Below are 115343 nucleotides of genomic sequence, written 5' to 3' on the forward strand. Positions count from 1 at the left end.
TAGAAAAATTTATCTTTAGAAAAATTTATCTTTAGAAAAATTTATCTTTAGAAAACAAAAGGCGGTCAGAAGACCGCCTTTTAGAAATTTTCTACACATTAAAGTGAAGAATTAACCGTTGTTAACAACGTAATCAATAGCAGATTGAACAGTAGTGATTTTCTCTGCTTCGTCATCTGGGATCTCTGTATCGAATTCTTCTTCAAGAGCCATTACAAGCTCAACTGTGTCTAGTGAATCAGCACCAAGATCGTCAACGAAAGAAGCTTCGTTTTTAACTTCGTCAAGTTGAACACCTAACTGTTCAACGATGATGTTTTTTACGCGTTCTTCGATATTGCTCATTTTTTATCTTCCTTTGTAATTACGCTTTTGCGTTAAGTTGCGGTAGTTTATTCTATCGCGTTTAATATTCAAGTATTCTATCACTGGTTAGACCAGTATTTTAAGATTTTAATCAACAAATTAGTAGAATATCTATCTTTTTTTAGCTTAATTGCTTAACAGAGTTTGTCAACAACTAGACCATGTACATACCACCGTTAACGTGAATAGTTTCACCGGTGATATAAGCAGCGCCTTCAGAAGCTAAAAACACAACTGTAGCAGCGATTTCTTTAGGGTCGCCTAAACGACCTGCAGGCACATTTGTTAGTGTTGCAGCACGTTGATCTTCATTCAACGCTTTAGTCATATCAGTTTCGATAAAACCTGGCGCCACTGTATTAACAGTAATACCACGACTTGCAACTTCACGTGCTAAAGATTTAGTAAAACCAATTACACCCGCTTTTGCAGCAGCATAGTTAGCTTGACCAGCATTACCCATAGTGCCGACTACTGAACCAATATTAATAATTCGACCAGCACGCTTCTTCATCATAGGACGAAGTGCCGCTTTACTCAATTTAAAAATAGGCGTTAAGTTAGTACCGATAATGTCATCCCATTCTGCATCTTTCATGCGCATTAATAGGTTGTCACGTGTGATGCCTGCATTGTTAACTAATACGTCAACACTGCCGAATTCTTTCTTAATCTCAGCAAATAGTCCATCTATTGATTCAGTTTCAGTCACGTTTAATACAAAACCTTTACCTGCATCACCTAAATATTCACTAATTGCAGCAGCACCACTTTCGCTAGTTGCTGTACCCAGTACCGTTGCACCTAATGCAACAAAACTTTCAGCAATTGCACGCCCAATACCACGACTTGCACCTGTAATTAATACGACTTGATCTTGCATACTCATTATTATTCTCCTTTAACAGCAGCTAATGCAGCCGCTAAACTTGCTGTGTCATTAATTGCTTGTGCCGTAAAACTTTTATCGATACGACGAACTAAACCACTTAATACTTTTCCAGGGCCGGCTTCAACTTGTAAGTTAATACCTTGCTCAGCCATTTTAACGATAATATCTGTCCAACGAACTGGGCAATATAATTGACGCACTAATGCATCTTTAATTTTGTTCGCATCAGTTTCAATAGCGACATCAACATTGTTAATAACAGATATTGTTGGTGTATTAAATTGTACTGTTTGTAATGCAATTGCCAACTCATCTGCGGCAGGTTTCATTAATGCACAGTGTGAAGGAACAGATACTGGTAAAGGTAAAGCACGCTTTGCACCCGCTTCTTTACATAAAACACCCGCACGTTCTACCGCATCTTTATTACCAGCGATAACCACTTGACCAGGCGAGTTAAAGTTAACAGGAGAAACGACTTCACCTTGTGCAGCTTGTTCGCATGCAGCTTTAATTTCAGCATCACCTAGACCAATAATCGCATACATAGCGCCAACACCAGCAGGAACAGCTTGTTGCATTAGTTGCCCACGAAGCTCTACTAATTTTAATGCATCTTTAAAATCGATAACACCAGCACAAACCAATGCAGAATATTCACCTAGGCTATGCCCGGCGATAGTCGTTGGTTGTTGACCACCCATTTCAGCCCAAACACGCCAAACAGCAACTGATGCAGCTAATAATGCGGGTTGAGTTTTATCTGTTTGATTTAAAGCTTCTACAGGCCCTTCTTGGCATAATGTCCAAAGGTCATAGCCTAAAGCGTCACTTGCTTCTTTAAATGTATCAATTACAACAGGATGTGCAGCCGCTAAATCAGCTAACATACCTAAGCTTTGTGAACCTTGGCCAGGAAAGGCAAATGTAAAGTTTGTCATCTTTAATTCCTAAATTTTCTATTATTACTTTTGTAATGTTTTTAAAATAAACTCGTCTTATTCCTGTATAGCTACTTAACTACTTAGTTGTATAACTATATAACTACATAACGACAAGTGCACTACCCCAAGTAAAACCACCACCAAATGCTTCTAACAAAACAAGCTGGCCAGGTTTAATTTTACCACTTCTTACGCCTTCATTTAACGCAAGTGGTACTGAAGCTGCTGAAGTATTGCCATGTTTATCAAGCGTCAAAATAACTTGATCCATAGACATACCTAGTTTTTTTGCTGTCGCAGCAATAATACGTTGATTCGCTTGATGAGGAACTAACCAATCCAACTGATCTTTTTCAATATTATTTGCTGCTAGTGTATCAACGACAACTTGGCTTAATTTTTTAACAGCGACTTTAAATACTTCATTACCAGCCATTGTTAAATATGAATTAGTCAATGTATCTTCTTTGCCTCTCGCTACATTTGGTAGTTTGAGTAAATCTCCAAATCGTCCATCAGCATTGATATGAGTAGATAAAATACCAGGTTCTTCAGTAGCAGTTAATACAACCGCACCGGCACCATCGCCAAATAAAATAATAGTACTTCTATCTTCTGGATCACAGGTATTAGCTAACGCATCAGCACCAATAACTAATATGTTCTTTGCGCTCCCCGCTTTAATGAAGTTATCAGCAACACTTAACGCATAAGTAAAGCCAGCACAAGCTGCTGATACGTCAAACGCGGGAATATCATATATACCTAACAAGTTTTGTACTTCACAAGCGGCCGAAGGGAAAGCATTGTGATTACTTGTGGTTGCCACAATAATTAAATCTAAATCACTTGCTTTCATATTCGCAGCTTGTAAAGCTTGCTCTCCAGCTTGTTTGCCCATGAAAGCTATCGTTTCTTGTTCATTAGCAATGCGACGTTCTTTTATACCAGTACGTACAGTGATCCATTCATCACTTGTATCAACCATCTTTTCCAAGTCTTGGTTGGTGCGTACTGTTGTTGGTAAATAACTACCCGTACCTATAATTTTGCTATTCATGTGATAAACAATCTCGCTCTGCTAAGACAGACTCCAACCTTGCGCTGATGCAAGCAGGTATCTGCCATTGAATTTCTTTAATTGCTTGTTCTATTGCATAAGTAAATGCTTCTACATTTGCACTACCATGACTTTTTACAACAATGCCACGTAACCCAATCAAACTGGCACCATTATACAGATCTGGATGCAAATGTTTTAATTGGTTTTTTATAATTGGATTCAACAACTTACCAAGAAATCGACTATACCAAGTTGCATCCATTGCTTTTTGTAATTGCGCTAAAAATACTCGCCCCATCCCTTCATAACTTTTCAGTGCAATATTACCGCTGAAACCATCAGTTACAACAACATCCGCACGACCATCAAATAACTCGTTAGCTTCTATATAACCGATATAATTTATATATTCAGTATTAGCCAACAAATTTGCACAGTGCTTTATCGTATCATTGCCTTTGTTAGTCTCACGACCAACATTCAATAATGAAACCGATGGGGAGCTTAGCTGTTCCACTTTTTCACACAATACACTACCCATTAATGCAAAATTAAATAACGTATCACAACCACATTGAAGGTTCGCCCCTAAATCCATTAAGTAACTATGCCCGCCACGATTATTAGGTAAGGCTGAAACTAATGCTGGACGAGAAATCCCCTCAAGTGTTTTTAAAGTGTGCTTAGCTAATAGCATAAGCGCCCCTGTATTACCGGCACTCACACAAGCATCTGCACCACCACTCGCTACTAATTGTAACGCAACGAGCATTGAAGACTGAGATCGATGACGTAATACAGAAACAGGATCATCTTCCATTGATATGGTTTCTGGGGCGTGCATAAATTTGATTCGAGGGTGTTCAAGTAACTGATATTGACTTAATAAAGGGGATATTATTTGTTTATCACCAACAATAGTGATGTATAAATTGGGGTGTAATAGTAAGGATTTCGAACTGGCAGGTAAAGAAATATGGGGGCCAAAATCTCCCCCCATGGCATCAAGCGCAATGGTAAAGTTACGCAAAGTAATAACTTACTTTTCGATGACTTTTTTGCCTTTGTAGAAGCCGTCAGCAGTAACGTGATGACGACGGTGAGTTTCACCAGAAGTACTATCAACAGTTAAAGTTGGTGCACTTAGTGCATCATGTGAACGACGCATACCGCGTTTTGAAGGAGTCTTACGACTTTTTTGTACTGCCATTTTAAAAATTCCTGCTTGTTACTTGAGCTTTAGCTGAGCTAGCGCATCAAATGGGTTAGGACGTTCTTGTTCTTCTTCAATTTCGCCGAAGGTACTTTCGTACTCACCATATTTACAATCTTCAATTGCATGTTTCGCAATTTGAGGAAGTGTTAATAATAGCTCGTCTTCAACTATTTGATGAAGATTTACCTCTCCATTTTCATCGTAATAAATGGGTTCATAAACGTCTGGTAAATTATTTTCCTGTTCTTTATTAAGAACGGGACAATACGTAAATTCAGCTTCGCACTGATAAATCATAGGCTCATTGCACCGTTGACAAGTGAGTTCTACTGCGACGCTTGCTTTACCATTGAATATTTTCAGCTTCTGCTGATCAACATCAAAGGCAAAATAAGTATCGATATCAGATTGAATACTGATTGTTGACTCTATTAATCTGCTTAATAAAGATTTGTCTAGGCTAGCTAGTATCTCTAATCTGTTATTAGCAGCGCGAACAGAATCAACGCTAATCGGTAGTTTAACCTTTTGCATGGTGGCGAATAATATAGATAGAGTTCAATATAGTCAAAGAAAAAGCGTTATTTTTCTTAAGTTTTTATTCAGCTATCGCTTTATTCTTTCGTAGTCCTTAAAATAAACTTATTTTTATACTTAAGTAAGGTCTATTATGCCACAAAAGCTAGTGTTAGCATCGACTTCACCGTTTAGAAAACAGTTGTTAGAAAAACTGCATCTAGACTTTTCCACAGCTAACCCACAGGTTAACGAAGACGAATTGCCAGGAGAAACCGCAGTTCAACTAGTAGAAAGGCTAGCAATTGCAAAAGCCCAAGCAGTGGTTAATGACTTTCCAGATGCCTTAATCATAGGGTCAGACCAAGTTTGTTTAAACAACGGTAAAATATTAGGCAAGCCAGGTAACTTTGAAAATGCCTTTAAGCAATTAAAAGCGGCGAGCGGTCAACATGTCACTTTTTACACAGGACTCGCTGTCGTTAATAGTAAAACAAGCCAAGTTCATTCTTTAGTTGAACCCTTTCAAGTATATTTCCGAGCGTTATCAGATCAGATGATTACTAACTATCTGAATAAAGAACAACCTTATAATTGCGCCGGTAGTTTTAAAAGTGAAGGTTTTGGTATTAGTTTATTCAGTCGCTTTGACGGTAAAGATCCAAATAGTTTAATTGGCTTACCACTTATCTCTTTGATTGAGTTGTTAGAAAAGGAAGGGTTAGCTGTACTTTAACTTTACTTACTAATATAGAAAATTAGTAAGTAATATTAGTAAACAACAAATAACGAGTAGAATTAGGCTTGAATGCTGAGAGTATAGCCTTCGCCTTTCTCTACTCACATAAATATAAGGTAAGTAGGTAACATGACACAAGAAACACCTCCTATTAAAGTCGTTGCCGACCAAACATTTTCCAGTGCACTTTCTCCTTTATTAAATAAATTAGAAATGTGGATTAATTTTCAAGCATTAAAAGCTGATTGGTATGGTAATGAAACTTGTATTTTATCTTTCCACTTTGCATTAGTTAGAGTGTTAACAGACGATTTACTTATTGTTGATCAAGAAAAAAACACAACAAGAAGGAAAGAAGACTGGATTATTGACAACAATATTGCTTTTTACTTTCAAGAAAACAACTTAACCACTATCGCTTATATTGCTGTTGTTGATTTAATAAAAACAAAAACTAATATTGAATCTGAAATTAAAAAGCGTTTAATTCAAGTCACTAATACCATTGCAAAACAATACACTTTAACGCCCTTGGGCTAATAATACCAACCACACTAATTAACTGATCTATTTTACTGATAAGAGAAGTAATGAGTAATGCCTAAAATAAACTAAATAATTCAACACGCCTTTTTTTGTTTAGCTCTCCCCCCTATCGACTGCCCATTATGTTTCTAAAGAGGACACAAATTGCAATAAATAGCGACTGGATTTTATCGACGAAACAATCATTTGGACAAATGGGGGCAAACTTAAGACATTTGGTTGCTTTAATCACTGAATAGTACCTTATATTAAAGCCGCAAATATTAAGAATTTAGTAAAAATAGCTTTGTAGTAATTGGCTTGATTGTGTTTAGTTAATTAAGTTTAGTTAATTAACTCTTCTCATTATATGTCACTACATCGCTTATCATTTACTTAAAATTTAAAAAAGAAAATAATACTCATTGAGGAAAAGCGCATGACGTTATCACAAACACAACCTAAATCTATGTCTCTTTATTACTATGATGCCTGTCCTTATTGTGTAATGACACGTAAAGCAATACAAAAACTAGGTGTTAATATTGAACCGAGAAACATTCAGCAGAATAATCAACATCGAAGTGATTTGATCCAAGGTGGTGGTAAAAAGCAAGTACCATGTTTACGTATTGAACATAGCAACGGTGAAACTCAATGGTTATATGAGTCTAGTGATATTGTTAACTTTATATCGCAGTAAGATTGATTGAAGTTTAAAATTAAAAGTTTTGATTAATATATTACAGGTAAAATTTAACCTAATAAGAATCAACCTTATGTTCACTTTTCTTAGTTAAACAAACATAAGGTTATTTTTCTATCGTGTAAAATAACTACACTATAATGACTCGCCCAGTTAATCAAAAGATAATTACCCAACTGACAAAAGTCGCTCGTGTAATTTTGTTACTTGGTCACGTAATTGTGCCGCTTTTTCAAACTCCAAATCTTTAGCAAAAGCAAACATTTGTTTTTCAATTTTTGCGATCTCTTTTAAGATATCTTGCTCTGTACGTAATGGTTTCTTAGCGTTATATGAACCACCATTTTCAGCCACATTAAGAGGTGTAATGTTACTTTTTGGTTGAGGTTTTTGACCTAACTGCATGACGTCAGTGACTTCTTTCGATAAACCTTTAGGTTCAATGCCATTGGCTTTATTAAAGTCATCCTGCAATATTCGTCTATCTTCCGTGACTTTAATGGCTTTACGCATTGATTCGGTAATTCTATCCGCATAAAGAATCGCTTTCCCTTCTAAATTACGTGCGGCTCTCCCCATGGTTTGAATTAATGAACGTTCAGAACGTAGGAAGCCTTCTTTATCTGCATCTAAAATAGTCACTAAAGATACTTCAGGAATATCTAACCCTTCACGAAGCAAGTTAATGCCGATTAGCACATCAAATATACCTAAACGCAAATCTCGAATAATTTCAACTCGCTCAACCGTATCAACATCAGAATGTAAATAACGTACTTTAACACCATGTTCGCTTAAGTATTCTGTTAGATCTTCAGCCATACGCTTGGTTAGCGTGGTGACTAAAACTCGCTCATTTTTTGGAACACGAATATTAATTTCAGATAATAAGTCATCTACCTGAGTTGCCACTGGACGTACTTCGATAATGGGGTCTAACAAACCCGTTGGACGGATTACCTGCCTGATAATATCGCCCTGTGATTTATTTATTTCATAATCACTCGGTGTGGCGGAAACATAAATAGTTTGTGGCGCTAGTTTTTCAAATTCTTCAAATTTTAATGGACGATTATCTAATGCTGAAGGTAAACGGAACCCATAATTAACTAAGTTTTCTTTTCGTGATCGGTCACCTTTATACATCGCGCCGATTTGTGGCACAGTAACATGACTTTCATCGATGACTAATAAGCCATTACTAGGCAAGTAATCAAATAATGTCGGTGGTGCTTCTCCTATTCCACGGCTAGACAAATAACGAGAATAGTTTTCAATACCAGAACAATAGCCTAGTTCGTTCATCATCTCTAAATCATACAAAGTACGTTGTGAAATCCGTTGCTCTTCTATCAGTTTATTTTCAGCCAAGAAGGTTTTCTTACGATCTTGTAATTCTTCTTTGATACCTTCTATTGCTTTAAGAATTTGCTCTTTAGGCGTTACATAGTGAGTTTTAGGAAAGATAGTAGTACGAGACAGTTGTTCAATTTGTTGACCAGTTAATGGATCAAATATGCTAATATTTTCCACTTCATCATCGAATAACTCTATTCTAATCGCTTGCTTTTCTGAATCAGCAGGGAAGATATCAACCACTTCCCCACGCACGCGGAAAGTACCACGGCTTAACTCTGTTTCATTACGAGTATATTGAATGTCCACTAAGCGTTGTAAAATTTCTCTACTAGAAATTATTTCACCCACACTAATATGTAACATCATTTTTAAATAAGACTGTGGATCGCCTAAACCATAAATCGCAGAAACTGATGCAACTAACACCACATCATCACGCTCTAATAACGCTTTGGTTGCGGATAAACGCATCTGCTCTATATGTGCATTTACTGCGGCATCTTTTTCTATAAAGGAATCTGAACTGGGCACGTAAGCTTCAGGTTGGTAATAGTCATAATAAGAAACAAAGTATTCGACAGCATTGTTCGGAAAAAAAGCTTTCATTTCTCCGTATAATTGCGCAGCAAGTGTTTTATTTGGAGCAAGAATTAAGGTGGGTTTATTTAATTGAGCAATAGTATTCGCTAAGGTAAATGTTTTACCAGACCCTGTCACACCAAGTAACGTTTGAAACGCAAGACCAGACTCTATGCCTTCTACCAATTTTGTAATCGCTTGTGGTTGGTCTCCTGCTGGAGTAAATGGACAAACTAGCTCAAACGGTTTACTCATAGATCCTCATTATATCTTTTAATTTATTGGTTAATCTTAACATTACTAATAGCGAATAGACGGATCGTTTTTAAAAATAAAATGTAAATACAGATCAGTCCTAAATAGAAAACAGATGAAAATAGAGGTTACATAAATATCTAATACTGAATCAGCTATTTTCATTAACAAAATTGCTACAAAGTGACCATAAAAAGCCTTCAACATTAATAAAAAAGATTCAGTGACTTAATAGACATAGCACTCTAGCCGGATATATTAAATAAATATAGCGCTCATTAAACAAGCAATTAAGATTCCTTAAAGGAAAACTTTGTCAATATAAATAAATATATTTATTCCGTAAATATTCACATAAACCTATTGACACACTAAAAAACAAAAGAGATATTGAAGAGAACTTTAAAAACCTAAAAAAAACCACTTGACGATTATAACCAATTGAAATTAAAGGACTATATTTTACGGTTAAAAATAACTCGATCTAATCAAACCCAAGTGATATCAAGGGTTTCAGTACGTTCTTCTTTAACTTCCCACAGAGTTATCCACAGGAAAAGTGGATAACCACCGCTAGCCTAGATTTCATCAGTGTTACAGAAAGATTAAGTTAATATGACGAAGATCTCATATCAAAAAAAATCGGTAACATTGCTCATATTTTACATAAATTGTTTTTATAAACTCATGAACCAATTTCTTTATTGAAAATGGAAAATAATAGGTATTTACAAGATAAAATAGCTTATTTAATGGAAAAAACGCTTTTGAAAAATAATTACAACTGAAAATTAAAGCAATTAGGCATTATGTTCAGATTTATTAATTCGCTTAAATATTAGGTTTGTTATGATGTGTTTTTAATTCTCTTATTAGGATCTTAAAATGTTTAACGCTTTTTTCAAACCATTATTAATAATCACCAGTTTATTAACATTGATCAGTTGTACTTCAACACCTTCTTATACCAATATTATGCCAGAACTTAATATTGAAAAAGGGGCTTATACTTTTACAAACTCACAGCCTTGGAAAATTAATAGTCAAGATGAGCGAGTAGCACGTCATTTGATCGAAATAGTCGATGGCGATAATGTTGCACAGTTAATTAATGAGCAACAATCTTTGCGCTTATTAATTGAAAAAAGCTTAACGCAAGCCTGGTTAGATAATAAGTTGAAAATAGATCACACGAGTAATTACAAAATAGATATTAAATTAGTGAAAGCACTCGCAACAGTCACAGAGAACACAGCAAGTTACGATGTATCATCACAAATGATGGTTAAAATCGCTTTAACTCATCAAGGTAAATCCTTCATCAAGTTATTTCGTGCCAATAAACAATGGGATGCCGCTTTCTCAGCTAACATTGCAGACATTACTAAACGTATGAATAAGCAATTATCGCTTTTATTAAAACAAATTGTTGAAGACCAAGAGCTAAACGAACAGATGCAAGCGTTTTAATTAACGATTATGTTAGAACTTTTCCTAACAACAAATTAGTATTCACTACGACTTTTAAATATAAAAAACAAAAACAAGGAATCATCATGAAATACATTACGGCATTCATTTTATTATTAACCAGTCATTTAGCACTAGCAGCTAACCCAAGTGTGGTGATTGATACTAACCAAGGACAGATAACTGTCGAGTTATATCCTGAGAAGGCGCCTAAAACCGTGGCTAACTTTTTAGCTTACATTAAAAGAGATGAATTCAAAGCAACGACCTTTCACCGTGTCATTGAAGGTTTTATGATCCAAGGTGGTGGCTTCTCAGTATCTGGTCAACGTTTAGAAACATTTGCTTCTATTGAGAATGAATCTAAAAATGGACTGAGTAATGAACGAGGTACTATTTCAATGGCACGTACTGGTAATCCTCATTCAGCTTCACGTCAATTTTTTATTAATCAAAAAGATAATTCATTTTTAGATGCAAGTACTAATAAATGGGGCTATGCAGTGTTTGGTAAAGTAACTGTAGGGTTAGAGGTAGTTGATAAAATAGCTAACGTTAAAACAGCATCACAAGATAAACCTGTAGAGCCTGTTATTATTAATAAAATCACTTTAATGAAAGATATAGCTGAATAGCCTTTTACTAAAATGACCTTTAGCTAACGCGATTAAAAATACATAATATTGTCTGTATATTATAGGCATAAAAAATGCGACTAATTAGTCGCATTTTTATAGTAACACTGTTCATCGCACAGCTATTTATAATGAAATAACATGCAATGAAACCAATAACTTACTTTAATTTCGGTAGTGTTACATTAACTTCTAATACTGACATATCATCATCCGCTTTATCATTAAATTCACATTTAACATCTTCAGACGAAATATCCATATATTTACGAATAACAGCGACTAGTTCTTTTTGTAATTCAGGCATATATGAAGGGACATCAAAACTAGAGTGCTCATGAGCAACAATAATTTGTAAGCGATCCTTTGCTAATTTTGCAGTACCTTTTTTAGGTTTATCCTTTCTAAAGTATTGTAATAATCCCATCTTACCCTCCAAATATACGGCTTAAAAAGCCTTTCTTTTCAACAGTAACAAAACGTAAATCACGTTGGTGACCTAACAGTCTATCCACTGCATCTTGATAAGCTTTACCTGCATCACTTTCTTGATTTAAAATCACTGGTTCACCCAAGTTAGATGCACTTAGTACATCTTTAGATTCAGGAATAACCCCCAGTAAATCAATGCCTAATAAATCATCAATATCTTCGATACTAAGCATTTCTTCACGTTCAACACGTTCAGGGCTATAGCGCGTGATTAACAAATGTACTTTAACCGGTTCCATTTGTTTTTCTGAACGGTGTGACTTGCTTGATAACATACCAGTAATACGGTCTGAATCTCGCACCGATGATACTTCTGGGTTAGTAGTTACAATAGCTTCATCAGCAAAATACAATGCCATCATTGCACCCTGCTCAATACCCGCTGGTGAATCACAAATAATATATTCAAAACCATCAGCTTTTAACGCTTCAATAACTTCTGCAACACCTTCTTGCGATAAAGCATCTTTATTACGTGTTTGTGAAGCAGGTAAAATATAAAGTGTTTCAACACGCTTATCTTTCACTAATGCTTGTTGTAAATTTGCTTCGCCATTAATAACGTTGATCAAGTCGTAAACAACACGGCGTTCACAACCCATTATCAAATCTAAATTTCTTAAGCCGATATCAAAATCGATAATCACGGTTTTAGCACCTGTTTTAGCTAAACCAGTACCAATAGCTGCACTGCTTGTTGTTTTACCAACACCACCTTTACCAGACGTGACAACAATTACCTTTGCCATATAAATTTCCTTTGTATTTTAAATTTTATTTAAACTTGAAAAGACCATATTCTGATCTTCTAAAGAAACAGAGCAAGAGGTTGACCACATATCCTCTGGTAATGTTTCACTTAATTTATAAACACCCGCGATTGATACTAATTCAGGCTCTAATACTGTACAAAATATGGCCGCACCCGTATTACCCATGGCACCCGCTAGCGCTTTACCTCTTAACGTACCGTAAATATGAATATTGCCATCAGCAATGACTTCAGCACCAGCGCCTACATCACCACTAATCACCAAATCACACTCTTTAGCATAAATCTGTTGGCCTGAACGAACTCGGCCATTATGCACTTTCGTTTTCACTTCACCTGGAACAAATGACTCTTCCGGTGTCGCTTCAGTGCTTTCTTTAATATCTGCAGTTGAATCCGCATCCTGTTCTGACTTTTGTTCAGCTGGTGCAGTTTTAACGATTTGTCTTTTCGAACCATGCAATACAGCAATAGAGTATTTACTTGCTTGATCTTTTTGCTGCTCTGACACTTTGCCCGTAATACCTGTCAAAATAAAACCATGCTCTTCTACGGTTTGTTGCAATTGTAAAAAATCAATATTTAATGAAGATTCTACAATATTAACAACCATCGGTGTTTGAGCAAAAAATTCAGGGGCCATTAACCGTCTTTTATTTAATTCATCGGCCAGCTCTGAAAGTGTTTCACTCTCCAGGTTTACTACTAACAAGGTAAAATTTAACGATTTTAACGTCATAATTGTCCTTTCTAATTAAATCTTTATTATTTGACATAAAATTCAGTCAATTTCTATAAAAAATAAATGCTTATGCATGTTATAGTTTGCATCAACATTAGGCAAGCAAAGGGCTAGATAAGTATTATGTTATGTGCTGTATATAAAAGTATCCGTAAACCACAAACCTATATTTTTGTTGCAAAACGAGATGACTTCTCTCAAGTCCCTACTCCTTTGCTAGAACAATTTGGTCCACCACAATTAGTTTCTATATTAAATATCAAAGAAACCACAAAAATGGCGATAGCAGAGGCCTCTAGAGTAATAAAAGAAGTCACTGACTCAGGGTTTTATTTACAGTTACCACCGCCACCTATTGATTATTTAAAAGACCATAAAAATCGCAAACTACAGCAATTGGAATCAGAGTCATGAAAACAATTAATTTATTTTCCAAAAACATTAACTTTATTCTAAAAAGTTTATCTATTATCACTTTATGTAGCTTTTCTACAAGTAGTTTTGCAAATGTTGAGCGTGACATTTCATTTACTAAATATGTAGAAGATCTTAAAAAAGAAGCAATCGAATTAGGTATTAATGAAAATACGGTTAATAGTGCTTTTGAAGACGTTAAATTTTTACAACGCAGTGTATCTTCAGATAAACAACAACCTGAATTTAAAATGACACTGGATACCTATATTCCAAGAGCAGTGCCTGATTGGAAAATTAAACAAGCAAGAGAAGCTTATAAAAAAAATTATCACTTATTACAAAAAATCGGTAAAGAATACGGAGTACAACCACGTTTTATTGTTGCTTTATGGGGCATTGAAACTAACTTTGGACGTTTAACAGGACGTCATTATGTTGTTTCATCATTAACAACCATGGCTTATGAAGGTCGTCGCGAAACGTTATTCAAAAAACAACTATTTGCTGCACTAACCATTTTAGAGCAAGGGCATATTACTAAAGATAAGTTTATTGGTTCGTGGGCCGGAGCAATGGGTCAAGTACAATTTATGCCAACTTCATATTTAAACTATGCTGTCGATTACGATGGTGATGGTAGAAAAGATATCTGGAATACACCTGGGGATGTATTTGCTTCTGCCGCAAACTACCTGAAAACAGAAGGTTGGGATGATAGTCATATTTGGGGACGCCAAGTTAAATTACCTAGTGACTTTGATGTTGAATTAGCAGGGATTAAACAACAAAAATCATTAATTGAATGGCAAGCACTAGGTGTTCGTCGTTATGATGGTCATGACTTACCCAATGTAGACTTACAGGCTTCGATTGTCATTCCTGACGACAAAAATGGACGAGTTTATTTGGCATACAATAATTATAAAGTATTGATGCATTGGAACCGTTCTTATTATTTTGCGACAGCAGTAACTTACTTATCTGAGCGTATTGTGTCACCACCGATCGTAGTTAAGTAAGAGAAAAGAGTAATAAATGAATAATTTCTGGGAAACTAAAACACTATCACAAATGTCTCAAAATGAATGGGAATCACTTTGTGATGGCTGTGGTAAATGCTGTCTTAATAAAATAATTGATGATGAAACAGAAGCGTTACATTTTACCAATGTGGCTTGTCATCTTTTACATACAAAAACCTGTCGATGTAAAAAGTATGAAAATCGATTAAAAATAGTGCCTGACTGCGTAAAAATATCATTGGATGATATTGAACAATTTCATTGGTTACCAGCGAGTTGTGCTTATAAACGATTAATTGAAGAGAAACCATTACCTGAATGGCATCCTTTAATAACAGGAAGTCAGTCTGCGATGCATAAAGGGGGTCACTCAATTCGAGGTAAAATTGTATCAGAAACGCAAGTTGACCCAGATAATTTAGAAGACTACATTGCTATTTGGCCTGCCGAATAAAGACTTAATATAATACGAGGTTGTTATGACAGATATTACTTTTTACCACAATCCACGTTGCTCTAAAAGCCGTGAAACATTAGCGTTAATCGACAATGAACAACATTCGATTGAAATAATAAAGTATTTGGAAAACCCACCTTCAGTGGAAAGTATTCAAACACTTATTTCACAATTAGGTTTTAACTCTGCACGACAACTAATGCGCACGAAAGAAACGTTATATAAAGAACTAAACCTTGCTTCAGAGCATGATGAGTCGACTTTAGTAACCGCTTTACAAGCGAACCCGAAACTAATTGAACGCCCGATTGTAGTGGCAAATGGAAAAGCGGCGATTGGTCGTCCTCCTGAGTCAGTACTCGCGATACTTTAGTTGTAAACTTCGTTTTTTATTAATAGCATTAACGATAAAGGGATTAAATGAACACTTTACATTTTCAACGTATTGCACAATGTGGATATTTTGGTTTATTAATATTGGTTCCTCTTTGGCACCTTTATTTATCACCACCTCCTTTAGGTATTAGCCCAATTTTAATAACACTGATTTGGTTAATTCCATTGTTATGTCCTTTAAAAGGCATTGTTCAGGGCAATCCTTATACCTATGCATGGAGTGGTTTTATATCACTTATATACATCATGCATGGCAGTGTCATCATCATGGGGAACGATCAAGAACTTTGGTTAGCTATTATTGAATTTATATTAGCGAGTTTATTTTTAGCGGGTAACATCTACTTTGCAAAATACCGTGGGATAGAGCTTGGATTAAGCATTCGTAAAAAAAAGAAATGACCCATTAAAGTCTTTAAGACGAACTCTAAAACTAAAAAGCCACTTCAGTAAGTGGCTTTTTTATTGGTTTTTATTTTTACGTTGTGAACCTATCCGTTTTCACTATGAACCCGTTATAAACGTAACACTTCTTTAACGAAAGGAATGGTTAATTTTCGTTTCGCTTCTAATGAGGCATTATCTAATTGGTCTAATGTATTCAGCAACATACACATTTCACGAGACAGACGATTTAATAAAAAACGTCCGACATCAATCGGTAAACGCATGCCCTTTAATTGAGCTCGTAATTGTAAAGCGCCTAGTTTTTCTTCATCATTAAGCGGTTGTAAATGATGGCAAGCGCCCCACTCTAAACGCGAGACTAAATCAACTAACTCAATTCCTATTTGTTTAGGTAAGTCGCTAGCAGAAATTACTAAATTAGCACCAGGGACTCGGTTATCTTTATTATCTAACCAACGATTATAAAAATCAAAAAGAGCTTTTTCCCATTTTTTATCACCCGCAATTGCATCGACATTATCAATACAAACAAGCGTAATATTTTCCATGTTTTCGAAAATATCTAAGGTCATACTGCGGTAATGGTGCAAAGGAATATAAGCAACGGTTTCACCTATTTCATCTACTTCAGAACATAATGCATGTAGTAAATGAGAACGACCACTGCCGGATTCTCCCCACATATATAATATGGGTTCGCCGATGCCTACCACGTTATTTTTAAGTAACGTTAACAGTTCTGCATTTTGACCTGGATAAAAGCTGGCAAACGTTTCATCGTCTGGAAACTTTAAAGCAAGTAAAGGGTATTGAAATCTTAATTCATCTTGAGGCATTAAATACTCTATGGTTGCCAATTATAGTAAAAAGGAGCGGTTGATATTAAATCTTTTTGCAATTTTGGTTGTGCGTTCAATGCATTTTCCAAACTCGCTAAGCTACCTTTTAATGTCACTAATACTTCTAATTTTTTATCATCTAAACTAACAACTTCAAAACTCTCTACTGAATTTAAGTTATTAAGAATATCGTTAATACTCATTAACTTTGCGAGAGAGTTAATATTATTAATATTTAATAACTGAGCAGATCTTGCACCATTATTTTCTAAAATGGCAAATTGCTTAGCGTAGTAATCAGCTATTTCACCTAGCATTGTAGACATCACACCTGCTTTGTCGCCATTACTTGTTTGTTTAATCAACACTTGATTTTTTTTACTTTGCGCATTGTACTGCACAAGTTCCCATTTTAACTGCCATTGCTGTGCGTTGATACTGGTTAAATTAGCTAACACAAAATATTCTGCATCATAGCGTTTAGAAGCATCGGCAACGGTTTGATAAAAACGTCCACTTACATCAGACACTGAAACGGTTAAGAGATCATCAAGATCAACAAGCGGAAATTTCCCCGTGATCCCACGTTCTATTTGCGACTTATTTAACCCCCATGATATTGCGCCATCTTGGCTACTATCAATCATGTTCTCAGATGTTAATTGTCTATCTTCATTCACTAACCAAATTAATGGGCTAGGTCGTGTTTCACCCCAAATAGGCTGTTGCATTGCGTTAAGCGCACTATTAATGGCTTGTTTTTCAAAAAGAGCAAAGTAGAAACGTTTATCATTAATATCTTGATAACCAAACTGAGCCAGCATATCAGGTATGCTTTTAGCGAGCGTTTTACTGCCATCTAACTTAACAATATCCACATTACCAGATACTTTAATTAAAACTTGTTCGAGCGCTGCTTCTCTTAATTTATCTTCATTGCTGTCTTCTGCAGGTACTAACCCTTGATAAGGACTAATCTGAGGTAAAGCAACGCTGTGTACCGAGAAAAACAAACTTATTACAGCAAAAAAACGAACTAAACGATTACTTTTCATTTATTTACACAACCATTAAATTAATCAATATGAAGGAGATCATAAGCAGATCCTATACTAATGCAAGTTTCAGTTAATAAATATCTAAAAAGGCCTGACTATTATATGTATTTTAATCACTTAGCACGAGTATTACGAAAATATTCATCAAAATAGACAATTCTTTTCAGAAATAATTCGACCCTAGTCTTATAAATGCTAAAATGCGGACAATTTTTATCTTCTAAACTTTTTAAAGCGATTTTCGCTTTTAACTTCTATTTGTGGGGAATGCAAGTGAGCAACCAAAAAACCTCTTTAAGCTATAAAGACGCTGGTGTTGATATTGACGCAGGTACAGCATTAGTTGAACGTATTAAAGGTGTAGCAAAACGCACTAAACGTCCTGAAGTAATGGGCGGACTTGGTGGTTTTGGCGCTTTATGTCAACTACCAACAGGTTATAAAGAGCCATTATTAGTTGCAGGTACTGATGGTGTAGGCACAAAATTACGTTTAGCCATTGACCTTAAAAAGCATGATACGGTTGGTATTGATCTTGTTGCTATGTGCGTGAACGACTTAATCGTTCAAGGTGCAGAGCCATTATTTTTCCTAGACTATTACGCAACAGGTAAATTAGATGTTGATGTAGCTGCAGATGTTGTGACAGGTATTGGTGAAGGTTGTTTATTATCAAACTGTTCATTGATCGGTGGCGAAACAGCTGAAATGCCAGGCATGTATGAAGGTGACGATTACGATATCGCTGGTTTCTGTGTTGGTGTTGTTGAAAAATCAGAAGTGATCGACGGTACTAAAGTTGCTGCTGGCGATGCTTTAATCGCTGTTGCTTCAAGTGGTCCTCACTCAAACGGCTACTCACTCGTTCGTAAAATTTTAGAAGTGTCAAAAGCAGATACAAGTGCACCCTTTGGTGATTCAACTCTAGGCGATACGTTATTAACGCCAACTAAAATCTACGTTAAATCTACATTAGAATTAATCAAAAACTGTCCTGTACATGCTATTTCACATATTACTGGTGGCGGTTTCTGGGAAAATATTCCTCGTGTATTACCCGCTGGCAGCAAAGCAGTTGTTGATGGTAAGAGCTGGGAATGGCCTGCTATTTTCAACTGGTTACAAGAAAATGGTAACGTTGAAACAGAAGAAATGTACCGCACATTTAACTGTGGTGTTGGCCTAATGATTGTTGTACCTGCTGCTGAAAAAGAAAAAGCAGTTGAGATCTTAAATGCACAAGGTGAAAACGCTTGGGTATTAGGTCATATCGAAGACGCAGCTGAAGGTGAATCTCAAGTAGAGATCAAATAATACAATGGCGACTAAAAAGATAGTTGTACTTATTTCAGGAAGCGGCAGTAACCTGCAAGCACTAATGGATAAGTTACATAAACAGCAAATAAATGATCAACAAGTCGAAATTGTTGCTGTGATCAGCAATAAAGCAGATGCGTTTGGATTACAACGTGCTAGTGAAGCAAATATTCCTGCTATCTTAGTTGAAAGTAAAGGTGTCGGATCGCGAGAGCAATACGATGCTTTATTAGCAGCTGAATTAGATAAGTTACAACCGGATCTTATTTTATTAGCAGGGTTTATGCGAATTTTAACTTCTGATTTTGTTAATCAATATCAAGGTAAAATGCTTAACATTCACCCGTCTTTGTTACCAAAATATCCAGGTGTTAATACACATCAGCGTGCTATTGATGCTGGTGATAAAGAGCATGGTGCAACGGTACATTTTGTTACGCCAGAGCTTGATAGTGGTCCAACAGTATTACAAGCTAAAGTGCCTATTTTCTCTGAAGATAGTGCACAAGATTTAACAGAACGAGTGTTAACGCAAGAGCATCAAATATATGCCCTTGCCGCCTCTTGGTTTGTTAGTGGTCGTTTAAATATGCAGGGTCAGTTTGCCTATTTAGATAATAAACAGTTAGACGAGTTTGGTTACGCGGCTGATTAATTAGCGAGTACTCATCATATACATTAAGTTGTAATGAATAGAAGATCAAAAAACCGAAGCTTGCTTCGGTTTTTTATTGCCTATTTTTAAGTAATACCGATTACATTAAATAAGTGAACTAAATTTCACACAGGAAAAATGGCTTAATTCAAGGCGTAAATTGAGGCCATTCAAAGATTAACTTCGTTAATCGTCTATCTGAGAATTAACTAAAAAATGTTAATGGTTATTCCCTTTGCAAATTTACAACGAAGAAATAAGTTATTTTAACAAGTGAAATAGATCTGTTAATTAATGTGATTGATATAAAGATTGATTTTGGTATAAATCTTTAAAATAAACCTGAAATTATACAATAAGCCATTGGTAGAGTATTGGCATAATCAGCGCAGATAATATTGCACAAACAATTAAAGCGATAGAAGAAAAAGCACCAGCTTCTTCGTTATCTTCTAAAATTTTAGCCGTACCTAGTGCATGAGATGCACAACCAATAGCAACACCAATTGCCTGTTGATCTTTTACTTTACATAACCTTAAGAAAGGTAAGCCAATACTGGCACCAATAATACCTGCAAAAATAACCATAGCGGCGGTCAAGGAAACGATGCCATTTAAGTTTGAGCTAATCTCCATCGCAATAGGTGTTGTAACAGACTGTCCAGCAAAAGAAGCTGCTGTAATTAAATCAGCACCTAGCAAAGGCATAATGTAAAAAGCACAGGTAAAGGCCACAAAAACTGCGAGTAAACAACTGGTTAGAATGAATTTTAAACGCGACCTAATCACTTTTAATTGTAAATACAGTGGCACTGCTAACGCGACAATAGCAGGCTCTAAAAATGCAGTAATTACTGACGTTCCCTGTTGATACTCAGCAAAAGGTATATCTAATAGGAGTAATGTTAAAATTAAACTGAGTATGGTTAATAGAACAGGATTTAATAGCCCGCTTGGTTTTAAGCTATATAGTTTTTTAGCTAAAAAAAACAATAATAAGGTAATCGGTGTAGCAATATAAACAAACATTATCCTTCCTCTCTAGTTAACCATTGATAACAATGACCGACCATAAATAAGGTCAACAATGTAGTAAAGAATAATGAGAATACAATCACTAACCAGTGTTCAGCAATCAATTCAAAATAATTAATCAAACCAACTCCGATAGGGATAAATAATAAAGCTAAATATTTTAAGAATAAATTCCCAGTAAACTCTATCCAATTTAATTTAATAATGCCTAATGAGAGTGCTACAAATAACATCAACATGCCCAATATTGAAGCAGGAAAAGTACTATCAAAATAACTAGTAATCATTCTAGCAATTGATAAAAATAACATGATAATCAACAAACCTAACACTAGTTGTAAAGTATTTTTCACCAAAGTTGCTATTTTCTGCTTTTTTGTAAACATTATATTTTCAGTATATTCTGATTTCTCGACTTGTTCATTTTTTTCAAGATTAATTTTACCAGTAGATGTTTGTGAGTGTTGGTTATTAGGTCTTTTCGAAGGCTGCTTCATGATATCAATTCAACTCAATTAAGTGAGCTGTTATTATAGCAACTTACATCCTCAGTGTTAAAAGCTATTATAACTAAGTGTCTATTATGAATTTATCTTTACAGCAATTTATTACCGAAAGCCGCAATCAAGCAAGTGCAGATATTGATACTCTATCAACATTAGATATGCTTACTATTATTAATAACGAAGATAAAAAAGTCGCTATTGCCGTAGAAGCTATCCTCCCTAACATTGCTCTAGCAGTAGATGCTATTCAGCATGCTTTTAGTATAGGCGGACGTTTATTCTATTGTGGCGCAGGAACGTCTGGGCGCTTAGGTATTTTAGATGCAAGTGAATGCCCTCCTACTTTTGGTAGTCCAGCGGAACAAGTGGTTGGATTAATTGCCGGTGGCAAGCCAGCTATTTTAAAAGCGGTTGAAAATGCAGAAGATAATACTCAAGCAGGTCAACAAGACTTACTGAATATAAAGTTAAATGATAAAGATATTGTTGTGGGCATTGCTGCCAGTGGACGTACTCCCTATGTGATTGGCGCGATGCAATATGCAAAAGATCTAGGTTGTACTGTTATCAGTCTTTGTTGTAACAACAATAGCGAAATGGCAAATATTGCTGATGTTAAATTAGATGTCATTGTTGGACCCGAAGTTGTGACAGGATCTTCAAGAATGAAGGCGGGCACCGCGCAAAAAATGGTACTGAATATGCTAACGACAGGTTCTATGATTAAAAATGGTAAAGTCTTTGGTAACCTAATGGTTGATGTACAAGCAACCAATGAAAAGTTAATAGAGCGACAAAAGAAAATAATAATGGAAGCAACAGAGTGTTCTAGAGAAGTAGCAGAAATTGCATTAAAAGACTCAGGTAATCATTGTAAAACAGCAATCGTAATGGTGCTAACGGGCTTAGATGTTAACCAAGCCAAAAACAGTTTAAAACAACATCAAGGCTTTATAAGACAATGTATTTAACAACAATATTATTTACCACTCAATTCAATACAATTTAGTAATAAAATCCTTTTACTTAATTTTCTCTTCTCTTCCTATCTTCGTAGTTAATTCTGTTTTGGGTTTTAAAAGGTTTTAAAAATAAAAACGACCACGAAGCCGCTTCGCTGCACGAAGAGCACGAAGGAAGATAATACTAAAAGAATTAATAAGGTGATCATTCTTGCTGGTTAAAATTATCCCTAACTGCGTTGTAAGTTTTGAAGTGAGAACAACTATCTCCTACAACTCTCGCCTTATTAGTGTTCATTTTTCCTGCGCAATCTCTGATCACTTATTTAATTCCATTGGTATAAGCAAAAATAACAAGGTGATTAAACAATCAATGCCTTTTTCTAACCTTTTTTACCTTTCGAGTCTTCGTGATTAATTCGTTTTTTGGATTTGGAAAGGTTTTAAACATAAAAATGACCACGAAGCCGCTTCGCTCCACGAAGAGCACAAAGGAAGATAAGCAACCACAAAGAACGCAAAAGAAGGCAAGAAAAAATAACAAGGTTATTGAACAATAAACGTCTTTTATCTAACCTTCTTTACCCTTTCTGTCTTCGTGGTTAATTCGTTTTTATTTGAAAAGGTTTTAAAAAGAACATGCGACCACGAAGCTGCTGCGCTGCTCGACGAAAACGAAGGAAGATAAGCAAAAATAACAAGCAATCATTAAATCGCCTTAATATAAAAAAAGGCAAAAAAAACCGTTCAGGTTAGTGAACGGCTTTAGATAAATAAGCGGTTTAAATTAATGCTTATTCTTCATATAAATTTTCATAAACAAAGTTTGTCGCTTCTATGTAACCGGGTACACTACCGCAATCAAAACGTTTACCTTTGAATTTATAAGCTAAAACACAACCTGATTTAGCTTGCGCTAATAGTGCATCAGTAATTTGAATTTCACCTGCTTTACCTGGTTTAGTATTCTTCAAGATTTCAAAAATATCAGGCGTTAAAATATAACGGCCGATAATTGCAAGGTTACTTGGCGCAGTACCAGGAGCTGGTTTTTCAACCATATCATCAACGCGGTAAATATCATCTCTGATGACAGAACCTTTAATTACACCATATTTATGAATTTCGTCTTCAGGTACTTCTTCAACTGCAACAATTGAACAACGGAACTGCTCGTATAAAGCAACCATCTGCTTTAATACGCCATCACCTTCTTGATTAATACATAAGTCATCAGCTAATACGACAGCAAATGGCTGATCACCGATCAACTCTTGACCTACCAATATAGCATGGCCAAGACCTTTCATTTGACGTTGGCGAATGAAAGAAAAGGTAGCCGTATCCATAATTTTACGAATATCTTTTAACTTTTCTTCTTTTGGCGTGCCACTGATTTCTTTTTCTAATTCATAATTATGGTCAAAATGATCAGAGATAGAATGCTTACCTCGCCCTACTACAATGCCCATACCTGTCATGCCAGCTTCAATTGCTTCATCAACCCCAAATTCAATCAAAGGTTTGTTAACAAGCGGCATCATCTCTTTTGGCATAGACTTAGTTGCAGGAAGAAAACGCGTACCATAACCTGCTGCTGGAAATAAACATTTTTTAATCATAATCCCTCACTTAATGAATACATTTACTTGATTTAAATCTACTTTATCACTCTTTTATGGATAAAACACCTAACATAATACAGTGATAATTTAAAAATCTAGCTTCTTGTACGAGTAACACGACGGCGTTCACCGGCTTTACGATGCTGATTATGTTTTTTAACCGCACGACGAATTCTCGCTTGAGGGTTAGTCACTTTATTAGTTTCAACACGGACTTTAGTCTCTGTTTCACGCGGCATGTTTACTAATTTACGTAAATAGTTTACTTCTTTTAGTGTTAGTTCCTGCCAACCGCCCTGCGGTAATTGATTATTTAGAATAATATTACCGTAACGAACACGCATTAAACGGCTAACTTGTAGACCTTGGCTTTCCCATAAACGACGAACTTCACGAGTACGACCTTCAGTTAATACAACATGGAACCAACGGTTAATACCCTCACCACCATGCTCTTTAATATCTAAGAATTTAGCTTCACCATCTTCAAGCTGAACACCCATGCGTAAACGGTTTAAAATAGCTTCTGTGACATCTCCAAAAACACGTACAGCATATTCACGTTCAACTTGCTGACTTGGGTGCATCATTTTATTAGCGAATTCGCCATCTGTTGTAAACAGTAATAAACCTGATGTATTAATATCCAAACGACCAATAGAGATCCAACGTGAACCTTTTAGGACAGGTAAACGATCAAATACAGTTTTACGCCCTTCTTCATCGCTACGAGTACAAACTTCACCTTCAGGTTTGTTGTAAGCTAAAATACGACATACAACACTCTCTGCTGCTTGGTATTTTACAACATGTCCATCAACACGAATAACTTGTTCTTGTGTTACTCGCTCACCTAACTCAACAAGTTTACCATCAAGACTTACACGTCCTTCTGCAATCACTGTTTCCATTTTACGGCGAGAACCTAATCCAGCACGGGCTAATACTTTTTGTAATTTTTCACTCATTTTCTTTTCCTTTGGGTAATTCACATTATGCCAACTGCACTTTTTACTACGCTAAACATAAAAGCGACTGTGCATAAATTTTCATTTTTGTTACTTACTTTGCTAACGATATTGCTAGCGACTTATCTAGAAATAACCATTCAATCTTAAATTAAACAGTTTTTTCAATTTTTATTGGAATGGGCTTAAATCGCCCGCTCCTTCTCTGACGATAACGACTTCATCATCAGACAAATCAATCACGGTCGTAGGTGACTCGCCGAGGTATCCACCATTAAGAATCAAATCAACTTGATTCTCTAATAGGTCTCTAATCTCTTCAGGATCAAATTCTGTGCTGGTTTTACCAGGTAGAATAAGGCTGGTTGTCATTAATGGCGTTGTTAACTCTTCTAATAACGCTAATGCAATTGCATTATCTGGAATACGAATACCAATAGTACGTTTGCTTGGGTTCATTAAACGTTTAGGTAAATCTTTAGTCGATTTAAAAATAAAGGTATACGGCCCAGGCGTATTACTTTTCAACATACGATAAGCGCTATTATCAACGCGTGCGTAGACTGCAATTTCAGCAAGATCTTTACACACTAACGTGAAATTATGCTTTTTATCTATTTTTCTAATATGGCAAATACGTTCTAACGCATTTTTATCATCGATTGCACAACCTAATGCATAACCAGAATCGGTAGGATAAATAATTACTCCACCTTTCTCGATTATTTCAGCAGCCTGTTTCATCAAACGCTTTTGTGGGTTTTCAGGGTGAACATAAAAAAACTGACTCATAATTCTCTTCTACTGTTAATGATGGCTGTGCTTATCTTTTATAAAAATAGGTTACTTAATCAAACTGATTGGCAAGCAGGCCAATTATGCCAAATTGGCTGGCAAATATCAGGTAAAAATAAACTTTTTCCTAAATCACGCCAACGCCCAACAAAATGAAAGTCACTACCCTGTGAAGCCATTAAGCCATATTCTTTACTCCACATACCTAGCTGTAAGCGCATTTGTGGTGATTGCTGTCCGATAGCCACTTCCATTGCATCGCCATCGGCGGCTTTAAAGGTGATTAACAGTTTTCTTAACCATTTATTCGATAAGCTGTAAGCATCTGGATGAGCGAGTATTGCTTGACCACCAGCGGCATGAATGACAGCGATAGCATCAGCTAAATCGACCCAATCATGTGGAACATAACCGGTATTACCTCGACTTAAATATTTATCGAATACTTTAGGAAAAGTAGGAGCAACACCAATTTCAACGAGATAACGAGCAAAATGTGCGCGTGTGATAGCACCATCGCCAGCTAAGGCCTTTGCCCCTTCATAGACATTCTCTATATTAGCTTTCGCTAAACGTCTGCCCATTTCAATAGCACGTTGTTCACGTTTATCTTTTTGAATTTCAATTAACTCAACTAATGCAGGATGTGTAGGATCGATATTTAATCCAACCACATGAATCTCGTGATTCAACCAATTAGTGGTCACTTCAATACCATTAATTAATTGCAGTTTTAAATCATTGTCTTGAATATACTGCGTCGCTTCAACTAATCCATCGACAGTGTCGTGATCAGTAATCGCTAAAAAATGAACTTGTCTATTTTCAGCACGTTGTACTAATTCGCTGGGTGTGAGTTGTCCATCTGAGGCTTTAGTATGAGAATGAAGATCGATTAACATGAATATCCTAAAAATAACCTTGACATTAGGAGCAGAATGCAAAAAAATAAGTCCTAATTAATACGGGACGCATAATATATGATTTTTAATACAATTACTCTTAAAGATTCTTGGTGGCACTCATTCTCATAAGCGAGCAATGAGGTTTTTGTATATTTAATTTTCCCAGAAAACCAATTTTAAAGCTCGCATCTTGCGGGCTTTTTTCATATTTGGAACAAACAAAAATAAACAGGTAGGCGACAATGATCATTTTTTACACAGTCTTTAGTTGGCGATGGCAAATAAAACACTAATAAAAAACCATTTGCTCATTATATTATTAAGGACTTAAACATGAATACTCTACACCCAATTGGCGTATTAAAAACCATTGAAGCACCCTGCAGTTACATCCAAGATTCACTAGGATTATTTCAACAAATCAGTGCAGATAGCGACCATCACTTACTGTTCGACTCAGCAGAGATTGAAAGTAAAGAACACTTAAAAAGTTTGCTACTTGTTGATGCCTGTTTGAAACTGACTTGCCAAGGTTTAGTGGTCACACTAGAAGCATTAACCGATAACGGTAAAGATCTTCTCACCTTCATTGCACCAAAATTTTCAACACAACTCATTACTGGTCAAACACCAAGCCAATTACAACTCACCTTTCCACAATCTGATACTAGTGGCGATGAAGACCAACGTTTAAAATCAGCTTCTCCAATGGATGCCATACGTTGTTTAGTTGACCGTATCAAAAAACGTTCTTCACATTCAGAAGCGTTATTTTTAGGCGGTGTATTTGCCTATGACTTTATTGCAACTTTTGAGCAATTAATAGAAGTGCCTGACGGTGAGAACACCACACCTGATTATGTTTTTTATGTTGCAGAAACATTAATGATTCACGATCATCAAACCCAACAAAGTGAAATATTAGGCAGTATTTTTGGTGGTTTATATTCAGATGAAAGCGAACTTAGAATTACCCAACGCATTGTTGAATTACAAGGCCTATGCGATAACTTCATCGCTCCTATTAACCAACAAATAACCATTGATGCGAAAGTTTCAGTTGATGTCTCAGATGCAGAATATTGCGACATCGTAGAACAACTCAAAACCAATATCGTCAAAGGTGACATTTTCCAAGTGGTGCCTTCTCGTAGTTTCTCTTTACCTTGTCCAGATCCAATTTCAGCCTACCAAAAACTAAAAGAAACCAATCCAAGTCCTTACATGTTTTATTTAAAGGACAGTGATTTCATTTTATTTGGAGCCTCGCCAGAGAGCGCGATTAAATTTACACAAGAAACACTAGATGTTGAAATTTACCCTATCGCAGGTACGCGTCGTCGTGGTTTTAATAAAGATGGCACTATCAATAAAGATTTAGATGGGCGCTTAGAATTAGAGTTACGTTTAGATAAAAAAGAAACCTCTGAACACCTTATGTTAGTTGATTTAGCTCGTAATGATGTTGCACGTATTAGTGAACCTGGAACACGCCACGTTGCTGAACTATTACAAGTTGACCGTTACAGTCATGTTATGCACTTGGTGTCACGTGTTGTGGGTAAATTACGCAGTGATTTAGATGCACTACACGCTTATCAAGCTTGTATGAACATGGGCACCTTAGTCGGTGCACCGAAAATAAGTGCGTCGAATCTAGTCCGAAAAGTCGAGAAAAAACGTCGTGGTAGTTATGGCGGCGCTGTTGGTTACATTAACGGTAATGGTGATATGGATAGCTGTATTGTTATTCGTTCTGCTTTTGTAAAAGATGGTATTGCACAAGCACAAGCAGGTGCCGGTGTTGTTTATGATTCAGTCCCTCAGCTTGAAGCAGATGAAACACGTAGTAAAGCCGCTGCTGTATTAAACGCAGTCGCATTAGCTCACGGAACAACATTAGCTAACGTAACGTCAACCAAAGTAACGTCAGCAGTTAACGACACAGCCACTAAGCAAGGAGAATAAGGTCATGACAACTCAAACTAATAAAATCAACCAAACGCCTAAAGCGACCTTATTTTTTCTTGATAACTTTGACTCATTTACTTACAACTTAGTGGATCAATTTAAAACCGCAGGTTATCCCGTTAAGATTTATCGCAATAACCAAAGCGCAGAACAAATTAAAGCACACATTGATGCTTGTGAAGGTGAAGTTGTTTTAGTGTTATCACCTGGTCCAGGAACACCAAGTGCTGCGGGTTGTATGATCGATTTAATCACTCTATGTAAAGGCCAAGTGCCTATTTTAGGGATATGTTTAGGTCACCAAGCATTAATAGAACAATACGGTGGTGTCGTTGGCCAAGCAGACGAAATACAACATGGTAAATCCTCTTTAATTGAACATTGTGCTGACAAAATGTTCACAGGACTATCACAACCGCTATCTGTTGCACGTTATCACTCTTTAGTGGGTACATCAGTTCCCGCTTCACTTGAAATCGTGGCACAATATAACGGTATGTGCATGTCGATTTATCATCAACAAGATAAGGTGATCGGTTTTCAATTTCACCCTGAATCCATTTTAACTTGTGAAGGTGCACAGCTTTTAGAAAACAGTCTCAACTTACTGACTGCAACGGAGAACAAATAATGAGCCAATATGATGTACAACCGACCTTAGAAAAGCTTTATCAAGGTGAAGGGCTCAGCGAGCAACAAAGTCAGGCATTTTTTGAACAAGTTGTTTCAGGCGAAATCGATCCCATCGTATTAGGGTCAGTCTTAACGGCACTAAAAATAAAAGGTGAAACACCGACTGAAATAACAGGAGCAGCCAAAGCTCTCTTAGCGCAAGCTAAAAAGTTTCCGCGTCCTGATTATCCTTTTACAGATATCGTTGGCACAGGCGGAGATGGTCTAGGCACCATTAACATTTCAACAGCGAGCGCATTTGTCGCAGCAGCCTGTGGTGTTAAAGTCTGTAAACATGGTAGTCGTAGTGTTTCAAGTAAGTCTGGCTCTTCTGACTTATTAGCGGCTTTTGGTATTAATCTTGAAATGTCACCAGAAACAGCACGTCAATGTTTAGATGATTTGAACGTTTGTTTCATTTTTGCGCCAAGTTACCACGCAGGAATGCGTTTTGCAGCGCCCGTTCGAGCAGCATTAAAAACTCGTTCAATATTCAATGTGCTCGGTCCATTAGTGAATCCGGCGCGTCCTGATTTTGAATTAATGGGAGTTTATGCACCAGAGTTATTGTTACCGATTGCAAAAGTACACCAACAATTAGGTATGAAACGTGTCATGGTCGTGTATGGCAGTGGTTTAGATGAAGTCGCTTTACATGGCAGCACTCAGGTCGCTGAATTACATAATGGTGAAATAACAGAATACACATTAACACCGGAAGATTTCGGCGTTGATTACTACCCTGTTGAGAGCATCTTTGGTGGCACACCAGAAGAAAACAAAGTCATCATAGAACAAATTTTACAAGGTAAAGGCACCGCGGCTCAACAAGCTGCTGTCGCAATTAACGTATCTGCGCTACTCGTGTTAAACGGTAAAGCAGATAACTTTAAACAAGGTACAGAAATGGCATTAGCAAGCATGCAATCAGGTCAACCCCTCTCACTATTAAAACAACTTGCGGAGCAAAGCAATGCTTAACGATCAAAGTTTACAAGACACTATTTTAGGCAAAATTGTTGATGACAAGTTGCTATGGGTTGAAGAAAGAAAACAACAGCAACCTTTAATTAAATTTAAAGACGAAATAGTAGAAAGTGATCGCCACTTTTATCAAGCACTAGACCAAGATAAAAGCGTTTTTATTCTTGAATGTAAAAAAGCCTCTCCATCAAAAGGCCTAATACGTGAAGATTTCGATTTAGACTTAATAGCAGGCGTTTATAAAAACTACGCATCGGCTATTTCAGTGCTAACGGATACAAAATACTTTCAAGGTGACTTTGAATACATTAATAAAGTACGTGAGCAAGTCACTCAACCTGTTATCTGTAAAGACTTCATTGTTGACCCATACCAAATTTACTTAGCGCGCCATTACAACGCAGATGCAATTTTATTAATGCTCTCTGTGTTAGATGATGATGCTTACCAAGCTTATCGTGATACCGCGCATAGCTTAAATATGGGTGTATTAACCGAAGTCAGTAATGAACATGAACTAGTTCGAGCAATAGCGCTCAATGCTAAAGTAATTGGCATTAACAATAGAGACTTACGTGATCTTAGTATCGATTTAAACCGTACTAAAGAGCTAGCAGTAAAAATCCCTGCAGACCGTATCGTCATCTCAGAATCAGGGATTTACAACCACCAGCAAGTGAAAGAACTAAGTCAATTTGCGAATGGATTTTTAGTCGGTAGCTCTATTATGTCTCAACCTAATATTGACCGAGCTTGTAGACAACTTATTTTAGGCGAAAATAAAGTGTGTGGATTAACTCACGCACGTGATGCCGCGGATGTCCATAAAGCGGGGGCAGTCTATGGTGGCTTAATTTTTGTTGAAAAATCACCTCGTTTTGTTGCATTAGAACAAGCTCGTTTAGTCATGTTGGGCGCACCATTAATGTACGTCGGTGTATTCCAAAATGAAGAAATTGAGCTAATCGCCTACACCGCTAAAAGCTTAGGGTTAAGCGCAGTGCAGTTACATGGTGATGAAACACCAAAATACATTAAAGAGCTATTAACAGTATTACCTAAAAGCTGTGAGATTTGGAAAGCCCATGGCATCAGCGATAGTTTGCCAGAATTTGAAAAATATAATGTCAGTAAACATATATTAGATACACGTGTTGGTACGCAAAGTGGCGGTACAGGTAAAGTATTTGATTGGTCACTGCTTACTGCACAACAAGATAAATTACTCGATATTGATAAAAGTAAAATCATATTAGCCGGTGGTTTAACACCTGAAAATGCACAACAAGCAGCGTTAATAGGCTGTGCAGGATTAGACTTTAATTCAGGAGTGGAATCTGCCCCAGGTAAAAAAGACGCAGACAAATTAAACCGTAGTTTCTCAGCAATACGTCAGTACATGAAGAGATAGGCATGCAACGATAGGCATGAAGCGATAGTCATGAAGACATAAGCATGGCTCATGATAAGAAACATGCAGTAATAAACGCATTAGAAGGTAAAAAAACATGAAAACGTTAGACGCTTATTTTGGTGACTTTGGTGGTATGTACGTACCACAAATTTTGGTCCCAGCATTACAACAACTTGAAGCAGAATTTTTAAAAGCACAAACAGATGATGCTTTTAATGCTGAATTACAAGAATTATTAACAGAGTATGCAGGACGCCCTACTCCGTTAACATTGTGTCGTAATTTAACAAAAGGTAAAAAGACTAAACTATACCTTAAACGTGAGGACTTATTACACGGTGGTGCACATAAAACTAACCAAGTACTAGGACAAGCGCTATTAGCAAAACGTATGGGTAAAACTGAAATTATTGCTGAAACAGGTGCAGGCCAACACGGTGTTGCAACAGCGTTAGCTTGCGCACTATTAGGGCTAAAATGCCGTATTTACATGGGCGCAGTAGATTGCGAACGCCAAAAGCCAAACATGTTTAGAATGCGCTTAATGGGCGCAGAAGTTATTCCTGTAACATCGGGTTCTGCAACCTTAAAAGACGCTTGTAATGAAGCATTGCGTGACTGGGCTGGTAGTTACGATACATCACATTATTTATTAGGCACTGCGGCTGGACCACACCCATTCCCGACGATTGTGCGTGAATACCAAAAAGTGATTGGTGAAGAATCAAAAATTCAATGTCTACGTAAAGAAGGTATTTTACCTGATAAAATTATTGCTTGTGTTGGTGGCGGTTCAAATGCAATTGGTATTTTCAGCGACTTTATTGATGACGAAGGGGTTGAGTTGATTGGCGTTGAACCTGGTGGCCATGGTATTGAGACAGGTGAGCATGGTTGCCCTATCGCGTGTGGTACTGACGGCATTTTCTTCGGTATGAAATCATTAATGATGCAAGATGAACAAGGTCAAATTCAAGAGTCATACTCAATTTCAGCAGGTCTTGATTTTCCATCTGTTGGTCCGCAACACGCACATTTAGCGAAAACCGGTCGAGCACAGTATGTGAATGCAACCGATGATGAAGCATTAATGGCATTTAAAGTGCTCGCGGAACAAGAAGGTATTATCCCAGCTTTAGAGTCTTCACATGCACTAGCGCACGCACTAAAAATCATTGAACAAGATGACAAAGAGCAAGTGATTATTGTTAACTTATCTGGACGTGGTGATAAAGATATTTTCACTGTTGCTGATATTTTCGAAAAAAGAGGCCTGATCTAATGACTCATGATCTACAAACAACACGTTATGCAGAATTATTTGAACGTTTAGCCGCTAAAAACGAAGGGGCTTTTGTTCCTTTTGTTACTATTGGCGATCCAAACCGTGATCAATCTTTAAGTATTATCAAAACATTGGTTGAAGCGGGCGCTGATGCTTTAGAGTTAGGCATTCCATTTTCTGATCCAGTGGCTGACGGTACTGTAATTCAAGACGCATCAATTCGTGCATTAGAAGCAGGTACGACACCGCAGGTTTGTTTTGAAATCATTAAAGAAGTTCGTGCTGAATACCCTGAAGTGCCAATTGGTTTATTGTTATATGTAAACTTGGTGTTCCGTAACGGTATTGAGAACTTTTACCAACGTTGTAAAGAAGCAGGTGTTGATTCTATTTTAATCGCAGATGTTCCTTTACACGAAAGTGCTCCGTATCGTGCAGCCGCTGAAAAATTTGGTTTACAACAAATATTTATTGCTCCACCTAACGGTGATAAAGCGACATTGCAGCAAGTTGCAGAATATGGTCAAGGTTATACTTATCTACTAAGCCGAGCGGGTGTGACTGGCGCAGATGCAAAAGCAGGTATGCCGGTTGAACATATGCTTGAAACATTAGGTGAGTATAATGCTCCTCCTTCATTGTTAGGGTTTGGTATTTCACAACCAGAGCAAGTTGCTAATGCCATTAAATCTGGAGCAGCAGGTGCTATTTCAGGATCAGCAGTGGTTAAGGTGATTGAACGTAATCTTGATAACCCAGATAAAATCAAAGCAGAAATGTCTGAATTTATCAGTGCAATGAAAGCTGCCACTATTAAATAACCTATTCACTTTAAAGAAGAGAGTTTCATGAAACAATTGCTTGAATTTATACCGTTAATTATCTTTTTTGCCGTTTATAAAATGGTCGACATTTATGCGGCAACGGGGTCATTGATCGTAACCACAGGTTTATTGCTGGCTTATAACTATTTTAAGCACGGTAAAGTTGAAAAAATGCAAGTGATTACCTTTATAATGGTCTTTGTATTCGGCACATTAACGTTGATTTTACACGATGATGTGTTTATCAAATGGAAAGTCACTTTCATCTATGCATTGTTTGCAGTTGCACTGTTAGCGAGTCAATTCATCTTTAAAAAGCCAATCATTAAACAGATGCTAGGTAAAGAAATCACCTTGCCTGATAAAGTCTGGAGTAATTTAAATATTGCTTGGGCTATTTTCTTTATTGCACTTAGCTTACTTAATATCTATGTTGCATTTAGTTTGCCTCAAGAAGTCTGGGTAAACTTTAAAGTCTTTGGATTAATGGGAGCGACATTAGTGTTCACGCTATTCAGTGGTGTTTATATTTATAAGTACCTACCAAAAGACAAAGAAAAAACAGAAGTAGAGACTAACAAAGAGTCTGAGTAATCTCTCAGGAAACTCTTTAATCAGTGTGTAAATAGAAATCCGATGTCGTTAATACATCGGATTTTTTATTTAAAAGCCTCGACATTAACCCCACTCGCTCTTCCTACTTACTTTCCCTATTAACTATTAACTATTAATTGCCTATTTACCTCCTGCTAAATCAATAAAGGTTCCAGTAATATAAGACGCGTCATGTGATAACAGAAATGCAATTGATGCAGCAACCTCTTCTGGTCGACCACCTCGTTGAAGTGGGATTAAATGTTTAACACGTTCGATACGATCTGCTTCTCCACCATCAGCGTGCATAGTCGTATCAATAAACCCAGGACGTACACAATTAACGCGAATATTATCTTTCGCCACTTCAAGCGATAACCCAGTTGTTAAGGTGTCTATTGCCCCTTTTGATGCGGCATAGTCCACATACTCGAAAGGAGACCCTAGCCTTGATGCTGCAGAAGAAACATTAACAATTGATCCACCATCTTCCATTCGTTTAATCGCTTCTCTACAACATAAAAAATAGCTGGTTACATTGGTCATCAGTACTTTATTAATTCGTTCAGCTGACATATCAGCAACACGCATCTGCGGTAATAAAATGCCTGCATTATTCACTAAATGAGTCACTGGGCCCAAAGTATTATCGAGTGTATTAAAAAGGCGAATAACGTCATCTTCATTTGAAACATCAGCTTGCACTGCAATGGCTTTACCGCCTTCTTTTTCGATATCAGATACAACGTGATGTGCTGCCGTTTCATTTGCACTATAATTAACACAAACGGCATAACCTAACTTAGCAAGGAGTTTTGCAGTCGCAGCTCCAATACCTCGAGATCCACCGGTGACTAACACGACCGGATGATTAAGCACTTGAAAAGCCATTTAACGTTCTCCTTGATTATTGTGATTTCGACATCATTTTAACTATGGTATTACCCCATGAAGCTTTGAACTTTAAACTTTGAACTTTAAAACTATCAAGTGCAGATATTGACTTAAGTATCAGCCTCTCAGTTATACATCAGAAGCTGTTATTAAAAGCAGAGTTAAAAGTAACAGTGAAGTTAAATGGCGCTAAATAGTTATTGATAGCTTTAAAGGCAAAGTATAATCAAACATAGCCGTCTTACGTCATGTCATTTAATATTCAATACTTCATATATAAAGCGAATGTATCGACGTTAGTTATTCGACCCTAACCATTACCATTACCATTACCACAAAGCCTCATTTTTTATAACTATGCCCCTATCATTAAAGCCTTGTTTAAGTCTTCATCAACATAAATAACACAATCTTATTACCTATGTTTATTTAATGTTACTTTACTGTTTCAATGATGATTTTATATTGGTTAAATATTGTCTAACCTCCTAGTTCTACTGCTTTTTTTAGATTAAAATACTGATTTTTGTTTTATTTTAGTTTTTTATGCTGAAACATCTTTAAATACAATCATTAATAATTGTGAATATCATCTATGATGTGTTTTCGAATTGATGATTATTTTGGGATAAAAATGAAAGTTTTAATATTAGGTTCTGGTGTAATAGGCGTAACGAGTGCTTGGTATTTAGCTAAGTCTGGACATGATGTCACGGTAGTTGACAGACAATCAAGCGTTGCTAATGAAACGAGTTTTGCCAATGCAGGGCAAATATCTCCAGGATATTCTGCACCTTGGGCTGCGCCAGGTATTCCAGTTAAAGCAATGAAATGGTTGATGCAAGAACTTGCACCATTAAAAATCAGCATTAAAGATCTAGACACGGAAACGTTAGTTTGGATGACCAAAATGGTAGCAAACTGTAACACTAAAGATTACCACATCAATAAAGCTCGAATGATGAGAGTGGCAGAATATAGCCGAAATTGTTTAAGAGAACTTAGAAAAGAAATTAATATTGAATACAATCATAGAACGCAAGGTACATTGCAAGTATTCCGTACTGAAAGCCAAGTAAAGAGCTCTAAAAAAGACATTGAAGTATTAAAAGAATGTGGTGTTGAACATAAAATACTAACAGCTGAAGATTGTTTAGGTTATGAACCAGCACTTCATCATACTATTGATAAAATCGTAGGTGGTATTCATTTACCAAATGATGAAACAGGTGATTGTCACATGTTCGTTACTGAATTAGCTAAAGCCTGTGAAGGCTTAGGTGTTAAATTTGTAATGGATACCAATATTGAGAAAATCAATAAACAAGGTAGCGAAATAGTCAGTGTTTCTACCAGTAAAGGTGAACTTACCGCAGATGCTTACTTAATGGCTTTAGGTTCTTATTCTACGCACATGCTTGCAAACCTTAATATCAGAGTGCCTGTCTACCCTATTAAAGGCTATTCTCTTACTATCCCAATTCAAGACTATTCAGCAGCACCAGAATCAACCGTGATGGATGAAACTTACAAAGTGGCAATCACGCGTTTAGGCGATCGTATTCGAGTCGGTGGAACCGCGGAAATTAGCTCTTATAACTTAGCGTTATTAGAAAAACGTCGTAAAAATATTGAGTTCTCTATTGCTGATTTATTCCCTCATGCAACAGATTTAACTAAAGCAGAATTCTGGACGGGTTTAAGAGCAATGACACCGGATGGTACGCCAATCCTAGGTAAAACCAATATTGATAACTTATTTCTTAATACAGGTCACGGTACACTAGGTTGGACGATGTCTTTAGGTTCAGCAAAATTTGTAAGTGATGTTATTAATGATAAAACACCAGATATTGATGATTCAGGTTTATCAGCAGATCGTTACGCACGATAGGGGTGAAAAATGGCTAGAACAGCAACAGCGATTATTAACTTAAACGCGATTAAACAAAACTATTTACATTCAAAATCACTTGCTGCACCTGCTAAAGCAATTGCAACGATTAAAGCGAATGCTTATGGTCACGGTGCCATTGAAGTCGCTAACGCTTTAACTGATGTAGCAGATGCATTTGGTGTAGCGTGTATTGAAGAAGCAATAGAATTGCGTGATGCTGGCATTAAACAACCTATCTTGTTACTAGAAGGTTTTTTTACAGCAGATGAATTAGAGTACATCAGTGAAAATAATTTGTGGTGTGCAATACATAACCAGCATCAACTTGATGCATTAAAAGCAGCAAAGCTTAAGCAGCCGGTTAATGTTTGGTTAAAAATGGACTCAGGTATGCATCGATTAGGTTTTTTGCCTAAAGAATATGCAGATGCTTGGCAACAGCTATCTAACTTAGAGCAAGTTGCTAGTATCACCCACATGAGTCACTTTTCATCTGCTGATGATTTAAGCTCGCCATTAACTAAAAAACAAACAGAATTGTTTATAAACACGATTGGTGAATTACCAGGTGAAATTAGTATTGCTAACTCATCAGCTGTATTGACGAAAGCTGTCAAAGGTAGAAACCAATGGGTGCGCCCAGGCATTATTATTTATGGTTCATCACCTATCGACGATGATGAGCTAGCGAGTCCTTTAATCCCTGCGATGACATTTAAAGCAAAAGTTATCTCTCAGCGTACGATCAATAAAGATGAAAGTGTTGGTTATAACGGTTTATGGACCGCTGAAGAAACAACAAAAATAGGGACAGTGTCAATTGGTTATGCTGATGGATACCCTAGACATGCAGAAAATGGCACACCTGTTTTTATCAATGGTAAAAAGAGTCAAATATTAGGTCGTGTTTCAATGGATATGGTCATGGTTGATTTATCTATGTTTGAGCAACAAGACTGTATTGGATTTGATGTGGAATTATGGGGTGATAACATCTCAGTTAATGAAGTGGCTAACTGCGCAGAAACTATTTCATATTCGTTATTGTGTGGTTTAACACGCCGAGTCAGTAAAACTTACATAAAATAACCTATCATTAATTTAACGTGATTTTTGATCAATGAATCACGTTAAATTATCTATACCCTCACCTTTTAACTCACTATCTTTAACAAATCACTTTTATAAAAATACCTACCTTTACGCAACTACTTTAAAATAAGATATTCTGGTCAATCTTTATCTTCAATCTTCAATCTTCAATCTTCAATCTTCAATCTTCAACAAGCACAAATAACTTTCGTACTTTATGCCAGCAAATCTTTGGCACTGTCTTGAAAGTGAGCGGCAATATCAACAAACTTATCTTCAATAGCAAGAAACGCTTTTACCACTGCAGGGTCAAAATGCGATCCCTCCCCTTTTATAATAATCTCTTTTGCTTCTTGATGTGAAAAAGCAGGCTTATAGACTCGTTTAGAGATAAGTGCATCGTAGACATCAGCTAAAGCCATTAGTCGCCCAGACAAAGGAATGTTTTCCCCTGATAGTTGATTCGGATAACCTGAACCATTCCATTTTTCATGGTGTGTTAAGGCAATTTCTTTTGCAATTTCTAAAAATGAACTACTGCCTAATTGCTTTTCTGCTATCGATAAAGCATCCGCACCAATTTGAGCGTGTCCTTTCATAATTTCAAATTCATCGTCGGTTAATTTACCTGGTTTAAGTAATATATTATCAGGAATACCTACTTTACCTACATCATGTAACGGAGCAGACTTATATAAAAGTTCGATATAATTAGAGGTAAGCAAAGTGGAATACGCTGTAGATTCACTCAATTTTTCAGCCAATGCCTTAACATACTCTTGTGTACGTAAAATATGCGCGCCGGTTTCATTATCACGAGATTCAGCTAAAGCAGACAAACTAACGATCGCTACATCTCTTGTTGTTTTCACTTCATTTTGAGCAAACTCAAGACTATCTAACATACTATTAGTTAATGATGCCGTTGAACCGAACTCATCGTAACTAAAAATAGGCAAACGGGTATTAATATCACCATCGCTTACCTTTTTTAAGGCACTCTCTTGGCTCAGTAAAATTTGTTTAATCACCTTACTCCATAAAAACATAACCGCCATAGCATAACCTGTAACAAGTGCCGCGATATAAATGAGTTCTTTAATAACACTAATCTGCCCACTACCATCCATGACTAATTCAGGATTGTGTTTTAGCCAAAAAATATCTTTTACCGTCACCATAGTTAATGCGGCAGTAAGAATGACTAATAAAAGAATCACTAACCAAATCATTTGATTAATTAAAGAACTTCGTTGACCTGAGAGTTCAAATTCAAATTTTCCACTCTGTTCCATTTTATTCATTTGTGCGAGTTTTGCAGAAAGTTGTAACAGACAGCCAGTAAAGAACCCAAACAATGCCATCCCAAAAACAATTTTCACATTACTATCAAGTCCAAAGTCATAAACAATATTATAATAAAGCGCTAATGGAAGGCTGGCGATGAAAAAGCAAAACGTATCTAATTTTATTTGTTTTATCTGTTTGTTTAAGGCGTGATGAGGTAATAAAAAGTGTCGTATTAGCAATAAGATAGAAAAAGTAATTGATACATGAATAAATATCTCACTAATCGTTAAGCTTGCTAAAAAAGGACAAACTCGACCGCCATAAATGCCAAATAAAATAGCAGCGAGAATATAAAGCTTAAAAGTAAGCGGAGCATTGTAATTTGAGCTGTTCATTGTTCACCTTTTTAGTGCTTAGATTCATTGTATTTCACTTTTATAGAACAACTAAAATAGCTATTACAATGGCTTATCAGCCATAAAAAGCGTGTAATAATAGATTTAAATTTATTTAAAAGAACAAAAATAAAAACATCTATCCGATACTATAGCCAATTATAGGTACAAATCCTAAGTAAATGCTTCTCATTTATTACTAAAAAATAACTGCCGAAACAGGAAAGGGGAATTAATTCATTAAAACAACGAAAAGATGGGCAACTATTTATAATCATTAGATTAATAAAGGGCACTGTATTTTACACAGCGAAAAAATAAGCAACTTCAAGTTGTACAATAGTTGGTTAGTACGATCGGCATGACTAAAAACAAGTATTTAATAGGTATAAAAAAGGCTACCTGTAGATAGCCTAAAAACGTTTTTAACTGATGTGCGAATTAACTAAAACACAACCTAGTTAGAATGCAACATACTGTTTAGCTCTACTGCGCTCTTATTAACTAAACATTCAATTTGACCTGTTGTTGAGTTACGACGGAACAGTAAATCATCTTTATTAGATAATTCACGCGCTTTAACAAAACCTGCGTCATTACCTTCATTATCTAACATCTTAACTTTAGAGCCCGCTGTTACGTATAAACCAGATTCGATAGTACAACGATTACCTAGTGGGAAACCTAAGCCAGCATTAGCGCCTAATAAGCTATTTTCGCCAATCGCAACTACCATTTTACCGCCACCAGATAACGTCCCCATGATAGAAGCGCCACCACCGATATCACTACCTTCGCCAACCATAACACCAGCAGAGATACGACCTTCGACCATGCTAACACCAGCAGTACCAGCATTGAAGTTAATGAAACCTTCGTGCATAACAGTCGTACCTTCACCAACATGAGCACCTAAACGAACACGAGATGTATCCGCAATACGAACACCGGCTGGTACAACGTAATCAACCATTTTAGGAAATTTATCAACACAATCGACAGTGATAGTTTTACCTTTTAAACGCGCTTTCATTTGGCGATCTTTTAACTCAGGTAAATCGATCGGGCCTTTATTTGTCCATGCAATGTTATGCAGTAAGCCAAAAATACCATCTAACACAACACCATGTGGTTTAACTAAACGATGCGAGATAAGTTGTAATTTTAAGTAGCCTTCAGCAACACTTTGAGGTGCTTCATCTGTTGCTAGAATAACTAACACTAATGGTTGTTTTGATTTAGCTGCAGCTACTGCAAAGTCAGCATTATCTGTATCATCTTCACCATTAAATGCAGCAGCTAATTGCTCTGCAACGTCTGGTTTAACTTCGATGACTTGATTGCCACCTTCATAACCAGTAATAGCAGCAATAGTCGCTACTAAATCTTCATTTGGGTTTAAAATTGGGTTTGGGAAAAATGCTTCAATGATTTTTTGGTCACGATTTTTAGTAGCTGTACCAAACGCAAGAGAAAATGTAGACATGTATTAAGCTCCGATTTAAAAGTCTATTAGGTGTAAAACACCATAAAATGATTGCTAAAATAATTAGTAGACAATAATAGAGAAGCACTTGCACAGATGCAAAATTAAAACGTTATAAGCGGAAATTATTTGATATAGATGGGTTTGATACTCATTTAGTCGAGTAATTACACCAAGGATATAAGTTTAGTGCTCAATAATTATCTTCAGGTTTACTTTTAGCCTGAAGGAATAATGTTAATAATACTAATTTTATAAGGTACAAAAAAAACTCAAGCGATAACATTAATGTAACTGCCACGCTTACACCGACTAAAATGGCCTGTTGATTAAGTAACACATTGGCTTGATAACCAGTCCAGGTCTCATTAACAATAGGATCGTTGATTTGTTGCGTTAATTCCCATAATTTATACCAAATCGGCTGATTTAAATTATCTATTTTTTGTTGTAAAAATTGCACTCGTGAGTAAGTATTTTCTATAACCAGTGCTTCTTCACGGTACAAACTATCTTTACTATTTTTATGTTTTGTAATCAGTGCGCTTAAATCACCCGAAAAATACTTATTTGCCAGTGATTGAAACGCGGCTAATTGTTGTTGAGCTTCAACAAAATGTCCTTGCAAGCGCAATTCATATTGTTGTAAAAAATTCGGTAACTGCAAACCTAAAAGCAAACTTAAAGTGAAGACAAGCTGTAAGCTATAGCGTTTAATTACCGATAACATTTTTATTTAAAGCCACGGTTAGTACGTAAAAGTTCGTAAGCTTTTTGAATATCTTGCGTTTTCTCTTTCGCTAATTCCATCATTTCTTCAGGCAGCCCTTTTGAAGCTAGCTTATCTGGGTGGTTTTGACTCATTAACTTACGGTAAGCACGCTTTACTTCTTTATCCGTTGCACTGCTATCAACGCCTAAGACTTGATAAGCGTCGCCTTCAGACTGTGCTGAGTTCTGTTGTTGACCACCTTGGTGAAAATGTTGTTGTCCTTGAATCATCTGAATTAAACGATCTAACTCAAAACGCGAGAAATTTAAATTTTCAGCAATAGTGTAAAGAATCGACTTTTCATTCTCATCAATCTCACCATCAGAAAAAGCAACTTGTACCTGAATGGCTAGAAACATTTGCAAAACATTACGCTCGCCATGTAACACACGCACAAACTCTTGTAATGTTTCAACCAATGTAAAATCAGCTTCTTTACCTGCGTTGAAAGCAGACTGGGCTTGTGTTCTTGCATTGCCGTGCAAATTCATTTGATCCATATATGCATTGGCAACTTGAATATCTGTTTGAGTCACTTTGCCTTTTGATTTAGCAACGTGCCCCATCACAGAGAAAGCAGTTTCAAAGAATATTTTTTGTTTATCTGCACTATTTCCTCGACCGCCTAATATACCATCTTGCATATTAAAGTTACGGCCAACAGCAACATCAAAACGATGTCCTAACCAAACACCTAATATTAGGCCAAAAAAGTGCCCAAACATAAACCCAAAAAATCCACCTAATAATTTGCCCCATATGCGCATAACTAATAATTACCTTTAAATTAAGAAAATAGTAAAACTGTCGAACATTTTGACTAACTATGTCAAGATTTACCAATTATTTGTACTAAATAACAGAAATACTCACGTAATAGACAATCAAAGATTGGAGCCAGCAAAAGTTTACTTTATTATACGTGGCTATATTGTTGTTTTCTGCTTAGCGTTTTCTGATATTTCTAAGCACTTGTAGTGAGTTATTCATGCTAAAATTAATACCCTTATTGTTCGTCCTGTCACCTATTGCTAATGCAGTTGCTCAAGAAACTGATACGAGTGATCTAAGTGATGAATTAAACACTGTTAATGAAACAGAGTTAAAAGTCGCATCACAAAGTATGGAAGAAAAATCTGCACCACGTGATGTAAATTTTTATTTCAGACAATGTTATCAAAATGTCCCACCGATCACGGAACGTAGCAATAACCTTGATAAAAGCCAAATCCCAATCAATATTGATGCAGATTCTTTAAGAGGGTTAAACGGCGAAATTATTTATGAAGGTGATGTTAACGCAGTGCAAGGAGAGAAATCTTTAGACTCTGACAAAATGGTATATAACCGAAATACATCTCAAGCAAATGCAACAGGCAATGCACGTTACGTCGACGGTCAGGTAACTTTAATTGCAAACGAAATTAATACCAACTTCAAAACTGATGAATCTTCTTTAATTCAAACCGAATTTCAATTCCATGGACGAGGTGGTCGAGGTAGTGCCGATCGTATTTATGATAATGGTCAAGGTCAATATGAGTTAAAGTCATCAAGTTATACAGCTTGCCCTCCTAACGATATCACTTGGAGCTTAGATGCATCAACGTTACATATCGATAAAGAAGCTGATATGGGAACTGCTTATAATGCAGTGTTAAGAATAAAAGATGTGCCAGTCTTTTACTTTCCTTATATCAGTTACCCGCTATCAGATGCACGAAAAACAGGTATATTATTTCCTACTTATGAGTTCTCTTCGGTCAATGGTTTTACTTATAACCAACCTTTATATATTAACATAGCACCCAATCAAGATGCGACAATCACCCCCACTTACATGCAAAATAGAGGGTTATTAGTCTCGACTGAATATCGTTACTTATTTGATGTCGGTTCAGGTACTTTACAATTTGAATATTTGAGTGACGATAGAATACGTAAAGATGATAACGGTGATGACATAGGTGAACGTTACTTAGTTCATTTCGATCATGATGTGACTTTTGCCGAAGATTGGAACTTCAATGTTGACTACAATAAAGTCAGCGATGAATACTACTTTAATGATATCACTACTGAATATGGTAGTCGAAGCGATAACCAGTTGCTACAAACCGCAAATTTAAGTTATACCAAAACAAATTGGAATGCGGAATTAGAAGTACGTAACTTCCAAGTACTCAATAATGACGAATATAATACCGATGATGATACTCCACATATCGTATTACCTAAATTAGCGTTCAGTGCATACCAACCTTTGCATTGGAAAAGTTTACAATTTGACTGGTATTCTGAAATAACACGCTTTGAACATAGTGATGATGATATTTACACAGGTACTCGTATTCATGTTGAACCAAAATTATCTTTACCACTCTATTATGATTCATTATTTGTGAATACTGAGCTGAAGTATATGTTGAGTTATTATCAACAGGACTTAGATAATGCGACTAAATATGATTGGTATGATGACCTAGAGGAGTCAACGGTACGCTATTTACCCTCTTTCAAAATTAACTCGGGGGTTAACTTAGAAAGAGATTTCTCTTGGTTTGGTGATGATTACCGCCAGACATTGGTACCTCAAATACAATATTTATATGTGCCATTCCAAGATCAATCGGGGATTGGCTTATACGATACAACAACATTACAACAAGATTATTATGGATTATTCCGTGACAATCGTTTCTCAGGGTATGACAGAATAGCAGAAGCAGATCAAATAACCTTAGGCGTATCAACTAGTTTCTTAAATGATCAAGGCAGAGAAAGATTACGTTTTGCTATTGGACAAAATTATTACTTTTCAGAATCTCGCACCGTTTTACCTACAGATGATGTCGATAACGACGATAAAGAAGTAAATAGGTCGTCTATCGTCAGTGAAATTGATGTCAATTTTGATAACGATTACTTCTTCCACGGCGGAATAGAATGGGATAGTGATGACAATTTCATTCAACGTGCTAATACAACCTTTGAAAAACGTTGGGCTTATAATACCTATGCTCAATTAAGTTACCGTTACTACAAAGAAGATAAAGATGCTGATTGGGATGAAATTGTTAACCAAGTTGGTACAAAAGTAAATTGGTCAATCGATACACAATGGTCTACTTTTGCGAGTTATTATTATAATGTTGAATTTCAAAACAGTTATGAGAGTATTATTGGCCTTAAATACCAATCATGCTGTTGGGCTATTGGCTTAACCTATGACAGGCATATGCTTTCTTATTTTGGAGATGAAGCTAGCTATGATGAGGATGTGGAAACAGAAAGTAGTGTCAGTATAACATTTGAACTAATGGGCTTAGGCGGTGTTGGTAACTCTGGATATGAAGATGGATTATTCGACTACGGTCGTCCATTTTATTTAAAGTAATAGGTAAAAAATGAAATTATCGAAACAATTTTTAAGTGTACTTATCTTCGCAACGACGATACCTCAGTTTGCCAATGCAGCTGAAGTCCAGCTAGATAAAATTGAAGCCGTTGTAAACAATGAACTTGTTTTAACAAGTGACATGAAAAACATGAAGCGTGATTTAATTGCGCGATATAAAGAAAATGGTGAAGCATTACCAGATAAAGGCAACATTGATAAGCAGATCTTAGACAAGTTAATTAGTGATAAATTACAGTTACAAATTGCAGAACGTATTGGTCTTCGACTCAGTGATGCTCAAATTGATCAAACCATTGAAGAAATGGCTAAGGAAAAAGGTCAAAGTTTATCTGAGATGCGATCCGATATAACGGCTGCAGGTATTAATTACAAAGCATTTGTAAATAATATTCGTGATGAATTAACCATTAATGAAGTACGTCAGATTCAAGTACGTAGACGTATCAATATTTCAGATCAAGAAGTTCAGCAAGTTATAGATCGTATCAATGAAGCTGGAGAGCAAAGTACCGAACTTAAGTTTGCACACATTTTATTAAAAGTGTCAGACGATGCTTCAGCAGAAAAAAAGCTAGCGATTGATGAAAAAGCACAGCAATTAGCACAACAAATTGAAAATGGTGCTGATATCAAACAACTCGCACTAACTAATTCAGAAGGTCCTAAAGCATTAGAAGGCGGAGATTGGGGCTGGAGGAAATTGGATGATATCCCAAGTCTATTTGCTGAAAACTTAACAGAATCAAACAAACAAGGCGATATTATTGGGCCATTTCATTCTAGATTGGGTGTCCATATCATCCAAATATTAGATAAAAAAGGTGGCGAAAATATAATGACAGAAGAAGTTAATGCTCGTCATATATTAGTCAAACCAACTATCATCATGAGTGATGAAAAAGCTAAAGGATTATTAGAAAAATTACGCCAAGAAATAGTCGATGGTACTAAAACCTTTGATGAATTAGCTAAACAATACTCTCAAGATCCAGGTTCAGCGGTCAAAGGTGGTGAGCTAGGATGGGCAGATCCAAATATGTACGTGCCTGAGTTCAGAGACCTTGCAAAATCACAACCTATTGGTGAAATTAGCCAGCCATTCCATACCATGCATGGATGGCATCTTTTACAAGTAATTGATAAGCGTGAGTCAGATACAACAAAAAGTGCGACTAAACAAAAAGCTTATAGCATGATATTTAGACAACGTTTCCCTGCAGAAGCTTACGCTTGGTTAAATGAAATTCGTCAAGAAGCGTATATTAAAATCAATAACCCTGATTACATTATTGAGGAAGAGTAATGTTACCTCGTATTGTTGTCACCGCAGGCGAACCGAGCGGAATAGGCCCTGATTTAATATTAGAATTAGCCGATAAAACTTGGCCAGTTGAGTTAATTATTTGTGCTGACTTAACGCTCTTAAAATCAAGAGCTCAGTTATTAAATAAAAAAATAACGTTTATTGAATATGATAAAAATAACACTAAACAGGCCCAGTCGATAGGTCAATTGACCGTTGCTCATATTGCTACTGATGCGCCTGTAGAAACAGGCGTGTTAAACGCAGCGAATGGTGCTTATGTACTAGAAACACTTCGCTATGCGAGCCAAGGCTGTTTAAGTGGAGAGTTTTCAGCGGTTGTTACCGCACCTGTCCATAAAGGTATTATTAATGATGCAGGAGTTACTTTTAGCGGCCACACAGAATTTTTTGCTGAACAAGCAAATGTAGACTTAGTCGTGATGATGTTGGCAACAACGGGTCTACGTGTTGCATTAGTAACAACACATTTACCGCTTTCAGCTGTACCAACTGCAATCACAGCGCCACTGTTAACTAATATCGTTACCATTTTAAATGCAGAACTGATTGAGAAGTACGGCATTAAACAACCAACTATTTATGTTTGTGGCTTAAATCCCCATGCAGGTGAAGGTGGTCATATGGGTAGAGAAGAGATAGAGGTTATCGAGCCCGCATTAGATAAATTGCGAACCCAAGGGATTAAATTAGTTGGCCCTTTACCAGCAGATACCCTATTCCAAGATAAATATTTACAACATGCAGATGCTGTTTTAGCGATGTACCACGACCAAGGTTTACCTGTTTTAAAATACAAAGGTTTTGGTCAGTCCGTTAATATCACATTAGGTTTACCGTTTATTCGTACTTCGGTTGACCATGGTACTGCATTAGATTTAGCTGGCACAGGCAAAGCCGATTCAGGCAGTTTATTGTGTGCAGTCAATGAGGCTATAACAATGGTCCAAAGTAACATCAACAAGGTTAACTAAAAATGAATGATAAAACCCACCTAGGCCATACAGCTCGTAAACGTTTTGGACAAAACTTTTTGCACGATGATTATATCATCGACTCAATTGTTGCTGCCATTTCACCACAAGCTGAAGATAATATAGTAGAAATTGGCCCGGGTTTAGGCGCACTAACAGAGCCCGTTGCAGCTAAAGTAAACTGTTTAAATGTAGTTGAGCTTGACCGTGATTTAGCTGAACGCTTAGAGAAGCATCCCACTTTACGCGATAAATTAAAAATTACTCAAGCCGATGCAATGCGTTTCGATTTTGGACAATTAGTTCAAGGTGATAAACAACTACGTGTCTTTGGTAATCTACCTTACAACATCTCTACACCGCTTATGTTTCACTTATTTGAATTTGCAGATAAGATTTCTGATATGCATTTTATGCTTCAAAAAGAAGTAGTTAATCGATTATGTGCAGGTCCTGATTGTAAAGCCTACGGTCGTTTGAGTGTAATGGCGCAATATTACTGTAATGTTATTCCTGTATTGGAAGTGCCACCAACAGCATTTATACCGGCTCCTAAAGTTGAGTCTGCGGTCGTTCGATTAGAACCTTACGATACACCACCATTTCTAGCAAAAAGCATGAAAGTACTAAATCAAGTATGTTCAATGGCTTTTAATCAACGTCGTAAAACTGTTCGTAATGGTTGGAGAGACTTACTAACAGTAGAAGAGCTAACCAGTCTTGATATTAATATTGGTCATCGTGCTGAGAATATTTCTGTTGAAGAATATGTACGAGTAGCAAACTATGTTTATGATCGTTTACAAAAAGAAGCGTAAATAAATAATGGCAACTTATATAGTAGGTGATATTCAAGGATGTTACGACGAATTGAGACAGCTACTATCTTTGGCCAACTTTGACCAAAGTGCTGATGAATTATGGGTCGCTGGCGATTTAGTCGCTCGAGGCCCAAAATCACTTCAAACATTGAGATACCTTAAAGAATTAGGTGCAAAAGTCATTTTAGGCAATCATGACCTGCACTTATTAGCGACTTCTATAGGTATTCATAAACCCAAAGTAAAAGACCAAATATCCCCTATTTTAGACGCTGAGGATAGCCACGTTTTATTAACATGGTTACGTCAACAACCGCTATTATTAGAACATCCTGAACATAAATTCATTATGGTGCATGCGGGAATATTACCATCATGGTCTATTCAGCAAGCAAAAAAATTAGCACAGGAAGTTGAACAAGAGTTACACGGTGACAACTATAAAGCGCTGCTTAAAAATATGTACGGTAACCACCCAACACAATGGGAAGAGACGCTATCAGGTATAGAACGAACACGTTACATTATAAATGTATTTACTCGTATGCGTTATTGCACCTTAAAAGGTGAGCTTGAGTTTGAGAACAAATTAGCCCCAGAGCAAACCGATAGCAGCAAGTTAAAACCTTGGTTTGAAATAACCCCACGGGATCATCAGCAACCTATCTTATTTGGGCATTGGGCTGCATTACTCGGTAAAACAAACCAACCTGACTTGTACGCATTAGATACAGGCTGCGTATGGGGAAATAGCCTCACTATGATACGTTGGCAAGATAAGAAGTTATTTTCATTATCCTGCCCTGCTTATGGCTAAAATTGATTCAATAACTCATTACAACTGTTTTTCTTTCAATTTATTGTTCATCAGTTATTAGTAAATAGCTTTAAGCATTCACTCTGTCTAACGTAACAAACTCTAAATTATGCGCATTCTTTTCATCTGCAGCATATTGCTCACTTTCTACTTGTTTCCATTCACCTTGTGCTAAATAATCAGGAAAACAGGTATCACCTTTTGTGTCTAAATCAATAAAAGTTAAATATAACCGATTCGCAACGGCTAAAAAGTGTTCATAAATAGTTGCTCCACCAATAATCATTACTTCTTCAACACCTTCAGCTACTAATAAAGCTTGCTCTACTGACGTAACACAGGTCACGCCAGCAATCTCTAATGCAGGATCTCTTGATACAACAATATTCAAACGCCCTGGTAAAGCTCTGCCAATTGAATCATAGGTTTTACGTCCCATGATCACAGGTTTACCTAACGTTGTTTTTTTAAAGTGTTGTAAATCAGCAGGTAAATGCCATGGCATTTGATTATCCAACCCAATCACTCGGTTATGAGCCATTGCTACTATCATTGAAATTTTCATTTTTATTTTTATTCCAGATTGCTTGTTATTTATAAATTTATTGAAAAAATTATTTAGAAACCTATTTAGAAACTTAATTGTTAAGCTTCATTATTAAACTTAGTAATTCAACTTAGTAATAGAGAAGTTTAACAATTAAGTTTTAAAATTCATCTATTTAATTGCTATCTTGTACATTAAATTTTGTCATTATTATGCTACAGTCTTATTACATTTACAGCTGTAATAGGGAATATAATATGGCCGTTTCAATTAAAAAAAGCATTATACCAATAGTCCTCGTCGTTATTTTTATTTTATGGCTATTATCAATTTGGTGGGGATGGATGCCATCTGCCTATAATGTAAAATCACGTACTCAAGAAGCCGCAAAAATTTCTAATGTAGAGATGATCCCTGGCTATGCAACCACAACCGCTCTGATCGATGTGACCACATGGTTAGTTGATAAACCCGGTGGCTTTTTATCAAATGACATGACACCTCCCGGCTTAATTATGGATAACATGCCTGCCTTTGAGTATGGTGTGTTAGAGCAGGTTCGAGATTTAGCATTAGTGATGCGTTTAGACTTTAGCCGTTCACAGTCTCAATCAACCGGTGATAAAGACTTAGAAACCGCGCAGAATAAAATGAATATTTCGCACAAAAATTGGATGCTTCCAAGTGCAGAAAAAGAATATAAACTAGCCATTAACGCTTTTAAACGTTACCGCAGCCGTTTGGTTGCAGAAGATCAGACTGAAGCACAGTTTTATACACGTGCCGATAACTTAAGTGATTGGTTACGTGAAATCGAAAAACGTTTAGGGTCTATTTCACAAAACCTAAGTGCGAGTGTCGGTAATGATGTTTTTGATACCAACCTAGCAGGTGACCCAACAGCAAGACAATCAACAAGAAGCGCTTCTGAAGTTGAAATCAAAACAAGCTGGTTTAAAATTGATGATGTTTTCTATGAAAGCCGAGGGGCTACTTGGGCGATTTTACATTTTTTAAAAGCCGTAGAAATTGATTTTGCAGATGTATTAGAAAAGAAAAATGCACAGGTTAGTTTAAAGCAGATCATTCGTGATTTAGAAGCGACTCAAGAAGCCGTATGGAGCCCAATGGTCTTAAATGGCAGTGGCTTTGGTTTCTTAGCAAATCACTCTCTAGTCATGGCAAACTACGTATCGCGTGCTAATGCAGCATTAATTGATTTAAGACGTTTGTTAGAACAAGGTTAATCGTTAACAAACTATAATCGTTGAAACAAAAAGCCCCGATAAAGTAACTTTATCGGGGCTTTTTGTTGTTTACGTTATTAATACCAATCACACTAATTAACTGATCTATTTTACTTGTTAAAATAACTTATTTCTTCGTTGTAAATATCGTAAAGGGAGCAATCATTAATGAATTAACATGTTTTAGCTAATTCACCGACAGACGATTAACGAAGTTAATCTTCGAAAGGCCTCAATTTACGCCTTAAACTAAGTCATTTTTCCTGCGCAAAATTTAGAACACTTATTTAATGTAATCGGTATAACTTTTTTAATAAATAAAAATTAACCGCAGCACTTTTTGTATTTCTTGCCGCTGCCACAAACACAAGGTTCATTACGAGCTGGCTTTTTATCGAAACGAGTAGTGACTGGTTTATTAATCAATACATCTAATTCTGTGATATTTTCTGCTTTTTCAGCATCAACAGTAATAGCCACAACTAAGTCATGCTCTTTAGCTAAAGCTTGTATCTCTTCTGCACGCGCTTCGCCATTAACAACTACCTGTAAAGGTAACTCTTCAGTACCTATTTTCACAGCACGTTTTGTATTAAAACCATAACTTGAATGTTTTGGTTTTTTCTCTTTTTTACCTTTAAAGAAAAATTTATCTGACATAATGAACCTTTATTATCCTACTCGCTTATTCTGCACACTTTATTTGTACTTAATATTTTTCGCACAGTGTACAGTATTCCTTATTCCAATCTAGCCTAATATACGTCCATCTATGTACCAATAAACCGATTATTAATGCAGGCTAAACAATCGGGCGTCCGCGATAAATTAAAATAGACGGTATTGCTAACCCAAAGCTTAGCGCGGTTAAGATAAATAAAGTGCGCAAACCATTTTCCATAACTACTTGCATCAACTCTAAACTGTAACCACTAGTATTAATTTCCACTAACCCAATCATTGCTGTAAACGCATAACTACCTGGAATCATAGGGATAACAGAGGCGACAGTAAACACAGGACGAGGTATAAGATGTTTACGAGACCAATACAATCCTAAAAACCCCATATTAGCCGAGGCGATAAAAGTCGCCCACTCAATAGGGATGCCGAAATGTAATAATAAAAAACGAAAACTGTGAGTTAACGCGCCACCAGCGGCACAAAAAATCAACATTTTGCGCGGTACATTAAATACCATGGCAAAACCAACAGCAGGTATCCATGCAAACCAAGCATCAGTAATGAATAATATAAACAGATTAAAAAATTCGCTCATTAGTTCGTCCACCCTGACACACCGATCACGGTCATTGCAGCAACAATACCAATAGATACACTAATCGCTAACAAAGTCGAAAAAACCCAACGAGCAATCCCCATATTAATATGTCCTTTCAACATATCTGACACAGCATTAATCAAAGGAAAACCAGGCACCAGCAACAACACACTTGCCGCCATTGCTATTTGTGGATTTTCTCCAGCTTCAAAAATAACCCCAACACTGGTAATAATAGTGGCAACGAACGCGGCTGCAGCAAAGTTTACAAAAGGGTTATGCTGTCGATGAGCAAGCTCTTGTCGTAGAATCATCGCTAAACATGCGGCCACAAAAGTAACCCAATATGCAGCCCTGTCACCGCCAAAGAAATGGCTGAAACTAGCACAGGAAAAACCGATCATTAACACCACTAACCAACGATTATGCTTAAATGGTTTTAATCGTTGTAGCCGTTTTTTCACTTCTTTTGCATCAAGTAACTGTTTTTCTACCATCACACAAATACGTTGCACATCACAGACCATTTGCATATTAATGCCTCGGTCATGGCAACGTCTGGTGGTAGTAACACAATGTCCGTTCACCAAACTAGTGATCACGATAGCGTCTGGGCTAATAGATAACTCAACATTATCAGCGCCAAGCGCTAATCCAATCCGTTGGGTTGTTTGTTCAATTAAACGACTCTCTGCCCCATGCTGATGTAAAATTTGTCCAGCAAAGACAGCGACCCGCGTAAGTTCCGTTTGTTGTTCCTTTGACAAGCTCATGATGTAGTCGACTTATAGTTGTGATTCCGCCAGTTTTAAATCTAACGTGGCTTTAAGAAGTTTAAATAATAATATAGCTGCATCTATCTCTTCTTTGCGATTGGTTAAGCTTTCGATGTTTAAACCTAATGGAATATTAAACGGCAAAACAGCCTGTAGAATTTGTTCAAAGTTATTACGGCTAATTTGTAATGACTCTTTTAATGGATTATCAGACTCTAAAATACGTAAAGACGTCGCTTCTGGCACTGAAATCCCTAACCATTCGATAAACTCTAATGTTTTAGCACTACCACAAGGAGAGAACGTTAAAATAACACGTTTAGGTTGAACGCCTTGTTGCTTACACTCACTCGCATAGCGCGTTAACAAATCAATCGTCGCTTGTGCGTTATAAACCGCTTGAGTGATAAAAAACTCACAACCTTGATCTTGCTTGCTACGTAATCGTAAATGTTCATCACCCTTTGCAACATGACGTTCAGCAATAGTCACGCCACCTAAATAAAAATCTTGAGGATGCGCAGCGACTGCTTTGTAAGCATCAGCTAATGACAATTTAATTTCACCATCCGACGATGGTGAACCAACTAATACAATATCGCGTACTGAAAACTGATGCCAAGCGTCAGATAACCAAGCCGAAAAATCAGCAGCGTCACGTTGTGAAACACTTTTATAAGTGATCACTGGCTTGTCGACTTTATCGTGTAAAATTTTTGAATATAAACGAGAGTCATGCGTATATCTAAATGGAAATGGACGAGGTTTATCAGTGCGAGACGTTTCATCTTGAATGTCATAAACAATAAAGCCATCGTAATCAATTTCAGATAAACGGCCTAATAACTTATCAGCAATGCCCGATACCAATTCAATATCTGTATCTTGTTTAGGAGGTGTGGTTCCAATGAAATAAACCCCACGCTTGGGATCCGTGGTAATACTTTTTAACTTAGAGCTGGTCATAACAAAATCCTAAACTATCACTACAAAATAAAATCGAAAATTATCCCATATCTTGTGCATAATTGATATTAGGGAAACAGTAATTAAATGGTACCTTTACTAATATTATCTTTAAACATTTAATAAGCATCGCTAAGTGACTCGATTACAACAGATAACTCATTGCTAAGCGATAGTGATATTCAATGTTTTCGCGTTATACTAACGCTTATTTACAATCAAAAAGTAACCTTTATGCGTAATCCTCGTTTTTACGAACCACAAACGTTAACTGAAAATAGCACTATCACGTTATCTGATGATGCAACCCAACACATACGCGTATTACGTTTAAATGTTGGTGATACTGTTATCTTATTTAACGGTCAAGGTGGGCAGTATTTAGCACAATTAAGCGACGTACAAAAACGTACATGCCAAGCAACAATAATGTCATCCCAAACAACAGATAATGAAAGCCCATTACATTTACATCTAGGGCAAGTCATTTCTCGTGGTGATCGAATGGAGTTTGTCATTCAAAAAGCAGTAGAATTAGGCGTTAATGAAATTACACCACTAATCAGTGAACGTTGTGGCGTCAAACTTAATGCAGAACGTATGGCCAAAAAACAACAGCAATGGCAAAAAATTGCCATTGCTGCCTGCGAGCAATCAGGCAGAAATATTGTGCCGACAATTCATGCGACACAAGCTTTAACACAATGGTGTGAATTTGACATTGTTTGTTGTAAATTAACATTACATCCACGCGCAAAGTATTCAATCAACACATTACCAAATGAGATTAATCATGTGCGTTTATTGATTGGTCCGGAAGGTGGTTTAAGTGACGATGAAATTAGTTTAACTGAAAGTTTAGATTTCACCGAAACCCTATTAGGACCAAGAGTATTACGCACGGAAACAGCAGCATTAACCGCTATTACGGCATTACAATGTCGTTTTGGTGATTTAGCGTAACCATATATAGCTTTAATGATAGCTTTTAATAATTTATTGAAATAGGAAAGAATATGACCATTAAAATTGGCATCGTGATGGATCCCATCGCAGACATCAACATTAAAAAAGACTCAAGCTTTGCAATGTTATTAGAAGCTCAATCTCGTGGTTGGGAACTGTATTATTTAGAAATGAAAGATCTGTACCTTGAAGATGGCCGTTGTTTTGCTACTAGCAAAAAACTAACAGTACAACGTGAAGAAGGTAACTTTTATCAATTAGAAGAAGCCGTTGACCACCCTCTTTCAGACCTAGATGCAGTATTAATGCGTAAAGATCCTCCTTTTGATACTGAGTACATCTACGCAACTTACTTATTAGAACGCGCAGAAGTTGAAGGCTGTTTAATCGTCAACAAACCACAAAGTCTACGTGATGCAAATGAAAAACTATATACCGCTTGGTTTAGTGAATTCACTCCAACGACACTAGTAACACGTAGTGCTGCTAAAATCCGTGAGTTCCATAAAAAACACACAGACGTTATCTTAAAACCACTTGATGGTATGGGTGGCGCATCAATTTTCCGTATCAAAGAAAATGACAGCAATATTGGCGTGATCATTGAAACATTAACTGAGCATGAACAACGCTACTGTATGGCGCAAGCCTTTATCCCAGCCATTAAAGCCGGTGATAAACGAATCTTGATTGTTGACGGTGAACCAATGCCTTACGCACTGGCACGTATCCCAGCAAAAGGCGAAACACGTGGTAACTTGGCAGCCGGCGGAACTGGCGTTGCTCAACCACTTTCTGAATCAGATTGGCATATTGCTAATACCATTGGTCCTAAACTAAAAGAAAAAGGACTCATTTTTGTTGGCTTAGATGTTATTGGCGATAAAGTCACTGAAATCAATGTGACTAGCCCAACGTGTATCCAAGAAATTGATAAAGCTTACGGCACTAATATCAGTGGTAAGCTAATGGATGCGATTGAGAAACGTGTTAAAGGTGCTAAATAAGCCTTTAAGACTCTTTAGCATTCATTAAAGGCTACACTATAATTAACGCACTACAGTCGAATGCTAGAGACAGATAACTTTGGATACATAATAGCACTGGATATAAATCATTGAGTTTATTACCAAGCCTGAACTAAGCGATACAAGCAGGTAATAAACTCAATACTAATGGAGAAGCACATGACAATAGATAAAACTAAAACACCCTTTGCTGATTCTGACATTAGTACTGCACACTCAGAGACTCAATCCAGTACTGTACATACTCCCCCAGAATCCCCTGCAGAAACGGAAATGGTCAATTCATTAAAAAACCATTTTTTAATTGCAATGCCTTCATTAACAGACCCATACTTTAAAAATTCAGTGGTCTATTTATGTGAGCATGATGAACAAGGTGCAATGGGTTTTATTATTAATTACCCCGTTAAACTCACCGTTCAAGAATTATTAAAAAGTGCTGAGAGTATCAGCCATGAACCAACTCCTCCCATCACAGAACCTGTATTTTTAGGTGGACCATTGGATATGGACAGAGGTTTTGTATTACATAGCCCGATAGAAGATGATTCTCAAAGCACCCTTTTGAATGAACAATTAATGATGTCTAATTCCAATCTGATCCTTTCTTCATTAGGTACAGAAACGCAACCAGAGAAATACATGGTTGCATTAGGTTACTCAAGTTGGGATTCAGGTCAGTTAGAAGAAGAAATCAGCAACAACCAATGGTTAACGGTGCAATGTGAAATGAACATTATGTTTAATACCCCAATCAATAAACGTTGGAATTCATCTTTACAACAACTCGGTGTAGACCCCTCACAATTAAGTAGCGAAATAGGCCACGCATAATGACATCAGAAACAACTACAACAGAATCGCCAATGCCAATTAAAGCGCCTAATACTTTATTAGGCTTTGATTTTGGCACTAAAAGCATCGGTGTAGCCACTGGTCAAATGATTACAGCAACAGCACAACCCATTGCAGCGATTAAAGCTAATGATGGCATTCCAAACTGGGATACCGTTGAAGCGGTTATTAAAGAATGGAAACCCGATTTAATTGTTGTCGGCTTACCACTTAATATGGATGGCACAGAACAACCGATTACCCAACGCGCTAAAAAGTTTGGCAATCGTTTAACCGGTCGTTTTGGTGTTAAAACAGTTTTTCAAGATGAACGTTTAACGACCGCAAGCGCTAAAGAATTTATCTTTGAACGTGGCGGTTATAAAGCATTAGAAAAAGGCAAAGTGGACAGCGTTTCTGCCGCACTAATATTAGAGGGTTGGATGGAAAGCTCTTATTAGTGCTCAACCACAACGCCGACAATAATAAAAATCCAACAATAATTTTCTGTCTTTCAAACACCTGCATTTCTAGTGCTTTTTCATCTGCTCTTTAAGCTAAAGAGCAGTGCAATTTATTGACAAACCAATCCTATTTAATTCATTAAGTAAATAATTTAATTCATTAAGTAAATAATTTAATTCAGGAATCTATTTAAGTTATCACTTTATTGAGTTATAAATGTTTACTCTTCGTTTTATAAAGGACTACATTACGCCCATGCAACTTATTGAAATCGATCCAGAGCGTTATCGTAAACGTTTAAATAAAGTTATCTTTGCTTGCATTGGAGTATTAAGTATCGGCAGTTTAGCCATAAGTCAGCTACTTATCTTATTAATCCCTTCTCCGACAGGAAGTCATTTCCACTGGAATTTGTTAGGTGTCGCAATAACTGCTGTCTCGGTTTTCATTATTTTATCCAAACTTAGAAAACATCCTTTTTTCTACGAAGTCAGTTATGTATGGGACTTAAAACAAGCTTTAAATAAAATTAACCGTCGTATGAAAAAAATAGAATCAGCAGCGCAACGTGGTGATCACGTTGCCATGCACATTTTACATTTCAGTTACTGCGGTTTTCGCCAACTATGGCAATTAGATAACAACACATTAACCATTAATCATCTGACACATCTTGAAAATAAACTACACGAGCTAGCAGAAACACATAACGTAACGCTAGATGCCACTCTTTATAACCCATCACAATTAGCGAGCTACTAATGCCTATTTTACATATCGAAGCGTTTTTAATTGCAATCACTATTTTAACAATCACACCAGGTCTAGATACGGCATTAGTAGTTCGAAATACCACTCGAGGTGGTGAAAAAGATGGCTTTATCACTAATATCGGTATTTGTAGCGGTCTCTTTTTCCACGCTTCATTATCAGCAGTAGGTATTTCATTATTATTATCCCAATCGCCACAGCTATTCCAAGGCGTAAAAATGATCGGTGCTCTGTATATATTATATTTAGGGGTGCAAGGTCTTAGACATAGCTTTTCAGCAACAGCAAAAGATCCTGAAGCCATCACAACACAGGGTAACTTTAAAGCGAGTAAAAGCTTTAGAGAAGGCCTACTTTCAAACGCATTAAATCCTAAAACAGCTGTTTTCTATTTAGCATTTTTACCACAGTTCATTAACCCTGAGTATTCTGCATTTATGCAATCATTATTAATGGCCGCTATCCACTTTGTGATCGCACTATGCTGGCAGGCCTTTATTAGCCGCATGATAGTGACTGCACAAAAACGCTTTGATGGAGGTAAAACACAATTAATGATGGAACGTTTAACAGGCGTTGTATTGATTGGATTAGCAGTGAAGTTATTGATGGACGATTAACCAATACTTCTTCAATAAAATTTGTTCTCATGTACCCAGTGCTTCACAATTTAATAGAGCAAGTATCAAAAATACAGCCATTTAAAGCATGATCGGCATGAGAACATTTATTTATTAAAAAAGATTTAGCATATTGTTACTCAAGTAAATAATCTAAATACAGATAAGCAAATCGATACAACATCATTTTTTGATTTCCAACGTGCATCCCACCACAAAATGAAACAATGTTTTATTTATTGCTAATATAATCATAAAAAATAGTTTACTGTCGCAGTTATACCGATTACATTAAATAATTGATCTAAATTTTGCGCAGGAAAAATGACTTAGTTTAAGGCATAAATTGAGGCCTTTCGAAGATTAACTTCGTTAATCGTCTGTCGGTGAATTAACTAAAACATGTTAATTCATTAATGGTTATTCCCTTTACGAAATTTACAACGAAGAAATAAGTTATTTTAACAAATAAAATAGATCAGTTAATTAGTGTGATTGGTATTATTATCAACTCCAAATACTTCTTATTACACACATCAGTAAGGACATATTTTGCAACAAAAATTTGCCTTTAAAGCAGAACTTCTTTTAGTGCTAGTGACTATTTTAGCCGGTGCAGGTTGGATTTTTTCAAAAGAAGCATTAATGGGTATGACCCCTTTATTTTTTATTTCAATGCGTTTTCTTGTTGGCGGTGTGATTTTGTTATTGATTGGTCACCGGTATTTTCGCGGTGTTACATGGCAAGAGATTAAACCAGTGATGCTAATCGGCGCAGTAATGGGTCTGGCAATGCTTTGCTGGGTTATGGGACTTTATCAAAGTAGCAACGTCGGTGTCGGGGCTTTCATTACCTGTATGGGCGTCGTATTTGTCCCTATTATTGGACGCTTCATGTTTGGAGATCGCCCTGCCACGAGTATTTGGGTTGCATTACCTTTTGCTATTATCGGGTTAGGATTTTTGGCGCTCAGTAATGGCTTAAACTTTGAAGTCTCACATCTGTACTTTTTAGGAACGGCTATTGCTGTTGCCTTTCAACTTAATCTATTATCACGATTCTTACTACGAGTGCATGCATTAGTATTAACCAGTGTGCAATTAACCACCGCGGGCGTGTTGCTTTTAATTGTGTCGTTATTGACAGAATCATTACCTACAAGCATTAGCCCTAATATTTTTGGCTGGTTTTTAGCAAGCGCGTTACTTGCAACAAGTTTACGTTACTTATTACAAATGTATGCAATGAGTTTAACACCTGTCAGCCATGCCGCTGTCATTATGAATTTAGAACCGGTATGGGCCGCTATTTTTGCAGTATTCTGGTTTAGTGAAGTGATGAGTTTAGGGCAAGTATTTGGCTGTTGTTTAATCTTTATGGCGATGCTGATCAGCCGCTGGCCACAAATAAGAAAGATGTTTAAACATTAGCGATAACATAAATTTGAAAGCCTTAAGCTATTTGGCTTTCAAGTTTATAACTATTTTCAAAAAATCTTCCACGACCCTATCCTGCACTATTTTGATGTTCGTAAACCACTAATGAAACAACAGTTAAACAATAAGCTAATAATAAAAAAGTGCTATGAGATTGCGTTTTTAATAGCTTATTGATACGTTGGTAAACTTGTTTTTATATGAGCTCACCATTAGTTTTTGTAGATAAAAATAAGCATTCTTTCCGTTAACACATTAGGAGCACCGCATGACCACATTAAAACAACAAACCGACGCTAAAATTGAAGCTGGTCGACAAGCTAACCCTGATTTTATGAAAGGTATCGATGATGTTATTGCTCAAGCAAAAGCTTTTAAGGAAGGTAACAACGCACTTAAACTTGGCCAAGCAGCGCCTCGCTTTGAACTACCAAATCAACAAGGAAAATCAACATCTCTCTCTGATTTACTAGCAAAAGGCCCCGTTGTTGTCACCTTTTATCGCGGTAGCTGGTGCCCTTATTGCAATCTACAGCTTCGTGCACTGCAAGCACGATTAGCGGATATACATGACCTAGGGGCTGAATTAGTCGCTATTAGTCCAGAAGTGCCTGATGATTCATTATCAAAAAATGAAATAAGCGAAATGGAGTTTACGGTTCTTTCTGATCAAGATGCAAAAGTAGCTGCAGAATTTGGCGTTGCATGGGAAGTGCCTGAGTTTGTATTAGAACACATGAAAGTCGATCGTAAACTGGATATAGAAACCATCAATAATGGTAACGCGAACATCATGCCAATTCCTGCTACTTTTGTATTAAATCAAGCTGGTGAAGTAACTTGGCGTTTTGTAGATGTTGATTACCGCACACGTTCAGAGCCTTCAGATATTATCGATGCCTTACAAAAACTATAAGCATTGAACTAATTAGTTCATTAAGCAAAAGCAAACCAAAATAGAGTGGAAAGTGATATTGATAAATAGCGCTAGCTATTTTTGTAAATGTCACTTTTACTCATAGCCTGTTTTAAAAATCAGTCCTTCTCATTAATAAAATAAGCTGCCCTAGCAAAAGTGCCACAACCTTTATTATTATAATACGCATGAGCCTGCCCTAATAAATACAGACAGGCTCATACTTGACTATTCAGCAGCAACTATCCCATTCAGCTATTCTACTCAACTATCGTATTCAATTATCACTGCTCACTAAAATCAATACAGATTAAATGGATAAGTATGACGATGACGTTAATCTAATTAACTAACTGATTAATGGATAAATAGCTAAACGGTTGTATTTATTAAGCAGCTTGTTCGACGTCCAATGCCTTTGCTTTAATTTCAGCACTCTTTTTTTTGTTCATGTTTGGCAACGTTTGACCTTCCCACACAAAGTGACGATTCGCTTTTTGCCTAATGAATCCCTGTACCAATAGAGTAGTAAATAGGTGATCCGTGTCTTCAGTATTTAAAGCTAACTTGTCTGATAATGCTTTCTTTGAGCAACGTACAGTGCCATTGCTGAGTAATGAAATAGCTTGGTGTAATAAATCTTCACTTCGAGATATCGCCGCTACTTGCTGTTCATTTTGCTTATTATAAAGCGCAAGATTAGTTTGCTCACTTAACGATGCTTTCTCTTGCTCTGCTTGTTGTAGTTTTAAAGTACGAGAGAAACGCAACTCTTCACCAATTAATCCAACAAAGAAAGCGGCAAATAAATCTAATAAAACCGACAGGAAAATTACTAATGATAACTGTGCTGTTTTATTCTCTATATTCAGTGCTGTCGCAACGCTACCGATTAACCCTAATACAGAGCCTTGGCTTGCAACGGGTTGTTTATCACGTTCAATAGCCAGCGCTAACTGTTGTTCACGTAATTGAGTATTCTCTTTTTGAATACGTGCGACACCCGTAACGATACGATTCAACTCAATATACTTTTCTGCGGCAACATTATTAAGTGCAATCTGTTTATCAATGGCAGCTATTTGAAAGTCAAATGCGGCTTTTTTATTATTTTGCACATCAAGGTGACTCTGGGCGGTATTGGTTGCACTATTAATACCACCGATGCTGCCACCAATAGAAATAATGGCTAACACACTGTAAAAAATAAACGCTGAAAATGCGGCGCTAATATTGCGCCTTGCTAAACGTTCCCCAAATTCATACCAAGCAAAAAATTTTCCTAATTCGAATATCACTGCCAATGAGCCAAATAAAAATTGCATCCAAAATCCATTATCTATTGATAAAAACAATAATAATGAAAAGATAATTGAGGCCAAGATAGACGCACCGGTAAAGCTATAAACAACGGTCATCGCAAAGGGACCTTTTGCATGGCGAATGCGTTTTTTAGACAGGGTCGATATATTAGTCATGAATTACCTATTTATGATTGTTGATCATTGCTCAAATCGTGAAAGCCTTGGTAATAGCTAACAAAGCAGATCAATAAGGACAGAAATTGGCGCGAATTGTAGAGAGGCTTTTATCGAAAAGCCAGTAATGACAGGCATTAGATGAATAAATAAGTAAATCATCAATGTTTTGTTTATTTTTTATACCGATTTAAAATAATAGAGTTTCTAACACTATGATTAACTATGACATTATTTGAGTCATAGTAAGTGGGCATCGCCCTCTTTAGTTTTTTATCTTCGATTATTGTCTTAATGTCATTAGTATTGATAGTGTTATTAACATTATGATCACATTCATAGAGTTCATTAGTATTTGTGCCATAAAACCTTAGATGGTCAATGAATAGTTAACAGCCATCAATTATCCACAAAAACTTGATTCTATTTCCTTATTAGCACCACTTATTTAGACAAACTGGCGTAATAGAATACCTTCGGTTCAGAACACAAAGACATAAGCAGAAATAAAACAGCACCTTAAGCCACTTCAGATGCTAAATATCGATGAGAAGTAACGTTATGAGTAACGGCGCGACATAATAAAAGTTAGCGCGGTGGATCAACACGATCAGTGACCGACGTATTAACTCGAAACCACCCTGCTATAGAATAACGATCGCGGTTTGCTGCTAATACTTGATGTGGAAATTCTTCACTTAAAAATGTCACAATCGTGCCCATTAACGGCACCACTTTAATCCCTTCTTTATCATGGTCACTTTTATATAACACCAACTCTCCACCATCACTAGGTAACCAATGACTATTAAAATAAACAACCACAGATAACACCCGATTAGACTCACCTTTAAAAGCATCATAATGACGTTTGTAATAGTCACCAGGACTATAATGAGCAAAGTGACTTTCAAATGAAAATAAGCCTAAAAATAAACGTCGATTTAAATAAGTCTGTAATCCTGCTACCCAAGTTAACCAATCTTGTCCTGCTTGGCTTTCTCCGGTTATCCAACTAATAGCATCAGTTCGAACGAATTCATTTTGTAGGTACTCCTTACCTCTACCAATACCTGCACTTTTAAATTTATCAGCTTCCATCAATTGCTGATGCGTAAATAAAGAATGTGTTAATGCTTCAGGTAACGCCGTTGGCATAATACTGTACCCACGCTTATCAATACCTTCTGCGATAAGTGCAAACAAGGAATCATCATTTGAGTTATTGCCAGTAAACTCATAGACATTTTTTAACGCTAGCAAAGTAAAGTCCTTTCTTAATGATCTAGTTAATTGATAAAGCTTAATTAATAAAACCGACTTAATAAAAATGACATGTAAATTAGTTTTGTTATTAATCGTCTTGGTAGAAGTCATGCTCAATCTAAAAAGATAAAGGTCCAATTTAGACTGATAAACACTGGAATCTTTGATGGGAAATAATTAACGTTAAACAATTATTTTATTGCGTTAACTACTCTTGATATCTCGAAAGGTGTGAGATCGCATAGTGACAGTTTTTTAAAATAAGAAAAGCTTTATTATGCTGTTATTGTTAAATAAAAAAGCTAGGTGTAATCAACTAAAAAGCATCTAGTCACCTCGATTAAATACAATGCAATTGTAAGACAACAGCATCGTTTTTTTAGCGTATTAACTAACTTTAATGTGTAAGGCTAATGCTTTGAATTGATCGCTAATACTCTCACCAAACAATGGATCGACGTATTCTTTATGCTTCCATTGTAAAATCAAGTGAGCCCAATCATCTTCTGTTAAACTGCTTTGAATGGCAGGTAGAATTTCAGCTTCTTCATAGTTTAAATGTTGTTTTTGTTTACTCACAAACCCTTCCATTTTTTCTATAAACACTTCTTTAGGTATAATCGCATCCAACAGAATCATGTTTATCATGTCGTCTAATTCTGTGGTGAGGATTTTTAATTGTTTATGATCATCTTCCAAACGATTGGCAACTTGATCAGTCACCACTCTATATTTTAAATAATAAGCATAAATCAAATTCTCCATCGGATGATGGTATTTATCTGAATAATGCTTAAGGTAATCAGTAATAGATTTTAGCAGTTGGTAATCAATTTCTTTATCTAATTTTAATGACACAATATGGTTGTCCATCACCTGCAACAACTGCATAATATTTTTATGGTCTTTATGAATACGATTAAGCATGTGAATTCCCATCTATTAATAAAAGAAGAAGCATTGCTAATAATTAATAACAGATGATATCTCAAATATCTTGCTCAACTCCTGCGCAAAATCAATAAACAGTCATTAAGCATTAGCGGTTAAGGAAATAAATATGAACACGCTAAAAATCAATCAATTACCAGTTAATTACTTGTTTATCTTGCTCTGAGAGTAATTGATTGGTTTTTGAAAAGTGCTTACAACCAAAAAAACCACGATATGCAGACAATGGCGAAGGATGTACAGCAGTCAAAATATAATGTTTAGATTGATCAATCATCTGTGACTTCTTGATCGCGTAACTGCCCCACAATAAAAATACAACACCTTCTGTTTGCTCGTTAATATGTTGAATAACATTATCAGTAAACTGCTCCCAACCTTTTTTTGCATGGCTTCCTGCATTAGACTTCTCAACCGTTAATACGGTATTCAACAATAATACCCCCTGCTTCGCCCAATCACTTAAATCACCACTTTCCGGTAAGGTTGTCCACTGTAGATCATCAGCGAGTTCTTTATAGATGTTACGTAATGAAGGCGGTAATTTTATGCCTTCTTGTACAGAAAAGCTCAGCCCATGTGCTTGGCCATCACCGTGATAAGGGTCTTGTCCTAAAATGACCACTTTAACGTCTTTTAATTCAGTTAACGAAAAAGCAGTAAAACGATTTTTAAGGGATGGAAATATAGTTTTTCCTGCTGTTTCTTCTTGGTCGATGAACAACTGTAATTGTTTAAAATAACTTTGTTGCTGTTGCTTTTCTATAAAATCAAACCAGGACATAACCATCTACCATTTAGTAATTATCAAAAACAAAATATACCACATAAGCAATTGTTAAATATAAACTTTATTTTTTACATTTGAGCAACAAAACAATATTACTAAAAAACAACCAGTTACAAACTTGCTTTGATATTGCTCAATATAAACACAAATAAACCACTGTAAAAGTAAGTGATTAGTATTGTACATCACACATAAGCGGCCCTATAATCATAAGTAGATTAATTAACCAGCAGCATTAGATATTATTTATTGCATGCTTTATTAAACGGTTTATGTATGACTAAACCGTATTGCTAATACAAGAATTAAGGAAATATTATGGCTTTAGGTATTCAAATTACTGAATCAAATAACGCAGCGTTATTAAACTCGTTTTGGTTATTAGATGAAGAAAATGCACAGGCGCGTTGTTTATGTGTGAAAGACAATGCATACGCTGAAGATCAAGTTATTTCTTTAGCTGAACTCGGTGAAATTAAATATAAAGAAGTAGCGATTGAAGCGCCAAAAGCACAAGAAGGTGGTCAACACTTAAATGTGAACGTGTTACGTCGTGAAACATTAGAAGATGCTGTAAAACACCCTGAGAAGTACCCACAGTTAACAATACGTGTATCAGGTTATGCAGTACGCTTTAACTCACTAACACCAGAGCAACAACAAGATGTATTAACACGTACATTTACAGAAAGCTTATAAAAGCTTTCGTTTGAAATAATAGTGAAGAGATTAGCTTGATCTCTTCACTATCTACAAAGCCTAATAATTAACTTTTATGGTACTGTGGAATTGTATAAGCCTGATCTTGCTCAGAAACAGAATTACGAAATGTTCTATTTCCATCATTAAAATCATGATTAGGAATCGTATTGCTATAAAAAATACATTGTTCATTTTCTAGTGCTATTTTTAAATGTCCAGAGTAAACCGTATCTTCATTGATATCTTTAACCTGAGAGCGATACTCATTAGTATATTCAGCACAATTAGTTGCACTACTGGTGAAAATGACATTAGTAATATCTTTAGCATTACTGGCTTCATGCTGTGTATGCGATTCATGAGTACAAGCCGCTAAACTTTATGTAACCGCTAACAATAATAATGTTTTTTTCATATCAACTCCTTTTAGATATTTTAAGGTGGTGATGAGAGTGGTAGTGGTAGCTCAAATAATAATGACGATAAAGTATTAATGAAACAGCCTTTATTTATCGCTCAAGTTAAAACGTAATACCAATACTATTTATCAAAAAGGGGAGTAGGTTTATTACATTAATGTTAAACTCGTCCATAAAATGTCATACGTGCTGATTCAGATAATGTAACATCAGGCTGAGAGTTATAAGCGAGTACCACCAGCATACGAGTAATATCCCCCTGTGTTGGCGTGACTCGATGCATGGCATTACGCCCACGAAACATCACTAACGTACTTGCACTGGCTTCTAATACTTTACTCTGTCGTTTGCCATCTAATACTTCAGCAACGCCGTCATAATTCATTTCGCCGATATCCGCATCACGCATATTTTCTATATATTCAAACACTCCACCACCTTCTGGGCTTTGTAACAATAAAGTAGTCGCAAAAGATGATTCATCAAAGTGCCAACCTAGCTCCTGTCCTTCGCTGGCATAATGCAGGTTAATAGAGGACAAAGGATCGGTATAGTTATAAAGCTTTTCTTCACCTAATACGGTAGCGAGAAAAGCACGAAAATCAGTAGAATTATAAAGTGTTCTTAAGGGAGATGAATCTCCTATTTGATCGTCAGTAATACAACCTTTAGAAGACGATACCTGTCTGTTACGAGGATGCTCTACAGGAAAATCAGCATCGGAAGGTTTAAGGTAAACGTTATGCCCTTCTTTTGAATAATAAGCGAGATTTTGTTTAGCCTTCCCCTCTTCAATGGCTTGTTTAAGCGCTATCTCAGACAAGAAATTCGGCAACACTAAAGCTCCATCTCTATCTAAAATAGCCTTACACTTTTGCTGAAAATCAGCATCGTTAATAGGATATTTGTTAACTTCAATTACTTGCTCTAACTTCATTTCACTTCCCTATAAAGTTCGTTTATTCAACTGTGTTAAAATATCTCTTGGCTAACAACGAACGTATTCAATGAGATCATTAAGGTAAAATAACCTCCATTTTAGTTAATGAAATTGGAATTATATTTACAATCATCATGTTATATTTTTTATTATGCAGTGTCGTTAGTTTTGCGTAGTTCAGGCGAATTATTTAAAAAATAACTGACTATTGATAGATAATTTAACGCAGAAATCCGCGGAAATAGCGGTGTTGTATCGTTTTTCTTATCCATAATTGAGGTTAGTTAAAGAGAAAAAGCAACATATACTCCTCCGCAGGCTAAAGCCAGCGCCCCATAATCAAAAGCTCATAAACTTGTAGCAACAAGTCGAAAGCAACACATCACCCTCTGCAGACTAAAGCCAGCGCCCCAAAGTCACAGGCTGATAATATTTGCAGAAAGCCAGAAGCTTTTAATGTGTTGTTTGTGACTTCGAAGCGCATGCTTCAGCTTGCAGATCTTTTTTGTGTTGATTTATATTTTGCGAGTCCAATTTCAGATACTTTCTAACAACGAAGATGTTTGCTTCACCACTTGCTCAGAGTCGTTAGCTTGAAAGTTAACGACTGAACAAAGTAACGGGTATAATTATAAGTGATAGCCACAACGGCTCCTGTAATCGATAACCCTATTAATTTTCTTAAAAATTGAAAGTATAAAACTAAAAGTACTCAATCAACAAAGTTAACAGGACGACATATTTTTAACTAATGAGGTACCATTGTAGACTAGACCGAAAGCTCTTTTCGAACGATAGCAGCACCATCACTCAGTGCTTTTAACTTCCCTCTTGCTACTTCACGCGATAAAGGAGCCATGCCGCAGTTAGTACATGGGTAAAGCTTATCTGCATCAACATATTTAAGGGCTTCTCGTAATGTATTCGCCACTTCTTCTGGCGTTTCTATCGTATTGGTTGCCACATCAATTGCACCTACCATTACTTTCTTACCGCGAATAAGCTCAAGTAGTTCCATCGGTACATGAGAGTTGTGACATTCTAACGAAATAATATCAATATTAGAGGCTTGCAATTTAGGGAAAGCTTCTTCGTATTGACGCCACTCGTTGCCTAAGGTCTTTTTCCAATCTGTATTGGCTTTAATGCCATAACCATAACAAATATGCACTGCAGTTTCGCATTTAAGCCCTTCAATTGCTCTTTCTAAACAAGCAATTCCCCATTTATTCACATCATCAAAAAACACGTTAAAAGCAGGTTCGTCAAATTGAATAATATCAACGCCAGCGGCCTCTAATTCTTTCGCTTCTTGATTCAGAATAATTGCAAATTCCCAAGCGAGTTTTTCACGACTTTTATAATGGTCATCATACAGCGTATCTATCATGGTCATTGGACCTGGCAACGCCCATTTGATTGGTTGATCCGTTTGTTGACGTAAAAACTTCGCAGCTTCAACAAACACTGGTTTTTGTCGACTCACAGGGCCAACGACTGTCGGTACGCTCGCATCATAACGGTCACGAATTTTAACGATTTTACGATTTTCAAAATCCACACCATTAAGATGCTCAATAAAGGTTGTCACAAAATGTTGGCGAGTCTGCTCACCATCGCTGACAATATCTATGCCGGCTTGTTGTTGCTCGTGTAATGACACACATAATGCGTCTTTTTTGCCATCCACTAATGCCTGATCTTGTAATTTCCATGGAGACCATAATGTTTCAGATTCTGCTAACCAAGACGGTTTAGGCAAACTGCCTGCTGTAGAGGTTGGTAATAATTTTTTCATGATCAATTGCTTCCTATATTAGGTATTTAGCTTTTATTATTTGGTTTTTATTCTTTGAATCTAAGTATTGTTTAGCTTTGTTCGTTTAACGTTTTCGTTTTGTTAGGCTAAACAAGGTTGTTGTTTATAGCTGGCCGACCAATTATCAAACATAGCTTGGTAGGGTTTGATAAAGTGCGTTTCAGCAAACTTGCCCTGCTCAATGCCTAAACGATTACGTTCCTCTCGGTCATACACAATATGCGTTAATGAATAATCTAAGTTCTTCAAATTCGGTTGATAAGTTTGCCCTGCCACTGCATTCGCATTATAAATTTCAGGTCGATAGATTTTCTGAAACGTCTCCATGGTGCTGATAGTGCTGATCAGTTCAAGGTTGGTGTAATCATTCAACAAATCGCCAACGAAATAAAAAGCCAAGGGCGCAGCACTATTAGGCGGCATAAAATAACGTACCTGCAAGCCCATCTTTTTAAAATATTGCTCTGTTAAAGAAGACGCATTCGGCTGGTATTCACCCCCTAACACCGGATGTTGGTTAGCAATGCGTTGATAAATTTTAGTCTCCGCGACACTCAAACAGATAACAGGCGATTTATTAAAATGTGTTTTATAAGCAGAGGAATTCAAGAAAGACTGAAATAACTTTCCATGCAACTCACCAAAGTGTTCTGGGATGCTAAATGATGGTTGTCCCTTATTATGCTCAGACAACAAAATACTAAAGTCATAATCACGAATATAAGACGAGAAGTTATTACCAACAATGCCTTCAATACGTTGATTAGTTTGATGGTCAACAATACTCGTTTTTAACACTTCAATAGAAGGAAACGTTTGACCGCTACTCTCAATGTCCATTTCAACAGAGATAATCTCAAGCTCCACAGAATAACGGTCGCCCTTCGGGTTATCCCAATGAGCTAATGCATTAAATCGATTATCGATCATCTTTAATGCATTACGTAGATTCTGTTGACGGTTCTCCCCACGCGCTAAATTAGCAAAGTTGGTTGTCGCTCGTGTATTGCCAGCAGGTTGATAATGCTCATCTAAACCTGTGCTCTTAATCGTAAAGGTAAAATCTGTGTTCATGGTAATTAGCTCCAATTCTCAATCATAAAATCTGCACACTCCCTGTTCTTTCAGGATTTTCTAATCATCAGTCTTATTTATATCGATGACGTCGAATTAAGCACTCACGTTAATATTGCCCAACGTTATAAAGCAGTGTGTATTTTATACGTTAAATTTATTATGAATAAAAATGATTGATTTTCAAATTAACATGAAAATAACTAATAAACGGGTTTTAAGTGTAAATAAAGCAGGATGAAAATGTTAAGAAGATTGAAGTTAATTTGGTTTAGGTTTGGAGAGCATGGCGAATTAGGCCAAGCCTAGTTTTAAGCTGAGAAGCTCTGCGAGCCTTGTTTTTATTAGCTTACAGAGCTTTGTTATATTCGAAATTAATAAGCTCGGACGCGTTCAGTGAATGACTTTTCCGTCTTTGAACAACAAAGAACTCAAAGAAAGCCGTCACCGACTCACTTTCTCATCCAAGTAATCCACTCACTTTTAACGTACCGTTTCTGACGTGCATCCGTGCACTAGCTTTAACTACCCTATTTGATATTACTCAAATACGTTAATTGCTTGAGAAAGCTCAACGGTAGTCAGCTGTAGACATTTTATATTAAACATAAAAAATTACGACGAACAGCTAAGATGAGATACGCCCCCGACCTTAAAGAACTCAAGTGGTTTCAATCGATAGTATTTATCTTCCACTTCTTGAGACTGCTCTGCATAAGGTTGGTTCATCACATCTTGCAACTCTCGAATTAAAGCGTAATTACCCTCTGTTGCTTGTTGATAAGCAGGTTTAACAAACCACTCTCGTAAAATGTATTTTGGATTAACCAACTTCATTTGCTTAGCGGCTTCTTCAAGGTTGCTACCATTTTCCTCACAGTCACTATTAAGAAGTGCTTTCCATGTTGCAAACCATTCTATCCAACGTGTGTCCCTTTGATGAGAATCTGACTCGTTTGCCTGACTTGAACTATTGTAAAAGCTTTTTTTCAATGGACGAATGTCGTCAGGTATCGACGATAGCTCCCGAAAGAAAATTGTATAATCGACAGGTGTTTGCATCATTAGAGTGAGTAGCTCGTTAAACAATACCTTGTGAGCCGTTGGGTTTAACGTGCTAAGACCCAACTTGGCAGCCCACATACTTTGCATTTCCGAGTCCATCACGGTCGAAAATTCACGTTGAATCTCGTCGAGTGCTAGTAAATGATCTTTATGATCCGCTAATAACGGTCGTAACGCCGAACAAAAAGACTCGAAATTACTTTGCGCAGCTTTAGGTTGATTCAAAAACGAATAATGATTACCACCGCCCGTCCAAGGTTGATAATACGGGTTAAACACATCACAAAAACCAAATGGGCCATAATCAAGCGTAAAACCACCAGCAGCACAATTATCACTATTAAAGTTACCTTGGCAAAAGCCAACGCGGATCCAATTCGCTATTAGTGATGTCAGGCGTCCACGAAACTCGCGCGCCAATATCACTACTTTTTCAGGTGTACTGAGCTGGCTATCGATAACGTCAGCGTATTCACGATCAATCAAGTGCAACACTATTTTTTCCAGCTCTTGCATCGCGTGAACTTGTTCATCAAGCTGATCTTCAAATTGACCATCTTCACGAGCACGGCGAGCAAAAAGCTCAATTTGACCAACGCGAATAAATGAAGGCGCAACGCGTGTCGAGATAGCGACCGCTTCAGCACTCATCATATCCGGATTCTCCGAACGAGACCCCTCCGTATACCAGTAACGCTTTACCGTTTCAGTTTTGGAAACGTACAAACTCAACGACCGTGATGTAGAAACATCAAGCGCGTGCATGTGCTCTTGAGCTAAGAACTCACGAATGCTAGATCGTAAAACAGCACGACCATCCGCCCCGCGGCAATAAGGTGTTCGGCCACCGCCTTTTAACTGCATTTCCCAGCGTTGACCGTTGATAACCGCCTCAAGCACTGAAATAGCACGACCATCCCCATATCCGTTACCAGTCTGAAACGGGCATTGATGAGTGAATTCAGTCCCGTAGATGGAAAGTGCGTAACCTGTCGCCCAACCAATCTTACGCATCGGTGCTGGCACCTGAGAAGTATCACCGGTGAACATGCGCATGAAATGGGCAGATTCGGCCATCGAGTCGGCTAAACCAAGCTCAGCAAAAAATGCATTACTGTGCGCAACATATTCTGGGTCTTTAATCGGGGTTGGGGTAATTGGAACATAATGACCCGAGAAGACTTGTCGTGGTGCGTAATCAACCCCGTTCTCTGTCGCATCGGGATCACAGTTGAGCGTGTCCATAAGCGAATAATTTGCCAACTTAGCAAGCTCACCTAACGTAGCGACTTTAGACGTTGATGTAGTAGGTATAGCAGATACAGTCGAGTTTTTTTTCTGAGGCAGTCGATTTGTCATAATGTTTTATACCTGCGTTTATAGAGATGGGTGTTCATAAAGATAATCGTTCATAGAGATAAGTATTAATGTTTACTATCTTACCGCGATATGTTGGAGAGTTCAGTGCTAATTGTAATCGTTTCATTAAACCTGAGTTAACATTGGTTTTACTTTTTTATTTGCTTTACTTTTTATTTGCTTGGCTCGCCTACGCTCCTTGGATCTATTAGTGACTTTACTTTATCTAAACCAGTAGAGAACTTCGGTAGATAGTTGTAGCAATATTGAACTTAGATTTAATCATTAATGAATTAATATGATTGAGTTCGTATAAGTACTCAGCACTTTAAGATGAAACGCCATTCCTGATCCCAAAGGTTTTTATCAATATTTCCAAAGTCTTTTTAAATGAAGATAATCATTACAAGAGATAGCTTGAAACTTAAAACCACTCAACGCTTATCTGTATTCAGATTTCAGTATTTATGATAATTTAACCTGCTCTTTATATTATTTAGTATCGTTAAATGTGATTTAAATCTGGGAGGTGGTTATGGTTAAAAATCAAAATAAATTATTACGTTATACAAGCGTATCTGTGGCTAATGTATTTGAAAAAGAGACCGCCATCATTACACAAATACAAGCGAATGAAATATCTAAATGCCTTATATTATGGCAAACAAAAACACCCACGATTGTATTTCCTGCTAATAAAAAATGGCCCGAATCTACCTTATTAAAGACAGCCTTACAAAAAGATGACTGGAGATTACTGTCACGTAAAACAGGTGGCGCTCCTGTCCCACAATGCGAAGGTATCGTTAACTTATCGCACTTGTATGTTTGGGACGATGCTACGCCCTACTCTATTACTCAAGCATATGAAAACTTATGCCAAGTATTAAAAGACTTTTTTAGCCTATATGGATTAAACAGTGAAACGCATGCCACAGAGTTTTCGTACTGTGACGGTGATTTTAATCTCAATATTAATGGGCGTAAAATCGTAGGGACTGCACAGCGTATTATTTTAAAAAAAGGAGGTGGTAAAATTATACTCGCACAAGCCTGTATTCTCATTGATGCAGTGCTAGAAGAAATAATTAAACCCATTAACCTGTGTTATCAATTGTGCGATAAAAAAGAGCGAATAAAAGCACAGGTTCACACCACCTTGTTTGAGCATATTAATACACGACCTAGTGTCGATGTGCTTTATCAACAACTCACTCAAGCATTTGTAGATAATGGCTTAGGCTAGTGGTGAGGAACGACTAAAATCATGACGCCATGACACACGGTTGATTATACGGATTCCGATTTGAAAGATATGATGATGTGGGATATTTGAGGCTTGGTAAATGGCTGAATTATAAAAAACTACCTCAAAGCGATACTAAACAGTATTTCTAAAAGATAGCTTGAAGTTTAAAGTTAGTGATAATTGATTAAACCTTTATCACCCAATATTTAACAGATTTCAAAATGACAGCTTATAAATAACAGCTTATAGACGATATATCGTTGTCGCATAGAGTGCCGCAAAGCCTAATAACATTAATAACACTACAGGCTTTGCACGTTGCAAAAACAACGGTAGCCAGCTTACTTTAATAATATAGGTTGAAGTAATCACCATTAACACACCAGAACAAAAGGCAGCAAGCCCCCAAAACTCTGTAATATGTTGGCTCGCATACCACAATATATTCCATAGACCCGCGGCGAGCAAAATACCGCCAATACTAAGGCGAATAGGTTTTGGACAACCCTTTGCTATTGGTGGTAAGGCAACAATTAAACCGACGATCATGCACGCAGTCACAACACTTCCCATGGGTATCATATTATTCGCTTCTGTTCAGATTAATTAAGTAAATCATTATATTTAACCTTAGCAGGAAAACAATCATTCAATTTGAGCCTTAAGCGTTTTCAGTATCCTCAAAAGCTTGTCAGTGTATTTACCTTCACCACACAAGAAAGGACGGTGAACATTGCGGGAGAAACATTGATAATAAGAGATTTCAGGTTACCAACTCAAACTTTCTGTTTGTATCAGTAACGACGAATTCAGTATCGTTAAAAAGACCGCAACCTATATCTACAAAACATCGCCGGAGCAATTCAATATGTTTGCTAAAATTAAACACGCAAACAAGTTACGATTTCATCTTATTTGGTAAAGACATTGGCTTTGTCGATAAGCTAATTAAGAAAATACTAGACGAAGCATGCTCAGAAAAGCATTGTGACTTGGTCATAACAACAATAGAAAACAGCTTTATGAATGAAAAAGATAAAGCAAAAGTGATAAGTTGCTTTAAAGGTCGGATAAAGGCAATCAAACACATCGTTTACGCAGCGGCTTGATTAACCGAATTAAGTAAAATGGTAACTACCCAAAGTAAGTTAAAAGAAGAAGTTACAGATTATGGATGTCTACAACTTTGCTAAGCCGAGCGTATTAATATGCTATCGCATAAATCGCTCCCAGCCTGACCTTGCTAAAGGCAATGATTGATTCAGAAGAACAAGGAATTGATGTAGCCACATTGACATTCGTTTTTTGACTTCGGGGCGCATGGCGAGTTAGGCAAAGCCTAGTTTCATGAGCGGAGAAGCTCTGCGAGTCCTGTTTTCAGCTTGCTGGTATTTTTTGTGTTCGAAAAGCAATGGGCTTAGGCGCTCACGTTGGATTATATGAATTTTATTAACTTTAGTTTCATACTGTAGCCGACTCTTCTTTATTTGAGATTAAATATCAATTTCCCGATATTTGATTGCAAATTTGTCATCTTCACTTATATAAGCTTCTTTGAGTGATATTTTTTGCTCTGATTTTCTTTTATCATTATTTATTTTAGTAATTATGTTTGTAATTAATTCCTTTTTATTTTCTGGGAATTTACAGCCTAAAGTAATACTAGTTATTTCTGCGTTAATTTTATTTCTATCGTGATTAGGATAATCAAATTTTTCGAAATATATTTTGTTAGTATTATTTGAGAATAATCTAACTTCACGCTCATACTCCCACCCCTTATTTTTGGTTAGTAGAAATTGATTGAATATAAATAAATCTTGTTCTTCATTTCGTTTTAATTCTTCAGTGTAGGAAATTTTCTCTATCCCAACGCCCTCCGGAAGCTCACCACCAAACCAATATTCAATCATTATTCCTTGATGCTCTTCAGCATAATGAGACCACATCAGCATGGAGTTTATATTGTGAGATAGAGAGAATGTACGATAGTTTGAGTCAATAAGCTGTCCTTCGCCTACTTTATTTAACATAGGTAATTCTATAGGGTCATTTAATTGCTCTCTGCTTGATAAGTAAAAGTATTGATTTGTTAAAGCATCAAGGGTGTTCATATTAAAATAGGAATATTTAAATAAATGCTTTCCTCCATCTGCTGTAAATGTATTCCATTGAAATTGATTGGTTATCGCAGTATTGAATATTTGCTTTAGTTTCACAAAATCTTCCTCTGAAATATTTATATCAGACAGTTTTTTTCCAGCGGAAATATAGTTTCCAATAATGACATGATCTTTTTCCTCAGATGAGAGCATTAAATTTAGAGCACATTTGTATTGCTCAAATGCTAACGATAATTGCTCTTTTCTTTCATAACAAACACCAAGTATGTTATGTGAGGCCATCGTGGGTATATTTTTTTTGTGGTGAGCAACAATGTTATCTATTACGTAATCGTATGCTTCAGCCTTTATTGCTAAGTTATAAAAACCAAGTAAATCTTGATCCAATAAAGTTAAACCAAGCTTTTTATTCTTCCTTTTTTCAAATTCATTCTGATAATAAGATTGATTCCACTGATCTTTAATAGCCTTAAGTTCTTCTTTTAGTGTTGAGTATTGGAAATACGTCATTAACTCTGGGCTATCAATAATATTTTTAGCTTGAATATAGGTATCAAAAAAATCTATTAAGTCTTGTAATGACTGACCACTTTTAAAACGATCTTCTAATTCTTTAGTTTTTAATTTAAATTTTAATACTTTATAAAGAGAGTTGTTTTCACCTTCTAAAGAATCACTTTTTTTGTGAGTAAACTGTAATATTTCTTCATCTAGTTCATCATTTAATTTTAACTTAGCTAATAAATAATAAATACGAGCGCTGAAACTATGTCTGAATAATATATCGTTTTCGGGGGCTTCGTCATAATGAGTAATTACATCATCAAATTCTTTGGCCTGAAATGCAAACTTGATAATTGATTCTCTTGTCATGAAATTTTCTTTCAAATGTTTTTGATAAATGCTTTTATGATCATTTTTGCAAAAATCATGTACTTGAAATGGATAAATATTAGATATTACCTTCTCTTTATCAACCAAGCCTTTCTCTGCATATGGCTGAATAATATCGTAACTAATTTTATCCATTGAATTAACCAGAGTTAAGCCTTCATCAATTTCATCAAGATGGAAATGCGCTAAAATAAGTATTTTTGATTTACATGTAACGTTGTCATCCATTACTATTTTTTTTATAAGCCTCCATTGTATCGCTAATAAGTCTTTTGTATTTTGAAAAGTAATATAGGTGTTATCTATAATGTCTATGACATTATCGTATTGACATTTTTTGTAGTGAAATTCCAATACATCAAACCAAGAATTCATATTATGATCTTTATTGTATAATCCCCAATGGGCATCGATATTTCCATTATCCAATTCTACTGATTTTTTATAGAAACAAGTTGGGATGTGTTCATTGAGTATTTCACTATAGATTTTACTGGCAGTATCTCCCAAGTAGCAGTATGCAGATGACTCATTGCCATATTTTGAAACAATTTCATTGAAGGTAGTTTGGGTATTTTCTTGTTTAAGGTCTTGAATAAAATAATAGAAACCTAAGTACCATTCATTTTCAGAAGCCCCACGTGACTCCTCTAAAAAAGTAAGAGCAGAGTAGTGTTTAGCTTTTATAGCTGTAATTATTTCTTTCTCACTTATATTAGGCATGTTACTCACCTTCCTCAAAATAGACTTATTGATTGATAATATATCGTAAACAAAGATCTGGATACACGCTCATTGAATTAAGCAATATCAATTAGTTAAAATTAAACCGTCCTCAATGTGGTAACATCTCCCCTTGTATAGTTTCCTGAGTCAATGAGCGCCTTTAGAAAGCTGAAAACAGGGCTCACAGAGCGCCTCCGCTCATGAAACTAGGCTTTGCCTAATTCGCCATGCGCCCCGAAGTCAAAACATGATGTTTTTCGCACGTTATAATGTAAATATGAAGTTAGCTTTTATCTTTTCCTTTCCAATTAAAAATTTACTTCAAAAATACCCTCCCCTTAAAAACAATAAATAATGCGCCATATCAAAGCCACAAACCCAAACTCCCGATAAAATAAATATCATCAAGTTGTTCCTAAGCTACGAAAATTAAGGGAATTTATGACACCAATTATCGCTCAAACTGTTGCTCAAGTTATGTTACCTGTTGTGCTAGGCCTCGTGATGTTGGGAATGGGGTTAAGTTTACAAATTAAAGATTTTAAAGCGGTACTAAAAGCGCCTAAAGTCGCGATGATTGGTTTTTTATTACAACTGCTTTTACTGCCGATACTGGCACTGTTTATTATTAAGGTTTTTGCACTTAATCAAACTGCTGCAGCTGGGCTTTTTTTATTGGCATTATGCCCCGGCGGTGCGACCTCAAACTTATTTTCATTTATTGCTAAAGGTAATCTCGCTTTAAGTGTCTGCTTAACCAGTGTCGTGAGCATGTTATCGCCATTTATTTTACCGATCGCGTTTGTTGGTTTTATCCATTACAGCGGAAACGCAGATAGTCAGCAGTTTAATTTACCTTTATTACCAGCAATGAAACAACTCGCTATCGTCACCTTACTACCGACTGTTATTGGTATGAGCATTCGTCATTTTGCCGATCAATGGGCACAGTCTGTTATTCCTTTGATTAAAAAGGGATCAACTATTGCGATGTTACTGGTGGTTACGGCCCTTGTTTTGACAAACTTAACTATCATTCCTGCGATGCTTTCTTTGCAGGGTATTGCTGTCATGACGTTATGTATTTTAGCGTTAATCATTGCCTATTTTATTGCAGGCAAGTTGAATGTTAACGAAACCGATAGAAAAACTATTGCGATAGAAGTGGGTGTGCAAAATGCAGGTACCGCGATGATGATTGCATTCACTATCATGCATCAACCTGCACTAGCGGCCATTCCTTTAATGTACGGGCTGTTAATGAATATACCCGCATTCATTTTTGTATATTGGCTCTTAAACAAAAATAAAGGCAAAGATAAAATGACTATGCCAATAAAAGTAAATCCTTAGGCGAATCTAATAATGCCAATAATTTGAATGTTAACTCTCGACTTGATAACACATGTTTACCCCTTAGCCAGACGCTGTGTTAAAAAATCGATAAATGCTCTTGTTTTGGGTGCTAATTGTCGCTTATTTGTAAAAATGGCATTAATGGGCGTACTAGGTTGCATGATTGAAAATTTTTCGAGTATTGGCGTTAGAGTTTCTTGTAATAACTCATCATGCACCATCCATTTTGGAATCATTATTATTCCGACATCTTTCAATGCGGCTTTACGTAAGAAACTCAAACTATTAACGCTTAAAGACCCTTTGATTGACACTTCTATAGGATGGTTAGCCATTTCAAAACGCCAACGGTTATTACTTATCTTAGTGTTAAATGAAAGGCAGTTGTGTGTTTGTAAATCATGAGGGTGTGTTGGTTGTCCATGCTTTAAAAGATAATTAGGACTTGCACAAATCACAGATTGACTATCACCCAACTTACGAGCGGTTAAACTAGAATTATCTAAATGACCTATCCGTAATGCCAAATCAAGGTTTTCATCAATTAAATCAAGTTGAGCAGAGTTCATATTTATGCTGATTTGTATTTCAGGATATAACAGCAGAAACTCAGGTAAAATAGGCTCGATAAATGTTAACGCAAAATCAGCTTCTGCCGTTATTCGCAACCGACCAGAAGGTTTATCAACTAGTTTTTTGACGGCAAATTTAGCCACTTCTATATCATCAACTAATCGTTTCGCATGCTGAAAATAAATATCTCCGGCTTCGGTGAGGCTTTGCTTACGCGTTGTACGTTGAAATAAACGAGCGCCTAGTTCTTTTTCTAACTGAGATATTTGACGAGATACCGCAGATGGTGTCACTTCCATAGAGCGAGCGACAGCAGAGAAACTTCCTTCCTCAACAACGTTAACGAACAATTGTATGTTTGATATGTTATTCATTTGTGCATTATATTCACAAATCTTATGATTAGAATACTGTTTTTTGTTTTATTTGAACATGTGATTATAACTGCTCGATATGTATCAAGTCATTTCATGCTCTAGATTGCCATCCCCCTAGGCCATTGAACTTTTGTGCATTTTAAATATGTTTGAGTAGGAGTTTTTATGTCTAAAATAATTTTAATTACAGGTGCCTCTACAGGCTTTGGTCACGATACTGCGTTATCACTTATTGGAGAAGGATATAAAGTATTTGCTTCTATGCGTGATCCTTTAGGTAAAAATAGTGTGCACGCTCAAAAATTAACAGCTGCTGGTGCCTATGTTGTTGAGCTTGACGTGATAAATGAGCAATCAATAGAGCAAGCAATACAAATAGTAAAAGACCAAGCTGGCCATATCGATGTGCTTATTAATAATGCAGGTATTGCTTCTGCAGGGGTGACGGAAGCTTTTTCAACCGAACAAATGGTTGCATTATTTGATGTGAATGTATTTGGTGTGCATCGTGTCATTCGGTCAGTGTTACCGATGATGCGTGAAAATAAAAAAGGCCTAATTATTAATGTGGGTTCTATTTTAGGTAGAGTTACTTTTCCATTTTTTGGCATTTATGGTGCCAGTAAATATGCCGTTGAAGCATTAACAGATAGCCTTCGTTATGAGGTTTCACAGTTTGGTGTGGATGTTGCGTTAGTACAGCCTAGTGCCTATCCAACTGATATGTATGGTAGTGCACAACAACCTTTAAATACCGACTGTGTAGAAAGTTATGGCGATGTTGGTGAAATTCCAGGGGCTATGTTTTCAAGCTTTATGTCAATGTTCGAAGCAGCTGATGCACCTAAACCACATGATATTGCCGAAGCAATTGTTGAGTTAATTAAGACTCCAGATGGTCAACGTCCAGCTCGTACTGTTGTAGGTAATAGTTTTGGTTCAGAGGCTATTAATGCGGCGGTAGCACCTATTCAGAATACTGTAATGCAAACACTGGGTCTTGGGCATCTAGAAGTTCTTAAAAAGAGTTAACGTTTTCTTATTTTAAACTACAAAACAAGTGCAATGTGTCAGTGGTTTTAATTCATTGACACATAAACAGAGTGAAAGGGATTTTATGCTAAAAATAATAAATAAAATACTTTCTCTGCACCTGAAACCCCTATTTTATGCCATGTCTTTTTGTACAACATTAGGCGTGACGATAACTACCGTCATTGCAGCTGAAAATGATACACCAAAAATAACATATACATTGTTTAATGAAACAAAATGGATAGAGCTTCCTGGCAGCAGAGCAGTTGCTAATGTGAAAGATGATTTTACTAAAGGAGTCCATCTCAAATTACTTAAACTTTCTCCCGGTAATAAAACAGTTGTTCACACTCATTCGCATAGTTATACAGTTATGGTTATAAAAGGTTTTGCAAGACATTATGAACCTAATAAACCCGAAACACAGGTCATTTTACCTGCTGGGTCTACTTGGTTTATTCCAGCCAATGTACCTCATGTTAGTGAGTGTTTAGCTGAGAGTGTGTGCATATTTTCGACGCAATCAGATGGTGCATTTGATTTTAAATTAATTAACTAATTTAAAGTTATGTACTTATGATCTGAATCCAAAAAACATAACAATGAAATATAGGGTCATATTTTTCTTTTTATAATAGATGATGAACGCAATACAAAGAGTATTTTGCGATCGAGGAAAGCCTATAAAGTAGCAAAATACATCATATATTTTATGAATAATGACCTAATAAAATTAGGTTAGTTTAACAATATTAATTTAATGAATTATATAAGAGGGTTAACGATAATGAATACAGCAACACAAAATTATGGCGCAACAATTGCGCGAGTCTCTCTGGGAGTTGTATTAATTGCGCATGGCTTGCTTAAGGTGTTAGTTTTTACTATCCCCGGTGCAGTTAGTTATTTTGAAAGTGTAGGAATTCCTGCAATTTTTATATATTTAACACTCTTCGGAGAGTTTGCTGGTGGAACCGCTTTATTACTTGGCGCTTATTCGCGCCTAAGCGCATTATTAAGTATGCCAATTTTGTTAGGCGCAGTGTGGGTCCATAGTGGGAATGGATGGACATTTAGCAGTGCAGGTGGCGGTTGGGAATATCCTGCGCTTTTATTTGTGCTTGCGGTTATTGTCGCGCTGCAAGGCAATGGTGCATTTGCTCTTCGTAAACTCCCTTTCATTGATGGTCTTATTCCTCAATCCATGAAGATTTAAGCCTGTGTTATAGCCTAATAAATAACAGGTATAAAATGAGGGTCACAAGCTTAAAATTAATTTTATTGAGCTTAACCGCTGTGACCTTGTCGCAAAATTTGTGTAATTGCCTATCATTAACTTAATCATATTAAGGATAGGTCATTATCAAAAAGAAGAGCTAAAAGCATTTTAGCTTAAAGCCACAAAGAGGTTAAACTCTCAAAAAATTCTGCTTATTTTATCCGAAATTATTGAAATAGACGCACCTCGAACACCCATTTTAAAAGTTGATTAATCAGATTAATTCAATCTCTGTGCACACATTTATCATCCTTTTATTATCGCTAACAAATCTATTCCATGTGTGACAACTTCATCAACTATACTGATTACCGCTAAATGATGCTGCTGTATCCAACTCCAAACTTGATCTATAGGATTCAACCCTGATGAGTAAGGAGGACATTTTATTACCGAAACATTGTCAAAACCAGAATCAATACCATTAGTATGCCACCCCTTACCCTCCATGATAACCACGGTGCCCTGTCATTTTTTGTGGCCTCAGATATTTGTATTAAGCCTGGTTTTATTATAATACCAACTGAACCAAACAAATAAGCATACTCAAATTGGTGTTGCCTTTTCGCGCTACCTGTTAGCTTCCATAAACGTGTTGTTGAGTTTTTCTGAATCAATGATTGCTTTTAGCAAGGTAAGACAAGGATGCAATGCGAGTTAAGCGCGCAACATAGATATGGCGGTACGTTAAGAAGGTAGTCATTACTTAAGTTAAAAAGTAATAGATTAAAAAACGTTGAAACCAGCCTCTTTGATTTCCTACGGATATAAGTCTTCTCTGTTGGTAAAGAGAAAGTAAAGTCGCCAACAATACCGCAAATACTGTTAATACTGTTAATACTGTTAATACCGATCAAAATCATGACACGAGCGCAGACGAGCTTAATTGGCATTAAACACAACCAAACCTGTATGAAATATCCAAATCAAACTTGTAAACTTATTTCTAGATTGCATAATGGAAGTGACTAAAATATAACCATTAATATTAAACAACATCTTAGTGACAGCCGGCTCTCGTATAAAAGGATAAACGATGAAATATTGGCAGCAACTCCTCTTCATTTCCCTCAGCCTGTTAGCGACTTCAAGTCAGGCAATGTCCCCTCTTCCTATCAATGAAGATAAAACACCTTACAAAACAGAAACAATCTGGCCAGACATAACGATTCCTTGGGGGATGGTTCAATTACCTAATGGTAAAATGTTAGCAACGGAGCGTTCAGGCAAGTTATGGTTATTAACTGAAGGTAAACCCTCAATTGAAATAACAGGTTTGCCTAAAATACATCAGAATGGACAAGGCGGTTTATTAGATATTGCATTACACCCTGAGTTTTCAAAAAATCAGCTTATCTATTTCACTTATGCGAGTGAAAATGAAACAGGCAGCAACACTGCCTTAATGCGTGCGAAGTTAGATGTTGACAACAATCAATTGGTTGACCAGAAAACATTATATCTTGGTGAAGGCGATTCAACCCGAGGAAATCATTATGGTAGCCGCATTGCTGTCACTGATGAGTTTGTTTACTTTTCAATTGGCGATCGTGGACAACGCGATAAAAACCCGCAAAATTTATCATTGGATGGCGGTAAAATTTACAAATTAAACCTTGATGGTAGTATCCCAACCTCAAATCCTTTTTATCAGCAAGCTAACGCTAAAAAAGCAATTTATTCCTATGGACATCGTAACCCTCAAGGATTAATTACACTCGCTGATCGCAACCAAGTTTGGTCACATGAACATGGCCCAAGAGGTGGTGATGAAGTTAACTTGATTGAGTCAGGGAAAAATTATGGCTGGCCTGTTATCGGTTATGGCGTGAATTATATTGGTACGGACTACACCGACATCACTGAGAAAGAAGGCATGGAGCAACCTAAGTTATATTGGGATCCTTCCATTGCGCCTTCCGGCATGGCGTATATTAGCAGTAACAAATACCCGCAATGGCAAGGTAAAATATTACTCGGTTCAATGAAGTTTGGGCATTTAGTGTTACTGGAAATAGATAACGAAAATGTAGTTAAACAAACTAAATTATTGGCTAACGTCGGTAGAGTAAGAAATGTGATTCAAGGTAATGATGGGTATATTTATTTGGGTATTGATGGGAAAGGGATCCTAAAGTTAATGCCTTAAGCATTGGGCATTCTATTTTTAATTTTGGTTCGTATTTGCTCATCGAGGTTATGTTGATATTTCCGGCTTTGTGTTTCGCCCTATCGGCGACTTTACTTTCTCTCTGCCAGCAGAGAACCTGATACCTACAAGGGTGCAAAGAGACTGGCACCGAGTCACTTTCTATCCAAACAATGCCCATACTTTTAAAATAAGCTTTCTCAACGCCCCCGTTCATACGGCACATCTCTGTGTCGAATGAACTTACAGCAAACGTCCTGCTTGCCGCTAGTGAGCTGCTGAAAGGTATTCATGATTTGGGAAAGCTCAACGGCAGAGAAGTCGTAGCCTCATTTAGCCTCGCTTAAATCATTAACTAATTGATATTATTAACTTCAATGTATGAGTATCCACAGCTTTAACTACTTTATATTATATATATTCAGTAAAAAGCCAAGCAAAGCTAACAGACACTTTATTCAACCAGCAACCCGCTTACGCGTTAACGCTATCCCTAAAATTATTAATAACATCGCCCCTAGGCTTTGCCATTCAATGGCTTCGCCCAAAAGAAGCGCACCAGTAAAATACGCCACGATAGGAATCACGTAATTAATATACGAAAGAAACGTAGGACCTGCCGTGCCGATAACGGCAAACAAAAGAATGGTAGCAAACGCAGTCGGCCCGACACCTAACCACAACATCGATAACGAGGCTTTTAAAGAGTAACTTTGTTGCCACGGTAAATCTTGCCACAGCCAAAATGGCACTATAACGATACTCGAAATAATCATCACGCCTGCTGCTGTTACAACAGGATTATAGGAAGGCAATCGCCTCACCAAAATGGCATTGATCGCATAACTAAAAGTAGCGAGTAAAATCAATAAACCACTCAGTAAGTTACTGTGAGCTCCGACTAACGACGGCCAAAGCACAATCACCACGCCAGTAATACCTAACACAAAACCGAATATTTTAAAGCGATTGAGGCTTTCTCCTGATACAAAATAATGTGCCAAAATCATTGTCGCCAACGGCATAAATGCCATCAACAATCCCGTAATACCCGAGCTAATATCTTTCTGACCCGTTGAGATAAGCAGAAATGGCAACAAGTTACCCATAACACCCAGCAGTAAAAATACCGCCCAAGCCAACGGCTTTACAGGCAAACGCCACCCCTTGGCATACATAAAGAGCGTTAGAATAACAGCAGCAATCAAGACTCTAAGAGAGACGATAGCAACAGGGCTAAAGCTTTGCAGTGAGACAGCAGTAAACATAAATGACGTGCCCCACAGAAAAATCAGTAACAGCAGAGAAAACCAGTCTTTAACAGTAGGTGTATAGTTCTGAGGCATGTGTTTTATCCAATTAGCATGTTTAATAGGTAAATATTACTAGAGAATGATGACTAGAGAGTTTACCCGACAACCTCCTATTTTGTTGATAATTTTAATACAGCATTACAGCGCTAAATAACTTTAAATCGTAAAAATCTAATTTGATTGTAAGCAACTAATGGGTGTTCGCAACTTGTTCAGTGGACAACTAATGAGTGTTCAGAACTTTTTCAGAACTTCGAGATAACGGTGACATAGCGGTAACCATATTGAGTTTAGCAGTATGATTGTCAAAGGCACAAAGCAAGACTTGGCCCGAACGGCACTCTTATAGAGTTCCAAACAGCATACAAATCAGAACAAAAACAATTTATCTTCGGCTTTTAATGTGATTTGGCAATGGTAAAGTTTATAGGTCTCCTGTACTTTTATAAATAACGTTAACTGGTTAATTGCCTTCACAAGTTTAAGTAAATTAATCACAATCACACAATCATATTATGTCGCTTTTATATCAAATTTAGGAACTTTCATGCACATTAACAACATTATTATAGGCGGTGGTTTATCTGGATTATTGAGTGCCTGGTATTTACAAAAACAAGGGATACCTTATTTACTTTTGGAAGCTAAACCAAAGCTCGGCGGTAGGATATTAGGTGTAAAAGACAGCTCCACAGAGCATTATCATGATTTAGGACCGACGTGGATTTTCCCTCATCAATTCAATATACAACAGTTGCTTGAAGAGCTTAACATACCGTATGTTGAACAATATACGAGAGGCGATGCATTATTTCAAAAACAAGGTAATCAAGGAATTATAAGAACCGAAGGCGCGGGTGCTGCAAGTATGTATCGTGTCATTGGCGGCATGACCACAATCATTAATGTCCTGTATAGTAAGATTGATTCACGTAATATAAAAACAGAACATGTTGTTACCAATACAACAAAAGTCGATGACCAATGGATAATAACAGCACAACATAACAATGAGACTAAATCGTTTCATGCTAATAACCTTATATTAGCATTACCTCCTCGCATGATTGTAGAGCATCTGACACCCACTTATTGGGCTTCATCTGAACTTATTGAGCACTTTAAACAAGTACCAACATGGATGGCTGCGCAAGCAAAATTTATTTCAATCTACCATTCTAGTTTTTGGCGCGAAAAGGGGTTGTCTGGACAAGTATTTAGCCAACAAGGTCCTATGCAAGAAATGCATGACGCTTGCTCTATCGATATTTCAGAAACGGGTGAACAGGTTAATCTAACAAATGCCTTATTTGGCTTTATTGGTGTGCCAGCTAATCATCGACAACAATATGATGAATCGCAAATAAAAGAGGCTTGTCTCAATCAATTGAATCAACTGTATGAGAATTCAGAAGAAGAACTTGATTCAATATTATATAAAGATTGGGCCACCGACGCATTTTTTGCTTCTGCCCGTGATATTAATGAACAGCCAAAACACCCTGACTTTCCTATGGATCAATATATGAGCGAACTAACTCAAAAGAATATATTTTTAGCAGGCAGTGAGTTCTCTCGTACAGATGCTGGTTATTTAGAAGGTGCGGTTTGCGCCGTGAATGATGTGATTGCCAAAATAATAAATACAGATAACAGATAAAAACGTATTAATCCGAGTACTTACCTATGAAATAGCGTCGATAGTCATCAAGTAAGGCAGCATAACGTTATTTAACGCTATGCCGTTAGCCACGTTGATTTTCGTAATGTATTTGTCAAAGATAAAACGCAAGACCTGCCCCATTATTTTAAGGTTTATGGTGGTGGTCATTTTTAGTATAAGCTCGTCTGCGCTCGTCGTGGCTTTTTTGATCTTTATTAGCTTTGGTTTTCGCCCTGTCGTCGACTTTACTTTCTCTCAGCCAGCCTAGAACCTAATACCGACAAGAGAGCAAAGAGACTGGTGCCGAGTAGCTTTCTTCATCCAAACCATGCCCATACCTTTAAAATAAGATTTCTAACGCACCAGTTCATACGGCACACCCATGTGCTGAACGAACTTACAGCAAACATCCTGTTTGCTGTTGCTCAAAGGAATTAATGATTTGGGAAAGCTCAATGGCGAAGAAGTCGCAGCCTCATTTAGCATCTATTTAATCATTAACCAATTTGATATTATTAACTTAAATGAATTGGAGCCCAATAATTTACATTATCTATCAAAGCTTTAATCTATCTTTTAATTGTGCTGGAGCTACATACACAATCGATCTACTATTCTTAGGTTTCGTTGATAATAAAAGTTCACAGTCGACTAGCTTATTTAAGTAGCTTCTAGCTGTACCTTCATTAATATCAAAATCAGCAGCTATAGATTTAGATGTAAATAACTTACCGCCTTCCTTCACTGCTTCTTTTAATATTTCTAACTCACCATGCTTTAAGTTTTTAGAAACAGGGCTATTATCAATCCAGTTTCTAAAGTCATTAAACTCAGATTTCTTTTGATCTATATGATCCTGTAGAGATTGCACTGCTTTAGTTACTATATCCGCTTGGTGATAAATAAAGTAAGTCATATCAAATTCATCTGTTTCAGTGAAAATAAAAGCCTTGTCATAGTCGCCACGTTTTTCTTGAATTAATTTACTGATTGAAACATATTCAAACATCCAGTAACCCGACTTTAACATAAACCAATAGAATAAAGCCCTTGCCGTTCTACCATTTCCATCGCCGAATGGATGGATATAACCAATCATAAAGTGAAGGATAATTGCTTTAATTAATGGATGAATAAAACCATCGTTATTAAGTTCATTAGTTGCAGAGTGATCAGTATTGGCAAACGTACATAACTTATTTAATCTATCTTCTAAAGACTTATAGCAAGGTGGTGTATGAGCGACTTCATTATATATATCCCCTATAGTGATGTCGTTATCATCCCTGAGGCATCCACTTTTTGCTCCATTATCTATTGCTTTATGAGTAGCACAGTAATGAAACTCAAGAATAAGATCAATTGTTAATTCTTCATCTTTTTTCTCTACAGCAGATTTCATTAGCATGTAGTTGTTAACAATCATCTGTTCTGATTTGTCTTTAGGATTACGTTTATCAGATAGCATTTTTTTAGCTACTTTTCTAGTGGTACTAGCCCCTTCTAGTTGTGAGGATGTAATCGCTTCTTCCATAATTAAATTACGTACAAGGTACCGATCTTTTTCACCATTAGAAACTAATGGACTATCAGATAATGCATGTCCCCCACCAGTTAATTTATCTATTATATGAAGTTTCTCGTATAAAGAATTTGGCACACAAAATTGCATGAACTTTTCATGTTCTGCTGGAAGATCACTAAATTTATTAAGAAGGCTATTTCTTGCTATTTTTGTAGAAAGCCATGCATTTTCTTTAGATAAACCATTATGAGTATCTGTTTTCCACATAAATTTATGCCATGGCATATATTCACCATTATTATCGGTAGCATTAAGTTTACCAACAATACCAATAAATTCCTTTGAATCTAACTCACCCATTATTTTATAGAAATCAGGTGGTGTTCTTAATCTAGCCATCGTTTGATCCTTTTAATTACTTCAATTGTTTTAATTATTAAATCAATGTGCTTACATTAATAGCAATCAAACAAAAACACAAATTAATATTTTTGTGCTTTAATTTTACAAAAAACAACCAAAAAAAACAAATAACCTTTAAATCAATTACATAACACCAACTCTCGTTTTTTAATTTTTAATTTTTAATTTAAATAAAAGTTCTGGACATATATGGTCACTCATTGTAAATCAAGATTAGATTGATTTTTATTTTCTGTTTAATAATCGATTACGTACAAAAGACTCGTCACCCTTATTAATAAAGGGGTGTTTTCCTCGTTAAACTTGTCTTTTGTACAAGATCGTTTTAGTCGATAAATCACATTTGTCTAAACTGCTCTTTACATCATAGAGATAACCGTTTATTGACATATATCCGGCGTCTTAATGGTTACTTTATGGGAAGCCGCGCCCTCCTGAGTTACAGTACAGAAGAAGTCTTACTCGCCTTTGCATCCAATATACCTTAGAAGGCAGCAGTCCAGCTGAGGTTCCGAGTAATAGAAATATCTCGGACAGCCATAAACTGATATTAGCAATATCAAGTAGTTAACCTCAATTCTGGTTAATGAAATCGGAATCACATTTAAAATCGTAAGGTACTATTTTTTACTAGTCAGTGCCGTTAGTTTTACGTCGTTCAAGATAAATCCGCAGAAATAGCTGTGTTGTATCGCTTTGCTTATCCAGAATTGAGGTTAGTTAAAAAGAAAAAACAACACAGAACTCCTGCAAGCTAAAGCATGCGCCCCAGAATAAAAAGCTCATAAGCTTGTAGCAACAAGTCAAAAAACACATCTCCCCTGCAGGCTAAAGCCAGCGCCCAAAAATCACAGGCAGGTAATAGTTTCAGAAAGACAGACGGTTTTAGTTTGTTATTTTTGACTTGGAGGTGCACGTTTCAGCTTCCAGGTGCTTTTGTGTTGATTTATATTTTACGAGCCCTATTTCAGTTTGTAGGTATCGAAACTCGGGGCGCATGCTTTAGCTTGCAGTGTTTTAATGTTTACATGTGTTGACTTTGACTTTGTCGTTAACCTCAATTCTAGTTTATTAAATCGATATTACTTTTAAAATCATAAGGTACTATTTTTTATTAGACAGAGTTATTAGTTTTGCGTAGTTTAGGTAAATTATTTAAGCAATAACTGGTTATTGAGAGATAATTTAAAGCAGAAATCTGTGGAAATAGCGGTGTAGTATCACTTTGCTTATCCAAAATTGAGGTTAGTTACGATAAAACTTCGAACAATGTGGCTACGACAGCCCTCCCGTTGAGTTTTCTGTATGAATAACTGCCTTTAGCAAGTAGAGGCATGGAGTGATTTATGCAACAGCATAGTGTTATGAACGGGCTAAGCTCTGCGTGCCCTTTGCCGTTGCTAACTCATTTCGAGACATGGATATCGAGTATGAGCGGTGCGTTTAGAAGGTAGTTATTGCTATATATCTAAAAGAGTAGATTAAAAAACGAATTGGGAGCCAGTCTTTTTGCTTGTTGTGGGTAAAAGGTATTCTTCTGGTAAGAAAAAGCATGTCGCCGACAGGGCGAAAACACTATTAATAAAAATCAAACTAACTGGACGAGCGCAGACGAGCACTAACTAACTCATATTAAAGATAAGAGAAAGCAGGATGAATCCTCCGCCCCAAAAACTTAACTTTTACGCTTCGGCTAAAGTGCATAAATTACAAGTGAATACCCACAACATAAAACCATGTTCAACGTGGCTACATCCATCCCCACCGTTGAGTTTTCCCAATCGAACAATACCTTTCAGCAACAGCAAACAGGACGTTTGCTGTAAGTTCATTCGGCACATGGATGTGCCGTATGAACTGGTGCGTTAGGGAAGGTATTGATCGATTGGATTAGAAAGTGATTCGGTGGCCAGTCTTTTTGCCGCCTTTTTCTTCTGGTAAGAAAAAGATGGTCGCCGACAGGGCGAAAACACTGAAATTAATAAGCACAATGCCCCTATGAGCGAAGACGAACCTTCAAAACTAAAAGGCATAAAAAAAGCAAGCCGAAGCTTGCTTATCAATTTATATTTTAAAAGGTTAATGGCTTAACCCTTAAGCTCAGTCAACTTCAATCTCACGCGTTTAGCCGATACTGGATATGGCGTCCCTAACTGTTGTGCAAACAACGACACTCTTAATTCTTCCATCATCCAATACACTTCAGCTAAACCTTCATGCTCATTTTCATTACTCAATAACTGCTTACATAACGCACGATAACGTTCTTCAAGCTCATGCAATTCGATGGTATTTAATCGGTCTTGATTTGGGTTAACCGGTAATTTCTCTAAACGTTTTTGTAAGGCTAACAAATAACGTTTAATGTCATTAAGTTTTCCCTCTCCCACTTGGCAAACAAAGCCAGGGAAAATTAAACGTTCTAGCTGTGATTTAATATCACCTTTGGCAACCAACATGGTTAAGTCTGCTTTGCCTTTTAACTGTTTATTAACAGCGTGAGCAAGAGTTAATACTTCTTCAACTTGTTGCGTAATTTGTAAGGTTTTATCGGCGAGTTCGGCACGCACTTTTTCTTTCTGTGCTTCAAACTCAGGTGCTTCTTGTGGATGTATTGCCCCATCAAGAATCGCATCAACCGCACAACTGATACAATCATCAATTAAGTCTTTTATTTGTCCGAAAGGATTAAAATACAACCCAAGCTTGGCTTTATTTGGCAGGCTTTGTTGTAGATACTTAATCGGTGATGGCACGTTTAATAAAATTAAACGACGTACACCAGCTTGGTTAAAGCGTTGTGCTTTTGCTTCGCTATCAAATAATTCAATGGCGACACTTTTGTTTTTATCCACTAACGCGGGGTAAGCTTTTACTTCATAACCGCCGTGATCTTTTTTGAATGATTTAGGTAATTTACCAAAATCCCATTCTACTAAATCAGACTTTTCAATACCTTGTTTTGATACTTTAGATAAGGTTTGTTTTACCTTACCTTTTAGATCATGTTGCAGTAGTTTTAAGTCAGTCCCAACGGCAACGCTTTTTTGTTTATCATCGATGACACTAAACTTCATACGCAGATGCGTAGGCAATGCAGATACATCCCAAGCATCGTCTGGAATACGCACACCTGTCATTCGCAATAGTTGTTTTTCAAAGGCTTCTAATAGTGAACCTTGTAAAGGCACTAAGTTCGCCATAGCAGCTTCTGCATAGTTCGGTGCAGGTACAAAATTACGACGAATAGGTTTCGGTAATGTTTTGATTAACGCAACCAACAACTCTTCACGTAAAGCCGGAATTTGCCAATCGAAGCCTTGATCTGATATTTGGTTTAATAGCGCTAACGGAATATTAACCGTTACACCATCTTGGCTAGTACCCGGCTCAAAAGCGTAATCTAGTTTTAGACGGAAATCGCCTTGTTGCCACGAATCAGGATAAGCATTTGCGGTTACTTTATCTGCATCATGTGCCATTACTTGGTCACGCTGATAATTTAATAATTGTGGCTGTTGTTTTTTCTCTTGATTCCACCAGCTATCAAACTGCTTTGCACTGCATACGTTTTGCGGCACGATTTCATCGTAAAATAAGAAGAGTGTTTCATCGTCTACCAAAATATCGCGGCGACGTGATTTATGCTCTAGCTCTTCAATATCGTTTAATAACGCTTGGTTATCTTTGAAGAATTGATGACGCGTTTCAAACTCCCCTTCTACTAATGCATGGCGAATAAATAATTCACGACACAGTATCGGGTCAATTTGTGTATAAACCACTTTACGTTTGCTTACGATAGGAATGCCATACAACATTTGAGTTTCAAAGGCGCCCACGACACCGGATTTTTTCTGCCAATGTGGTTCAGCGTAACTACGTTTAATTAAATGTTGTGCTTGCAGTTCAACCCATTCAGGTTTGATGCGTGCGGCAACACGTGCAAACAGTTTTGAGGTTTCAACAAGCTCAGCAAACATGCCCCATTTAGGTTGTTTTTTAAATAAACCAGAACCTGGGAACATAAAGAATTTACTGTTACGTGCGCCAAGGTATTCGGCGTCTTTATCTTTTAAGCCGATATGCGACAACAGTCCGGCTAATAAGGCTTGGTGAATAGCATCAAAATTTGAAGGCTCTGTACTTACTTTAATATCGAGTTCGTCAGTCACTTGTTTGATTTGTGTATAAATATCCTGCCATTCACGCACACGCATATACGCTAAGAAATCTTTCTGACACATTTTACGGAACTGGCCACTAGTGAGTTCTTGGCGTTGTTCGTTAATGTAATTCCAGAGATTTACATAGGTAATAAAATCTGACTCTTTGTCTTGGAAACGCTTATGTTTTTCATCGGAAGCTTGTTGCTTATCCATTGGGCGTTCACGTGGGTCTTGAATGCTTAACGCTGCACTGATCACCATCACTTCATGCACACAGTTAAATTCTTTCGCCGCTAAAATCATACGCGCTAAACGCGGGTCAACGGGTAATTTAGCAAGTTGGCGACCTAAGGGAGTCAGCTTTTTACGTGGGTCTTTTTGTTTTAAGTTAACTGCGCCTAGCTCTTCTAATAAGCTCAAGCCATCTTTAATGTTTCTATCTTCTGGCGGTTCTACAAATGGGAATTTATTAAGTTCGCCTAAACCAAGTGACAGCATTTGTAAGATAACAGACGATAAGTTAGTACGTAGAATTTCAGGATCAGTAAATTCAGGGCGACCATTAAAGTCCTCTTCGCTGAATAAACGAATACAAACACCTTCGCTGACACGTCCACAACGCCCTTTACGCTGATTAGCACTGGCTTGTGATATGGCTTCAATCGGTAAACGTTGTACTTTGGTACGGTAGCTATAACGGCTAATACGCACTGTTCCGGTGTCTATGACGTATTTAATGCCGGGAATCGTTAATGAAGTTTCCGCCACGTTGGTGGCTAACACGATTCGCTGCCCACGATGTCCTTGGAAAATTTTGTTTTGTTCCACCACACTCAAACGCGCAAACAACGGTAATACTTCAGTATCTCGTAGTTTACGTTTGGTTAAGGCTTCTGCGGTATCGCGAATTTCACGTTCACCATTCATGAAGATAAGAATGTCACCACGACCTAAACGCTGAAGTTCATCAACCGCTTGGAAGATACCTTCAATTTGGTCGCCCGCCGCATACTCTTCTAGTGGCCGATATAAGGTTTCAACGGGGAATGTACGGCCAGAGACTTCAATAATAGGCGCAGCTTTACCGCGTTTATCACAAAAGTGTTGTGCAAAACGCTCTGGGTCGATGGTTGCTGAAGTGATAATTACTTTTAAATCTGGGCGTTTTGGTAAGAGGCGTTTTAAATAGCCCATTAAGAAGTCGATGTTTAGACTACGCTCATGCGCTTCATCGATAATGATCGTGTCATATTGACTTAAGAATCGGTCGTTTTGAATTTCCGCTAATAAAATACCGTCGGTCATCAATTTGATATAAGACCTGTCGCTGACTTTGTCTGTAAATCGAACACGGTAACCCACTGTTTCACCGAGTTCTGAATCTAACTCTTCGGCAATACGGTTAGCAACGGTTCTTGCCGCTAAACGACGTGGTTGTGTATGACCAATTAAGCCCGATACGCCTCGCCCTAGTTCTAAACATATTTTAGGAATCTGTGTGGTTTTACCTGAGCCTGTTTCACCCGCAATAATCACGACTTGATTTTCAGCAATGGCTTTCGCTATTTCGTCTTTTTTCTGACTAACAGGCAGGTCTGGATAACTCACTTCTGGCAAGTTTTCTAAACGCTGTTGTCGTTTATCCATAGAGACTTGAATATCGACGGCAATCTTAGTCAAACTAGCTTCTACTTTTTCGGGTGTTTTAAGATTAGCAAGATCGTCAATGCGGCGCTTTAAGCGGAATTGATCTTTATATAACACGTCATTTAAATGGTCTTTCAAAGTAGTCGCAGAAATGGTCAAAACAGATACCTAGCAGAAACAAAAAAGTGATCCTAGCAAGGCTCTTATCAAAAGGATAGTCACAGTTATGTTTAGACTGTATTTTTAGTGTAGATGGCGTCTTTTAGAAGGATTATTTTTTGCTTTGAATAAATGATAGATATAAAAAAAGCAGGCGAACCTGCTTATTTATTAGTTTGAAAGTATTCGACCATGGTCAATCTTGAAAACGATCATAAGCGCTCATAACTTTCAGTTTCAGTTTCTCTTTTAATTTTAAAGGCTAACGCTTCGCGAGCACTTTCATACAAGCAATCACAGCAACAAACGCAATACTTGATGCGATGAATGCTGACACAGTAGAGCCAGTGAAACCAATCACAATAAAGCCAACGATAGATACAAATGCCATTGATAATGCATAAGGTAACTGTGTTGATACATGGTCGATATGCTCACAACGTGCGCCTGTTGACGATAAAATGGTAGTATCTGAGATAGGTGAACAATGGTCGCCAAACACAGAGCCGGCTAATACCGCACTTAACATAGGTAGCATCATCGCTAAATCTGTTGCGCCCGCCATATCGCCTGCAATCGGCAACATGATGCCAAACGTACCCCATGACGTACCGGTAGAGAACGCCATTGCACCAGAAAGCACAAATAAGATAACCGGTAGCCAATGTAGGCCGATATTACCTTGTACTAAACCTGATAGGTAAGCACCAGTTTTCATGTCACCAATCACGGTACCAATCGACCAAGCAAAGAATAGAATAATGATTGCGCCAAACATCGATTTAGCACCAACCCACAATGCATATCCGATATTTGAAAATGGTTGTTTTTGTCTTAATACAGTGACTAAAGAGAATATTAAACCTATTGAACCACCGTAAACCAATGAAGCACCCACATCGGTATTTTCAAACGCGCCCAATACTGAGAACGCTTTCCCTGCTGCCGCCAAAGCGGTGTTACCTGTGTACAGCATGAAGAATAATGTACCAGCAATTAAGCTGATAATTGGGTAAACTAAATCACCTACTTTACCTTGCTCGTATTCTTCGATACCTAATTCATCTTGTAAATCGATGTAGGCTTGTTCGCCTTCTGAAATTTCTTTTTCTGCTATTTTTTCATGCTTTTTCATTGCACCAATATCGAGCCTGAAAACGATCACTGCAAATACCATTAACAATGTAAAAATGGCATAAAAGTTCATAGGAATTAACGCAACATAAGCACCTAGTGGTGAGTATTCAGTCATGCCATGGCTAACTAAAATGCCACTGATAATGGTCATGATGTAAGCGCCCCAACTTGAAACAGGCATTAAGATACACATAGGTGCAGCTGTTGAATCAAGAATATAAGCTAACTTAGCGCGGGATACATTAAAGCGATCCGTCACTGGACGTGAAATGGAGCCTACCGCTAAGCTGTTGAAGTAGTCATCAATAAAGATAAACACACCAAGAAAAGCCGCTAATAACGATGCGCCACGTTTATCTTTAATATGGTTAAGGGCCCAATCAGCAAAAGCACGTGTGCCGCCTGAAAGTGTTAACACTGCCGTCATCATTCCTAGTAATAATAGGAAAGCAACAATACTCATATTCCAAGTATTTAAACCGCCGTCTTCAACGACAACACCTTTCACAGTTGAGTAGATATACGTGCCAGCATCAACTACTGAATAGTTAGCGAGCAGTAAAGCACCTAAAATAATACCTAGCCCGAGTGACAATAAAACTCGACGAGTAAGAATAGCTAAACCCAGTGCAAGGACTGCGGGTAAGATCGACAGCGTAGACGCTGAATAATCGATTAAAGACATGAATCTTTCCTTTGTTCTACATTTGAAAATAAACTGCAGGAATACAGAAGACTTTCAAATATTTTTTGGTATGAACGGTACAAAATACCGAATTTAAGGGAACGGGATTTTAACCTACTTTTAAAACAAAAAAACCCCCTGCTCTAAAAAGAGAGGGGGTTTATTAATACTAAATATCTATGGTTAAGTTAGGTAACGACTATATCGTCTAACAAACAACCACAAATGATTTTTTAGTTAGCTTAGTCAGCAATCATTAATGAATCATTGATACATTCAAGATTAGTGTTACCCATCAAGTAAGTATCGATTGCGCGTGAAGCTTCACGGCCTTCATTAATACAACGAACGATCAGAGACTGACCAGTACGCATATCACCAGCAGCAAATACGCCAGGTTGAGTTGTTTGGTAATCGTCAGTTTTAACGTTACCGCGCTCATCTAAGCCAATTGATAATTGTGCTAACACACCTGTTGGTTCTGGGTGTAAGAAACCCATTGCCAAGAAGGCTTTAGTACAAGGAATTGAACGCACAGAACCTTCAATTTCTTTAAAGTTAGGACGTTGACCCGGTGCTGCTTCTTCCCATTCGATATCTGCAACCACTAACTCTTTAACGTTTCCGTTTTCATCACCGATGAATTCTTTGGTTAGGATTGACCAATGACGATCCACACCTTCTTCGTGAGAAGTGGTTGTTTTCAAGATCATTGGGTACGAAGGCCAAGGCATGTTAACCGTACGTTTTTCAGGTGGAATCGGCATGATTTCCACTTGCGTTACTGACGCGGCTTTATGACGGTTAGATGTACCAACACAGTCAGAACCCGTATCACCACCACCGATAACCACAACATGGTCATCAGATGCATGAATTTCTTCAGTCTTAAGATCCATTCCGTTTGCACGGCGGTTATTTTGACCTAGGAATTCCATCGCAAAATGAACACCTTTTAAGTCACGACCAGGGATTGGTAAGTCACGAGGAACCGTAGAACCACCGGTTAATAACACAACGTCAAATTGCTTACGCAAATCGTTAGCGTCAAAATCAACACCGATATGGGCATTCACTACCATTTTAATACCAGCTGCTTCCATTACCGCAATCTTACGATCGATAACGTCCATACCTAGTTTAAAGTCTGGAATACCGAAACGTATTAGGCCACCTACTTTCTCATCACGTTCATAAACAGTCACAATGTGACCTGCTGAGTTTAATTGCTCAGCAGCGGCAAGACCTGCAGGGCCAGAACCGATGATCGCCACTGTTTTACCAGTACGCGATGTTGGTATCTTAGGTTTTACGTAACCATTTTCGTAGGCTTTTTCTACGATGGTTTTTTCGATATTACAAATCGTAATCGGGTCTTGGTTGATGCCTAGTACACACGAGCTTTCACAAGGTGCAGGACAAACACGACCAGTAAACTCAGGGAAGTTATTAGTTGAGCTTAGGATATCCCAAGCTTCTAACCAACTTTCACGATAAACCGCATCATTGAATTCAGGAATGATGTTACCAATCGGACAGCCGTTGTGACAGAAAGGTACACCACAGTCCATACAACGAGATGCTTGGTCATTGACTTTCTTACCAAACACATCATTTTGTACAAACTCTTTATTATCTTTTAGGCGATCTTCAACCGATACTTTCGGTGGCAATTCACGACCTAATTCTAAAAATCCAGTAGGCTTCCCCATTATGCTTCTCCTTTTGCTCGAGCTGCTAATACCGCTTTATAATCACGAGGCATAACTTTAACAACTTTAGCTAAGCTTGCTTCAACATCGGCTAAGAACGCTGCCGCTAAGTTAGACTCTGTTAGCTCTAAATGTTTAGTTACTTTTGCAATTAATAAGTCTTTGTCTTTTTGTTCTAGTGGATCTAAATCAACTAGTTCCATATTACAGTTAGCTGCAAATGTATCATCTTGGTCCCAAATATAAGCAACACCACCACTCATACCCGCCGCAAAGTTACGACCTGTTGAACCTAAGTTAATCATAATACCGCCAGTCATGTATTCACAACCGTGGTCACCAATACCTTCAACGATAACTTCTGCACCCGAGTTACGTACACAGAAACGTTCGCCGGCCATACCATTAATGTATGACTGACCAGACGTTGCACCGTAGAAACATACGTTACCCACGATGATGTTATCTTTAGACACTAATGTTGAATCGCGGTAAGGATAAACAACAATTTGACCACCAGATAAACCTTTACCCCAGTAATCGTTCGCATCGCCTTCAACTGTAAACTCAACACCTTTTGCTAGGAAACAACCAAATGATTGACCTGCAGAACCAGTGAATTTAACTTGCATCGGGTTTGGTAAACCTTCGTCGTTATACACTTTAGATATTTCGTTAGACAACATGGTGCCACATGAACGGTCGATATTAGTAATCGGGAATTCACCGGTTACCGCTTCGCCTTTTTCAAGTGCAGGTTGTGCTAGTTCAATTAGTTTTCTGTCTAATACTGCTTCAAGGTTGTGATTCTGAGTTGTTTGGTTAAACATCCCGTCTTCAGCTTTAGCTTCTTGCTTAAACAAGATAGTGCTCAAGTCTAAGTTTTTGTATTTCCAGTGGCTTACGTTATCACGTACTTTCAGGTTTTGCGTTTGACCGACCATTTCAGTGATCGTCGCGTAACCTAGTTTAGCCATGTTTTCACGCATGCCTTCAACCATGTAACCGAAGAAAGTAACAACATCATCTACACGACCGTCAAAACGCTCACGTAATGTTTTGTTTTGTGTTGCGATACCAACAGGACATGTATTCAAGTGACACTTACGCATCATGATACAACCTTCAACAACCAATGCAGCTGTTGCAACGCCCCATTCTTCAGAACCGAGTAATGCAGCAATCGTTAAGTCACGCGGTGTTTTCATCTGACCATCAGCTTGTAACACAACACGGTTACGTAAACCGTTTTTCATTAGCGTTTGATGCGCTTCAGATAGACCTAGTTCCCATGGTAAACCCGCATGACGAATAGATGATAATGGTGAAGCACCTGTACCGCCGTCAAAACCAGCGATCAAGATAACGTCCGCTTTTGCTTTAGCAACACCTGATGCGATTGTACCTACACCCGCTTCTGATACTAACTTAACGTTAACACGACCTTCGCGGTTAGCATTTTTCAAATCGTAGATAAGCTGCGCTAAATCTTCGATTGAGTAAATATCATGATGCGGTGGCGGTGAAATTAGACCTACGCCTGGCGTCGAGTGACGAGTACGACCAATCCAGTCATCAACTTTGTGACCTGGTAATTGACCACCCTCACCTGGTTTAGCGCCCTGTGCCATTTTAATTTGGATTTCAGCAGCATTTGTTAGGTAATACGATGTAACACCAAAACGACCTGATGCAACTTGCTTGATAGCAGAACGTTCCCAATCACCATTTTCTTTTGGTTTGAAACGAATTGGATCTTCACCACCTTCACCAGAGTTTGACTTAGCGCCAATTCGGTTCATTGCAATCGCTAGCGTTGAGTGAGCTTCATGAGAGATAGAACCGAAGCTCATCGCACCTGTAGCAAAACGCTTAAGGATATTTTCAGCTGGCTCTACTTCATCAATTGAAATTGGACCTGATGCTTTAGGTACAAATTCAAACTGACTACGTAACGTTGCAGCGTCATCACCTTGTTGGTCAACGGTGTCAGCATACTGTTTAAACTGAGCATAATTTTTATTACGCGTTGATTCTTGTAGTAATGAAATCGTTGTTGGGTTAAATAAATGCTTTTCACCACGTTGTTTCCATTGGTAAACACCACCCACGTCTAAACGCTGTGATGGAACCGCACGTAACGGATAAGCAAAACGATGACGTACTAAAATTTCGTGTGCAATGTCATCAATTGATAGACCTTGAATACGCGTCACAGTCCCTTTGAAGTAATCATCAACAACTGATTTACTAATACCTAGTGCTTCAAATATTTGTGCACCTTGGTAAGACTGGATAGTAGAGATACCCATTTTCGAGAAGATTTTTAATAAACCTGCATCGATTGCATCTTTGTACGATTTGAAGATATCACATACATCTTTGTCTGCTGGTAAACGATTCTTAGATTGTAAATCAACAATCATTTCTTCGATTAAGTAAGCATTAACCGCAGAAGCACCGTAACCGATAACTGTTGCGAAGTGATGTGTTTCACGTACGTCACCTGTTTCAACTACGATATCACACATAGCACGTAGGCCACGTTTGATTAAGTAGTGATGTACCGCACCTGTTACCAACATAGCTGGAATTGGCGCGTGGTCAGACGTTGCATTACGGTCAGAAAGAATGATGATTGAGTAACCATCGTGAATTGCATCTTCTGCATAACGACAAATACGTGCTAATGCTTTCTTAAGCTTACCTTTCTCACCTGTTGCTAAAAAGAAGGTTTCTAATGTTTTAGCTTGTAGATGTTTGTCATCTAATGCATTAATTTTTTGTAATTCAGCATTACTTAATACAGGCGACTCAAGTTCAACTTTATGACAATGCTCTGGCGTTTCTGCCAATAAGTTTTTGTCTTTACCTAAATAAGTATTTAGCGACATCACCATACGCTCACGAATCGGATCGATTGGTGGGTTAGTTACTTGCGCAAATAATTGTTTAAAGTAATGAGATAAATGTTGAGATTGATGAGAAAGCACCGCTAACGGCCAATCCACGCCCATTGCACCTAACGGCTCTTTACCGTCACGGAACATTGGTAAAATAATTTCATTTACTTCTTCAGACGTCACACCGAAAGCTTGTAAACGTTTTAATAACTTACCAGCATCTGGTTGGATATTACGTTCAAGCGCAGCTGGTTGATCTTCTAATTTAACAAGGTTGTTTGCTAACCAAGTTTCGTAAGGTTTTCTTGCTGCAATACCGTCTTTTACTTCATCATCAGAAATAATGCGGCCTTGCTCAAGGTCAGCAACAAAGATACGACCCGGTTGTAAACGACCACGTAACTTAATGTTCTTAGGATCGATTTCAACAACACCTGATTCAGATGCCATCACTAGGAAGTCATCGTTAGTCACAGTGTAACGAGATGGACGTAAACCATTACGGTCAAGCGTTGCCCCTACTTGAACACCATCGGTGAAACAAACAGACGCTGGACCATCCCAAGGTTCCATTAGGTTTGCATGGTATTGGTAGAATGCACGACGAGCTGGATCCATCGTTTTATTTTCTTGCCAAGCTTCAGGAATCATCATCATTAATGCATGAGGAAGACTACGGCCAGAAAGAACGAGTAGCTCTAACGCCATATCAAAGCTTGCAGAGTCAGACATACCATCTGTACAGATTGGCATTAACATATCTAATTCAGAGCGAGTAAAGAATTCTGCTTCAAGCAATGCTTCACGCGCTTTCATCCAGTTGATGTTACCGCGAACCGTATTGATCTCGCCATTGTGAGCAATGTAACGGAACGGTTGCGCTAAACGCCAGCGTGGGAATGTGTTTGTCGAGAAACGAGAATGAACAAGTGCTAACGCAGTAACCATGCTCTTATTTTGTAAATCTAAGAAGTACTGAGGAACTTGTTCAGTTGTTAACTGACCTTTATATACGATTGTTTTGTATGAGAATGTATTAATGTAGAAGTTGTCTTCAATACCATTAACAGACTCTAAACAAATACGCGTAGAGTAATTACGTAGGATGAATAGTTTACGTTCTAATACAGCCGGATCCATATCAGGACCGCCAGTCACGAACATATGTTCAAACTGAGGTTCGCTGCTTAGAGGATCTGCACCAATCATTGAGTTATCTGTTGGAAGTACGCGGTAACCAATTACTTCAAGACAAAGACGTTCAGCAGTTCGAGCTAAAATTTCACGACAATGATCACGGTGATTCTCATCTTTAGGGAATAGGATTGTACCTACACCATATTGATCGAATTTAGGCAGAGAAATGCCTTCTTTTAATGCTTCTGTTACTAAAAACTCATGTGGTTTTTGTAAAAGAATACCCGCACCATCACCACTACATGGATCACAACCTTGACCACCACGGTGTTCCATACGCGCTAGCATATCTAAAGCTTGTGTCACGATTTTGTGAGATTTGCTGTTTTTAAGATGGGCTACGAAACCGATACCACAGGCATCGTGCTCCATTTCAGGCACATAAAGGCCTTGAGCGTTTTGCTCTTTATTAGTCATAAACATGTCCTTCTAGATGAAACAGTAAACATTTCTTATACTGTCAAATCTAATGTTTTCGAAGTGCTACACACGGCTTGTAATTGAATTACCAAAAACAAACAATTAATTTTTTACTTTTTTGTAAAGGAAACTACTTTTTTGGAGAAGCGCACTAAACAAAAACTCCCTTTTTTTAAAAAATAAGGCGCATAATGATCCTACAAGCGTAGGGCTTATACATTATTTCTTCTAATAAAGCCTATTACACTGGCATAATTGAAGACTATTCTATCTTTTAAGGCGAATAAAAGCCAATTTTTTTATTCATTAGCACCAAAGCTATATTCGCTTCACTTGATAACATAGTAAAAAAATCAAAAATCATAACGCACTGTAATTTAAGAAAAAAAATAAAAAATAAAAATACATAAGTAAGATTTAGCATCTAATACTGTCTTATCAAAATAATATAAAACTTTCAAATGTGAATTTTTAGTTGATATATGTGAATATTAATTCACGTCAATTGTTGATAACCATTACCATCTAATCTGATTTTTTATCTTCAAAAAAAGAAATGCTACATGTAAACAAGCACTTATTCGTGCAACATTAAAGCGCCGTTCGTTGTTCGTTATAGCTTAATGATATTAATCAGTTACCTATTACTTCATTTTATTCTGAAAAAGCTAAGCATAAAAACGTTATTACCTTTATTTAGTAATAAGCGTAAAATACTTTTTTCTTTTAATAGCGATAAAACTAGATATGAGATCTCACTCTTTTTTTCAAAAACCTGAAAGTTTATTACTAACAATGGCGTTTATTATGCCATTAGTGTTTTCAGTTTGGATGGTATTGCTTAATAACTTCGTGATAGAAAAAGCAGCGTTTACGGGTGTAGAGATTGGCATTTTACAAAGTTTACGTGAAATACCTGGTTTTTTAGCCTTTACCGTTATCTATGTTTTATTATTTATTAAAGAACAACGGTTAGCTATTCTTTCACTTGGTATTACAGCCGTTGGTGTCGCTATCACCGGTTTCTTCCCACAAGTGATGGGGTTATATTTAACAACAATGTTGATGTCGATTGGCTTTCATTACTTTGAAACAGTCAACCAATCATTAACACTACAATGGATAAACAAATCAGAAACACCACATTTTTTAGGTAAGATTCTATCGGTTAAAGCCATCGCCTCATTACTGGCTTATGCGAGTGTATGGATATTGATGGATTACTTTGATGTGAGTTACAAAACCACTTATTTAATATTTGGTGGTTTAGGATTAGTGTTAACGATTATTTTAGCTTCTGCATTTAAACAATTCCCTCCTCTCGTTGAGCAGAACAAAAAGTTTATTTTAAGAAAACGTTATTGGTTATATTACGCACTGACTTTTTTCAGTGGTGCTCGTCGACAGATATTCGTCGTATTTGCTGGCTTTTTAATGGTAGAAAAATTTCATTACAGTGTGGCTGAAATCAGTGTGTTATTCTTGATTAACTATGTTTTCAATTGGTTATTTGCCGCTAAAATAGGAAAACTAATTGGTCACTTTGGTGAGCGCTCAGTACTATTATTCGAATACATAGGATTGATTATCTTGTTTATTGCTTATGGTTTGGTAGAAAACAGTACGGTAGCAGCGTCATTATATGTAATTGACCATCTATTTTTTGCATTAGCCATTGCGATTAAAACCTACTTCCAGAAAATAGCTAATCCCGAAGATATCGCAGCCACGGCTGGCATTAGCTTTTCAATTAATCATATTGCAGCGGTTGTGATCCCCGTCTTACTAGGATTAGTTTGGATAGCAAACCCATCATGGGTATTTTATTGTGGCGCTGGTTTTGCTGTTTGTTCATTAATACTGTCATTATTGATTCCTAAGAACCCTATGAAAGGTAATGAATTTTCATATCAAAACAACACAGTTGTTACGTTAGAAAATAAATAAAGAGTAATATTTGATAAATGAAAAAAGTTAAATTAAAAGGCTAATAAAGACGATTATATACCCGTTACCATTCAGGTCGGTGCATCAATGGTTATTAATATCGGGATTAACTGGTTTTATTAAACGCCTTTTCTGCAAATTTAATTCTATTTTTCCCAGCTGATTTTGCATCGTACATTGCAATATCAGCTGACTTCATTAATTGGTCATACCGATACCCATTTTCAGGATATAAAGCAACACCTGCACTACCTGTAATAGTTAATTCAACACCATCATGCAATTCATATTTCAAAAATAAAACTTCAAATAGTGTTTGAAGCTTTAGTTCGACTTCCCTTCTATTTTCAATATCTTGAAATAAAATAACAAACTCATCACCACCTAATCGAGCAGGAATTATCAAAGGCAAGTTGTCTGTTAAATAATTAATTTGCTCATATTCACTATTAAACGAGAGAAAAGAAGCAAGTCGTTTTCCAAATAAAAATAGCAACTCATCCCCTACTCTATGACCATAAGTATCATTAACCGCCTTAAACCCATCAAAATCAATAAATACTAACGCCCCTTTTTGATTCGTTTTTAACATTTTATCTAACGCTTTATTAGATAGGCGATAAAAATAATTTCGATTAGGTAAGCCAGTAGTCGCATCAAAATAAGCTAGCTTTGATATTTCTTTTTTATTTCTTTCAATATTCTGCATCATATTAGCAAAAGACATTTTAAGGAGTTGAAGCTCTAGAGGGATGAGTTTTGATAGATTCCATTTTAAATTAACATTCGAGCCACCTTGTTCAATTAACTTGATTGCTCTTAATAGGTTTTCTAATGGTTTAATTAAGATTAAAGAAACAGGTATAGTGATTAATAATGCTAAGCCAAGCCCTAACAACATGACAAAGATTGCAGTTTGATCAATGGCATCAGCTTTATTCTCTAGCTCTTTAATCGGCTGTGGAACCATTACTCCCCATTTGGCATTAGGGACTTGAGTATAACCCGCGATCATATCCCCTTTTAATGCGGGTGAATAAAACTCATCGACGCCCGTTTTACCTGCTAACATTTTTTTAATGGGACTAATTGCTATCATATTTTTTCTTTCTTGAATCCAAGAATCAAGAGGATGAGCCAGCACATTTCCAGCTTGATCTACAATGGCGGCATGCCCTTTTTTACCAAAAGCAACTCGTTTGCCCATTTGAACAATATAATCAGTTGAAAGGTAAGCTAATAGAATATTGTTATTTACTTTTTTGACCACAAGCAGAATAAGACCACTATTATTGGTTTTATCTTCTGTCACAGTTGAGATTTGAATAGCACCTTCTTTTAAGGTCTCTTTGGCCAGTAACACAATGTCATTTTTCACACTTTCAATACAATTTCCATTCGCGCTGAATAAACAACGTTGAACGGCACCCTCATCATTTATAACAATGATTTCTTTAAATTTATAACTATTTAATAACTGCTTAAATTCTTTAGATTCTAATTGTTTTTGTGATTGGAAAGCTACAATCGAAAAAATACCTGTTACATCTTGATAGTAACGTTCAAAAGCAGCAGAAAGGTTTTTCGCTATAACTAAATGTTTTTCATTAACTTCTTTTACTTCTAACTCTAACGCTTTCGAATAAGGCCAGATCCAAAATAACGTCATAGGAATGATTACGATGATTGCAAAGGTGATAACAAGGAGATGTCGCAACTTCATTCTGTAATCCATTTATAAGTTTATAATATAATTTATATGTTTATACTATGACATTTGACTACGAATAGCCAAGCTTAAGTCGATGAAATTATTGATCTTAGTTATCAAAACAGGTAGAAAAATGGAAGAGTTCGCGCAAAATGTTTATACCGTTTTATCTTTTTTAGATAAAGGAAAGTTAATCACTTATGGCCAACTAGCGAGTCAAGCCGGCTACCCTGCACATTCCCGCCATGTTGGAAAAATATTAGCAAGGTTACCTAAAGATACGCGCCTACCTTGGTTCAGAGTCGTCAATTCACAGGGGAAAATATCATTACAAGGTGATGCTCTAATACGTCAAAAAACCTTATTAGAAGCGGAAGGTATTGAAGTGACAACTGAAGGTAAAATCGTAAAGTTTAAGCAATATTTAACCTAACATTTATTGCCAATAGATACCATAAAAGGTGATTAATATAATAAGCTTTAACATTTTAATTAAAACTACTTCTTATGATCCTATAATTAAGACAGATATATCCGTTACCATTCATGTTGCTTTGTTCAGTTGTTAGCTTAAATGCCAAACTAAGGTGCAATTCGAAAGCAGTGATTAATCCTTATCGAAGGTTGAAATGCAGAGTTGGTTTTCAGGCTAACGGCCCAGAGGGAAAACGGTGAAGCAAACATCTTCGTTGTTAGAAAGTGTTGATTTAACCCGTTAGATTTTCCTCTTCTTACCTATAACCCATTCACTTCACTGTTTGTTGAATTTTTCATTTTGAATGGTAACGGGTATCTCTAATAAAAACAGAATTTATAAGCGTTAATTAAATGAATGTTTAATGATCAAATAATCTAAATCCTCTCTAAAATTTAAATTCTAAACGCTATTCATGTTTATTCACGCCCCTTTTAATACTAAAAAAAATATAAATTAAATTAATGAATTTTATATTTTTTGCACTTATCTGGTTCAAAAGAGCAAAATGTGAACATCTATTTTTAGTTGTATCTAGCAATTACAGGCACTTTGTGAACGCACCAAAATACAGCTTAAATTCGAATATTGCACCTTTCTAGTGAAGCCTTATTTGTAAATATTTTTCTACAAAAAACACTATTGAACGATCGTATATTTATGAGGTAGTCTAATAATATATCAAAAATAGAGTCACTCAATAATAACCACGAAAGGAGTCTAACGTTGAACTATTCACCATTTGTAGAGCGAATAAAAAGCGAAGGTGGCGATGCTTGGAACATCCATTTTGAGGCACTTAATGCACAGAGAAAAGGTGATGATGTGATCATTCTGAGTATAGGTGATCCTGACTTTAAGACTCCTGATATCATTTGTGATAGTGCTATCGAGGCTATTAAAGCAGGTGATACGCATTACACTGATACTTGTGGTGAACTTAAACTCCGTGAAACAATTGTCGACGTATTTAACCTTTCATCACAATCGCCAATTAGCGTTGAAAATGTAGCAGTATTACCAGGAACACAAAATGGTCTCTATTGTACTGCAGCCTGTATTTTAACTGAAGGCGATGAAGTCGTTATGCTAGACCCTGCCTATGTGACTTATGAAGCAACACTAAAATCATCGGGCGCAACGGTCATTCCAGTACCAACACTAACAGATGATTACTTCAGTCTAGACAGTAACGCACTGCGTAACGCAATAACACCTAAGACAAAAGCCATTTTTTTCGCCAATCCTAATAACCCGACAGGTCGAGTTATGAACAAAGAGGAACTTGAAGACATTGCAGCGATTGCTAGAGAATTTGATCTTTGGGTTGTTTCCGATGAGGTATATAACGCATTAAGTTTTGAAAAAGAAGTCCATTCTATTCGAGACTTAGAAGGTATGAAAGAACGCTGTATCGTACTTTCAAGTTTATCTAAATCACATGCAATGACAGGTTGGCGTGCTGGCTGGATGATTGCAAACAAGACCATGATTAGCCATATCGAAAATGTTGCTTTAAATATGTTTTATGGGCTCCCCGGTTTTATACAAAAAGCGGCGATAACGGCGCTTGAAAATCATCATGAAATAAGTGCATCAATGCGCAATATATACAGTAAACGATGCGATTTAATGATGAAGGGTCTCAATGAATGTCCATCCATAAAATTAATTAAACCCGATGCAGGTATGTTTATTTTAATGGATATTCGAAATCTGGGTTTATCTGCTAACGAATTTACTTGGGCACTTTATAAAAGTGTTGGTGTTGCCGCTTTAGATGCAGAAGCATTTGGTCGCTGTACAAAAGGTTTTGTCCGTCTCTCTTTTTCTGTTGACGAGCAACAGCTTATTGAAGCTTGTATTCGTATTAAAAAGTTCGTAACTGAACTAGTCGATAAGAAAATAATCATTGATAAACCAAAGGTGAAACCATCTCCATTACTGAAAACCGACACACCAAAACCTAAAATAATTTTACCAGAAAAAGTAATAGAGGTAGTGAAGTTACATAAAAGCTTCGGTGATCATGAAGTCCTTAAAGGAATTTCACTTTGCGCTAGAAAAGGAGAAGTTATCTCTCTTATTGGTGGTTCAGGTTCAGGGAAAAGCACACTATTACGTTGCATAAACATGTTGGAAGTACCAAATAAAGGACTTATTTATGTTAATGGTGAAGGTATCGATACTGATATTGACCACAATGGGCACCCCTTTGTAAAAGATCAAAAGCAATTATTAGATATACGTTCACGTCTTGGCATGGTATTTCAAAACTTTAATTTATGGCCACATCGCACCGTATTAGAAAACCTCATTGAAGTACCGATTCATGTTTTTGGCGAATCAAAAAAAGTTGCAATAGAACGAGCAGAAGCATTATTAGAACGAGTCGGAATGGCTCATAAACGAGATGAATATCCAAGTTTTCTTTCAGGTGGTCAACAGCAACGAGTAGCGATTGCTCGAGCATTAGCGGTAGAACCTAAAGCAATGTTATTTGATGAACCAACATCAGCACTTGATCCTGAATTAGTTGGAGAAGTGTTAAAAGTAATTCACTCTTTAGCTGACGAAGGTCGAACAATGATTTTAGTGACTCATGAAATGGCTTTTGCACGAGATGTTTCTTCGCATATTGCTTTTTTACATCAAGGAATTATCGAAGAACAAGGGAAACCCGAAGAGATATTTAACAATCCCAAAAGTGAACGATTCAGTCAATTTATTAATGCTCAACATAATCGTTAACAGGAAGTAGTTTATGAACCAAGCTATACAGTTATTAGGGTTTGAAAACGGTGGATGGGGAAATGCCCTATGGCAAGGAACATTAGTTACTTTAGAAATATCCATCGGTGCATTTTTTGTCGGTATGCTGCTTGGTTTATTAACTGCATTGGCCAAGCTTCATGGTAATCCATTCATTCAATCTATTGCTAAAGGCTATACAACCGTTTGTCGAGCTGTGCCTGAATTATTACTGATTTTATTATTTTTTTATGGTGGTAGTTCGTTAATAAACGCAGTTTTCGATTATTTGGGTTACGGCTATGTAGAAGTCGCTGGTTTACCTGTTGCTATTGCTGTTTTGGGTTTAGTACAAGGAGCCTATGCTTCAGAAATTTTCCGAGGCTCTATCTTGGCTGTTCATTCAGGACAAGCAGAGGCAGGCGCGGCTTATGGCATGAGCCCTCGTAAAATATTTTTCAGGGTAACTTTACCTATTATGGCACCATATGCATTAGCAGGTTTATCTAATCTATGGGTTAACTTAATTAAAGACAGTGCATTAATCAGTGTTATTGGTACTAATGAATTACTTTATGTCGCTAAGCAAGCAGGAGGGTCAACCCGTGAATACTTACTCTTTTTTGTTGCCGTCGCAGTTATTTATTATTTAATCACCCTGATATCAAGTTATATGCTGCGAAAACTCGAAATTTATTTACGCCGCTGGCAGCCACCGCATTAGGAGATAATCATGGACGTATTAATCGAGTATTCGGATTTAATATATGAAGGTTTACAAATTACTTTAGCATTATTATTAATAGGTTTAGTTTTTGGTTTTATATCTGCAATTGGAGTCGCACTAGCACGTTTATCTAAATTTAGGATTATTGCTTACCCTGCTTTTTTATTTACTAGTGTCATTAGAGGTACGCCATTATTGGTTCAAATTTATATTTATTACTATGGTTTGGGAACACTATTTTCACAAGCACCTGGTATTCGAACTAGTTTTTTATGGCCCTATTTAAGAGATGGATTTTGGTACGTTGCTTTTGCACTCATTATTTCGACTGCAGCTTATCTTGGTGAAGTGATTAGAGGCGGTTTATTAGCCGTACCAAAAGGAGAGGTAGAAGCAGCACGAGCTTTCGGTATGACAGAAACAAAAGCACTATTACGCGTCCGTTTACCAAGAGCACTATATCAACTAGCACCAACATTGGCAGGTGAAACAGTCTTATTACTTAAATCTACAGCATTAGCGTCAACGATTGCTGTTGTTGACTTATTAGGGGCGGCAAACCAGATCCGCTCTATCACCTTTGAAATTTATAAACCTCTATTGTTAGTTGCCATTATTTATATTATTGCAACTTATATTATTGAACTCGTTTTTGCGCAATTAGAAAAGCGTATTCCAGTAAAACGTTAAGGAAAATGTAATGTCATTAGCGATTAAATCAGTAAATAAAGGCATTCTTTTGTGCTTTGCAGCCTACGCTATTTTCTCCATTCAAGATGCTGTCATGAAATGGATGGTTGCAGACTTTGGTGTCGCTGAACTTTTATTTTGGCGAAGCATTGCAGCATTAATGATTTGCTTAGTAATTGGACGTAAAAAAATAATAAAAGACACAATTCAGTCTCCTGTTCTTATGCCACTTATGTGGCGTAGTTTAGTTGCTGCTTTTGCTTGGGTATTTTATTACTTATCAGCTAAAGAGCTCAGCCTAGCGCAAATGACGACGATCTATTATTCAGCACCGATTATTGTGGTAGTTTTAGCTGTTTTATTACTGCAAGAGAAACCAACAAAACTACAGTGGGCAAGTGTGTTTATTGGCTTTATCGGTGTATTAATCGCTTCCCAACCAGGGTTTACTGATCAAGCATTATCAGTTTTTTATGCGCTTTTCTCTGCGCTTTTATGGGCTTATACCTACATTTTATTAAGAAAATTATCAGGTAAAGCGAGCATATTTGTACAAATGCTAGCAGCTAATTTTATGTTCATTGTAATCACTGGGTTTAGTCTTCCTTGGACATTTACGGCATTTGATAGCACCGCTGTTTTTGTGATGATGTTGACGGGTGTAATAGGTGCTGCAGGCCAATATTTTCTATTTTCTAGCTTTGAGCATGTTGAGGCGACAACACTCGCACCTATTGAATATACAGGGTTAATCTGGGCGTTTATCTTCTCATACCTTATTTGGGGAAGTGAGCCTAATGTTTTTCTAATGATGGGAGCAGTCATGATCGCATTGAGCGGCTTTGTATCAATCATTGCGAATAAGCAAAAAAATAAAGCCCTTAAATTACATGCAGAAGTTTAACATTAACATTTAAATACTTACCTCAAACACACCACTTAGTTAATCAACGACAAGGAAGAAGAAAATGAAAAAAGTACTATTAGCATTATCAATCGCCTTTACCGCAATTTCAGCTCAAGCGACTGAAACTATTAAATTTGGTGTTGCGGCGGAACCTTACCCACCTTTTGCAACTAAAACATCAGATGGGTCATGGCATGGTTTTGAAATAGATCTGATTAAAGATATCTGCGACACAGCAAAGCTAACTTGTGAAGTTAAGGAAGTCGCCTGGGATGGTATAATTCCGTCACTTCAAAGTAAAAAAATCGATGTTATTTTTGCTTCAATGACAGTCACTGAAGAACGTGCTAAAAAAGTATTATTCACTTCACCTTATTACAATACACTTCCTGCGATTGTAGGGCTTGATGGGCAAGAGTTTGCATTAAACAAAGAAACCTTAAAAAATAAAATTATTGGTGTTCAAACATCAACGATTGCGGCATTTTATATTAAAGAGAAAGCAGGAAAATTTACATCAATCCGATACTACGATACCCAAGATGCAGTCAATTCTGATCTGCTAGCTGGACGCATTGACTTCATGGTTGCTGATGATATTCCAGCAACCGATTTCTTTAAGAAAAATAAAGAAGGCTTAAAATATTACGGTAAAGTCGCTTATGAAGAAATATTAGGAAAAGGCGTTGCAGCAGGCTTACGCTTAGAAGATACAATACTTAAAGCGAAGTTAAGTACTGCGATTGATGACGTTATCAAAAGTGAGCATTACAACGAATTATCGTTAAAATATTTTGGTACAAATATCGCACCATAGCCATCTAATAAAAAGTAGAAAATAATAATTATATTATTTTCTACTTTTTTAAATTTACTTTAAAATTTTAATAAGAAGTACTTAGTTATGACGCAGTGAACACCCCTGCCCGATAAGCCTTTGTCCAATTACGGCACACTTGCAAAGAATCAGATAAAGAAATATGCTCAGGGGCAAGGCATTGCCTAACCCATAACCCATCTAGCATCGCCATTAAACCTTGAGTTGCTAACGAGATATCTACATTAATTAATTTATCTTCTTCACTAATAGCGGTTAACAAACTAAATAAAATTTCCTCTACTTTGCCATTCGACACTTCATATGCTTCAGCCATTTCAGCAGAATCCCTGATCAAACTCCAAAAAACTAACCAAGGCTTTAATAACTCTTTATCAAAATAATCATCAGCAAAATTACAACGAAAGAAAGCATCTAGCTTATCAGAAGCGCTACCTTCACAACGCTCAACTTGAGCCACGATTGACTCTAAAAAACGTTTAGAAATATCAAAATAGGCATAGGTAATTAAGGCATTAATAGAACCAAAATGGTGATTAAGTAAACCTTGAGATACGTTTGCTTCTTTTGTTATTTTACGAACAGATAAACCTGCATACCCATCTGCAGCTAAACTACGAATAGTACTTTTTACAAGTAATGCTTTTCGTTCGTCTGGCTCAATTCGATCAAATTTTTTAATTCTCATAAGTAAACTTTTTAGCCTATTTTAGATTAATAATACTTATCCTATAATGCCTATTAACAACTAATTAATAGGCATTATTATACCTTAAAGTAACTAAACATAATGAAAATATCAGTCAAAAAGTGAGTTGAAAAAGTAAATTAATTTGGAGCTCCATTTAAAGTAAATAGTTTTTCTTTTGCTGAAATGACAATGAAGAAGTAAATTACTTTAACAAGTAAAATAGATCAGTTAATTAATGTGATTGGTATAATTAGTGCGATTGCTATAATTGGTGTGATGGGCATAAATTTATACCTCATTAAATAATAAACATAAAAAAATCCGATGCTGTTAGACACCGGATTCTTCATTTATAACAATTTTATTCGCTTGCAACAAATAACTGCCACCTAAAGCTATTTGATATGTGGTGTGTTTGTTGTTACATGTAAGTTTTGTGCACGGTGACGTAATACATGGTCAAGTAACGTAATCGCCATTTGTGCTTCAGCAATCGGCACGGCACGAATACCAACACAAGGATCATGACGTCCTTTAGTAATCATTTCAGTGGCTTCACCATCGGTTGTAATAGTACGACCTGGAATGGTTAAGCTTGATGTCGGTTTTAA

The 115343-nt window shown here is 36.8% G+C and carries 101 protein-coding genes and 1 pseudogene (1 of these 102 running past the window's edge); 52 read left to right on the plus strand and 50 right to left on the minus strand.

Annotation, left to right across the window (positions count from 1 at the left end):
- Nucleotides 1-111 precede the first annotated feature (111 nt).
- The 7 genes from acpP to yceD form a co-directional block, all read right to left on the minus strand.
- Nucleotides 112-345, minus strand: coding sequence for an acyl carrier protein (gene acpP, locus V6255_RS03860; RefSeq protein ID WP_025562459.1), 234 nt, complete (start codon nt 343-345; stop codon nt 112-114).
- Between the two features lie 175 nt (nt 346-520).
- Entirely contained in the window at nt 521-1255 is a 735-nt protein-coding gene (gene fabG, locus V6255_RS03865) for a 3-oxoacyl-ACP reductase FabG (RefSeq protein WP_160065137.1), read from the minus strand.
- A gap of 2 nt (nt 1256-1257) precedes the next feature.
- Nucleotides 1258-2199 (minus strand): ACP S-malonyltransferase, encoded by a 942-nt coding sequence (fabD, locus tag V6255_RS03870; protein ID WP_341626959.1) that lies wholly within the window; start codon nt 2197-2199, stop codon nt 1258-1260.
- Nucleotides 2200-2302: 103 nt separating this feature from the next.
- Nucleotides 2303-3262, minus strand: a complete 960-nt coding sequence (locus V6255_RS03875) for a beta-ketoacyl-ACP synthase III (protein WP_341626960.1) — start codon at nt 3260-3262, stop codon at nt 2303-2305.
- Nucleotides 3255-4295 (minus strand): phosphate acyltransferase PlsX, encoded by a 1041-nt coding sequence (gene plsX / locus V6255_RS03880; RefSeq protein WP_341626961.1) that lies wholly within the window; start codon nt 4293-4295, stop codon nt 3255-3257. Before plsX ends, V6255_RS03875 begins: the two co-directional genes overlap by 8 nt.
- A 9-nt stretch (nt 4296-4304) precedes the next feature.
- A complete protein-coding gene (gene rpmF / locus V6255_RS03885; RefSeq protein WP_025562454.1) occupies nt 4305-4475 on the minus strand; it encodes a 50S ribosomal protein L32 in 171 nt (56 codons plus the stop codon).
- Between the two features lie 18 nt (nt 4476-4493).
- Nucleotides 4494-5015 carry a 23S rRNA accumulation protein YceD gene (yceD, locus tag V6255_RS03890; protein ID WP_025562453.1) on the minus strand — a complete coding sequence of 174 codons (522 nt, stop codon included), beginning with the start codon at nt 5013-5015 and terminating at the stop codon, nt 4494-4496.
- 136 nt (nt 5016-5151) lie between these two features.
- On the opposite strand from yceD, the gene V6255_RS03895 reads away from it, so the two are divergent.
- The 3 genes from V6255_RS03895 (at nt 5152) to V6255_RS03905 (ending at nt 6964) form a co-directional block, all read left to right on the plus strand.
- On the plus strand, nt 5152-5733 hold the full coding sequence (locus tag V6255_RS03895) for a Maf family protein (protein ID WP_341626962.1): 582 nt from the start codon (nt 5152-5154) through the stop codon (nt 5731-5733).
- 132 nt (nt 5734-5865) lie between these two features.
- Nucleotides 5866-6276: a hypothetical protein gene (locus V6255_RS03900; protein ID WP_341626963.1), complete on the plus strand. Its 411-nt coding sequence runs from the start codon at nt 5866-5868 to the stop codon at nt 6274-6276.
- Nucleotides 6277-6700: 424 nt separating this feature from the next.
- Nucleotides 6701-6964, plus strand: coding sequence for a glutaredoxin (locus tag V6255_RS03905; protein ID WP_341626964.1), 264 nt, complete (start codon nt 6701-6703; stop codon nt 6962-6964).
- A 171-nt stretch (nt 6965-7135) separates the two neighbouring features.
- Here V6255_RS03905 and uvrB read toward each other — a convergent pair whose 3' ends face one another.
- Nucleotides 7136-9160, minus strand: a complete 2025-nt coding sequence (gene uvrB / locus V6255_RS03910) for an excinuclease ABC subunit UvrB (protein ID WP_160062783.1) — start codon at nt 9158-9160, stop codon at nt 7136-7138.
- A gap of 885 nt (nt 9161-10045) precedes the next feature.
- Here uvrB and V6255_RS03915 point away from each other — a divergent pair.
- Both V6255_RS03915 and V6255_RS03920 read left to right on the plus strand, forming a co-directional pair.
- A complete protein-coding gene (locus V6255_RS03915; RefSeq protein ID WP_341626965.1) occupies nt 10046-10630 on the plus strand; it encodes a YajG family lipoprotein in 585 nt (194 codons plus the stop codon).
- Nucleotides 10631-10716: 86 nt separating this feature from the next.
- Nucleotides 10717-11265, plus strand: coding sequence for a peptidylprolyl isomerase (locus V6255_RS03920; protein ID WP_341626966.1), 549 nt, complete (start codon nt 10717-10719; stop codon nt 11263-11265).
- Nucleotides 11266-11425: 160 nt separating this feature from the next.
- Here V6255_RS03920 and minE read toward each other — a convergent pair whose 3' ends face one another.
- The 3 genes from minE to minC are packed head-to-tail and all read right to left on the minus strand — an operon-like array spanning nt 11426 to nt 13268.
- Nucleotides 11426-11692 carry a cell division topological specificity factor MinE gene (minE, locus tag V6255_RS03925; protein ID WP_160062789.1) on the minus strand — a complete coding sequence of 89 codons (267 nt, stop codon included), beginning with the start codon at nt 11690-11692 and terminating at the stop codon, nt 11426-11428.
- Nucleotide 11693: 1 nt separating this feature from the next.
- Nucleotides 11694-12506 (minus strand): septum site-determining protein MinD, encoded by an 813-nt coding sequence (minD, locus tag V6255_RS03930; RefSeq protein WP_160062791.1) that lies wholly within the window; start codon nt 12504-12506, stop codon nt 11694-11696.
- Between the two features lie 18 nt (nt 12507-12524).
- On the minus strand, nt 12525-13268 hold the full coding sequence (minC, locus tag V6255_RS03935; RefSeq protein ID WP_341626967.1) for a septum site-determining protein MinC: 744 nt from the start codon (nt 13266-13268) through the stop codon (nt 12525-12527).
- Between the two features lie 126 nt (nt 13269-13394).
- On the opposite strand from minC, the gene V6255_RS03940 reads away from it, so the two are divergent.
- From V6255_RS03940 to V6255_RS03960, 5 genes are read left to right on the plus strand one after another with little or no spacing between them, the layout of a single operon-like run.
- Nucleotides 13395-13685: a YcgL domain-containing protein gene (locus V6255_RS03940; RefSeq protein WP_298940219.1), complete on the plus strand. Its 291-nt coding sequence runs from the start codon at nt 13395-13397 to the stop codon at nt 13683-13685.
- Nucleotides 13682-14707 carry a lytic murein transglycosylase gene (locus V6255_RS03945; protein WP_341626968.1) on the plus strand — a complete coding sequence of 342 codons (1026 nt, stop codon included), beginning with the start codon at nt 13682-13684 and terminating at the stop codon, nt 14705-14707. The genes V6255_RS03940 and V6255_RS03945 overlap by 4 nt, the downstream gene beginning before the upstream one ends.
- A 16-nt stretch (nt 14708-14723) precedes the next feature.
- Complete coding sequence (locus V6255_RS03950) at nt 14724-15164, plus strand: YcgN family cysteine cluster protein (protein ID WP_025565483.1); 441 nt, start codon at nt 14724-14726, stop codon at nt 15162-15164.
- Between the two features lie 25 nt (nt 15165-15189).
- Nucleotides 15190-15540, plus strand: a complete 351-nt coding sequence (gene arsC, locus V6255_RS03955; protein ID WP_341626969.1) for an arsenate reductase (glutaredoxin) — start codon at nt 15190-15192, stop codon at nt 15538-15540.
- A gap of 47 nt (nt 15541-15587) precedes the next feature.
- Nucleotides 15588-15965 (plus strand): DUF2069 domain-containing protein, encoded by a 378-nt coding sequence (locus V6255_RS03960; protein ID WP_160062801.1) that lies wholly within the window; start codon nt 15588-15590, stop codon nt 15963-15965.
- Between the two features lie 113 nt (nt 15966-16078).
- On the opposite strand, the gene hda is transcribed toward V6255_RS03960, so the two are convergent.
- Together hda and V6255_RS03970 are read right to left on the minus strand one after the other, a co-directional pair.
- Nucleotides 16079-16807 carry a DnaA inactivator Hda gene (hda, locus tag V6255_RS03965; RefSeq protein ID WP_160062803.1) on the minus strand — a complete coding sequence of 243 codons (729 nt, stop codon included), beginning with the start codon at nt 16805-16807 and terminating at the stop codon, nt 16079-16081.
- 8 nt (nt 16808-16815) lie between these two features.
- Nucleotides 16816-17865 carry a DUF2066 domain-containing protein gene (locus V6255_RS03970; protein WP_341626970.1) on the minus strand — a complete coding sequence of 350 codons (1050 nt, stop codon included), beginning with the start codon at nt 17863-17865 and terminating at the stop codon, nt 16816-16818.
- Nucleotides 17866-18141: 276 nt separating this feature from the next.
- Here V6255_RS03970 and purM point away from each other — a divergent pair, with 276 nt between their 5' ends.
- Together purM and purN are read left to right on the plus strand one after the other, a co-directional pair.
- On the plus strand, nt 18142-19182 hold the full coding sequence (purM, locus tag V6255_RS03975) for a phosphoribosylformylglycinamidine cyclo-ligase (protein ID WP_025565477.1): 1041 nt from the start codon (nt 18142-18144) through the stop codon (nt 19180-19182).
- Between the two features lie 4 nt (nt 19183-19186).
- Nucleotides 19187-19840: a phosphoribosylglycinamide formyltransferase gene (purN, locus tag V6255_RS03980; protein WP_341626971.1), complete on the plus strand. Its 654-nt coding sequence runs from the start codon at nt 19187-19189 to the stop codon at nt 19838-19840.
- A gap of 348 nt (nt 19841-20188) precedes the next feature.
- Here purN and V6255_RS03985 read toward each other — a convergent pair whose 3' ends face one another.
- On the minus strand, nt 20189-20869 hold the full coding sequence (locus tag V6255_RS03985) for an LrgB family protein (RefSeq protein WP_341626972.1): 681 nt from the start codon (nt 20867-20869) through the stop codon (nt 20189-20191).
- Nucleotides 20869-21372, minus strand: coding sequence for a CidA/LrgA family protein (locus tag V6255_RS03990; RefSeq protein ID WP_341626973.1), 504 nt, complete (start codon nt 21370-21372; stop codon nt 20869-20871). Before V6255_RS03990 ends, V6255_RS03985 begins: the two co-directional genes overlap by 1 nt.
- 86 nt (nt 21373-21458) lie before the next feature.
- Here V6255_RS03990 and murQ point away from each other — a divergent pair, with 86 nt between their 5' ends.
- A complete protein-coding gene (gene murQ, locus V6255_RS03995) occupies nt 21459-22352 on the plus strand; it encodes an N-acetylmuramic acid 6-phosphate etherase (protein ID WP_341626974.1) in 894 nt (297 codons plus the stop codon).
- 785 nt (nt 22353-23137) lie between these two features.
- On the opposite strand, the gene galU is transcribed toward murQ, so the two are convergent.
- The 4 genes from galU to rnm form a co-directional block, all read right to left on the minus strand.
- Nucleotides 23138-23965: a UTP--glucose-1-phosphate uridylyltransferase GalU gene (galU, locus tag V6255_RS04000; protein WP_298940242.1), complete on the minus strand. Its 828-nt coding sequence runs from the start codon at nt 23963-23965 to the stop codon at nt 23138-23140.
- A 98-nt stretch (nt 23966-24063) separates the two neighbouring features.
- Nucleotides 24064-24936, minus strand: a complete 873-nt coding sequence (gene rluB / locus V6255_RS04005; protein WP_341626975.1) for a 23S rRNA pseudouridine(2605) synthase RluB — start codon at nt 24934-24936, stop codon at nt 24064-24066.
- 171 nt (nt 24937-25107) lie between these two features.
- Nucleotides 25108-25728 (minus strand): L-threonylcarbamoyladenylate synthase, encoded by a 621-nt coding sequence (locus V6255_RS04010; RefSeq protein ID WP_025562718.1) that lies wholly within the window; start codon nt 25726-25728, stop codon nt 25108-25110.
- 59 nt (nt 25729-25787) lie between these two features.
- Entirely contained in the window at nt 25788-26633 is an 846-nt protein-coding gene (rnm, locus tag V6255_RS04015; protein ID WP_037047847.1) for an RNase RNM, read from the minus strand.
- Between the two features lie 336 nt (nt 26634-26969).
- Between rnm and V6255_RS04020 the strand changes: the two genes are divergently transcribed.
- The 7 genes from V6255_RS04020 (at nt 26970) to V6255_RS04050 (ending at nt 34380) form a co-directional block, all read left to right on the plus strand.
- On the plus strand, nt 26970-28604 hold the full coding sequence (locus V6255_RS04020) for an anthranilate synthase component 1 (protein WP_341626976.1): 1635 nt from the start codon (nt 26970-26972) through the stop codon (nt 28602-28604).
- 4 nt (nt 28605-28608) lie between these two features.
- Nucleotides 28609-29238 carry an aminodeoxychorismate/anthranilate synthase component II gene (locus tag V6255_RS04025; RefSeq protein WP_341626977.1) on the plus strand — a complete coding sequence of 210 codons (630 nt, stop codon included), beginning with the start codon at nt 28609-28611 and terminating at the stop codon, nt 29236-29238.
- Nucleotides 29238-30260: an anthranilate phosphoribosyltransferase gene (gene trpD / locus V6255_RS04030; protein ID WP_025562721.1), complete on the plus strand. Its 1023-nt coding sequence runs from the start codon at nt 29238-29240 to the stop codon at nt 30258-30260. Before V6255_RS04025 ends, trpD begins: the two co-directional genes overlap by 1 nt.
- Nucleotides 30253-31674 carry a bifunctional indole-3-glycerol-phosphate synthase TrpC/phosphoribosylanthranilate isomerase TrpF gene (gene trpCF, locus V6255_RS04035; protein WP_341626978.1) on the plus strand — a complete coding sequence of 474 codons (1422 nt, stop codon included), beginning with the start codon at nt 30253-30255 and terminating at the stop codon, nt 31672-31674. Before trpD ends, trpCF begins: the two co-directional genes overlap by 8 nt.
- Before the next feature lie 97 nt (nt 31675-31771).
- Nucleotides 31772-32959, plus strand: a complete 1188-nt coding sequence (trpB, locus tag V6255_RS04040) for a tryptophan synthase subunit beta (protein WP_341626979.1) — start codon at nt 31772-31774, stop codon at nt 32957-32959.
- Nucleotides 32959-33783 (plus strand): tryptophan synthase subunit alpha, encoded by an 825-nt coding sequence (gene trpA / locus V6255_RS04045; protein ID WP_341626980.1) that lies wholly within the window; start codon nt 32959-32961, stop codon nt 33781-33783. The genes trpB and trpA overlap by 1 nt, the downstream gene beginning before the upstream one ends.
- Nucleotides 33784-33810: 27 nt before the next feature.
- Entirely contained in the window at nt 33811-34380 is a 570-nt protein-coding gene (locus V6255_RS04050) for a septation protein A (RefSeq protein ID WP_341626981.1), read from the plus strand.
- Between the two features lie 141 nt (nt 34381-34521).
- Here the strand turns inward: V6255_RS04050 and V6255_RS04055 are convergent, their stop codons facing one another.
- Entirely contained in the window at nt 34522-35271 is a 750-nt protein-coding gene (locus tag V6255_RS04055; protein WP_341626982.1) for an SDR family oxidoreductase, read from the minus strand.
- A gap of 637 nt (nt 35272-35908) precedes the next feature.
- On the opposite strand from V6255_RS04055, the gene V6255_RS04060 reads away from it, so the two are divergent.
- Nucleotides 35909-37168: a D-amino acid dehydrogenase gene (locus V6255_RS04060; RefSeq protein WP_160062835.1), complete on the plus strand. Its 1260-nt coding sequence runs from the start codon at nt 35909-35911 to the stop codon at nt 37166-37168.
- A 9-nt stretch (nt 37169-37177) separates the two neighbouring features.
- Nucleotides 37178-38260, plus strand: a complete 1083-nt coding sequence (gene alr, locus V6255_RS04065; RefSeq protein WP_341626983.1) for an alanine racemase — start codon at nt 37178-37180, stop codon at nt 38258-38260.
- Nucleotides 38261-38478: 218 nt separating this feature from the next.
- Here alr and V6255_RS04070 read toward each other — a convergent pair whose 3' ends face one another.
- The 4 genes from V6255_RS04070 to djlA form a co-directional block, all read right to left on the minus strand.
- On the minus strand, nt 38479-39948 hold the full coding sequence (locus tag V6255_RS04070; RefSeq protein ID WP_341626984.1) for an HD-GYP domain-containing protein: 1470 nt from the start codon (nt 39946-39948) through the stop codon (nt 38479-38481).
- A gap of 457 nt (nt 39949-40405) precedes the next feature.
- A complete protein-coding gene (dapD, locus tag V6255_RS04075) occupies nt 40406-41434 on the minus strand; it encodes a 2,3,4,5-tetrahydropyridine-2,6-dicarboxylate N-succinyltransferase (protein WP_025562732.1) in 1029 nt (342 codons plus the stop codon).
- Nucleotides 41435-41627: 193 nt separating this feature from the next.
- Nucleotides 41628-42164 carry a DUF2937 family protein gene (locus tag V6255_RS04080; protein WP_341626985.1) on the minus strand — a complete coding sequence of 179 codons (537 nt, stop codon included), beginning with the start codon at nt 42162-42164 and terminating at the stop codon, nt 41628-41630.
- A 2-nt stretch (nt 42165-42166) separates the two neighbouring features.
- The gene (djlA, locus tag V6255_RS04085) at nt 42167-42973 is read right to left on the minus strand and encodes a co-chaperone DjlA (protein ID WP_341626986.1); all 807 of its coding nucleotides are present in this window, start codon (nt 42971-42973) and stop codon (nt 42167-42169) included.
- Between the two features lie 221 nt (nt 42974-43194).
- Between djlA and lptD the strand changes: the two genes are divergently transcribed.
- The 5 genes from lptD to V6255_RS04110 are packed head-to-tail and all read left to right on the plus strand — an operon-like array spanning nt 43195 to nt 49563.
- A complete protein-coding gene (gene lptD / locus V6255_RS04090; RefSeq protein WP_341626987.1) occupies nt 43195-45603 on the plus strand; it encodes an LPS assembly protein LptD in 2409 nt (802 codons plus the stop codon).
- A 10-nt stretch (nt 45604-45613) separates the two neighbouring features.
- On the plus strand, nt 45614-46930 hold the full coding sequence (surA, locus tag V6255_RS04095; RefSeq protein ID WP_341626988.1) for a peptidylprolyl isomerase SurA: 1317 nt from the start codon (nt 45614-45616) through the stop codon (nt 46928-46930).
- Nucleotides 46930-47925: a 4-hydroxythreonine-4-phosphate dehydrogenase PdxA gene (gene pdxA / locus V6255_RS04100; protein WP_341626989.1), complete on the plus strand. Its 996-nt coding sequence runs from the start codon at nt 46930-46932 to the stop codon at nt 47923-47925. The genes surA and pdxA overlap by 1 nt, the downstream gene beginning before the upstream one ends.
- Before the next feature lie 2 nt (nt 47926-47927).
- Nucleotides 47928-48743 (plus strand): 16S rRNA (adenine(1518)-N(6)/adenine(1519)-N(6))-dimethyltransferase RsmA, encoded by an 816-nt coding sequence (rsmA, locus tag V6255_RS04105; protein WP_341626990.1) that lies wholly within the window; start codon nt 47928-47930, stop codon nt 48741-48743.
- A gap of 7 nt (nt 48744-48750) precedes the next feature.
- Nucleotides 48751-49563 carry a symmetrical bis(5'-nucleosyl)-tetraphosphatase gene (locus tag V6255_RS04110; RefSeq protein WP_341626991.1) on the plus strand — a complete coding sequence of 271 codons (813 nt, stop codon included), beginning with the start codon at nt 48751-48753 and terminating at the stop codon, nt 49561-49563.
- 70 nt (nt 49564-49633) lie between these two features.
- On the opposite strand, the gene folA is transcribed toward V6255_RS04110, so the two are convergent.
- Nucleotides 49634-50128, minus strand: a complete 495-nt coding sequence (folA, locus tag V6255_RS04115; protein WP_341626992.1) for a type 3 dihydrofolate reductase — start codon at nt 50126-50128, stop codon at nt 49634-49636.
- A 239-nt stretch (nt 50129-50367) separates the two neighbouring features.
- Here folA and V6255_RS04120 point away from each other — a divergent pair, with 239 nt between their 5' ends.
- Nucleotides 50368-51357, plus strand: a complete 990-nt coding sequence (locus tag V6255_RS04120) for a DUF2333 family protein (protein ID WP_025562743.1) — start codon at nt 50368-50370, stop codon at nt 51355-51357.
- A gap of 324 nt (nt 51358-51681) precedes the next feature.
- Here the strand turns inward: V6255_RS04120 and V6255_RS04125 are convergent, their stop codons facing one another.
- The 4 genes from V6255_RS04125 to V6255_RS04140 form a co-directional block, all read right to left on the minus strand.
- A complete protein-coding gene (locus V6255_RS04125; RefSeq protein ID WP_341626993.1) occupies nt 51682-52017 on the minus strand; it encodes a PBPRA1643 family SWIM/SEC-C metal-binding motif protein in 336 nt (111 codons plus the stop codon).
- A gap of 142 nt (nt 52018-52159) precedes the next feature.
- Nucleotides 52160-52636, minus strand: coding sequence for a threonine/serine exporter family protein (locus tag V6255_RS04130; RefSeq protein ID WP_160062863.1), 477 nt, complete (start codon nt 52634-52636; stop codon nt 52160-52162).
- Nucleotides 52636-53412, minus strand: a complete 777-nt coding sequence (locus V6255_RS04135) for a threonine/serine exporter family protein (protein WP_341626994.1) — start codon at nt 53410-53412, stop codon at nt 52636-52638. The genes V6255_RS04130 and V6255_RS04135 overlap by 1 nt, the downstream gene beginning before the upstream one ends.
- A gap of 12 nt (nt 53413-53424) precedes the next feature.
- Nucleotides 53425-54381, minus strand: a complete 957-nt coding sequence (locus V6255_RS04140; protein WP_160062867.1) for a methylenetetrahydrofolate reductase — start codon at nt 54379-54381, stop codon at nt 53425-53427.
- Between the two features lie 234 nt (nt 54382-54615).
- Here V6255_RS04140 and rsmE point away from each other — a divergent pair, with 234 nt between their 5' ends.
- The 8 genes from rsmE (at nt 54616) to V6255_RS04180 (ending at nt 61418) form a co-directional block, all read left to right on the plus strand.
- Nucleotides 54616-55344 carry a 16S rRNA (uracil(1498)-N(3))-methyltransferase gene (gene rsmE, locus V6255_RS04145; protein ID WP_341626995.1) on the plus strand — a complete coding sequence of 243 codons (729 nt, stop codon included), beginning with the start codon at nt 54616-54618 and terminating at the stop codon, nt 55342-55344.
- Between the two features lie 53 nt (nt 55345-55397).
- On the plus strand, nt 55398-56354 hold the full coding sequence (gene gshB / locus V6255_RS04150) for a glutathione synthase (RefSeq protein WP_341626996.1): 957 nt from the start codon (nt 55398-55400) through the stop codon (nt 56352-56354).
- A gap of 180 nt (nt 56355-56534) precedes the next feature.
- Nucleotides 56535-57209 (plus strand): YqgE/AlgH family protein, encoded by a 675-nt coding sequence (locus V6255_RS04155; protein WP_341626997.1) that lies wholly within the window; start codon nt 56535-56537, stop codon nt 57207-57209.
- Complete coding sequence (gene ruvX / locus V6255_RS04160) at nt 57209-57670, plus strand: Holliday junction resolvase RuvX (RefSeq protein WP_341626998.1); 462 nt, start codon at nt 57209-57211, stop codon at nt 57668-57670. Before V6255_RS04155 ends, ruvX begins: the two co-directional genes overlap by 1 nt.
- Before the next feature lie 259 nt (nt 57671-57929).
- Complete coding sequence (locus V6255_RS04165) at nt 57930-58436, plus strand: DUF3087 domain-containing protein (RefSeq protein ID WP_341626999.1); 507 nt, start codon at nt 57930-57932, stop codon at nt 58434-58436.
- Nucleotides 58436-59065, plus strand: coding sequence for a LysE family translocator (locus V6255_RS04170; RefSeq protein ID WP_341627000.1), 630 nt, complete (start codon nt 58436-58438; stop codon nt 59063-59065). The genes V6255_RS04165 and V6255_RS04170 overlap by 1 nt, the downstream gene beginning before the upstream one ends.
- A 552-nt stretch (nt 59066-59617) precedes the next feature.
- Entirely contained in the window at nt 59618-60496 is an 879-nt protein-coding gene (locus V6255_RS04175) for a DMT family transporter (RefSeq protein ID WP_341627001.1), read from the plus strand.
- A 274-nt stretch (nt 60497-60770) separates the two neighbouring features.
- On the plus strand, nt 60771-61418 hold the full coding sequence (locus V6255_RS04180) for a peroxiredoxin-like family protein (RefSeq protein WP_341627002.1): 648 nt from the start codon (nt 60771-60773) through the stop codon (nt 61416-61418).
- Between the two features lie 389 nt (nt 61419-61807).
- Here the strand turns inward: V6255_RS04180 and V6255_RS04185 are convergent, their stop codons facing one another.
- The 4 genes from V6255_RS04185 to ung all read right to left on the minus strand — a co-directional run bounded on the left by V6255_RS04185 (nt 61808) and on the right by ung (nt 65897).
- Nucleotides 61808-62896: a Preprotein translocase subunit SecY gene (locus V6255_RS04185; protein ID WP_341627003.1), complete on the minus strand. Its 1089-nt coding sequence runs from the start codon at nt 62894-62896 to the stop codon at nt 61808-61810.
- A gap of 588 nt (nt 62897-63484) precedes the next feature.
- Nucleotides 63485-64159: a 2OG-Fe(II) oxygenase gene (locus V6255_RS04190; protein ID WP_341627004.1), complete on the minus strand. Its 675-nt coding sequence runs from the start codon at nt 64157-64159 to the stop codon at nt 63485-63487.
- 390 nt (nt 64160-64549) lie between these two features.
- The gene (locus V6255_RS04195) at nt 64550-65089 is read right to left on the minus strand and encodes a hemerythrin domain-containing protein (protein ID WP_341627005.1); all 540 of its coding nucleotides are present in this window, start codon (nt 65087-65089) and stop codon (nt 64550-64552) included.
- A 157-nt stretch (nt 65090-65246) separates the two neighbouring features.
- The gene (gene ung, locus V6255_RS04200; RefSeq protein WP_341627006.1) at nt 65247-65897 is read right to left on the minus strand and encodes a uracil-DNA glycosylase; all 651 of its coding nucleotides are present in this window, start codon (nt 65895-65897) and stop codon (nt 65247-65249) included.
- 324 nt (nt 65898-66221) lie between these two features.
- Between ung and grcA the strand changes: the two genes are divergently transcribed.
- Nucleotides 66222-66602: an autonomous glycyl radical cofactor GrcA gene (gene grcA, locus V6255_RS04205; RefSeq protein ID WP_341627007.1), complete on the plus strand. Its 381-nt coding sequence runs from the start codon at nt 66222-66224 to the stop codon at nt 66600-66602.
- 582 nt (nt 66603-67184) lie between these two features.
- Here the strand turns inward: grcA and V6255_RS04210 are convergent.
- The 4 genes from V6255_RS04210 to V6255_RS04225 all read right to left on the minus strand — a co-directional run bounded on the left by V6255_RS04210 (nt 67185) and on the right by V6255_RS04225 (nt 73281).
- Nucleotides 67185-67961, minus strand: coding sequence for a HalD/BesD family halogenase (locus tag V6255_RS04210; protein ID WP_341627008.1), 777 nt, complete (start codon nt 67959-67961; stop codon nt 67185-67187).
- 772 nt (nt 67962-68733) lie between these two features.
- Nucleotides 68734-69762 (minus strand): methionine synthase, encoded by a 1029-nt coding sequence (locus V6255_RS04215; RefSeq protein ID WP_341627009.1) that lies wholly within the window; start codon nt 69760-69762, stop codon nt 68734-68736.
- 102 nt (nt 69763-69864) lie between these two features.
- Nucleotides 69865-70857 carry a DUF1852 domain-containing protein gene (locus V6255_RS04220; RefSeq protein ID WP_341627010.1) on the minus strand — a complete coding sequence of 331 codons (993 nt, stop codon included), beginning with the start codon at nt 70855-70857 and terminating at the stop codon, nt 69865-69867.
- Nucleotides 70858-71472: 615 nt separating this feature from the next.
- Nucleotides 71473-73281, minus strand: a complete 1809-nt coding sequence (locus tag V6255_RS04225; protein ID WP_341627011.1) for a protein adenylyltransferase SelO — start codon at nt 73279-73281, stop codon at nt 71473-71475.
- Between the two features lie 535 nt (nt 73282-73816).
- Here V6255_RS04225 and V6255_RS04230 point away from each other — a divergent pair.
- On the plus strand, nt 73817-74527 hold the full coding sequence (locus V6255_RS04230; protein WP_341627012.1) for a lipoate--protein ligase family protein: 711 nt from the start codon (nt 73817-73819) through the stop codon (nt 74525-74527).
- Nucleotides 74528-74773: 246 nt separating this feature from the next.
- Here the strand turns inward: V6255_RS04230 and V6255_RS04235 are convergent, their stop codons facing one another.
- Together V6255_RS04235 and V6255_RS04240 are read right to left on the minus strand one after the other, a co-directional pair.
- Nucleotides 74774-75091 (minus strand): hypothetical protein, encoded by a 318-nt coding sequence (locus tag V6255_RS04235; protein ID WP_341627013.1) that lies wholly within the window; start codon nt 75089-75091, stop codon nt 74774-74776.
- Nucleotides 75092-76023: 932 nt separating this feature from the next.
- Entirely contained in the window at nt 76024-78270 is a 2247-nt protein-coding gene (locus V6255_RS04240; RefSeq protein WP_341627014.1) for a DUF2971 domain-containing protein, read from the minus strand.
- 444 nt (nt 78271-78714) lie between these two features.
- Here V6255_RS04240 and V6255_RS04245 point away from each other — a divergent pair, with 444 nt between their 5' ends.
- Nucleotides 78715-79626, plus strand: coding sequence for a bile acid:sodium symporter family protein (locus V6255_RS04245; protein ID WP_341627015.1), 912 nt, complete (start codon nt 78715-78717; stop codon nt 79624-79626).
- Nucleotides 79627-79682: 56 nt separating this feature from the next.
- Here V6255_RS04245 and V6255_RS04250 read toward each other — a convergent pair whose 3' ends face one another.
- Nucleotides 79683-80576, minus strand: coding sequence for a LysR family transcriptional regulator (locus tag V6255_RS04250; RefSeq protein WP_341627016.1), 894 nt, complete (start codon nt 80574-80576; stop codon nt 79683-79685).
- Nucleotides 80577-80744: 168 nt separating this feature from the next.
- Between V6255_RS04250 and V6255_RS04255 the strand changes: the two genes are divergently transcribed.
- From V6255_RS04255 to V6255_RS04265, 3 genes are all read left to right on the plus strand, one after another.
- Complete coding sequence (locus V6255_RS04255; protein ID WP_341627017.1) at nt 80745-81611, plus strand: SDR family oxidoreductase; 867 nt, start codon at nt 80745-80747, stop codon at nt 81609-81611.
- A gap of 85 nt (nt 81612-81696) precedes the next feature.
- Nucleotides 81697-82173: a hypothetical protein gene (locus V6255_RS04260; RefSeq protein ID WP_341627018.1), complete on the plus strand. Its 477-nt coding sequence runs from the start codon at nt 81697-81699 to the stop codon at nt 82171-82173.
- A 228-nt stretch (nt 82174-82401) separates the two neighbouring features.
- Nucleotides 82402-82830 carry a DoxX family protein gene (locus V6255_RS04265; protein ID WP_341627019.1) on the plus strand — a complete coding sequence of 143 codons (429 nt, stop codon included), beginning with the start codon at nt 82402-82404 and terminating at the stop codon, nt 82828-82830.
- A gap of 309 nt (nt 82831-83139) precedes the next feature.
- On the opposite strand, the gene V6255_RS04270 is transcribed toward V6255_RS04265, so the two are convergent.
- A complete protein-coding gene (locus V6255_RS04270; protein WP_341627020.1) occupies nt 83140-83343 on the minus strand; it encodes a hypothetical protein in 204 nt (67 codons plus the stop codon).
- A gap of 586 nt (nt 83344-83929) precedes the next feature.
- Between V6255_RS04270 and V6255_RS04275 the strand changes: the two genes are divergently transcribed.
- Entirely contained in the window at nt 83930-85042 is a 1113-nt protein-coding gene (locus tag V6255_RS04275) for a PQQ-dependent sugar dehydrogenase (RefSeq protein ID WP_341627021.1), read from the plus strand.
- A gap of 458 nt (nt 85043-85500) precedes the next feature.
- On the opposite strand, the gene V6255_RS04280 is transcribed toward V6255_RS04275, so the two are convergent.
- Nucleotides 85501-86388: a DMT family transporter gene (locus V6255_RS04280; protein ID WP_341627022.1), complete on the minus strand. Its 888-nt coding sequence runs from the start codon at nt 86386-86388 to the stop codon at nt 85501-85503.
- 514 nt (nt 86389-86902) lie between these two features.
- Between V6255_RS04280 and V6255_RS04285 the strand changes: the two genes are divergently transcribed.
- Nucleotides 86903-88015, plus strand: coding sequence for a flavin monoamine oxidase family protein (locus tag V6255_RS04285; RefSeq protein ID WP_341627023.1), 1113 nt, complete (start codon nt 86903-86905; stop codon nt 88013-88015).
- A 559-nt stretch (nt 88016-88574) separates the two neighbouring features.
- On the opposite strand, the gene V6255_RS04290 is transcribed toward V6255_RS04285, so the two are convergent.
- The 5 genes from V6255_RS04290 to gltB form a co-directional block, all read right to left on the minus strand.
- The gene (locus tag V6255_RS04290) at nt 88575-89942 is read right to left on the minus strand and encodes a Fic family protein (RefSeq protein ID WP_341627024.1); all 1368 of its coding nucleotides are present in this window, start codon (nt 89940-89942) and stop codon (nt 88575-88577) included.
- Between the two features lie 2111 nt (nt 89943-92053).
- Nucleotides 92054-95941 (minus strand): ATP-dependent RNA helicase HrpA, encoded by a 3888-nt coding sequence (hrpA, locus tag V6255_RS04295; RefSeq protein WP_341627025.1) that lies wholly within the window; start codon nt 95939-95941, stop codon nt 92054-92056.
- Between the two features lie 262 nt (nt 95942-96203).
- Nucleotides 96204-97763 (minus strand): Na+/H+ antiporter NhaC family protein, encoded by a 1560-nt coding sequence (locus V6255_RS04300; protein ID WP_341627026.1) that lies wholly within the window; start codon nt 97761-97763, stop codon nt 96204-96206.
- Between the two features lie 242 nt (nt 97764-98005).
- Complete coding sequence (locus V6255_RS04305) at nt 98006-99475, minus strand: glutamate synthase subunit beta (protein ID WP_341627027.1); 1470 nt, start codon at nt 99473-99475, stop codon at nt 98006-98008.
- Entirely contained in the window at nt 99475-103992 is a 4518-nt protein-coding gene (gltB, locus tag V6255_RS04310) for a glutamate synthase large subunit (RefSeq protein WP_341627028.1), read from the minus strand. The genes V6255_RS04305 and gltB overlap by 1 nt, the downstream gene beginning before the upstream one ends.
- A gap of 810 nt (nt 103993-104802) precedes the next feature.
- Here gltB and V6255_RS04315 point away from each other — a divergent pair.
- Nucleotides 104803-105942, plus strand: coding sequence for an MFS transporter (locus V6255_RS04315; protein WP_341627029.1), 1140 nt, complete (start codon nt 104803-104805; stop codon nt 105940-105942).
- 106 nt (nt 105943-106048) lie between these two features.
- Here the strand turns inward: V6255_RS04315 and V6255_RS04320 are convergent, their stop codons facing one another.
- Nucleotides 106049-107665: a sensor domain-containing diguanylate cyclase gene (locus V6255_RS04320; protein WP_341627030.1), complete on the minus strand. Its 1617-nt coding sequence runs from the start codon at nt 107663-107665 to the stop codon at nt 106049-106051.
- A gap of 82 nt (nt 107666-107747) precedes the next feature.
- Between V6255_RS04320 and V6255_RS04325 the strand changes: the two genes are divergently transcribed.
- The 7 genes and pseudogenes from V6255_RS04325 to V6255_RS04355 all read left to right on the plus strand — a co-directional run bounded on the left by V6255_RS04325 (nt 107748) and on the right by V6255_RS04355 (nt 114020).
- Complete coding sequence (locus tag V6255_RS04325; RefSeq protein ID WP_341627031.1) at nt 107748-108086, plus strand: MGMT family protein; 339 nt, start codon at nt 107748-107750, stop codon at nt 108084-108086.
- 867 nt (nt 108087-108953) lie between these two features.
- Nucleotides 108954-109988, plus strand: a pseudogene (locus V6255_RS04330) (pyridoxal phosphate-dependent aminotransferase); the annotation flags it as partial.
- A gap of 114 nt (nt 109989-110102) precedes the next feature.
- Nucleotides 110103-110879 carry an ABC transporter ATP-binding protein gene (locus V6255_RS04335; RefSeq protein ID WP_425355903.1) on the plus strand — a complete coding sequence of 259 codons (777 nt, stop codon included), beginning with the start codon at nt 110103-110105 and terminating at the stop codon, nt 110877-110879.
- Nucleotides 110880-110892: 13 nt separating this feature from the next.
- On the plus strand, nt 110893-111603 hold the full coding sequence (locus V6255_RS04340; protein ID WP_341627032.1) for an ABC transporter permease subunit: 711 nt from the start codon (nt 110893-110895) through the stop codon (nt 111601-111603).
- Between the two features lie 9 nt (nt 111604-111612).
- Nucleotides 111613-112296: an ABC transporter permease subunit gene (locus V6255_RS04345; protein ID WP_341627033.1), complete on the plus strand. Its 684-nt coding sequence runs from the start codon at nt 111613-111615 to the stop codon at nt 112294-112296.
- A gap of 10 nt (nt 112297-112306) precedes the next feature.
- Entirely contained in the window at nt 112307-113200 is an 894-nt protein-coding gene (locus V6255_RS04350; RefSeq protein ID WP_341627034.1) for a DMT family transporter, read from the plus strand.
- A 64-nt stretch (nt 113201-113264) separates the two neighbouring features.
- Nucleotides 113265-114020, plus strand: coding sequence for a transporter substrate-binding domain-containing protein (locus V6255_RS04355; protein WP_341627035.1), 756 nt, complete (start codon nt 113265-113267; stop codon nt 114018-114020).
- Nucleotides 114021-114105: 85 nt separating this feature from the next.
- Here V6255_RS04355 and V6255_RS04360 read toward each other — a convergent pair whose 3' ends face one another.
- A complete protein-coding gene (locus V6255_RS04360) occupies nt 114106-114729 on the minus strand; it encodes a TetR family transcriptional regulator C-terminal domain-containing protein (protein WP_341627036.1) in 624 nt (207 codons plus the stop codon).
- A 398-nt stretch (nt 114730-115127) separates the two neighbouring features.
- A protein-coding gene (gene aroC, locus V6255_RS04365) for a chorismate synthase (protein ID WP_025562415.1) crosses the window boundary here: on the minus strand, nt 115128-115343 show its end. It continues 873 nt past the right edge of the window; 216 of the gene's 1089 nt are visible here — the last part of the coding sequence; its start codon lies beyond the right edge, outside the window — the gene reads right to left on this strand; the stop codon is at nt 115128-115130.

Source organism: Psychromonas arctica, assembly GCF_038155225.1.
In the GTDB taxonomy this organism is placed as follows: domain Bacteria; phylum Pseudomonadota; class Gammaproteobacteria; order Enterobacterales; family Psychromonadaceae; genus Psychromonas; species Psychromonas arctica_B.

Coding starts and splice junctions, on each gene's coding strand:
- acpP (WP_025562459.1), bottom strand. CDS start 345: ATGAGCAATATCGAAGAACGCGTAAAAAACATCATCGTTGAACAGTTA.
- fabG (WP_160065137.1), bottom strand. CDS start 1,255: ATGAGTATGCAAGATCAAGTCGTATTAATTACAGGTGCAAGTCGTGGT.
- fabD (WP_341626959.1), bottom strand. CDS start 2,199: ATGACAAACTTTACATTTGCCTTTCCTGGCCAAGGTTCACAAAGCTTA.
- V6255_RS03875 (WP_341626960.1), bottom strand. CDS start 3,262: ATGAATAGCAAAATTATAGGTACGGGTAGTTATTTACCAACAACAGTA.
- rpmF (WP_025562454.1), bottom strand. CDS start 4,475: ATGGCAGTACAAAAAAGTCGTAAGACTCCTTCAAAACGCGGTATGCGT.
- yceD (WP_025562453.1), bottom strand. CDS start 5,015: ATGCAAAAGGTTAAACTACCGATTAGCGTTGATTCTGTTCGCGCTGCT.
- V6255_RS03895 (WP_341626962.1), top strand. CDS start 5,152: ATGCCACAAAAGCTAGTGTTAGCATCGACTTCACCGTTTAGAAAACAG.
- V6255_RS03900 (WP_341626963.1), top strand. CDS start 5,866: ATGACACAAGAAACACCTCCTATTAAAGTCGTTGCCGACCAAACATTT.
- V6255_RS03905 (WP_341626964.1), top strand. CDS start 6,701: ATGACGTTATCACAAACACAACCTAAATCTATGTCTCTTTATTACTAT.
- uvrB (WP_160062783.1), bottom strand. CDS start 9,160: ATGAGTAAACCGTTTGAGCTAGTTTGTCCATTTACTCCAGCAGGAGAC.
- V6255_RS03915 (WP_341626965.1), top strand. CDS start 10,046: ATGTTTAACGCTTTTTTCAAACCATTATTAATAATCACCAGTTTATTA.
- V6255_RS03920 (WP_341626966.1), top strand. CDS start 10,717: ATGAAATACATTACGGCATTCATTTTATTATTAACCAGTCATTTAGCA.
- minE (WP_160062789.1), bottom strand. CDS start 11,692: ATGGGATTATTACAATACTTTAGAAAGGATAAACCTAAAAAAGGTACT.
- minD (WP_160062791.1), bottom strand. CDS start 12,506: ATGGCAAAGGTAATTGTTGTCACGTCTGGTAAAGGTGGTGTTGGTAAA.
- minC (WP_341626967.1), bottom strand. CDS start 13,268: ATGACGTTAAAATCGTTAAATTTTACCTTGTTAGTAGTAAACCTGGAG.
- V6255_RS03940 (WP_298940219.1), top strand. CDS start 13,395: ATGTTATGTGCTGTATATAAAAGTATCCGTAAACCACAAACCTATATT.
- V6255_RS03945 (WP_341626968.1), top strand. CDS start 13,682: ATGAAAACAATTAATTTATTTTCCAAAAACATTAACTTTATTCTAAAA.
- V6255_RS03950 (WP_025565483.1), top strand. CDS start 14,724: ATGAATAATTTCTGGGAAACTAAAACACTATCACAAATGTCTCAAAAT.
- arsC (WP_341626969.1), top strand. CDS start 15,190: ATGACAGATATTACTTTTTACCACAATCCACGTTGCTCTAAAAGCCGT.
- V6255_RS03960 (WP_160062801.1), top strand. CDS start 15,588: ATGAACACTTTACATTTTCAACGTATTGCACAATGTGGATATTTTGGT.
- hda (WP_160062803.1), bottom strand. CDS start 16,807: ATGCCTCAAGATGAATTAAGATTTCAATACCCTTTACTTGCTTTAAAG.
- V6255_RS03970 (WP_341626970.1), bottom strand. CDS start 17,865: ATGAAAAGTAATCGTTTAGTTCGTTTTTTTGCTGTAATAAGTTTGTTT.
- purN (WP_341626971.1), top strand. CDS start 19,187: ATGGCGACTAAAAAGATAGTTGTACTTATTTCAGGAAGCGGCAGTAAC.
- V6255_RS03985 (WP_341626972.1), bottom strand. CDS start 20,869: ATGTTTGTTTATATTGCTACACCGATTACCTTATTATTGTTTTTTTTA.
- V6255_RS03990 (WP_341626973.1), bottom strand. CDS start 21,372: ATGAAGCAGCCTTCGAAAAGACCTAATAACCAACACTCACAAACATCT.
- murQ (WP_341626974.1), top strand. CDS start 21,459: ATGAATTTATCTTTACAGCAATTTATTACCGAAAGCCGCAATCAAGCA.
- galU (WP_298940242.1), bottom strand. CDS start 23,965: ATGATTAAAAAATGTTTATTTCCAGCAGCAGGTTATGGTACGCGTTTT.
- rluB (WP_341626975.1), bottom strand. CDS start 24,936: ATGAGTGAAAAATTACAAAAAGTATTAGCCCGTGCTGGATTAGGTTCT.
- V6255_RS04010 (WP_025562718.1), bottom strand. CDS start 25,728: ATGAGTCAGTTTTTTTATGTTCACCCTGAAAACCCACAAAAGCGTTTG.
- rnm (WP_037047847.1), bottom strand. CDS start 26,633: ATGTTAATCGATCTTCATTCTCATACTAAAGCCTCAGATGGACAACTC.
- V6255_RS04020 (WP_341626976.1), top strand. CDS start 26,970: ATGAATACTCTACACCCAATTGGCGTATTAAAAACCATTGAAGCACCC.
- V6255_RS04025 (WP_341626977.1), top strand. CDS start 28,609: ATGACAACTCAAACTAATAAAATCAACCAAACGCCTAAAGCGACCTTA.
- trpD (WP_025562721.1), top strand. CDS start 29,238: ATGAGCCAATATGATGTACAACCGACCTTAGAAAAGCTTTATCAAGGT.
- trpCF (WP_341626978.1), top strand. CDS start 30,253: ATGCTTAACGATCAAAGTTTACAAGACACTATTTTAGGCAAAATTGTT.
- trpB (WP_341626979.1), top strand. CDS start 31,772: ATGAAAACGTTAGACGCTTATTTTGGTGACTTTGGTGGTATGTACGTA.
- trpA (WP_341626980.1), top strand. CDS start 32,959: ATGACTCATGATCTACAAACAACACGTTATGCAGAATTATTTGAACGT.
- V6255_RS04050 (WP_341626981.1), top strand. CDS start 33,811: ATGAAACAATTGCTTGAATTTATACCGTTAATTATCTTTTTTGCCGTT.
- V6255_RS04055 (WP_341626982.1), bottom strand. CDS start 35,271: ATGGCTTTTCAAGTGCTTAATCATCCGGTCGTGTTAGTCACCGGTGGA.
- V6255_RS04060 (WP_160062835.1), top strand. CDS start 35,909: ATGAAAGTTTTAATATTAGGTTCTGGTGTAATAGGCGTAACGAGTGCT.
- alr (WP_341626983.1), top strand. CDS start 37,178: ATGGCTAGAACAGCAACAGCGATTATTAACTTAAACGCGATTAAACAA.
- V6255_RS04070 (WP_341626984.1), bottom strand. CDS start 39,948: ATGAACAGCTCAAATTACAATGCTCCGCTTACTTTTAAGCTTTATATT.
- dapD (WP_025562732.1), bottom strand. CDS start 41,434: ATGTCTACATTTTCTCTTGCGTTTGGTACAGCTACTAAAAATCGTGAC.
- V6255_RS04080 (WP_341626985.1), bottom strand. CDS start 42,164: ATGTTATCGGTAATTAAACGCTATAGCTTACAGCTTGTCTTCACTTTA.
- djlA (WP_341626986.1), bottom strand. CDS start 42,973: ATGCGCATATGGGGCAAATTATTAGGTGGATTTTTTGGGTTTATGTTT.
- lptD (WP_341626987.1), top strand. CDS start 43,195: ATGCTAAAATTAATACCCTTATTGTTCGTCCTGTCACCTATTGCTAAT.
- surA (WP_341626988.1), top strand. CDS start 45,614: ATGAAATTATCGAAACAATTTTTAAGTGTACTTATCTTCGCAACGACG.
- pdxA (WP_341626989.1), top strand. CDS start 46,930: ATGTTACCTCGTATTGTTGTCACCGCAGGCGAACCGAGCGGAATAGGC.
- rsmA (WP_341626990.1), top strand. CDS start 47,928: ATGAATGATAAAACCCACCTAGGCCATACAGCTCGTAAACGTTTTGGA.
- V6255_RS04110 (WP_341626991.1), top strand. CDS start 48,751: ATGGCAACTTATATAGTAGGTGATATTCAAGGATGTTACGACGAATTG.
- folA (WP_341626992.1), bottom strand. CDS start 50,128: ATGAAAATTTCAATGATAGTAGCAATGGCTCATAACCGAGTGATTGGG.
- V6255_RS04120 (WP_025562743.1), top strand. CDS start 50,368: ATGGCCGTTTCAATTAAAAAAAGCATTATACCAATAGTCCTCGTCGTT.
- V6255_RS04125 (WP_341626993.1), bottom strand. CDS start 52,017: ATGTCAGATAAATTTTTCTTTAAAGGTAAAAAAGAGAAAAAACCAAAA.
- V6255_RS04130 (WP_160062863.1), bottom strand. CDS start 52,636: ATGAGCGAATTTTTTAATCTGTTTATATTATTCATTACTGATGCTTGG.
- V6255_RS04135 (WP_341626994.1), bottom strand. CDS start 53,412: ATGAGCTTGTCAAAGGAACAACAAACGGAACTTACGCGGGTCGCTGTC.
- V6255_RS04140 (WP_160062867.1), bottom strand. CDS start 54,381: ATGACCAGCTCTAAGTTAAAAAGTATTACCACGGATCCCAAGCGTGGG.
- rsmE (WP_341626995.1), top strand. CDS start 54,616: ATGCGTAATCCTCGTTTTTACGAACCACAAACGTTAACTGAAAATAGC.
- gshB (WP_341626996.1), top strand. CDS start 55,398: ATGACCATTAAAATTGGCATCGTGATGGATCCCATCGCAGACATCAAC.
- V6255_RS04155 (WP_341626997.1), top strand. CDS start 56,535: ATGACAATAGATAAAACTAAAACACCCTTTGCTGATTCTGACATTAGT.
- ruvX (WP_341626998.1), top strand. CDS start 57,209: ATGACATCAGAAACAACTACAACAGAATCGCCAATGCCAATTAAAGCG.
- V6255_RS04165 (WP_341626999.1), top strand. CDS start 57,930: ATGCAACTTATTGAAATCGATCCAGAGCGTTATCGTAAACGTTTAAAT.
- V6255_RS04170 (WP_341627000.1), top strand. CDS start 58,436: ATGCCTATTTTACATATCGAAGCGTTTTTAATTGCAATCACTATTTTA.
- V6255_RS04180 (WP_341627002.1), top strand. CDS start 60,771: ATGACCACATTAAAACAACAAACCGACGCTAAAATTGAAGCTGGTCGA.
- V6255_RS04185 (WP_341627003.1), bottom strand. CDS start 62,896: ATGACTAATATATCGACCCTGTCTAAAAAACGCATTCGCCATGCAAAA.
- V6255_RS04195 (WP_341627005.1), bottom strand. CDS start 65,089: ATGCTTAATCGTATTCATAAAGACCATAAAAATATTATGCAGTTGTTG.
- ung (WP_341627006.1), bottom strand. CDS start 65,897: ATGTCCTGGTTTGATTTTATAGAAAAGCAACAGCAACAAAGTTATTTT.
- grcA (WP_341627007.1), top strand. CDS start 66,222: ATGGCTTTAGGTATTCAAATTACTGAATCAAATAACGCAGCGTTATTA.
- V6255_RS04210 (WP_341627008.1), bottom strand. CDS start 67,961: ATGAAGTTAGAGCAAGTAATTGAAGTTAACAAATATCCTATTAACGAT.
- V6255_RS04215 (WP_341627009.1), bottom strand. CDS start 69,762: ATGAAAAAATTATTACCAACCTCTACAGCAGGCAGTTTGCCTAAACCG.
- V6255_RS04220 (WP_341627010.1), bottom strand. CDS start 70,857: ATGAACACAGATTTTACCTTTACGATTAAGAGCACAGGTTTAGATGAG.
- V6255_RS04225 (WP_341627011.1), bottom strand. CDS start 73,281: ATGACAAATCGACTGCCTCAGAAAAAAAACTCGACTGTATCTGCTATA.
- V6255_RS04230 (WP_341627012.1), top strand. CDS start 73,817: ATGGTTAAAAATCAAAATAAATTATTACGTTATACAAGCGTATCTGTG.
- V6255_RS04240 (WP_341627014.1), bottom strand. CDS start 78,270: ATGCCTAATATAAGTGAGAAAGAAATAATTACAGCTATAAAAGCTAAA.
- V6255_RS04245 (WP_341627015.1), top strand. CDS start 78,715: ATGACACCAATTATCGCTCAAACTGTTGCTCAAGTTATGTTACCTGTT.
- V6255_RS04250 (WP_341627016.1), bottom strand. CDS start 80,576: ATGAATAACATATCAAACATACAATTGTTCGTTAACGTTGTTGAGGAA.
- V6255_RS04255 (WP_341627017.1), top strand. CDS start 80,745: ATGTCTAAAATAATTTTAATTACAGGTGCCTCTACAGGCTTTGGTCAC.
- V6255_RS04260 (WP_341627018.1), top strand. CDS start 81,697: ATGCTAAAAATAATAAATAAAATACTTTCTCTGCACCTGAAACCCCTA.
- V6255_RS04265 (WP_341627019.1), top strand. CDS start 82,402: ATGAATACAGCAACACAAAATTATGGCGCAACAATTGCGCGAGTCTCT.
- V6255_RS04270 (WP_341627020.1), bottom strand. CDS start 83,343: ATGGAGGGTAAGGGGTGGCATACTAATGGTATTGATTCTGGTTTTGAC.
- V6255_RS04275 (WP_341627021.1), top strand. CDS start 83,930: ATGAAATATTGGCAGCAACTCCTCTTCATTTCCCTCAGCCTGTTAGCG.
- V6255_RS04280 (WP_341627022.1), bottom strand. CDS start 86,388: ATGCCTCAGAACTATACACCTACTGTTAAAGACTGGTTTTCTCTGCTG.
- V6255_RS04285 (WP_341627023.1), top strand. CDS start 86,903: ATGCACATTAACAACATTATTATAGGCGGTGGTTTATCTGGATTATTG.
- V6255_RS04290 (WP_341627024.1), bottom strand. CDS start 89,942: ATGGCTAGATTAAGAACACCACCTGATTTCTATAAAATAATGGGTGAG.
- V6255_RS04300 (WP_341627026.1), bottom strand. CDS start 97,763: ATGTCTTTAATCGATTATTCAGCGTCTACGCTGTCGATCTTACCCGCA.
- V6255_RS04305 (WP_341627027.1), bottom strand. CDS start 99,475: ATGGGGAAGCCTACTGGATTTTTAGAATTAGGTCGTGAATTGCCACCG.
- gltB (WP_341627028.1), bottom strand. CDS start 103,992: ATGACTAATAAAGAGCAAAACGCTCAAGGCCTTTATGTGCCTGAAATG.
- V6255_RS04315 (WP_341627029.1), top strand. CDS start 104,803: ATGCCATTAGTGTTTTCAGTTTGGATGGTATTGCTTAATAACTTCGTG.
- V6255_RS04320 (WP_341627030.1), bottom strand. CDS start 107,665: ATGAAGTTGCGACATCTCCTTGTTATCACCTTTGCAATCATCGTAATC.
- V6255_RS04325 (WP_341627031.1), top strand. CDS start 107,748: ATGAAATTATTGATCTTAGTTATCAAAACAGGTAGAAAAATGGAAGAG.
- V6255_RS04340 (WP_341627032.1), top strand. CDS start 110,893: ATGAACCAAGCTATACAGTTATTAGGGTTTGAAAACGGTGGATGGGGA.
- V6255_RS04345 (WP_341627033.1), top strand. CDS start 111,613: ATGGACGTATTAATCGAGTATTCGGATTTAATATATGAAGGTTTACAA.
- V6255_RS04350 (WP_341627034.1), top strand. CDS start 112,307: ATGTCATTAGCGATTAAATCAGTAAATAAAGGCATTCTTTTGTGCTTT.
- V6255_RS04355 (WP_341627035.1), top strand. CDS start 113,265: ATGAAAAAAGTACTATTAGCATTATCAATCGCCTTTACCGCAATTTCA.
- V6255_RS04360 (WP_341627036.1), bottom strand. CDS start 114,729: ATGAGAATTAAAAAATTTGATCGAATTGAGCCAGACGAACGAAAAGCA.